Origin of the sequence: Truepera sp., assembly GCA_032027045.1 — a bacterium.
Lineage (GTDB): Bacteria > Deinococcota > Deinococci > Deinococcales > Trueperaceae > JAAYYF01.
Genome location: JAVSMU010000001.1, coordinates 477,356 through 591,653, shown reverse-complemented (window position 1 = coordinate 591,653; position 114,298 = coordinate 477,356). Strand labels below are relative to the sequence as shown.

Here is a 114,298-nt window from a genome sequence, read left to right as displayed (position 1 = left end):
CTCGGCTTGGATGACGCTGAAGCTGGCCCTGCCCTCTTCGTCGACGCGGAGCTTGCCGAGATACTCGCGCAGCGAGTCGATGAAGCTCGTGGACGGCGTTATCGGGTACCAGCCCGCAACGCTGACGCCCCCGAACACGCTCCCGAGGGCTCCCGCCTCGTTGCCCGTCATCATGATGAGCCCCTCGGTGGCGTTCATCGGCTCCACTCGGTAGGGATCGTTCTTGGGTAGGTTGTCCACCGCCCACGAGTGGGACAGGCGCACGACCTCGAGGTTGCTGTCCACCAGCTTCTGGCGCTTGCCGAAGTGGTGTCCTAGCGCCTCCTCTATCACCTCGAGTGGCACGCCGAGGAGGTGCGCGACCACCCCGACGTACGTCATGTTGGCGATGTACTCCTTGATCTTGCCCTTCACCTCGACGCCCTTGAGGAGTTCCTTGACGGGCACCGGGTAGTAGGTAAGGTCGCCGCGCTCGGGCCGCAGCCGCAGGTCGGAGTTGTGGATCACTACTCCGCCGGCGGGCAGGTTGGCGACGTCCTCGTGCAGGGTTGCCGGGTTGAACGCCACCAGCAGTTCGGACGGCCGGCGCGCGACGTAGCCGTGCTTGCTCACGCGGATGTGGTACCAGGTGGGCAGCCCCTGGATGTTCGAGGGGAAGATGTTCTTCCCGTGGACGGGGATGCCCATCTTGAAGAAGGAGCGCAGGAGCGTCATGTTGGCGGTCTGACTACCCGTGCCGTTGGCGGTGGCCACGACGAGCGAGAAGTCGTTGACGATGGTGTCCGCCGCAAGCGAGTCTTGCCGGCGGTTCAGCGGTACGGTGACACCCATTTGGTAATCGCACCTCCAGGGGTTGTCCGGAACCGCCTTGGCCTTACCGTCGCGCCTCGCGGGGTGACACTTGCAAGGCTGCTGCGTCAGCAGGGTGGATGGCTCGGGCCCGACTTCCCGCAGAATCGGGGTGACGCTCGTCACCCCCTCGAGTCTTGGGCCATAGTAACGCCATCGTGCCGGTCCGGTTGTCCCGCCGCTTGACTTTGTACTGGCCTATGCCTCCATCGCCTCCACCTCTTCGGCGTCGTCGCCCGAGGCCGTGGTGCCGGTCTTGCCTCCGAGTTTGAGGGCGTCCATGACCTTGCCGCGGATCTCACCGATCAGCTCGGGATTAGCAGCGATGAACTCCACCGCCCGCTCCTTACCCTGACCCAACCGCGTGTCCCCATACGAGAACCACGACCCGCTCTTAACCACGATCCCAAGATCACTCGCCACCGCCACCAGATCCCCCAACTTATCGAACCCCTTACCGAACACGATGTCCACCTCCGCCTCACGAAAAGGCGGCGCCACCTTGTTCTTCGTCACCTTCACCCGCACCCGATTACCCACCCGCTCGACCCCCACCTTCACATCCCCCTTACGCCTCACCTCAAGCCGCACACTCGCATAAAACTTAAGCGCCCTACCCCCCGGCGTCGTCTCCGGATTCCCATACATCACCCCGATCTTCTCCCGGATCTGATTGATGAAAATCGCCGTCGTCCGCGACTTCGACAACACCCCCGTCAACTTCCTGAGCGCCTGCGACATCAACCGCGCCTGCAACCCCACATGCGCATCCCCCATCTCACCCTCGATCTCAGCCCGCGGCGTCAACGCCGCCACACTATCCACCACCACCACATCCACCGCCCCCGACCGCACCAACAACTCCACGATCTCCAACGCCTGCTCACCCGTATCCGGCTGCGACACCAACAACTCATCAACGTCCACCCCCAACGCCGCCGCATAAGCCGGATCCAACGCATGCTCAGCATCCACGAACGCCGCCACCCCACCAGCCGCCTGCGCCTCAGCCACCACATGCAAAGCCAAAGTCGTCTTACCCCCCGACTCCGGCCCATACACCTCCACCACCCGCCCCCGCGGCAAACCCCCAACCCCCAACGCCACATCCACACTCAAAGACCCAGTCGAAATAACCCCAGACCCCAACACCCCAACCGGCTCAGCCCCCAACCGCATGATCGCCCCACGACCAAACTGCCGCTCGATCTGCAACAAAGCGGACTCGAGTGCCTTAGCGCGTTCCTTATCCATCGTCTGCCTCCACTCACGCGTGGGCCTGTCGGCGCCACTACCTTAGAAGTACCTTAAATACTAAGGCATGGGGCGCCGGCTGCGCAAGCGGCGGCGGCCTAGAGGGCCTAGGTGGAAAGCACCTTCCTTACCGCCTCGAGCACGCGCCTGGCGTCGGGGCGGTAGTGATGCTCGAGTGAGGTGTAGGGCGGGTAGGGGGCGTCCCAGCCCGCAACCCTGAGCAGCGGGGCCTCGAGGTAGTAGATGGCCTCCTCGGCCATGCGGGCCACCACTTCGGCGCCGAAACCGCCGCTCCGGGGCGCCTCGTAGACCACCACCATGCGGCCCGTGCGCTTCACCGACTCGAGCAGCGTGGCCTCGTCCAGCGGCACCAGCGTCTCGAGGTCGATGACCTCCAGCTCCACGCCCTCGCGCGCCGCTACCTCGGCCGCCTTCGAGCAGACCTCGACCATGCCGCCGTAGCAGACGAGCGTGACGGCGTCCCCCTCGCGCACCACGCGCGCCCGGCCCAGCGGGTGCGTGTAATGACCCTCCGGCACGGCCTCGCGCTGCGAACGGTAGAGCTTGATGGCCTCGAGGAAGAAGACGGGGTCCGGGTCGTCGATCGCGGCCAGCAGCAGCCCCTTGGCGCGCTCTGGAGAGGAGGGAATGACGACCTTCACTCCGGGCACGCTCGCGAGCACTCCCTCGGGCGAGTCGGCGTGCTGCTCGGGCGTGTGGACGCCTCCGCCGTAGGCCGCGCGCACGACCACGGGCAGCGAGAAGCGCCCGCGGGTGCGGTGCCGGTACCGACCCAAGTGCGACATCACCTGATCCAGGGCCGGGTAGAGGAAGCCCGCGAACTGCACCTCGGCCAGCGGCCGCATGCCACCCAGGGCGAGCCCGATGGCAAGGCCCATGATGCCCGCCTCCGCGAGGGGCGTGTCGAACACCCGGTCCGTGCCGAAACGCTCCTGCAAGCCGTCGCTGGCACGGAAGACGCCGCCCATGTGGCCGACGTCCTCGCCGAAGAGCAGCGTGCGGTCGTCCCGCGCCAGGGCCACGCCCAGCGCATCGTTGATGGCCTGCACCATCGTGACGCCGCGCGCCGCCTCGCCCGCCTGGCGGATGCCGACCGCCTCAGCCTTCACGGAGGGCCTCCCACGCGCGCCTCTGATCGGGGCCCAGGTCGGCGAAGACCTGCTCTACGATGCTCTCGGGGGGCGGCTCGGGCGTGGCGTCCGCCACGGCAAGGGCGGCCCGCGACTCCTCTTCGAGCCGCGCCACGAGGGCGGCCTCGCGCTCGTCGTCCCAGACGGCCCGCGCGGCGAGGAGGGCGCGCAGCCGGCGCAGGGGTTCCTCTTCCTCACGCCTGACGGTCTCCTCCTCGTCGCGGTACCGCAGCGGGTCGTCGCTCGTGGTGTGCGGAGCCAGGCGGTACGTGACGGCCTCGATGAGCGTCGGTCCCTCACCTCGGCGCGCGCGCTCGACCGCCTCACGCGCGGTGACGAGGCAAGCCACGAGGTCGTTGCCGTCGACGCGCACGCCCGGCATGCCGTAGCCGACGGCCCGGTCGACGATGCGCACGTTCCCCATCTGCCTCTCGGTCGGGACGCTGATCGCCCAACCGTTGTTCTGCACGACGAACACCACCGGCGCCTTGTACACGGCCGCGAAGTTGAGCGCCTCGTGGAAGTCGCCCTCGCTGGTGCCGCCGTCTCCCACGTACACCATCGTTACCCACGGTTCCTCCTGGAACCGGCCCGCCATGGCTAGGCCCACGGCGTGCAGCAGTTGCGTGGCTATCGGGATGTAGAAGGGAAGAACGCGCACGCCCTCGGGATAGTTCCAGCCCTCGGCATGGGCCCGCCAATAGAGCAGGAGCTGGCTGTGCGGCAGTCCGTGGGTGAGGGCGGCGGCCGTCTCGCGGTAGCTCGGCACCAACCAGTCGCTGGGGAGGAGGGCCATGGCCGTCCCCACCTGCGCGGCCTCCTGCCCCCTGTAAGGCGCGTACACGCCGAGGCGGCCCTGGCGCTGAAGGACCACCGCGCGTTCGTCGAAGTGCCGGGCTCGAGCCACGGCCTCGTAACCTGCCAGCAGCTCCTCGTCGCTGATGGGCAGCTCCCCCACGACTTCCCCCTTCGGGGAGACGAAGCGGACCGTATCCATGCGTCCCTCCTCACGCGGCTCCCGGGGCCAGTTGCCGGCCCCCGGCCAGGCCGGCCGGAGGGTGCCGCGGATCATTACGGTCACGCTACCGCGCGGTCAGCGGGGCATGACCAGGCTCAAGCACCAACCAGCTTGTGTACTTAGCGGCCGCACGATGGTGACAAGACCTCGGGCGAAGGTGCGGCCATTGGGTTAGCTTCTAGGTACGACATGAGTGTTCACCACCGAGTCGACGCAGCGGCGCGCTGGCACCGGCCAACGACGGCGGCGGCGAGAGCGGCCGGCACGGCCCCGCCACCGGCGTGCGGCTGCCGGGCGCGTCCAGCGAGACGCGCGCACCCTCGGCGCCCATGGCGCCGGAAAGGAGGGGTCGGATGCCCGGTCTACCCTTGAGCGACGCCGAGGAGCAGCGACTCCTGGCGGCGTTCGAAGCGCGAATAAACGCCGGCGAGAAGATCGAGCCCGGCGACTGGATGCCGGCCGAGTACCGGCGCCAGCTCATCCGCATGATCAGCCAGCACGCCCACAGCGAGTGGGTGGGGATGCTGCCGGAGGGCGAGTGGATCACGTCGGCCCCCAGCCTGCGCCGCAAGCTCATCCTCATCGCGAAGGTGCAGGACGAGGCCGGGCATGGCCAGTACCTCTACCACGCGGCCGAGACCCTCGGGATCTCGCGCGAGGAGATGGTCGACGCCCTTCTCGAGGGGCGGGCCAAGTACTCGAGCGTCTTCAACTACCCGACTCTCACTTGGGCCGACGTGGGCATGATCGGCTGGCTGGTCGACGGCGCGGCGATCAAGAACCAGGTCATGCTGGCGGGCGCCTCGTACGGCCCCTACTCGCGCGCCATGGTGCGCATCTGCGCCGAGGAGACGTTCCACCACAAGCAGGGCCAGGAGATGATCCGCCGCTATGCCGCCGGCACGCCGGGGCAGCGCAAGATGGCGCAGGACGCGCTAAACCGCTGGTGGTGGCCGTCGCTCATGATGCTCGGGCCGCACGACTCCGACTCGCCGAACACCCCGCAGCTCAAGCGTTGGGGCGTGAAGGTGAAGACCAACGACGAGGTGCGCCAGGAGTTCCTCGACGAGCACGCGCCCGACCTGATGGCCGCCGGACTGGAGATCCCCGACCCCGACCTGCGCTTCGACGAGGAGACCGGCCACTGGGTCCACGGGCCCATCGACTGGGACGAGTTCTGGCGCGTGGTGAAGGGCGACGGTCCCTGCAACGCCGAACGCTTGGCCGCCCGGCGGAAGGCACACGAGGACGGACGCTGGGTGCGCGAGGCCATGGCGGCGCACGCCCAGCGTGCGGCGCACGCACAGCGTGCGGCACACACGCAGCGTGCGGCACAAGCAGCGAGTGCGGCGCACTCGGACGGCACGGCGGCGGAGCCTGAACCGAGCGCGCGGCGAGCGAGGGCGGACGGATGAGCGAGCTGCGGCCCCGAGCCACCTCCGATAACGCGGCACCGGGCGACAGCCAGTGGCCGCGCTGGGAAGTGCTGAAGCAGGACAACGAGCGCAAGGCGCATCAGGCCGTCGGCTCCGTGCACGCCGCCGACGCCGAGCACGCGCTGCTGATGGCGCGCACCGTCTTCGCGCGCCGGCCCTCGGCGGTGAGCATGTGGGTGGCGCCGGCGGCGTGCGTTCACGCCTGGACGGCGCAGGAGCTGGAGGGCCACGCCGAGGCGGCTTCCGCCGAGCCGACCCCGGATGAGACCGCCGCAGCGCAGCGCTACTACGTTGTGCGCAAGTCGAGCAACCGCCGCTCGATGACGTTCGGCGACCTGGTGGGCGAGGTCGCGGCGCCCACGTTGCAGGGCGCCCTAGCGCGCGCGCTGCGAGAGTTCGCCGACGCTCCCATCCTCGCCCTGTGGCTCATCGAAGCGGACGCGGTGGTCCGCTCCGACCCCGCGGTCGCCGACCCCTGGTTCGGGCCGGCGCTCGACAAGACCTACAAGCAACAGTCCATCTACTCGAGCAGCGCCGTCGCCCGCAAGGACGCGGAGGAGGGAGTGCCCGAATGAGCGAGGACCCTGGCCCTCCCCTCCCCTTGACGGCCGCCGTCCGCGAGGCCCTGATCGAGCGCCTTACAGCGCTCGGCGACGACGAACTGGTGCTCGGGCACCGCGACTCCGAGTGGACGGGCCACGGCCCGATCCTCGAGGAGGACATCGCCATAGCCAACGTGGCCCAAGACGAGATCGGCCACGCGGTGCTCTGGTACGAACTGGTGCAGGGGCTTGGCGGCCCCGAGCCGGACGAGCTCGCCTTCACCCGCGAGGCCGTCGCCTTCCGCAGCACCAGCCTGGTCGAGCAGCCCAAGGGCGACTGGGCGTTCACCATGCTCCGCCAGTTCCTCTTCGACAGCTACGAGGCCGAGCTCCTCCCCCGCCTGATGCGCTCGAGCTACGCACCGGTGGCGGAGGTGGCCGCCAAGGTGAACCGCGAGGAACTGTTCCACCTGCGCCACAGCGCGCTCTGGCTCGAGCGCCTGGCGCACGGCACCGACGAGTCGCGGCGGCGGCTCGTGGCCGCGCTCGACACGCTCTGGCCGCTGCTCCCGCAGTTGCTGGCGCCCCTTCCCGGCGACGCTTCACTGACGGTTGCCGGCATCTACCCGGACACCTCCGAGCTCGAGGGGGCCGTCATGCAGCGCATCAAGGGGGCGCTGGAACGCGTCGACGTAGCGCCACCCAAGGCCGCGGCGGCGCGCAGTGAGCCATCCGACCGGCGCGCCCGGTCCTCCGGCGGTCCGCTGGTCGCACTTCTCGCCGAGATGCAGTCGGTGGCGCGCAACGACCCGCTGGCCGAGGGCTGGTGAGCGCCATGCGACCCCAGGTCACCGCCGACCCCGTGCTGGACCGCGTCTGGCAAGCGTTGACGACCGTGCATGACCCGGAGATACCCGTCCTCAACATCGTCGAGATGGGGCTGGTGCGCGAAGTAGCTCACGCGCGGCCGGCCGCCGACGCCGCCGCCACGGGGCAACGCAGTGGCGTCGTGAGCGTGGTCATAACCCCCACCTTCTCCGGCTGCCCGGCCCTCGCCGTCATAGAGGCCGACGTGGCCGCGGCGGTGCGCGGTGCGGGCGTCGAGCACGTCGAGGTGAGCAGACGCCTCTCGCCACCCTGGTCGACCGACGAGATGACCGACGAGGCGCGCCGGAAGCTCGAGGAGTTCGGCATCGCGCCGCCGCAGCCGCATGGCGGGCTGCTGCAGATAGCGCTCGACGCGCCGGTGCGCTGCCCGCGCTGCGGCCACCCGGACACGCGCCTGCGGAACCCGTTCGGCTCTACCCTCTGCCGGGAGATCCGGACCTGCGAGGCGTGCGAGGAGACGTTCGAGCGCTTCAAGCCCCTCTGAAGTGACGCGCGGCCCTCCGTCAGTTGGGCGTCACGATCACGATGCCGTCCATCAAGTACGGGAACATGCCGTAGCTCTCGAGCGGGTACAAGATGCCCTCGTCGGCCTTGTAGGAGGCGTGGACCGGGCAATAGTAGTAGTACACGCCGGCCTGCGTGAAGGTGAAGGTGCCCGTTCCCGTTGCGGCCGGCAGGCTTATGGGGGGGATGGCGGCGGCCGCATGGTCGGGCACGCTACTCACCATGTGCAGCATGTCGTCGTCATGATTCGTCCAGGTGACGGTGTCGCCGGCCTTCACGACCAGCGCCCAGGGGGTGAACTTCATGCTGTCCCCGGGGATGTCAACGGTCGCGCTGCTGCTGGCCGGCAGACCGTCGTTGCCGTCCAGCACCACGACTGCGCCGCGCATCGGCGCGGGGTAGACGCCCGTTCCCTTATCGGCCTTCGCGTCGTCCATCATCTTGCCGTAGGTAGCTTGCTGGTCGCTGTAATAGCGGTAAACGCCGGGCTGGTCGAACTGGAAGGTGCCGGACTTGCCGGCGTCGAGTTCGAGGTGGAAGTCGACCGGCAGACCGGGAAACGACACGACCGAGTGCTTGACGCTGTCATCGTTGATCCAGGTGACGGTATCGCCGGCATGCACCACGATCACCGGTTGCGCGAAGTAGTCGCCCGGCATGTGGACTTCCTTGGTGTCCATGGCCGCGGGCACTACGAAGCTCGAGCCGGCGGCGAAGGCGCTGCCGGCCATCAGTGCCAGGAACGAAACGAGCGCCGCGGCGCCAGCGACGACGCGCACCATGATCTTGTCGCGGGAAAGGCCCGAAGTGGGCATAGTCAGCCTCCCTTTCGTGTCGCGGTGGCGCTTCGGTCATCGCGATGGTTCGACCCTAAACCTCGACCGCAACACGTCGCCGGCCCGATGTCACATGAAGAGCGCCCCAGCGGGCGCCGTCAGCCGGCCTCGAGCCTTCATGATCTCGGCCGGCTGCGGTCCTCGGCGGACGACCCGAGGGCAGGCCCCGCGTTCGAATGAAAAGACAAGTGGCGTTGCGCTGCATGAGACGATATGCCGCTCCGGAGAGGCACGCTCCCATCAAGCCATAACGCGTGCTAGCCTGACTTCCATCTACTGTCTTGGAGGCTTGCCATGGCGACGCCCAGCCGCAAGTCACTCGGGTTCGAGAAGATTCTCGAGAGGCGCTCCCCACTCGACCTCAGCGGCATGAGGTCCTCCTTGCGCCTCGCCGTCCTGGCGCTCGTAGCGCTGTCCGCTCCGCTCCAGGCGTGGGCCCAGGACGCTCCCATCCCCGAACGCTTCGCCACCACCTGGGACGACACTGACTACCCCGGCGGCGACCTCACGACCCTCTTCAACGTCACGCTGGCCCAGTGCCACGCCACCTGCATGCGCGAGGGGGGCTGCGCCGGTTTCACCTTCGACCAGAAGAACGGCGCCTGCTTCCTCAAGGACGTCCTCGGCGAGCAGGTGCCCTTCGAGGATGCTCTCTCCGGAGTTGTCAAGCAGCAGAGCGCCGCCGCCCTCGAGCGGGCGAAGGCGGCCGCGGCGACCATGGACTTCCTCGGGCGCAGCGACTTCGACGACGCCCTCGAGCAGGCGGAAACCGTGGCCGAGCGCTACCAGGCCGGCAAGTGGTCGGAGGCCGCCTGGCTGGACACGGCAGGCGAGCAGGAGCCACCCGAGGCCACCTGGGCGACGGGCGCCGCCGTCACGGTGGCCGATAGCGGCGCCGCCTGGCTGGCGCACGCGCGCGCCCTCGCGGTGCAGGCCGAGAGCGACTCGAACCGCCGCTTCCAACTCAACCGCAGCGCCGTCCTCGCCGCGCTCAACGCGGCACTACGCCTCCCCGACGCCGGCCGCGCGGATGCGCTCCTGGTCATGGCGCAGGCGCTGGAGGCCACCTACCGGGGCGAGGCCGCGCTGGGCGCCGCGCGCCTGGCCGACCGGCTCGCTCCCGGCATCGCCCCCGACGAGCTCGCGCGCTTGCGCGAGGCGTTCGGCTTCCGCGTCCTGACCCACGACGTGGACGCCAGCACCGCGGCGCCACGCATCTGCGTCACCTTCTCCGAGGGCCTCTCCCCCATGCGCGACTACGGGCCGTACGTCCAACGGCCCGTACCAGGTCTCGCGCTGGAGGTCGAGGGGCAACAGCTCTGCGTCATCGGGGTCGTCTTCGGGGAGAGCTACGCCCTGACGCTTCGCGCCGGCCTACCGAGCGCGACGGGGGACTCGCTGGTGAGGGACGTGCCCCTCGACGTCTACGTTCGCGACCGCGCGCCGTCGGTGCGGTTCGCGGGCCGGACCTACGTGCTGCCCGCACGGGGCCCGCGTGCGCTGCCCGTGGAGACGGTGAACGCCGACCACCTGGACCTGCGGCTCCTGCGGGTGTCGGATCGCAACCTGGTAACCGCCACCAAGCAGGGCGATTTCCTGCAGGCACTCGGAGCGTGGGAGGGCGAGCGCTTCGAGCAGCTCCTGGCGGAGGTGGTCTGGGAGGGCGAGGCGATCCTCGAGGGCAGCCTTAACCAAGAGACCACGTCGCGGCTCCCGCTCGACGAGGTCGGGACGCTCGAGCCCGGGGTCTACGTGCTGCGCGCGAGTGTGCCCGGCGCCGACCCGTACGACGTCGCGCCCGCCACGCAGTGGTTCATGGTCTCGGACCTGGGTGTCACGACGCTTTCGGGCACCGACGGCCTGCACGTGGTGGTGCAGCGGCTCGGTGACGGCCGGCCGGTCGAGGGCCTGCGCGTGGCGCTCGTCGCGCGCTCGAACCGGGTGCTCGCCGAGGCCGACACGGACGCGGAGGGCCACGTGCGCTTCGCTCCCGCGCTAGCGCGCGGTTCGGGCAACTCGGCCCCGGCCATGGTCCTGGTCGAGGGAACCGACGACTTGGCCGTGCTGTCGCTCGAGGAGCCCGAGTTCGACCTCTCGGACCGGGGAGTCGAGGGGCGCGCCGCCGCCGGCCCCATCGACGTGTTCCTGGCTACGGACCGCGGCGCTTACCGCCCCGGCGAGACGATCCACCTGACGGCGCTCGTGCGCGACAGCGGAGCGAGCGCGATCGAGGGGTTGCCGCTCACCGTGCTGTTGCTGCGGCCCGATGGCGTCGAATACTCGCGCGTCGTTTCTGACGGCGGCCAAGCCGGTGGTCACGTGGTCGCACTGGCGTTGGGGGCCGACGTGCCGCGCGGCGTGTGGCGAGTAGAGACCTACGCCGACCCGGGCGAACCCGCCCTGGCCAGCGAGAAGGTGCTGGTCGAGGACTTCCTGCCCGATCGCATCGACTTCGACGTGAAGCTTGACACCGAAGGCCCGGTCGATCCGGCCGCGCCACCCGACCTCGAGGTCGATGCCCGCTACCTCTTCGGCGCTCCCGCGGCCGGCCTGGCCCTATCGGGTAGCGTGAGCGTCGCCACCACCACCGATCTGGCCGGCTGGCCGGGCTTCCGCTTCGGCCGCCACGACCAGCGCCTCGACGTGCAGCGGCGCGAGTTCGAGCCCGGCCGCTTGACGGACGCCGACGGGCACCTGGTGGCCCCATTGCCCCTCGGCCACCTCGAGCTCGACGCGCGCCCCTACGCACTCACCGTGCGAGCGACGCTCCTCGACGGGTCGGCGCGCCCCGTGGAGCGTGACGTGACCCGCGCGCTGCGCCCGACGGGGCCCGTGGTCGGCATCCGACCCGGCTTCGACGACGCGCTGCCCGAGAACACGGCCGCCACCTTCGACCTGGCGTTGGTCGACCCCAACGGCGACCCGATGGCCGGCGACCTGCGCTGGCAGCTGGACCGCGTCGTGACCCGCTACCAGTGGTACGCCGTTAACGGCCGCTGGTACTGGGAGCCCGTGACCGAGCGTCAACGCGTCGGCGAGGGGGTCGCGGCGGTCGCGGGCCGGCCCGCCGGCATCAGCGTGCCCGTGACGTGGGGCCGCCACGAGCTCCGGGTGACCTACGAAGGCACCACGTTCGCCAGCGCCTCCGTAGCGTTCGCCGCGGGTTGGTACGGCGTCGACGCCTCGCGTGACACGCCCGACCTGCTCGAAGTTTCGCTGGACGCGCCGACCTACGTGCCCGGCGACGTGGCTACCTTGCGCATCGTTCCCGAGGGCGCCGGCACGGCGCTCGTCGCGGTGCTGTCGGACGCCGTCGTCGACCTACGGATGGTGGCGGTTGACGGCGAGACGACCGTCGAACTTCCGGTGACCGAGGCCTGGGGCACCGGCGCCTACGTTACGGCCAGCCTGATCCGGCCCAGCGACGTCGACGGGCACGCGCCGGCGCGCAGCCTCGGGGTGGCCCACGCCGCGGTCGCGCCCGGCGACAGGGCCCTGCATGCCGTGCTGCTGGCGCCGGCCGAGGCCGACCCGCGCGGACCGCTGAACGTGGTGCTCGAGGTGCAGGGCGTGCCCGACGGGCCCGCCTACGCCACCGTCGCCGCGGTCGACCTGGGCGTTCTCACGCTCACCGGCTACTCGGCGCCCGACCCACTCGGCTACTACTTCGGCCAGCGGCGCCTGGGAGTCGGGGTTCGTGACCTCTACGGAAGGCTCATCGACGCCGGCCAGGGCGCCCTGGGCCAGGTCCGTTCCGGGGGCGGTCTCGAGATGGAGAACTACAGTGCCGGTCCCGCCCCCGCCGAGGAGCTACTCGCGCTCTTCTCGGGGCCCATCACGCTCGTTGGTGGCCGCGCGGAGGTGACGTTCGACCTACCGGCGTTCAACGGCACCGTCCGCCTCATGGCGGTGGCCTGGACGGGTCGCGCCGTGGGCCAGGCGCAGGCCGACGTGCTGGCGCGCGACCCGGTGGTCGTGCAGGCAAGCCTGCCCCGCTTCCTGGCCCCGGGCGACGGCAGCCGGCTGCGGCTCGAGTTGACTCATGTCACCGGGCCGGCCGGTGTCATGCAGCTCGAGGTCGCGGGGGAAGGCCTGGGTGAGGCGCCGGAGACGGTCGAATTGACCGCCGGCGGGCGGGCGGTGCTCGACCTGCCGCTGCAGGCCACGAGCGTGGGTGAGCACACGTACCGGATCACCCTGACCACGCCCGACGGGCACGTGCTCACGCGCGAGGCGCGCCTGAGCGTCCAATACACCGACCCCGAAACGGCGCGCGTCACCCAGTTCGTGCTGGCGCCGGGTGAGCGCTACCGCTTCGACGACGCCGCGCTGGCCGGCTTCCGGCCGGGCACCACGCGCACAACGCTGATCGCGGGCGCGGGAGCGGCCCTCGACCTGCCGGGAACTGTCATGCGGCTCGTCACTTACCCGTTCGGCTGCACTGAGCAGATCGCCTCGAGCCTCATGCCGCTACTGCTTGCACCTGAGACGGTGGTTCAGCTCGGGTTGTCGACCCGGGCCGAGGTGCGCGAGGAGCTTCAGGCCGGGATCGACCGCCTCCTCACGCGTCAGGGACGCACGGGCAGGTTCGGGGTGTGGAGCGCGGGCGGCTATGACCTGTGGCTGGACGCCTACGCCACCGACGTGCTGTTGCTCGCCGAGGCGCACGGCGCCGGCGTTCCGGAGACCGCGCTTCGCATGGCGCTCGACAACTTGCGCAACCAAGTGGCGCGCGCCGGCAGCATGCAAGACGGCGCCGCCGGGTACGCGTACGCCTTCTACGTGCTGGCTCGCGCCGGCGAGGCCGCCATCGGCGACCTGCGCTACTACGCCGGCACCCTGGCCGAGCGCTTCGACACGCCGCTGGCGGCCGCCCACCTGGGGGCCGCGCTCGCGGCTTACGGGGAGCGGGAACGCGCTGAGGCGATGTTCGCCCAAGCTCGCGCCCTGGCGCTGGCGGGCGCCGAACAGGGCGGTTGGCGCGCCGACTACGGCTCCTTGCTCCGCGACCGGGCCGGGCTGCTGGCGCTCGCTGTGGAGGCGGGCAGCGGCGTGGTCGACCGCGTGCAACTCGCGAACCTCGTAGCGCAGGGCGGCCCGGCGAACCGGTTGTCCACCCAGGAGGCGGCCTGGACGCTCCGGGCGGCCATCGCCGTGGGGGCCGAGGCTCACGGGCTCGTCCTCGACGGCAGGCCCGTGGCCGGCAACGTCGTGCGGCTGTTCGACGGGACGCCGGCGGTCATACGCAACGCCGGCGACTCCCGCGTGACGGTGACCATCACGACCGTGGGCGTGCCCGTGGAGGCGCCGAAGGCCGGCGGGGTGGGCTACACCATCACCCGCAGCCACTACACGGCCGACGGTGAGCCGACCGACCTGAGCAACGTGAGGGTAGGCGACCGCCTGGTCGTGGTCCTCGAAGTGCGCCCCGATAGAGGCGTGGCGGGCGGCCGGCTCATGATCGACGACGCCCTGGCAGCGGGCTTCGAGATCGAAAGCCCCAACCTCCTGCGTGAGGGCGACATCCGCGCGCTCGACTGGCTGAGGGTGAACGTCGGCGCCGAGATGACCGAGGCGCGTTCCGACCGCTTCCTTGCGGCGGTCGATTGGACCACCGGCGAGCCGCTGCGGCTCGCTTACGTCATGCGCGCGGTCTCGCCCGGCACCTACCACTACCCCGCGGCACAGGTGGAGGACATGTACCGGCCGGCCAACTTCGCCGTCAGCGCCACGGGCAGCGTGACCATCGGGCCATGAGCGGGCGGCCTCCGGCGGGGCACGCCGCTCGGGCGGGGTACGCGGGTCGAGCGCGGAGCGCGGCTAGGGCGGGGAACGCGGGTCGAGCGCGGAGCGCGGCTAGGGCGGGGAACGCGGGTCGAGCGCGCCGCGCCGCGTGGACCGTGGCCGTGTTGCTGGCGCTCGGCACCGGCCTTTGGGCCGTGGTCGACCGCTGGGTCGGGGCCACCGACCTGCCGCCGCTGACGGTCGAGACTTCGGTGGAGGTGCTGGCGCAAGACGGCCGGCTGCTGCGGGCGTTCACGGTGGCGGACGGCCGCTGGCGGCTGGCGGTGACGCCCGCGAGCGTGGACCCCGGCTACCTCGCCATGCTCGTCGCTTACGAGGACCGGCGCTTCTACGCGCACCACGGCGTTGACTTCGGCGCGCTCGCGCGCGCCGCCTGGCAGTTCCTCCGCCATGGGCAGGTCGTCTCGGGCGCTTCGACCCTGACGATGCAAGTAGCGCGCCTGCTCGAGGACGGGTCCACCGGCACCATGGCCGGCAAGTTGAGGCAGTTGCGGGTCGCCTTGGCCCTCGAGCGGGTGTTGAGCAAGGACGAGGTCCTCGCGCTTTACCTCCAGCTCGCGCCCATGGGAGGCAACTTAGAAGGCGTGCGCGCGGGCAGCCTGGCCTGGTTCGGCAAGGAACCCGGGCGCCTGACCGAGGCGGAGGCGGCGCTCCTGATCGCCCTTCCGCAGGCACCGGGCCTGCGCACCCCCGACGAGCACCCCGAGGTCGCGCGGGCGGCGCGGGACCGAGTGCTGGCCCGCGCCGCGGCGGTGGGCGCGATCGACCCGGACGCCGCCAGAGCAGCCATGCGCGAGGCGTTGCCCACCGCGCGCAGGCCGTTCCCGACGTTGGCTCCTCACCTCGCTGACCGCCTACGCGCGGCCGAGCCAGAACGCCAGCTCCACCACACTTCGCTCGACGCCGACCTGCAGGCCGCGCTGGAGGCGCTCGCCGCGGGCGCGCTTGCAGGCTTACCGGCACAGGCCACACTGGCTCTCCTGGTCGCCGACGTCGACAGTGGGGCGATCCTCGCGAGCGTCGGCTCGGCCGACTACGCTGCGGGCGCGCGACAGGGCTTCGTCGACATGACCCAGGCACTGCGCTCGCCCGGCTCCACGCTCAAGCCGTTGGTGTACGGGCTCGCGTTCTCAGCCGGCATGGCCCACCCGGAAACCTTCCTGAACGACCGGCCGGAGGACTACTCGGGCTACGCGCCGCAGAACTTCGACGGCGTGTTCCGGGGGCCCGTCACCGCTCGCGAGGCCCTGCAAGCCTCCCTGAACCTGCCGGTGATCGCGCTGACCGAAGCGCTTGGGCCGGCCACGGTACTCGCGGCCATCCGACAGGCCGGGGTAAGTGCGGTGGTCCCCGGCGACGCGCCCGGCTTGGCCATAAGCCTGGGCGGCATCGGCGTGAGCCTCGAAGGGTTGGTGCAGCTGTACGCCGCCATCGCGCGCGGTGGCGAGGCGGTGGCGCTGTCGTCCACGGGAGCCATGGCCCCAGGCCCGAACGCTCGCATCATGGCGCCGGCGGCAGCGTGGCTGGTCGCGGACGTGCTGGCGGGCACGCACCGCGCCGCGACGCTGCCTGACTGGCAGCTCGCCGTCAAGACGGGCACGTCGAGCGGCCACCGCGACGCCCTCGCACTGGGCTTCGACGGTGCGCACGTGGCCGGGGTATGGGCGGGGCGCGCGGACGGTACGCCGGTGCCCGGCATGTACGGCGCGGAGGTGGCCCTGCCGGTCCTGTTCGAGGTATTCGCCCGCCTGGGGCCCCGTCCCGTCCCCTTGGCTCCGGCCCCGCCGGGAACGCTCGTCGCCGCGTCCAACGGAGACTTACCCCTTCCCTTGCGGCAGTTCGGGGCGCGCCTGGTCGGGACGGAGGACGCGCCACGGCTGACCTTCCCCCCCGACGGCGCCGCCATCGTGCCCCTGGCGGGCGAGATCCTTGCCCGGGTCGAGCGGGGACGGGCGCCCTTCACCTGGTTCGCCGACGGCGAGCCGGTGGCCATCGGGACCTTCGACCGCGAAACGCGACTGGCCGTGGAGGGACCGGGGTTCGTGACGCTGTCGGTGCTCGACGCCGAGGGTCGCGCGGCGCGGGTGCGGGTCGAGGTGCGGTAGGCCCGGCCCGCGCTCGACTCCTCCTGTACAACGCTGTACACTAAGGCCATGACCACCATCGGCGTCACGGAGTTGCGCGCTCAACTCAAGGGTGTGCTGGAACGTGTAAAGCAGGGCGAGGAGTTCACGATCACCCAGAACGACCGCGTGGTAGCGGCCCTGGTGCACCCGTCCAGACTCGAGCTGCGGATAACGACCCCTAGTACTGCCGCAGCGGAGGAACTCGTGGCTGCGCTGGCGCATGCCAGGCAGGATCTGCCGGAGCGGGGCCAGGGCATCGAGCCCGCCAGGGCCGAGGCAATGGTCGAAGAGTTGCGGGCCGAACGCGACAGCTGGGATTAAGTGCGCACCGCGTTCGACAGCGACGTTCTCACCTATGCCGCGACGCCTGGGCATCGGTTGGGGAAGCCGGTGTGGGCAGCACTTGATGACACGGATGGAGGGCGCTTCGGTGCGACACTCCTGCTCGTCGAACTGCTCATCAAGCCGACCCAGCTGGCTAACGAGGCGGAACTGCATGCGTTGACGGCCTGCTTGGCCCGGTTGACGCTGGTGCCCTTGACCGGCGAGATCGCTGCTTTGGCAGTAAGCCTCGCCGCGCATTACCGACTGAAGGCACCCGACGCCATTCACTTGGCCAGCGCCGTCCAGGTGGGGGCGGAGCGGTTCGTAACGAACAACCGCAAGGACTTTACCAGCGAGATCTCCGAACTGGAAGTCGTCCATCCTGACGAGATGTAGGCGATCGGCCCTTCGCTGTAGGCCAAGGCTCGATATCCTATCGTGGAGCCAACATGCCGGGTCTGGGCAGACGCGTTCCAACGTGGAGACAAATCCGTCGTATTGAGTTTGCGCACCGACGACGATCGGCGGTTTAGATGACGGCTATGGGCCCTCGCCGCTTGGTCACGTCGCTTGCCTTCGTTTGGCGCGCCTCGCCCCGCGAGGCCGGGGCGTTATTGAGCTGCTTGATGCTGCAGGGCATCGTGCCCGCGGCGCTCATCTGGATCACGAAGACAGTGATCGACCTGCTGGCACTGGCGGTCTCTGCAGGCAGCTTCGAGCCCTCCCGTCTACTGAGCTTGACGCTCATGTGGATTGCGGGGTTGCTACTGGAGTCGTCACTGGCGCCCTGGACCGCGGCAATCCAAGGCAACCTCAACGAGAAGCTCACCGCGCAAGTCAACCTCTCACTCATGGCGAAAGCCGATTCATTACCCGACTTGAGCGCCTTCGAGTCGAGCGACTTCTACGACGACCTTCAGCTGCTCAGGGATCAAGCGGCCTACCAGCCGGTGAACCTGCTGGTATACACCACCAACGGCCTGCGCGAGATCGTGGTGGTGGGTTCGGTACTGCTGCTTCTAGGCTCCATCGCTCTGTGGTTGCCTCTGTTGATCATGGCCGCGTCGTTACCGCACGCCCTCGTGCTCTTCAGACTGCAACGCCTCTCCTGGGAAACGATGGTGTGGAAGAGTCCCAACGCTCGGCTCATGCAGTACCTCAGTTCGCTCCTCCTCACGGACCAGCACGCCAAAGAGGCGAGGTTGTACCGTTACGGCCCGTGGCTCATGAACCGTTACCAGGCAGCCTTCGAGGATACGCACGAGGCTACGCGCCGCGTCCGCGTAAGACAAAGCGCGTGGTCCAACGCCCTGACCGGCGTGAGCGCCCTCGGGAACGGCTTCGCTTTCTACTGGGTAGCAAGCCGCGCCGCGCTCGGCCATGTCGGCCCCGGCAGCGTGGTGTTGCTGGTGCAGTCACTCCTGTACGTGCAGCAGAACCTCCTGCTCCTCACCCAGGACGTCACCATGCTCCAAGACACGTTGCGGTATTTCAGTAAACTCACGGACTTTCTGGCGTACGAGCCGCCGATGGCCACAGCCGACTCGACCAACCCCGTACCAAGGCTAGGAACCCGCGGCACCGAACTGAAGGACGTGAGCTTCGCTTACCCGGATGGCCGCGAGGCCCTCCACAACGTCTCCCTCACGCTCGCACCCGGCCAGGTGACAGCGCTGGTGGGCGAGAACGGCGCCGGGAAGTCGACCATCGCCAAGCTGCTTGCGCGCTTCTACGACCCCAGCGACGGAGTGGTGCTCGTCGAAGGTCAAGACCTGCGCACCCTTGACCTGAGCGAGTGGCGCGACGGAATCGGAGCGATCTTCCAAGACTTCGGGCGTTACCAGTTGACGCTCGAAGAGAACATCACCCTGGCCGCTGAGCCGTTGACCCCTGAAAACGCTGCGGAGACGCTACGTCTCAGCGGGCTCGAAGACGTGGCCGAGCGGTTAGAAGAGGGAATCCGCAGCCGCCTCGGCAAACAGTTCGGCGGAACCGAGCTCTCCGGCGGCGAATGGCAGAAGGTGGCGCTAGCCAGGGCTCTAGCCAGACGCCACCGTTCGCACTTACTCATCCTGGACGAGCCCAGCTCCTCCTTAGATCCCCGAAGCGAGCACGCTCTTTACGCGCAGTTCGCCGAACTCGCTCACGGCGTAACCACGCTACTGATCACTCACCGGCTAGGCTCAGTAAGGATGGCCGACACCATCCACGTGCTGAAAGAAGGCCGGCTGATCGAATCCGGCACGCACGACGAACTGATGCTCCAAGACGGCCATTACGCCACCCTCTGGCACATGCAGGCGGAAAGCTATCAAGATCCTCAGCCCAACGGGTACCCGTCAGCCTCGTAAACCGCCTCGGCGGCCCCCCTACGCAGTTCGATCAGGTCGACGCCGTGCTCGGCGAGGTACGCCTGCAGCCGCGGCATGGCCTCCTTGCCGCGCGGGATGCGCCTGAGGGCCTCTACGCCCAGGTCGCGCGCGCGGTCCACCGCGGCGAAGGCGTAGATGCGCGCCAGTAGCGTCGCGGTCTCGGCGCTGCGGGTGCCCTGCAGCCGCTCGGCGCGCAGCAGGGCGCTCTCCGCGAAGTATGCCAGGCCCACCATGTCGGCCACGCGCGCCATGAGCTCCTGTTCCTGCTCGAGCCCTTGCATGTACGCCATGGCGCCCATGCCGGCCACCATCAAAGTCGCGAGCTTCAGGTTGGCCAGCGCCAGGTTGGCGTCCGCCAACACCTCGGGACCGTGCGCTTCCGTAGCGGGCTTGCCCATCATGGCGTCCTGCGCCGGCCCCAGCAGGTCGAGCTGGCCCCGCATGGCGCGCTTGAGGAGCTGGTCGACGGTCAGCATGCGGTTGATCTCGTTGGTGCCCTCGAAGATGCGGTTGATGCGGCTGTTGCGGTACGGCAGTTCGATGGGGTAGTCGGCGGAGAAGCCGTAACCGCCGTAGATCTGCAGCGCCTCATCGACCACGAAGTCGAGGATCTCGGACCCGAAGACCTTGATGAACGAGTACTCCACGGCGTACTCGTTGAGCGCGCCGAGCTGCTCCGCGCTCGACTCCTTGCCCTCCAGGGCGGCGTCCATGCTGCCTACCAGGCGGTAGGCGGCGCTCTCGAGCGCGTAGCCCTCGGCCGTCATGGCGCCGACCTTCTGCTTGATGAGCCCGAAGGTGGCGATGGGCACGCCGAACTGCTGGCGCTCCCTGGCGTAGCGTTGGGCCACGTCGATCAGGTTCTTCACGCCGCCGGATGCGCCCATGGCCAGCTTGAAGCGGCCGATGTTGAGGATGCCGAAGGCGATGTGGTGGCCCTTGCCGATCTCGCCCAGCAGGTTCTGCTTGGGTATGCGGGCCCCCTCCAGGATCACCATGCGGGTGGAGGAGCCCTTGATGCCCATCTTCTTCTCTTCCGCCCCCAGGCTCAGGCCGGGCGTGCCCTTCTCCACTAAGAAGCCGGTGAACTTCTCGCCGTCGACCTTGGCGAAGACGATGAACAGGTCGGCGAAGCCGGCATTCGAGATCCACATCTTGGTGCCGTCGAGCACCCACTCGTCGCCGTCGAGCACGGCGCGCGTCTTGGCCGCCAGCGAGTCGGAACCGGAACCGGGCTCGGTGAGGCAGTATGCGGCGATCCACTCGCCGCTGGCCAGCTTGGGCAGGTACTGCCGCTTCTGCTCCTCGGTGCCGAAGTAGACGATGGGCAGCGTGCCGATGCCGGAGTGGGCGCTGAAGGTCACGTTGAAAGAGCCAGAGCCCGAGATGGCCTCGGTGATCACGGCCGAGGCGGCCTTGCTTGCACCCAGGCCGCCGTACTCCTCGGGGATCTCCACGCCCAGGAGGCCGAGCTCTCCCGCCTTGGCCATCTTCTGGCGCGAGAGGGCGTAGTCGAGCGCTTCGAGTTGCTCGAAGTCGGGCAATATCTCGCGCTCGACGAAGGTCCTGGCCGTCTTCGAGAACTGCTTCAACTCGTCGTCGAACGCCTCGGGGATGAGCACCGAGTCCGCGTTCTGCCGCTCTATCAGGAACGCGCCGCCCGTCGGGGCCGCGACCTTCGCGTGACTGTCCACGTCTGCCACCTTCTCCTCCAGGGACTACCGGCTAACGATTGGGTTGCGGCCGGCGAGAACCAGAACTTCCTTGTACTGAGTACAAGATTACACCGGGCCCTCTAGAGTCGGGGCGGGCCAAGGTCCCGGCCCGGTGCACCAGGCGGTCAGGGCAGCAGCGGCACCACGCTCGTCAGGGCACTGATGACGGCCAACGCCAGGAGCCCCGCGCAGAACCAGCCGGCGGCCTGGGAGAAGCGTTGCCCGACTCCGGAGCGCAGCCGCACGGCGCCGTAGACGAAGCCGCCGACGATCCCGCCCACGTGGCCCCAAAGCGACACGCCGGGTATGGCGATGCTGAACACGAGCAGCAGGGCCACCCACTGCAGCAGGCTCCGCAGCAGCAGCCGGTCGGAGGCCGAACGGCTCAGCGCCGCCTCCGCCAACAGGGCCCCCGCCACGCCCAGGATGCCGCCCGAGGCGCCGAGCAGCACCAACGGTTGCCCGGCCTGGAAGATGGTGGTCGCCAGCGCGCCCGCGGCGGTACCGAGCGTGAACGCGGCCAGCACGTCTCCCCAGCCGCGGCGCCGCTCGTAGAGACGTCCGATGTCGAGGAGCACCCAGACGTTCAGGCCGATGTGCAAGATGCTGCCGTGGATGAACGCGTAGGTCAGGTAGCGCCACCAGACGTTCGCGTCCGGGACGCCCGGCACGCCCTGAACGAACGCCGCCACCACGCTGCTCGCGTGGATTCCCTGGCCTCCGACCGACAACAGTCCTATGTACTTGTCGGCCAGCACTTGCACCAAGTACGTCAGCGCGAGGACGGCGCCCAGCAAGTACGTCGCAAGCGGACGCCTCGCCAAAGTTGCCGCGGGTGTCGGGGGCGGGGCGCCAAGCGAACGCAGGCGCGCCTCGTAGGCTCTTCGCGTCCGGCCTCTGGAGGCGGTGTAGGCCGCCGCGTACGCCTTGATGGCCACCGACTTGAGCCCGGCCCGCTCCGCGGCGCTGCCCAAGATGTCGTAGAGAGTGGCGGGGCTCACGCCCGCCAGGGGCTGCTCGAGCAACTTTCGGGCCCCTTCGAAGTCACCCGCGTTCGCCGCCAGCCGCGCCTCGGAGAGGACTACCGCGCGGTATTCCAGCGGACCCTGCTTCCCGGCCTCGAAGCGCGTCCTCATGATCCCCGTCTCGTGCCGCGCCTGCTCCAGGTGTCCGAGCCCCAATAGTGCCTCCACGCGCGCGGCGGCAAGCAGGTGCGCGTTGTCGGCCCCCCACGAGGCGGGCGGCTGCTCGAGGTCCAAGACCTTCTGGTACTCGCCCTGCAAGAGGTACGCCTGACCCAGGAGGACCGGGTCGTGACGCGTGGTGAGGGCCAGGGCCGCCTCGGCGTCGCCCTGTTGCAGCGCTGCCTGCGCCAGCAGCCTGCCCACGGCCTCCCTGCCGCCTGGGGTCCAGTAGAGGATGGCGACCAGGGACCGGGCTGCACGCCAGCCACCCGCGCGGACGAGCGCCAACAGGCCCAAGGGGCCGAAGACGTACAGCGGCGTGAGCACCACCACGACCCCCGTCAGCGCGGCCGGCGCCCGCCAGCTCCCTGCCGTGGCCGCGGCCAGCGCGCCGGCCACGAGCGCTGCGAGCAGCGTCTTGGCGGGGAACTCGTTGGGTAAAGGAGCGAGACGGGAGGCCCACCGCACGGACGACACGCCCGACACGGCCACGATGATGAGGAAGAGGGTCGCGGTGGTCATCGCCAGGATGGTACCGCCCCGGGCAGCCCGAAGGTTCGTTAGCCCAGCCTGTTCACTTACCTCAGCCGCGTTTCATGGAGGCCGTTATGATCGGGAACGGTTCCCTCCACTCGTGCGGCGGGGCCTGGAGGCATCCCTTGCTCGACGTAACGCTGGCCGCCGTAACCATCGTCATCGCCTACTTCCTTGGCACCATCCCCTCGGGCTACCTGGTCGCCAAGCTGAGCGGCGTGAACATCCAACAGGTGGGCTCGGGCAACATCGGGGCAACCAACGTCCTGCGGGCGCTCGGGGTAGGGCCCGCCATCGTCGTCGTCATCCTCGATCCGCTCAAGGGCGCCGTCGCCACCCTGCTCCCCGGGCTCCTGGGGCTGAGCGCCTGGGGCGTGGTCCTGGCCGGCCTGGCCGCCGTGCTCGGCAACAACTTCAACGTCCTGCTGAGGCTGAAGGGCGGCAAGGGGATCGCCACCAGCATCGGAGTGTTCCTGGTCATCGACCCCCTCGTGACCCTCATGTGCGTGTTGCTCGGCGTCTTCACGATCCTGGTCAGCCGCTACGTGTCGCTCGGTTCGCTCGTGGGAATGGTCGCGCTGCCCCTCTTCGTCATCGTCAAGGGCGTGTTCGTGTGGCCTCACCTACTGCTGGCTGTCGCGCTCACCGCCCTGGCCATCTACCGCCACCGCGACAACATCCGCAGGCTGCTCGCCGGCGAGGAGCGCCGCCTCGGGGAGCGGGAGTCCGCGCGCCACTGAGCGTTCCCTGCGTTTGGACAGGTTGACCAGCACGATGCCGAGGACGGCTATCGCGCCACCGACCAGAGTAACGAGTGCCGGGACTTCGCCTATCAGCAACCACGCAGACAGCAGGCCGAAGACGGGCACCAGGTAGAGGAAGGCGGTCACGACCGTGATCGGCGTCCTCGACAGCGCGAACGCGAAGATCGTGTACGCGACGGCGGACGGGAAGAGCCCGATGTACAAGGTGGCGCCGAGCGCCTCGGCGGGGGCGCCCAGGACCTCGCCCCCGAGCCCCGGCAGGAACACGAGCAGCGGCACGGTGCCGGCCCACGTGGCGAACGCCGCCACCTCTATAGGCTTGTAGCGCGTGAACAGCGGCTTCTGGAGAACGGCGTAGAACGACGTGGACACCGCCGAGAGGACTATGAGCCAGGCCCAGACGTTGAAGGAGATGCCCCCGCGGGAATCGCCCATCACGATGACGATGACGCCCAGGAAAGACACCACGGACCCGGCCCACCCCAGGGGGGCGAGGCGCTCGCCCGCCATGGCCACGGCCAGCAGCGCCGTGATGGCGGGCGCGGTGGCGATGATGAGGCTCGCCGCGCCCGCGCTCACGTGCAGCTCCCCGAAGTTGAGCGCGAGGTGATAGACGGTGTAGCCGAGGACGCCGACCAGGAACAGGTAGGGCACGTCTGCCCGCACGGGCCTGAGGCGCCCCTTGAACACCAGCAGCAGGGGAACGAACGCGGCCGACGCGACGAGGTGGCGCAGCAGCGTCAGGTGCTGGGCCGAAAGGCCCGTCAGGCCCAGCTTGATCATGGGGTAGGCGCTGCCCCAGAGCATCATCTGGAACAGCAGCAGTAGCAGCATGCCTGGACGCACCCTTACGCCTCCGACCTCGGACGCCTCGGCAGATCAGCTGGGCCGGTCAATTGAGCCGCTCCGCTGGGCAGCTCAGTTCGGCAGTTCGACCCGGCGACCGCACGCGCAGAGCTCTTCGTCGCGCACCATCCGCGTCTGGCCCCCGCGGTACCAGAGGGTAGCGCAATCCGGGCAGCGCACCTCGTCGGCACTGATGCTGTTCAGGGCCTCAGGGCCGACCCAACGCTTCTCGCCGCACCAGTGGCACACGACCTCGGCGCCCCCGTCCTCGTCGATCATGGTCCTGCGCTCGGCGGGCGTGAAGTACGCCAGCGCCGCCAGCGCTTTCTCGTCGCTGCAGCGGCACGCGAAGCTCACGGGCAGCGGCGGGTCGGTGAGTAGCTCGAAGTCCATGCCCCACATCAACTCGTTTCTCACCACGTCGACCAACGGGGCACGGCGCATGGCGGTCGTGAGTTGGCCAAGGGCCTTGACGTTGGCCTCCAGGAGCGGCAACGCGGCTTCGTCGGCGCCCGGCAGCGCCTGCAGGATCACCCCACCGGAGCTTGCCACCTTGCCCCGCTCGTCGTAGTAAACGCCCAGCAGGACGGCCGAGGCGATCTGTTCCGAGCGGGCCAGGTATGTCGCGATGTCCTCGGCGACCTCGCCGCTCACGAGGTCGCTGGAACTGCCGTACGGCTCGCCGTAGGGCGCGTGCGACCGGATGACGCTGATGTCGCCCTTGTGACCGATGCCTCCACCGACGTCGAGTTTGCCGTCGGGCCGTAACGGCAAGTCGGCAAGCGGGTCGTGAACGTAACCGCGCACGGTGCCGTCGAGGCCGGCGTCGGCGATGACGCCGCCCAATGGGCCGTCGCCGCGGAGCTTCAGCGTCACGCGGTCGCGGTGGTCCTTCAGTAGCACGTGCGCCAGCAGCAGGGCCCCCGTGAGGGTGCGCCCTAGCGCAGCACCCGCGGTGGGGCTTGCCTGGTGCTTCTCGGTGGCGTGGCGCACCAGTAGGGTCGTGTCGGCCGCCACGACGCGGATGCCACCGCCGGCTGACAAGCCGCGGATGAGGTGAGACATGCTGAGGTTCCTCTCGTTCGGTGCGCAGGCCGGTCGAACCAGCTCTCGCGCACGGTGCCTTACGGCCCGCCCGCGAGTATACGTGCGACCTACCGAGAAGGAAGGTGCTGCAAGATGCCGGGCGCCGCGGCCCGCGGCCTAAGAAGCCTCACAAGCCTCAGAAGCTGACCCTCTGGCCGCTCGAGATCTTCTCGTTCAGGCGCCGCAACGTGGCGCGTGGGACGAGCTTGGCCACGTCCGCGCCGTAGTGCGCTATCTCCTTCACTCGGGTGCTCGACACGTACGACCAGCGAGTCGCGGTCATGATGAAGGTCGTCTCGGCGTTTGGGTTGAGTTGCCGGTTGAGGTGCGCCATCTGCAGTTCGTACTCGAAGTCGGAGATCGCCCTCAGGCCCTTGACGATCACCGTCGCCCCAACCTTGCGCGTGTAGTCGGCCAGGAGGCCGCCGAACGAGTCGACGTCGACGCCCTTCATGCCCGCGACCACCTCTTGGATGATGGCCACGCGTTCCTCGGTCGTGAACAGGGCGGTCGCGGCCTTGCCCGGGTTCTGCAGGACCGCGACCGTGAGGCGGCCGTAGATGCGCGCGGCGCGGCGGATGAGGTCGACGTGACCGTTGTGCAGCGGGTCGAAGCTGCCGGGGTAGACGGCATGAGTCATGATGCGCCCAGTCTAGCCGTGCGGAACCCCCTGCGAGTGCCTCAGCGGGCGGTGTCCTTACTCAAGCCCGCCAACAGGCCGTCCACCACCTCGCCGGGCCCCAGGCGGCCAGACAGGACGGCGTCGACGGCATGGGCCTCGTGCGCGGCCAAGGAGCGGCGCAGGCGCTCGCCCAGCACGGCGGTCACCTCGGCCCGCACGCGGCGCCGGCGTGCCTCCTCGATGCCGCCGGTGCCAATCAGGTACTCGCGGTGTTCGTCCAGGCGCGTCAGGAGTTCCTCCACGCCCTCGCCCTTCGAGGCCACGGTGCCGACGATCGGCGCCACCCAGCCTTCCGGGTGTCCGCTGAGTTCCATGGCGGCCCGGATCTCGCGGCGCAGGCGGTCGGCGCCCGGCTGGTCGTACTTGTTGATGCAGAAAACGTCGGCGATCTCCATGATGCCCGCCTTGAACGCCTGCACCCCGTCGCCCTGGCCGGGCGTCAGCACGACGACGGTAGTGTCCGCCGCCTGCACCACGTCGACCTCCGACTGACCGACCCCGACCGTCTCGACGAAGATGGTGTCGAAGCCCGCCGCGTCGAGGAGGGCCACCACCTGCAACGTGGCCGCGGCGAGCCCACCGAGGTGACCGCGCGCGGCCATGGAACGGATGAACACCGCGGGATCCGAGTGCCAACGCGTCATTCGGATGCGGTCACCGAGAATCGCCCCGCCGCTGAAGGGGGAGGTGGGGTCGATGGCCACGACGCCGACGCGCCGCCCCTCCGCCCGGGCCACCGCGATGAGGCCGTCGGTCAGGGTGCTCTTCCCCGACCCAGGCGAGCCGGTTATCCCCACGACGGCCCCACGCCCCGTGCGCTCTCGCAAGCTCTTGAGGAGTTCCTGGCCGGCCGGGTCACCCGCCTCGATGAGCGTCATGCCGCGCGCGAGCGCCCGCTCGCTCCCGGCCAACAAGCGTTGCCTCAAGGTTTCCACGCCGCGAGGCTAACCCACGGCGAGCGTGTGCGGCGCGCCTCCCGGGCCTCGGCCCGGACCCGACGGGCGCAGGCTAACTCGGCGACTGCTTCATGGAACCGCCGGCCCTAGCGCCGGCCGAGGCGCCCAGTCTACGGGCCAGCCCTATGACCGCCGCCTCGAGCGCGAGGTCCTGGTCACCACCGGACTTGGCCGCCACGTCGGCCGCGAGCAGGTCGCTCAGCGCCGCGGCGACTGCCTCCTCATCCAGCTTGCCCGCCAACCTCAAGGCCTTCTCGGCGGCGTAGGGCGCGGCGCCCAGCGCGGCGGCCGCCTGTCCCCCACCGATGCGCTTGCCCCCTTCGCGTTGCCGCAACCCCACCGCCTTGGCCACCAGCATGAACTGCCACGTGAGCGCCCCGAACACGCGCGGCACGGCCTCTCCGGAGTCCAGAAGGTGCCTGGTGAACGCCACGGCGCCTGCGACGTCCCCGGCTTGGATGCGCTCGATGATGTCGAACGCGTTGTGGGTGGCCTCGCGGTTGACGACTTCTCTCACCCGAGCCGCCACCAGGTCCTCGTCCAGGGCCGCCAGCTTCTGGACTTCCGAGGCGATGGCCGCGACGTCTTCCCCGAAGACCTCCGCCAGGTAGGCGGGCACCTCGGGTTCGAACCTCGCTCCGGCGGCCCGCAACTCCGCGGCGGCCCAGGCGACCAGCCGGTCGCCGCGGGGCAGCGGCAGGTGTTCGTGGTCGCCCAGCGCCCGCAACGCCTTCTGGCGCGCCGGCGTGGCGCCCGGGTCGAGCACCAGGACGACCGCGCCCGACCCTACGCGCTCGAGTGCCCGCATCACCTCGTTGCGCGGCTTGACGCCCGCCTGGCCCTGGAACGCGGCCCCCATGTCGAGGACCAGCGTTGCCTGGCCGAACAGGCCGCCCTGGGAGGCAAGCTCGAGCACGGCGTCGGCCGTCATGCCCTCACCCAGCTCCAGCGCCCCCCCAGGGTCCACGCCCAACTTCACGAGGGCGGCCCGGGCGGCGCGGCGGACGAGGAACTCGTCGCCCGAGAACGCCAGGATCACTTCGTGGTTCGGCTCACGCGACGGCCCCGAAGGACACTTCCTGGAGCGCCGTCAGGAAGTCGTCGGCGCTGGCGAAGCGGGTGCTCGGGTCACGTGACAGCGCCCGCTCGACGATCGTCCGGTAGGCCGCCGCCGAGTCGGGAAGGGGCGCCAGTGGCACGCGGTCGTCGCCCGCAAGCCACCTGACGACCTGCGAGCCGTAGGGCGGCGCGCCGGTGAGCATGTGATAGATGACCGCGCCCGTGGCGTACAGGTCGGAGCGCTGGTCGGTGCGCACGCCCTTGAACTGTTCCGGCGCCATGTAACTCGGGGTGCCGAGCAGCATGTCTTGGGCGGTGATGGCCGTGAGCCCCAGGTCCTTGGCGAAACCGAAGTCCGTGAGAAGGGCGCTTTCGCCCTTCACGAGTATGTTGGCCGGCTTCACGTCGTGGTGGATGACGCCCTGGCCGTGAGCGTAAGCGAGCGCGCTGAGCACGTCCTGGGCGATCTTCATGGCGCGGCGGACGCGCAATGGTCCGCGCTCCAGCGCGGCCTCGAGCGACACGCCGGGGCAGTACGCATAGATGAGCGACGCGCCTTCGGAGACGCCGAGCAGCGGCACGATGTTGTCGTGCCTGAGCCTGCCGACCACCGCCGCCTCTCGTTCCAGACGCTGGCTCGCGACGGGATGAAATGACCGTAGACGCTTGACCACCACTAGGCGGTCCCCCCAACGAGCCAGCTCAACCCTCACGGGACCCTGCTCCGATAACACCCGCACCGTCATGAGCATTGTGAACAATCTATCACGCCTTGCCGCGAGTACACGCGGGGAACGGCCCCCGTCGGCCCTCGGCGCGCCCGGCGGTCCGCCTCCGGCCGGTCCGCTTCCGGCCGCTCGGCGTCGAGTGCGCCCCCATTCGTCAAGGCGGTGCTGCCGGCACTACGCTCGGCGTCCAGCTGGGCTCCCCGGAGAGGTCGACCCTGATGGCGCCGTGCTCGCGCGTCGTCATGACCTCCACCCCATGAGCGGCCAAGCGCTCGAGGACCTCGGCGGTTGGGTGGCCGTAACCGTTGCGCCCGACGGAGATGACGGCCAGGCCGGGGCTCGCGGCCTTCAGGAGGCCCTCGCTGGTGCTGTGCCGAGAACCGTGGTGGCCGACCATGAGCACGTCCAGCGGAGGAACGGCGAGGTCGGGTTCTACGCCCACCCCCAGGTCCCCGAGGAACAGGGCCCTGGGCACACCCGCCAGCCGCAGCACGAAGGCCACCGAGGCGTCGTTCGGGCTCAAGCCCGACGTGTCGGCGGGTGGGTTCAACAGCTCGAGCACGGCACCGCCCAGGCTCAGGCGCTCACCCCGGCGGGCCTCGTGAACCCTCACCCCACGCTGCGCAGCCACGGACCTGAGGCGCTCGTCGAGTAGGTTGCCGGGCTGCGGCGGTCCTGTGACGAGCAGCCCAACGCGGAAGTTCTCGAGGACGGGAACGAGCCCCTCGACGTGGTCGGCGTCGGCGTGGGTGGCGATCACGGCACTCAGCTGCCTGACGCCGAGGGCGCGCAGGGCGGGAACGACGATCCGCTTGCCCACGTCGAAGTCGGAGAAGGGCGAACCTCCGCCGTCGACGAGCACGGCGGTGCCGGGCCCGAGGCGCACCAGGGCGGCGTCGCCCTGGCCGACGTCCAGGAACCAGATGTCGGGCGGTGGCGTCGGCGCAGGGACGGCGCTCGTGACGCCTCCAAGCACGAGCGCAACGGCGAGCACCTGGGCGAGCCTCAACCGCCCCCGGGCCCAGGCGGCAAGGGCCGCGGTCAACCCCGCCCACGCAACGTGTCCGACGCCGGCCACCTCCCCCCAGGGCAGGCTGGGCAAGCGCGCACCGACTCGCGCCAACCAGATGAGGCAGCCTGCCAGCGGCCCGACGACCTGGTTGAGGAGCCACGCCAGCGGCTCGGCGACGAGCCCCGCCAGCCCGGCAGCGAACCCGAAGGGCACCAGCAGCCCGGCCAGCGGCACCGCCGCCACGTTCACGAGTGGGGAGGCCAGTGGGACCGCCAGGAACGTGCCGGCGACGAGGGAGAGCGTGGGCAACTGAGCAGCCGCGCTGGCGAGCGCACCCAAGACCGCGGCCGTCCTGACAGCGAGAACAACCCGTCTTAAACCCGTGACTCCGGCAGGCAGGGGCGAGACCAGGCTACCGAGCCGGGCGGTCCACGGCGGCACGAAGAGCAGCATGCCCACCACCGCCAAGTAGGAAAGCTGGAAACCCAGGTCGAGGACCATCTGCGGGGCCATGAGCGTGCCGATGAGTGCCGCCAGGCCGAGGGCGGCCCAGACACCGGCACGGCCCGAGCCCAAGGCGGAGGTCAATAGCACCGCGAGGGCCATGGTGGTAGCGCGCACGACGCTCGGGCTGGGCCCCACGAGCATGACGAACGCCAGCGCCCCACCGGCGACCAGCGGAACGCGCCCGCGGGGCAGTCGCCTGAGGGCGCCCCCGAGGGCGAGAAGGAGTACCCCGACGTGGAGCCCCGAGAGCGCCAACAGGTGCGACATGCCGGCCGCCCCGAACGATTCTCGCAGCGCGGCGAGGTCGTCACGCCGCCCCAGGGTCATGGCGAGCATGAGGGCGCCCGCTTCGGCCGGGAGGCCGGCGGTCACGCCCCTGGCCAGCAAGTCGCTCACACGGGTAGCGGGCCGGACAAGCACCACGCTTCGCGCGAAGAGTTGGCCCGCCGCCCCGCGCCGCGCCAGGTGACCGGCGTAGTCGAAGCCGCCCGGGTTGCGCTTTCCCGGCGCCGGTTCGGCGGTGCCCGTCACCACCACGTCACCCACCGGCGCCGCGGCGCCCGCCGGCATGACGAGTGCCAGCTTGGCCCGCGCGGGTTGCGTGGCGTACAGGTAGTCGCCGTCCGACCTGCCGCGCCACTCCCGCTCGGCCCCGCTCCACTCGGCGCTTACCGCGGCCCGCGCCTGCTCCGATGGGCCCGAACGCCACGCCTGCATGCGCGCCGCGCCGAGAGCGAAGGAGAGCAGCAGCACCGGAGCGAAGGCGATCATGGCCGCCGCGCCGCCGCTCGCGACGTGCGGCCAGCGCCAGCCGAGCCGCCACCAGAGGAGCGCGCCGCCTACGGCGAGAAGCACGGAGCCGATGAGCGTGGGCCCTGCGCCCGCCACCGCGGCCCCCAGCGCGCCGAGAACGGTGCCGGCAGCGAGCGGCAGCGACCACGGCACGAAGGTGCCCGGCCGCGAGCGGCCACCACCCGGCGATCTCACAGGGTGACCGCGTGGCGGAGCATCTCCAGCTTCTTCGGGCCGATACCCGGCACGCGCAACAGATCGTTCACGCGCGAGTAGGGCCTGTGCTCGACTATGCGGCGGGCGGTGGCGGGGCCAACGCCGGGTAGCGACTCCAACTCTCCAAGGGTTGCGGCGTTGAGCGAAACCCGGGGCGCGTTGCCCGCGCCGCCTACCCCGGGCACCACCACGACCTGCCCATCGGTCAACGGCGCCGCGAGCGGCACCAGCGCGCGGGCCGCCGCCGGCGAGAACCCGCCGGCGAGGTCGACCAAGTCGGCGACCCGCGCCCCGAAGTCGACCTCGTACGCCCCGGGCCGGGCGACCTCGCCCTCGACCGACATCCTGATTGCAGGCTGGACCAGCAGGGGCGCCACGGGCCGCGCGCACGCCTCCGCGGCAACGAGCGCCACCAGGCCGAGGCAGCCCAGGAGCAACACCTGCGTGAGGCGGTCACGGTGGATGGCGCGCATGCCGCAGGCTACGGTTACGCCCGGGACGGAGGGCTCCGTCCCGGGCGAAAGACCTACGGGTTCTAGGCAGCAGCCGGGCAGCAAATCACGCTATGGGTGCCGGCAACCGACCTAGCTGGCGTGCAGTCGTCTACCTTACTAGCTCGCCGCGTCGAACTTGGCGGCCACCGCGTGCCAGTCGACGACGTTCCAGAAGGCCTTCACGTAGTCTGGGCGGCGGTTCTGGTAGTGCAGGTAGTAGGCGTGCTCCCAGACGTCGAGCCCAAGCACGGGCTTGTCGCCCTGCATGAGCGGGGAGTCCTGGTTGGCCGTCGAGTAGACCTTGAGGCCGCCACTGCCGGTCACGACGAGCCAGGCCCAGCCGGAACCGAAGCGGCTGGCTGCCGCGGCGGCGAACTTCTCCTGGAAGGCTGCGAAGGAGCCGAAGGCCTTGTCGATGGCCGCCGCGAGCGCACCGGAGGGTACGCCGCCGCCCTTCGGGCCCATGATCTCCCAGAAGAGGTTGTGGTTGAGGTAGCCGCCGCCGTTGTTCTGGACGGCGGTGCGGATGTCCTCCGGCAGACCGGCGACGTTGGAAACGAGTTCCTCCGCGCTCTTGTTCGCCAGCTCGGGGTGCTTCTCGATCGCCGCGTTGAGGTTGTTGGTGTACGCCGCGTGGTGCTTGTCGTGGTGGATCTCCATGGTGCGCGCGTCGATGTGCGGCTCCAGAGCGTTGGTGGCGTAGGGTAGATCGGGCAGTTTGAAGGCCATTTGGTGAAGCTCCTTTCGAGTCGAGCGGTCGGCGCGGGTGGATCCTCGCCCGGCGCCGTCACCCCGGTCCGGACGACGAGGGTGCCGTGGCTCACTGTTGCCATTCGAGTCTAGCAGCGAAAGCTTCGGGCTCTCGTCTAGCGGTTACAGCTTTACGACCACGCGCCCCACGGCAAGGCCGGCAAGCGTGTCGAGGATGCGCGGCTCGAGCTCCTCGAGGCCCACGACGCGCACCAGCTCGCCATGCGCCAGCAGCGACCTCAGGCGCGCGTCACCGGCGAGACGGTCCCAGATGGCGGTGCGCACCGCTGCCGGGGCGTGCTGGGAGTCGACGCCCATCAGCGCCACCCCCCGCAGGATGAACGGGAGGACGGTGAGCGACAGCTCGGCGCCGCCTACGAGGCCGCACGCCGCGACCGCGCCGCCGATGGCGGTGCTCTTGATGAGCCCCGCCAACGTGTCGCCCCCCACGGTGTCTATGCCACCGGCGTACCGCGCCTTCAGTAGGGGCCGCTCGCTCCTGGCGCTCAGTTCCTCGCGAGCGGCAATGGACGCGGCCCCCAGCAGCTCGAGAAGGCCCGCGGCCCCCGGCTTGCCCGTGCTGGCCACGACCTCGTAGCCCGCGTCGGCGAGAAGCGCCACCGCCATGGTGCCCACGCCGCCCGAGGCCCCCGTGACCACTGCCGGCCCGAGCTCGGGCGTGGCCCCCGCCTGCTTCATCCGGTCCACGGCCAACGCCGCGGTGAACCCGGCGGTGCCGAGGGCCATCGCGTCACGAGCGGCCAGGCCCGCGGGCCGCTTGACGAGCCAGTCCCCTGGCGTCCTCACGTACTCGGCAAGCCCCCCGGGCGTGTCCATCCCCAGGTCGTAGCCCGTGCACAGAACCTCGTCTCCGGGAGCGAAGCGCGGATCTCGCGAAGCGACCACCGTGCCTGCGGCGTCTATCCCCGGTGTGTGTGGGTAGTTGCGGCTCACGCCGCGGTTCCCCGTGGCAGACAGGGCGTCCTTGTAGTTGAGGCTCGAGTGGCTGACGCGGACGGTGACGTCGTGGTCAGGGAGCGAATCCCACGGCACGTCGACTACCTCACGGCGCACTGAGTCGCCTTCGGCGAACACGCGCAGCGCGCGGTAAGTGGCGGGCGGAACGAACTCGGACATGCCCCATGCTAGCCCGCTCATACGCCGCCCAGATGTCCTGCGGCGTTAGTTACACTGCGCGGTATGAACTCTCAACGCCTGACGTTGCTGACCATAATCATCGCGGTGCTGGTGGTCCTCGCGGCCGTCATCGTGCCGCGGCTCACCTCGAGCAAGCAGCCCGCGGCCGTGGCGACCATCGACTACTCGGCCCAGCCGCGCCTTGGCGATCCGGACGCACCCGTGAAGATCGCCGTGTTCCTCGACTTCCTCTGCCCCCACTGCGCCGACTTCAGCGAGAACGAGGCGCCGACGATCGTGAGGGAGTTCGTCGACACGGGCAAGGCGTCGCTTTACTACCTCAACTTCCCGGTCATCGACCCGGCGGTGCGCTCGCGCTACCTGGCCGTGCTCGGCGAGTGCGTCTACCAGCAGAGCAACGACGCCTTCTTCAAGCTCGAGCCCATCTGGATGCGGGCTCAGAGCCAGGTCGCGCGTGACACGAGCAGGGCCCTCGACCTTGCCGTCGAGTACGCCCCCGAGCTCGACGCCGCGCAGCTGCGCACGTGCGTCTCGACGAGTGCCACGGCCGACGCCGTGCGCACCGACGAGGCCATCGCACGCGAGGCCAACGTGACCGGAACGCCCTCCGTGCTGATCGACGGAGTCCTTCTCGCCAACCCCTCCCTCGCCAATATCCGCAGCGCCGTTGAGGCCGCCTCGCGATGAGGACCGGCCGCCCGGGCCTCCTCTATCCCGCCTGGGTGGTGGCCATCGTGGCCACCCTGGGCTCGCTCTACTTCTCGGAGATCAGGCACTTCCCGCCGTGCACGCTCTGCTGGTACCAGCGCATCCTCATGTACCCGCTGGTCTTGCTGTTAGGCGTGGCCACGTTCAAGCAGGACCGCGGCGTCCTCAAGTACGCGCTGCCTCTTAGCGTTCTCGGCGTGCTCGTGAGCGGCTATCACATCCTGGTGGAACGCATCCCCGGCTTCGGCGCGGGCGTGTGCTCGAGCGGGGTGCCTTGCAACGTCAAGTACATCGAATGGCTGGGGTTCATCACGATACCCACGATGTCCTTCGTCGCCTTCGTCCTCGTTACCGTGTTGCTGGTCCTCAAGGCGAACCGGCCCCGCACGGTGGCCACTTCACCCGCTCGATAACACCCTCAGGCGCATATATAGACTAGTCGGTCTCACCGTCACGGGTCACGAATCCGGCGGCCCACAGCCACCAGAGCCACCAGCCCTTCACCGGCCGGTATAACGCGACGACCAAGAGCGCGCCGGCAACCACCAGCAACCACTCGAGCCCGGCGAAGAGCCCGAAGTTGAGGATCAACACCAGCGCGAGGACGACCAGGGCCAGCGTGGCGGCGGCGTACGTCAACACCCAGGCGCCCAGCCACGCCCCGGGCTCCCGCTCGAACCTCACGCCGCAGGAGTCGCAAGTGGCCTTGAGGCCCCACGGACTCGAGAATGCCCCAGGGGCGCCGCAGTTCGGGCACCGGCCCGCCATGGCCCCAAGCATGGCCCCGAGGTCGCGCCACCGCCCTCCGCCCTTGCGCGCCGAGGTCACGGCTCGGGCGACGACCGGATCGCCCCCTCCATCGTCGGGAGTTCGAAGCGCTCCGCCCGCAAGACCTTGTACTCCTCCCAACCCTTCCAGTCGCGCGTCAGCCGGCCCTCCTCGCAACGCATCAGGAAGGGCACGATGTACGAGCGCGCGTGCGCCAGCTCGGCGCGGAAGATGTGCGTCGACAGGCCGCCCCGGTCCAGCAGGCCGGAGGCGTCGTAGGCCGCAACGGCCTCGCTGAGGTCGTAGGGCACGCGCCGGAAATCGGCCAGCCAGGTGCCACCGCGCAGGCTGAGGATGAGGTACTGCGCGCGGGGGTCGCCGTTGAACGGCGCCCCCACGGAACCCGTGTTGAGGACCGTGTAGCGCGCCCAGCGCTGCAGGTGCGGCCTATGCGTGTGAGAGCCTACGAGAACGTCGGCCGGGTAATCCTCGACGATCTCCGAGATGACCTCGGGCGTGAGGGACGGTCCGTACCCCTCTCGGTAATGGCGCGGGCTGCCGTGAGAGACCAGCATGGAAGGAGCGCCGGGCTCCTCGATCCGCAAGGTCATGGGCAACTCGCGGATGCCGCCCAGGAAACCGGCGTCCGCGAGCAGGTTCGAGGTCACGACGTTGCCCGCCCAGAAGGGATCGTCGAGGCTATCGGAGAGGTCCTTGTGCCGTTCGTGCACCATGACCATCAGGTCGTCGTGGTTACCTAGCGTGGCCTCGTGTGGCAGTTGGGCCAGCAGGCGCGAGACTTCCACGCTCTGCGCTCCCCGGTTGACGGAGTCTCCGTTGACGATGATCCGGTCCACGTCCTGGCGCTCAATGTCGTCCAGCACCGCCTCGAGGGCGGGAAGGTTGCCATGAACGTCTGCTAGAACCGCTATACGCACGGCGTCGATCGTACCAAGTGGCTCAACCGGCCAGCGCCTCCTCTACGGCCGCGCGCATGACGGCCACGGGGGCGGGCAGCCCGGTCCAGGCCTCGAACGAGCGCGCCCCCTGGCCCACGAGCATGGCCACGCCGTTCTGGCGCCTGAGGCCGACCTCGGCGGCGGCCGCGAGCAGCGGCGTGACGGCAGGGCGGTACACCAGGTCCGAGACCACGGCGCCCCCGCGCAGGCGCTCCAACTGGGACCGCTCGAGAAGCGGGAGCGCTGTAGCGGCCGGCCCGCCCGCCATGCCGACCGTGGTGGTGTTGACGACGAGGTCGAAGGCCCCGGGTTCGATCTTGTCTGCGGTTGCCGCGAGCGCCCGCCCCCGTCTGAGCCCGGCGGTCTCGAGCCGGCTCACCAGCTCCCCGGCGCGGACGGCGTCCCTGTTGACGATCACGACCTCGGCCCCCAGGCCGACGAGGCCCCAGACCACGGCGCGCGCGGCGCCCCCGGCGCCCAGGACGAGCGCGGTGAAACCGCCGGGCCCCAGCTCGGGCGCCAGTTCGAGCAGGCCGTCCAGGAACCCCCCAACGTCGGTGTTGCTACCCAGCAGCACCCCGGCCTGGTTAACGACCGTGTTGACCGCTCCCAGCGCGGCGGCCTCGGGCGCGAGCTCGTCTACCAGCCGGGCCGCCGCCTGCTTGTGCGGCAGCGACACGTTGGCCCCCAGGGCGTCGGCGCCGCGCAGCCGCCCGAAGACCTGGGTCAGGGCGGCCGGCGCCACGTCGAGCGCTGCGTAACGCGCCGCGAAACCGGTGGCGGCGAACGCGGCGTTGTGCATCACCGGGCTCAGGGAGTGGCCCACGGGGTGAGCGATGATCCAGGCCGACCGCTGCTCCAGCGCCCGTGTCACGCCGCGGCGGCCAGGGCGCGGGCCTCCTCGGTAACGACCTGGGTGGCGAGTTCCAGGTCGGCGTCGTTCACTTGGTGGTGCGTCACCAACCGCACCGTGGTCGGTCCCATGGCGCCAACGCCAACGCCGCGAGCCGCGCAGCGCTTTACCAAGGCGGCCGAGTCGGCCACGGTGGCATAGACCATGTTCGTCTGCACCGAGCCCATGTCGATGCCGATGCCGGGTGTGGTGGCCAGCGCTTCCGCCAGGCGCCGCGCCCGGGCATGATCTGCCGGCAGTAGCTGCGGCATCCGCGTCAGGGCGATCATGCCGGCCGCGGCCAGTACGCCGGCCTGGCGCATGCCCCCGCCGAGCAACTTGCGGTAACGATGTGCCTCCTGCAGGAACGCGTTACTGCCGAGCAGGAGGCTACCCACGGGAGCCCCTAGGCCTTTAGATAGACAGATCGATACGCTGTCGAAACCGCGTGTTACGTCCGCGATGGTGACGCCCAGCGCCGCGGCCGCGTTGAAGGCCCTGGCGCCGTCGAGATGGGTGGGCAGGCCCTCCTCCGCGGCCACCGCCTGGATCGCGGCCACCGTTGCCAGCGGCACCACTGCGCCGCCCGCCAGATTGTGGGTGTTCTCGAGCACGACGAGGCCCGTGGGCGCCTGGTGCCCGCTGCGCCTGATGGCGGCCCGCACGCCCCCAGGAGTCGGGGCGCCTCGTGGCGCCTCCACCAGGCGGGGCAGGGCGCCCGAGATGACGGCCATGGCTCCCGGCTCGTACTCGTAGACGTGCGCCCCCATCGGGACGATCACCTCGGAGCCACGCCTGACGTGAACGGCCAGCGCGATCTGGTTACTCATGGTGCCCGAGGGCACGAACAGTGCGCCCTCGAACCCGATCATCTCGGCGGCCAAGTCTTGCAAGCGGTTGACGGTGGGGTCCTCGGCGTAAACGTCATCGCCCACCTCGGCGCGAGCCATGGCTTCACGCATCTCGGCGGTAGGGACGGTCACGGTATCGGAACGCAGGTCGACGGCGAACATGCGGCATTGTATGACCGAGCGCGGCGGAGGGAGCGCAACGGGCCGAGCGCACGGCAGGTCGCCCCCTCGCGCTCGCGGTCGGTTCAGGCCGTCTCGGCCACCCCTAGGTTCACCTCGGCCAGCCAGGCGCCGAACGCCGCGAGCCCGCGGCGGTACATGGCCTCCCGGCGCTCGCGCTTACCCTGACCCCTGGCCTTGGGCAACTGCGGCACCAGGCCCCAGTTGGCGTTCATGGGCTGGAAGCCGTCGGGGTTGGCGCTCGAGAGGTAGCGGACGAGGCCGCCCAGCATGCTCTCCTCCGGGGGCACGACGCCCTCCATGCCGAGCACGCTGCGCGCGGCGTTGGTGCCCGCCAGCCAACCCGTTGCCGACGATTCCAGGTAGCCCTCGGTGCCGGCAAGCACGCCCGCGACGAACACGTTCGGCCGCTCCCTGAGGGCCAGGCCGGGCGCCAGCAAGCGTGGCGCGTTGAGGTAGGTGTTGCGGTGCATGACGCCGTAGCGCACGACCTCGGCCTCCCGCAGGCCCGGCATGAGCTGAACCAGGGCCTTCTGATCGCCCCACTTGAGCCCCGTCTGGAACCCGACCAGCGACCACATGCGGCCGTCCTGGTCCTCCTGGCGCAGTTGCGCCACGGCGTGGAAGCGCTCGCCCGTTTCCGGGTGCTCGAGTCCTACGGGCTTCATGGGGCCGAAGCGCAACGTATCGCGGCCCCGGCGGGCCAGTTCCTCGATGGGCATGCAGCCCTCGAAGAACTCGAGCTTCTCCCAATCGTGTGGCGTGTGCGACCGGGCCCCCTCCAGAGCGGCGTAGAAGGCGTCGTACTCCTCCACCGTGAAGGGGAGGTTGATGTAGTCGGCGGCCTGACCGTAACGGCCCTTGCGGAAGGCGACGTTCATGTCGATCGAGTCGTACGCCACGACGGGCGCGGCCGCGTCGTAGAAGCCGAGGAAGCCCTGGCCAAGGCGCCGTTCCAGGTCGGCGGCCAGCGCGTCCGAGGTCAGCGGCCCGGTCGCGAGCACGACGACGCCGTCCTCCATCCGCTCCAGTTCCCGCTCGTGGACGGTGATGAGCGGCTCCGAACGCAGTGATTTGGTCACGGCCGCGGAGAAGGCGTCACGGTCCACGGCCAGGGCCGCGCCCGCCGGCACGCGGTTGGCGTGCGCGCTCGTCATCACCACGCCGTTGGCCGCGACCATCTCGGCCTGAAGGAGCCCCTTGGCGTTGCTCTCGCCCTCACCGCCGAACGAGTTGGAGCACACCAGCTCGGCGAATTCGCCCGTGCGGTGCGCAGGCGTCGACTTGGCGGGACGCATCTCGATCAGGTCCACGGGCACGCCTAGGCGCGCGGCGGCCAGGGCGGCCTCGCTGCCGGCCATCCCGGCGCCGACGACCGTTATGCGCTCCGTGGTCAGCTTCATCCGCGCCAGCGTAGCACCGCCCACGGCCCTGGCCGGGTCCGCCGCGAAGCAGGGCGTCCAATCCTCGGCGCGCAGTGCCCCATGCCCGGACCTCGACCCGATCACCGCTACACTGAGGGCATGATTGAACGAGCACACAACTTACTGCCTTGGTCGGTGCGCCACGTCGTCGCCCTCTTGGTGGCCGCACTCCTCGGGGTGGCCGCCGCGGCCGACGCCGCCCCCTGGCGCGCGCTCTACGCGGGCGCGTTGGCTACCGACAACGTGGTCGTGGACCTGACCCTGATCGATGCCACCAGCGCGCACGCGAGGGTGCTGCTCGCCAAGGAAGGCGTAATGCTTACCGGGTCGGGAACGGTGAAAGACGCCGACAGCATCGAGATCGACCTGCACCCGGACGTTCCCACCTCCACGCCCAGCTTCGCCCTCCTCTACCTGATCAACGGCGCCGGCGACGAGGAGGCCGTACCCGCAACGGGCCACCTGAGCGCCCGCCTGAACCCCAGTTGGCAGGACGACGGCGCCAACCTGACTATGACGCTCACGCTGAACGGCCACTCGCAGGCCACCACGTTGCCACGGGTAGCGCAGTACGCGTACCTGCGTTTGACCGAGGGCAGGCTCGACGCCGGCGCCGCGTGGCCGCGCTTCGGTTCGCGAGCCCTCCAAGTCGTCGGCAACGCCTTCGAGGCGGAGGCCAACGGCAACGTCGGAACGTTCATCTCCGAGGGCCGCGAGGGCGTCGACGAGGACAACCTCGGCTGGGGTTGGACGAACGACGCTTACGTCGACCTGGCGGGTGCAGCGGGCGACTACGTGAGTTTCCTCCTGAGCACCACCAACTACACGGGCGGCGCCCACCCGAACTCCTACTACGGCTCGCGGCTCTACGAGTTGCAGCCTGGCGGGGCGCGCCTTCTCGACCTCGGCGACCTGTTCTCGAAGAACGTCGACTGGGTGGAACCCGTGACGGACCTGATAACCGCCGACCTGGCCAAGCAAGGGGCCGCCTGGATAGAAGACGGGAGCGTGAGCGTGACGCCCGAAGACCTGTCGACCTTCGCCCTGGGGCCCACGGGCATCACGTTCGTGTTCGATCCTTACGCCATGGGGCCCTACGTACAGGGGGCGTTCCTCGTCACCTTGCCGTACTCCGAGGTCGCCGACCTGGCGCCGTCCGACGGGCCCATCGCCGCCTTCATGAACGGCCTGCAGCCCGAAGCCTTCAGGTGAGGCTGGGCTCGGGGGCAACGACGTCAGGCGGAGGCCCGGGGACCGTTACGTAAGGCGGCGCCCCTAAGCAGTCAGCCGCTTCGGGGCCTCACCGGAAACCGCGGCGACGCGGCCTGACGCCGCGAAGGAGCCACGCCACGAGCGCCAGGACGATGAGCGACGCACCCAGGAGCAGCAGTGCCACGTGGTTGCGTAGGGGAATCGCGATCAGGTCGGTGGGCAGCCTGGCGAGGGAGTAGGCCGCCAGTCCCGCCAGCGTGGAGGGCACCCCTTCGGCCGCCGCCCCGACCGGCAGCGCCGCGTTCGGGTCCGACCAGAGGCGCACGCGCTCCAGCAGCCAAGCACCGGGAGCGGCGGCGAGGAGCGTGACCAAGCCGGGGTTGACGAGCCGCTGCAGGCCGCGCGAGAAGGCCACGAGCGCCACGACGAGCAGGAGGGCGACGATCCCGGCCAGGTACGTGAAGCCCAGGTAACGCCCGTGCGCCGCGGCGCCGAAGGCGTCGAGGACCGGCGCCACGGCGCGCACCCGCTGCGACTGATCGGCGCGCGTGAGCTGCTGAGCCGCCAGCACACCACCGCCCTCGTAGGCGCGCTCTGCCAGCGTCCGCAGCACGAGGGCGTCGGCCTGTTGGGGGGTGAGGCCGGCCAGGCTGGAGGCGGGCAACAGGCCGCCCAGCCCGCCCGCGCTCTCGTCGGCCGCGCCCTCGAGCACGCCCTTGGCTTCGTCCAGCCGCGCCTGCATCTCGCCTACGTGCCCGCTGAGGATGGCGGAGAACAGTTCATGGAGCTGCGCGCGCGCCCGGGTGTCCACGCCGCGCACCAGTCGCGTGCGCAGGTTGTCGTTGGTGACGACCGCGGTTGCCTGCTGCAGACCGCCGTCCAGCACCTTCGCCACCAGGGCGGCGAGGACGGCGTTGCCGATCTCACGGTTGCTCGCCCCTTGAAGCTGGCGCGGTGGGAAGGTCACGAAGACCCCGACGATGGGTTGTACGGGCTCTCCGGGGTTGGCCGCCATCTGCGCGGGCCAGTCGGCGAGGCGGCTGCCATCGTCGAGCCCGGCCGGTATGAGTTCCCTGCCTACCTCGGCCGTCACCAGTTCCGTGACGGGCCCACCCAGCGCGATCTCGAGCTGCTTGCGGAGCTCGGCGTTGGACACCGCAGCCAGCAGGGCGGCTTTCCCGCCCGTGACGAGCTTGTCCGCCAGCACGCCCGCGGCGCGGTTGACCGCGGCGTCGGCCGTGAAGGTAGGTATCTCGGTGGCGTCGGCATAGACGTCGAGGCCCGGCAGCAGCATCAGTGACTCGCCCGAACGGTACTGGGTGAGCGTCTTGACGCCCACGGCGGTGCCGCCCTCAGCGGGTAACAGCGTCAGTTCCAGGACGCCCTGGATGATGTCCTTACCCTGCCTCACCCCACTGAGTTGAGCGAGGCTGAAGAGCACTGCGCCCACTGCCACCGTCACGGCCAACAGCAGGGCGCTGACCCACGTGAGATCGCGTTGCCAGGCCGGTTGTCGTTCTGTTCGGTACATTGGCTCCGTCCTAGTTCGGTCGCACCGCTTCGCCACCTTACCGCGCCGATGCATGGGGCGCGACCCGTAGCATGGGGACATGAACCGAGCATCCCTGGTGTTGACGGCGCCCCTGGTGGGTCCGTTCCACACGCGCTTCCCTCGCTACAACGCCGTCGACTTGCGCGACGCGCTTAGGGCCTCGGGCGCCCAGGCCCTGGCCCTGGCCACCCTGCCCCCGGGCGCGCTTCAGGGCACCGAATGGCTTGCGACCGACGAGATCGCCCTGCCACTCTCGGTGGTTCCCTGGGCCAACCGAGCAGGCGTGCCGCTGCACGAGGTCGCCAGCCTTGCCGGCGGCCCGGGCGAGCCGGGCGAGGCGGAGGACGAGAGTGAGTTCGTCGAGTATCTCGGCCGCTTCGAGGCGGGTCAGGAACGACTGCGGCGCGTGCACCGGGCGCAGGCGCCGGTCGAGGAGCTGCTCGGTAGGCCCCTAGACCTCCGGCGGGTGCACGAGGAACTGCTCCCCGCGATCGACGCTTACCAGCGGCAACGGGCCGAGGAGTTCGGCGAGGGTCCCGGAACCGGTTGGCTGGAGGCCCGCTCGGAGATCGTCGCCGAACGCGTGCTGGCCCTGCCTTATGAGCGCGTGGCGCTGCTGGCCGGGGCCGATGAGCTCCCGCAGATCACACGCGCGCTGGAAGGCCGCGTCGACCTCGAACCCTTGCGCGCAGCCAAGGAGGTGAGCCCGGAGGCGCGCGAGCGCGCGCTGCTCGACACCGCCATGCGTGGCGACGCAGACGATCCGGCCGCACTCTTGGGTGCGCTAAGGGAGCTGAACAGCTCAGAGGCGCTGTATCACGAGGCCAACATCCTCCTCGAGAACGACCACCCGGCCGAGGCCCTGGAGGTCTTGGAAAAGGCGCTTCGCAGCGACTTCCAGGAGCCCTACTACCTGCCCGGCTTCCTGCTGGCGCGCCTGGGCCAGGTCTACGACCTCGCCGGACAGCGCGACGCCGCGTTGCGCTCCTACCGGGGCGTGCTGGCCCTGAGCTACGCGCCGCTCGAGGCGGCGGAGGCGGCGACCTCAGGCCTCGTCGAGCCGTTCGGCGCCGCGGCGGCGACAGGCGCGGGGCAGCCGACATCGGAGGGCAACTAGCCGCCCAAGGACGGCCGACCGCTGAAAGGCGCGACTGGCGGAGCCCGCGCGGGGCCGCCTTCACGCCGGCGGGAAGGCTCGGGTAGAATCGCGGGCAACTGGCTGACGCGGGCACCCCGACTGCTCGCCACATGCTCCGGAGAGACCCCGGGGGGTTGGCGGGTATGAGGAAGGCCTGGCGCGAAGGCAGGTAATCCGGTCTACCCGGGGGGCACGCATGTCCGTAACCGCGGACAAGGTCAAACCAAGGGGGGCTGCCACCGCGGCAGTGCTTGCGGCCATCCTCGTGCTGGCCGCGTTCGGGCCGAAGTTCATGGCCGCCGCGCTGGCCCTAGCGGCCGTAGCGGTGGCGCTCATCATGCTGCTGCGCCGGGCACGGACGCTGCCCTGGCGGCTCGCGACCGCGGCAGCGGTTCTCTGGGCACTCGAAGAGGTCGCGTGGGCCGTGGAGCGCGTGACGGGCATCAGCGGCACCTCGGCGGTGACGGAGATCACCTACTACGCCGGCCTGTTCGTCTGGCTCGTGGCCATCCTGCTCATGCCGGGCAAGCGCATGCCCCGCTCCCTGCTGATCGCCGTGGTTCCCGCGATCGCACTGCTCGTCCTGCTCCTGTTCCTCGATTCGCCGGCGACGGTCACGCTGACGTTCCCCGCCCTGGAGACACTGCTGGTCGTGGCCTCACTCCCTCTCCTCGGCGGCACCATGACGGGCGGAGCATCGGAGGGGCGCGTGCTGGTGGTGCTCGCCTTCTACCTGCGGGCGCTGGGTTCGGGCTCATACGCGTGGCTCCAGAGCACGGGAGCGGGCATGGACGCCATGCTGCTGTGGCTCCTGTCTTACCTGAGCCTCGGGCTCGGCGTTCAGCTGGAAATGGACGACCAGCATGCGGAGTTCGTGCCCGTGGCGGTGGCCATCGCCACGCTGCAGGCAGTCAGCGCGGCTTTGCTGATAGCGTTCGCCAGGGTCGGCATGGTGGCCAGCCCGTACGTGCTGGTGGTCATAATCTTGCTGGCTTACGTGCAGTTCGCCGTCGTAGTCCTCGCCCTCCTTACCAGCCGAGCAAGCCGCGAGGCCGCCACCGCGGAGTTGCGGCTCTGGTCCCAACTGCTCGACACGGTCTCCGACGCCAGTCACGAGGAGGCCCTCGCCTCCATCCTCACGAACTCCCTCGAGCGGTTGCCGGGCACGCGGGGAATCGAGGTCCACGACAAAGCCGCGCTGGGCAGCCTCGAGGGTTACGCCTACCCGCTGGTGACCGGGGGCGCAGAGGTCGGGCGCCTCTATTTCGGGCAGAAGCCGGCCCAATCCACCGTGCTCGACATGTGTACGCCCATGCTGGCGGCGCGCATCCGCCTGTTGAGCGACCGGGACCGGTGGGCCGCGGCCGCACTCAGCGATCCCCTCACCGGACTCCTCAACCGCCGGGGTCTCGAGGTCCGCTCCGATCTTCTGGTGGCCGAGGCACAGGCCAACGACTCGCCCATCAGCGTGGCGATGCTCGACATAGATCACTTCAAACGCGTGAACGACGTCTACGGCCACGCAGTAGGCGACGAGGCGCTGAAGGCACTGGCAGCGATCTTGCGGCAGCACCTGAGGCCACGCGACCAGGCGGTGAGGTGGGGCGGCGAGGAGTTCGTGGTCGTCCTCCCCGACGCGGAGCCCGAGCAAGCCGTGGAGGTCTTGAAGCGCGTAAGGCACCAGCTCTACGGCGCCAACTTGAGCCCCATCGCGTGGCCCCTGGCCGTGTCGGTGGGGATCGCGGGAACGGCCGGCCGTGACGTTCATGCCGATTCGTTGCGGGCGCTCGTCACCAGCGCCGATGCCGCGCTAGGGATGGCTAAGCGCGACGGCCGCAACCGCATAGTCCAGGCCCCTGCCGGCGCAGCCGCCGGCTCCGGGGCACGCGGTTAGAATGCCCACATGCGCGAACTCCTCTACAACGCCGCCAAGCACTTCAAGCGCGGCAAGGCGTTGAGCGAACGCGGCGACACGCGGGGAGCGATGGTCGCCTACGAGGACGCGCTACGCGACCTGCACGCAGTCAAGCCGCAGCGGATGCGCGACGTGCTGCTTGCGCAGGTGTACCTGTCGCGCTACCTGCTTGGCCGCGACACCGACCCTCTCAAGGCCGACAGCGACCTGCGCCTCGGGTACAGCTACGCTCGCACCACCTTCGAGCCCACCGTCAGGCAACTGGCGGAGGCGCTGTGGACGGAGCGGCTGACGAGGCCGCCCGTTGCCGTGCCCAAGGACGCTCGCTCCGCCCGGTCACGCCGGTCGGGCAAGGCTCAGGGCGGGCAGCGCCAGGACGCCGGCGGCCGCTCGGAGCGCCAGGGCCGCCGAGGCGGGCGACCTCAACGCGGGAGCGGACGCTCGCAGTAGTTGCGGCAACCAGTAGCCTCGGCCGCTTTGCGTAGCGCCCTAGCGGGTAACATCGCGCCATGAGCCTCAAAGCCATCCTGGAAGCCGCTTACGCCGCCGAGGCGCCCTACCTGAGTCTGCTTCAAGACCTGGTGGAGCGTGAGACTCCTTCGCACGACAAGGCCGCGTGCGACGCGTTCGCCGCGCACCTGTCGGCACGCATGGCGGAGCGCGGCCTCAGCGTCACGCGCCACGCCCGCGACGAAGCGGGCGACATCCTCGAGGCGCGGCGCGAGGGCAACGGCGGCGACCGCACGCTCATCTTGTGCCACTACGACACGGTCTGGCCTTTCGGCACCCTGGCGTTCATGCCCTTCCACCGCGACGGCGACAAGGTCTTCGGACCCGGAGCGGTGGACATGAAGGCGGGGATCACGGCCGCCCTCACGGCGTTCGGGCTCCTCGACGAACTGGACCTACGGCTCGCAGGCGACGTCACGCTGCTCGTCACCAGTGACGAGGAGACCGGCTCGCATGCGTCACGCGCCCTCATCGAGGAGTTAGCGGGCCGGCACGACCGGGTGCTGGTGCTGGAGCCCGGGCGCGACGACGGCGCGCTCAAGATCGGCCGCAAGGGCGTCGGCACCTTCGAGCTGCGGCTCCGGGGCCGCTCAGCTCACGCCGGCAACAACCCGTCCGACGGCGCCAGCGCCCTGCGCGAGCTGGCGCACATGCTCCTGTTCGTCGAGGACCTGGGCGATGAGGTAGCGGGCACCACCGTGAACGTCACGGTGGCCAAGGCGGGCTTCGCCACCAACGTGATAGCCGAAGAAGCGGAGGCGTTCGTGGACGTGCGGGTCCTCAAGATGAGCGAGGCGGATCGCGTCACCAACGCCATCAACGGCTACACGCCCCGAGACTCGCGCGTCAGCCTCACCGTGAGCGGCGGAATGAACCGGCCGCCACTCGAGCTCACGCGGGCCAACGAGGCGCTTTACTCCGCCGCCCTGGACGTCCTCGACGGTCTCGGCCTGCGGCTCGACGCCGGCGTCGTCGGCGGCGGTTCCGACGGCAACTTCACCTCGGCACTCGGCGTCGCCACCTTGGACGGCCTCGGTTCGGTGGGCGGCGGCCCACACGCGCGGCACGAGCACATCCGCCTCAAGGAATCGCTCGAGCGCCTGGCGTTGCTGACAGGGCTGCTGGCAGAGCTCTGAAGCGCATGCCCGTGCTGCTGGCTGCCGCCTGCGGGCTCCTCCTCTCGCTCGCCCTGCCGCCGCTCGGCTGGTGGCCGTTCGCGTTCACGCTGGCGCCGGTCTTCGCGCTCATCGCGCGGGCCCAGACGTCGCGCCGCGCGTTCTGGCTCGGCGCCGCCTTCGCCGCGCCGTTCTTCGCCCTCTACATCCTGTGGCTGCCAAGGTCGTTCGCCGAGCTGTTCGGCGCGGGCTTCTGGGTCGTCTACCCGTTCCTGCTGGCCGCCCTTGCGCTCTTCTGGGGCCTGACGACCTGGGCTGCGTGGCGCCTGGCTGCCCTAGGGCGCGGCGCAGCGCGGCGGGCCACGGCCAAGTGGACGCTCGTCTACCTTCCCGTCCTCTGGGTGCTCGTAGAGTGGGCGCGCACGCAAGGCTACTTCGCGTTCCCCTGGGGCACTCTCGGTTACACCTGGCTGGATACGCCCGTCGCGCAGCTCGCCGCGTTCGGCGGCGTTTACGGGCTGAGCCTCCTGGTCGTCGTCCCGGCCGCTGTCCTCGCCTGGCCATGGGCGCGGGTCGATAGCCCGCGCGCGGGGACGGTGGTCGCTTCCCTGGTCGTCGCCTCGGCGCTCGTGGGGGCGGCGTTCTGGCTAGGGTCGGGCGCCTCGCGAGGCGCCCCGGCGCTGATCGGCGAGGTGGACCCGCCCGGGGCCCTCAGGGCACTGCTCGTGCAGGGCGACGTGGACCCGTTCGCGCGCACTTCGAGCGCGTCACACGACTTGGGCGTCCACCTGCTGCTCACGGAGGACGGCGTGGCCGCCGCGGCCGAGGCCGGCCGGCGGCCCTTCGACCTGGTGATCTGGCCCGAGGGCGCCGTCCTCGGCATCGACCTCACCAAGGCCGACGCGGCGCCGCTTCGCGAGGCCATCACGGCCGCCGCTCCCGGCGCGACCTTCGTCATCGGCGGTCGCGTGTACGACGGCGTCAAGAGCTTCAACTCTCTTCTCGCCCTCAGGCGCGGTGCCGTCGTGGGGCGCTACGACAAGCACTACCTGGTGCCGTTCGGCGAACGCTGGCCCCTTTACGAGACGCTCAACGGCGTGTACGCGGCGGTGTTCCGTTCCTTCGGCCTACCGTTGCTCGCGAGCACTACGGCGGGCGAACGCGTGTTGCCCATCACGACCGGGGTGGGACCGGCCGGGGCGTTCATCTGTTACGAGTCGGTCTTCCCTCAAGTGGCAAGGCAGTTGGTGGCGCGCGGGGCCGAGGTCCTCGTCCTGGGCACCAACGATGCTTGGTTCGGGCTCGGCGCGGGCGCCACGCAACACTTCGACATGGGCCGGCTGCGCGCCGTGGAGACGCGTCGCTGGCTCTTACGCGCGGGGAACGACGGCATCACCGCGTTCATTGACCCGTGGGGCCGCGTGGTGTCGGAAGTTCCGCGCGGGGTGCCGACCACGCTGGCAGGCTCGTTCGAGACCCTAAGCGACCTCACCTTCTGGGTCCGCTACGGCAGCCTGCTGCCCTGGCTGTTGGTTGCCTCGTTGCTCATGGCGTTGGCGGCGAGCGCGGCGGCAGACGGCTTGGGCCGGCGGAGGCGCTAGCCACCGCACCCGGTAGGATGGGCGCCTGATGCAGATCGTCATCGTTGGCGGAGGCGAGATCGGCGCGTTGATCGCCGGGGCCCTGCACCGTACGCACAGCGTCGTCATCGTCGATCAGGTTCCGGAACGCGAGGCCGCCTTCGCGGCCATGGACGTCCAGTTCCTGCGCGGTAACGGTACCGACCCCGACGATCTGCGCGCGGCCCAGGTGGAGCGCGCCGCGGCGTTCATAGCGTGCACGTCCAACGACGACGTCAACGTCCTCTCCTGCCTGGCGGCGAAGGGCTTGGGCGCCAAGCGGACGCTCGCGTTCGTCACGCGGCAACGCTACGTGGACGCCTTCAAGCGTGACGGCGCCTTCGAGTCCGTCGGCCTGCTCATCGACCGCGTGCTGTGGCCTCAGCGGATCCTCGCCCACCAGATAGCCGACATCGTGAGGGCCCCGCGGGCCGTCGACAGCGCACGGTTCGCGGGCGGCCGCATCACCTTGCTCGAGTTCCTGATGGCACCCTTCGATCCCTTCCTCCACGAGAGCCTCGGGCAGATCTCGCTGCCTCCGGGGGTCCTCGCCGTGGGGGCCATCAAGGGCGACTCGTTCGTGATCCCCACGGGCGCCACGACGTTCGAGCCCGGAGACCGCGTGGTGTTCATGGGCATCACCGAGCGCATGCGGGAGCTGCACCGGCGCTTCGCGCCCCACGTTCGCTCCCCCAGGGTCTTCATCGTCGGTGGTGGGAACGTGGGCTTCATGGTGGCGCAACAGTTGGCGCATGGGCGCTCCGACCTGACCATCATCGAAGAGGACCCGGAGCGCTGCGAGAAGCTGGCGCAATGGCTGCCGCACGCCCTCGTACTCAAGGGCGACGGCACCGACCTCGAACTTCTCGAGCAGGAGCGGGCCGAGGACGCCGACGTGGTGGTGGCCGTCACGGACGACGACGCCAAGAACCTCCTCGTATCCCTCCTGAGTAAGCAGCTGGGCATCCCGAAGGTCATCACGCGCGTCGGGCGCGCGCGCAACCGGCGGCTGTTCACGCGCGTGGGCATCGACGCCCCGCTCACGCCGCGCGCCGCCGCCGTGCAGGAGGTCCTCAACTGGCTCGAGGTCGACGAGGTGGAGCACTTGGCCACCATCGAGGACCGCGCCGAGGTGATGGAGGCTACCTTCCCCCTCGGTTGCGTGGGTGGCCGCGTGATGGACCTGGGAACGCCGGCCTCCATGCTGATCGGCGCGGTGCGACGCAACGAGCGCATCATCGTGCCTCACGGGGAGACCATCATCGAGCCCGGTGACCACCTCTACGTGGTGACCACGCCCGACGAGGTGGACGCGGTAGAGGCCTGGCTCGAGGAGCGCAGGGCACGGAGCCAACCCGGGTGAGCGCAGCCGCGCAGCCGTACCCGGCCGTCGGTGTCGGCAACCGGCGCGGCCGTTTCGTTCCATACGTTCTGGGCACGGGTTTCATGGCGCTTGGGGGCGCGGCCGTTGCCTTTACCATCTACGCCGTCCTGGCCGGAGAGCCGCGGTCCGGCTTCATCGTCACCGCCCTGCTGGCCCTCCCGGTGGGCCTACTCTTGCGGCGCCTGGGCAGCGCCGAGGCGGACCCGAGCAGGCGCGAGGCCCTGACGGCCGTGCTGCTGTCGTGGTTGGCACTGCCGGCCATGGGCGCCATCCCTTACGGCGTGGGCGGCCAACTCCAACCCCTCGATGCCTTCTTCGAGTCCATGAGCGGTTTCACGACCACGGGCGCCACCACCATCCTCGATTTCAGCGTGATCCCCGAGTCGCTGCTGCTTTGGCGCGCGGTCTCGCAGTGGGTCGGGGGAGTCGGCATCCTCGTCATGTTCTTGGCGGTCTTCCCCAGGCTCGCCATCGCGGGGCGGCAGATGTTCCACGCCGAGATGCCCGGGCCCGAGGAGGAGCGCCTGACGCCGCGCCTGCGGCAGACCGCAGTGCCGGTCGTGGCCCTCTACGCCACGCTCACGTTTACCTGCGCCGTCGCCTACGCCATGGCGGGCATGCCGCTGTTCGAGTCGGTGTCGCACGCCTTCGGCACGCTGGCCGCGGGCGGCTTCAGCCCCAACGCGCAGAGCTTCGTCGAGTACGAACAGCCGGCCGTGGCGTGGATCGCGATCTTCTACATGACCCTGTCAGGGGCCGGCTTCTTCCTCATCTATCGGGCCGTGTCGGGCCGGCCCCAAACGCTCCTGCGCGACCCGGAGTTCCGCGTCTACCTCGGCATCCTCCTGGTCTCCGGCGCCATCTTGAGCCTGCTACTGATGGACGATTACGGCCCCGCGGGGGCCATCCGGCACGGGCTCTTCCAGGCCGTGAGCATGGTCACGACGACCGGCTTCGCGTCCACCGAATACCGGGAGTGGGGCATGTCGGCACAGGCCGTGCTGCTGGCGTTGATGTTCGTCGGCGGCTGCGCCGGCTCGGCCAGCGGCGGCATCAAGGTCGTCCGCTGGATGATCGTCTTCAAGAACACTGCCCGCGAGGTGCGCCGGGCGCTGCACCCTCGTGCCGTGTTACCCGTGCGCCTCGGTACCCGGGTCGTCCCGGAGGAGGCAGTGCGCTCCGTGGCGGCCTTCCTGAGTCTCTACATCGGACTTTTCGCCTTCGTCACTCTGTCCCTGGTGCTGCTGGGCGCCGACTTCACCAGCGCCTTCAGCGCCTCGATCGCTTCACTGGGGAACACCGGGCCCGGGCTGGCGCCGCTCGCGCCGATAGGGCAGCTCGACTACCTCCCGCCCCTGGGCAAGGTCATCCTGATGTTCGCCATGTACGCCGGCCGGCTCGAGGTCGTGACCGTGTTCGTCGTCTTCGTTCCGGGCTGGTGGCGGTTGCCGCGGTCGCGACGACGCGCATGAGGGTTGAACGGTTCGCGGCACCCTACCCTGCGCGCTTCGACGTTCCGCGCACGACACGCGGGTCCGCCCGAACCCGCCTCTGCTCGTCAGGCGCCCCGCCCTCGACTACGTCCTAAGCTATGCTCTTACTCGAAAAGGCGTATCGAAACCCGTCACGGCCACACTCCCGGCCGTCCACCCCTGGAGGACCCATGTCCGACACCATCGAATCCGTACTTCAAGAGGCGCGGGAGTTCCCACCCCCGAAGTCGTTCCAACGCCACGCCCTGCTCAACAGCACGCAGGAGTACGAGCGCCTCTACCGGCAGTCGCTCGACGAGCCGGTGAAGTTCTGGGGTGAGGCCGCCAAGCGTCATCACTGGTTCGAGCCGTGGACCAGCGTGCTGGAGTGGGAGGAGCCGCACGTCAAGTGGTTCTCGGGCGGCAAGACGAACCTCGCCTACGACTGCCTGGACCGCCAGGTGGCAGAGGGCCGCGCGAACAAGGTCGCGTTCTTCTGGGAAGGCGAGCCGGGCGACAAGCGCACCATCACTTACGGCCAGATGCTGGACGAGGTGAGCCGTTTCGCCAACGTCCTCAAGGGGAAGGGCGTCACGCTCGGCGACCGCGTGGCCATCTACATGCCCATGATCCCCGAGGCCATCGTCGCCATGCTGGCGTGCGCCCGCATCGGCGCCACGCACTCGGTAGTGTTCGGTGGCTTCTCGTCTCACGCCCTTTCGGACCGCATAAACGACGCCCAGGCCAAGCTGGTGATCACCGCCGACGGCGGCTACCGCCGGGGCGCCGTCCTGCCGCTCAAGCCGGCCGTCGACGAGGCGCTCGCGACCGCGCCCAGCGTCGAGAACGTGATAGTGGTGCGGCGCGCCGAGAACGTCGTGGACATGGAGGCGGGCCGCGACGAGTGGTACCACGAGCTCATGTCCGGCACTTCGAACGTCTGCCCCGCCGTGCCCGTCGATGCCGAGCACCCGGCCTACGTGCTCTACACCTCGGGCAGCACCGGCACGCCCAAGGGCGTGCTGCACAGCACGGGTGGCTACCTGGTGCACACGTCGCTCACCGCCAAGTACGTCTTCGACCTGCAGGAGAACGACATCTTCTGGTGCACCGCCGACATCGGCTGGGTGACCGGGCACTCGTACGTGGTCTACGGCCTCATGTCGAACGGCGCCACGCAGGTGATGTACGAGGGCAACCCCACCTACCCGGCACCCGACCGCTTGTGGGAGATGGTCGAGCACTACGGCGTGACCATCTTCTACACCGCTCCAACCGCCATCCGCGCGTTCATCAAGCTTGGCCGCGCCTACCCCGAGAAGCACGACCTCTCGAGCCTGCGCCTCATCGGCACGGTGGGCGAGCCCATCAACCCCGAGGCGTGGATGTGGTACCGCAGCGTCATCGGCGGCGACCGTTGCCCCATCGTCGACACCTGGTGGCAGACGGAGACCGGCGCCATCATGATCTCGACCATCCCCGGGGTTCACACCACGAAGCCGGGCGCGGCGGGCGTTCCGCTGTTCGGCATCGATGCCGCGGTCGTCGACGCCGACGGCAACGACACGCCACCCGGGCAGGGCGGCTACCTCGTCATGAAGCGCCCATGGCCGGGCATGCTGCGCACGGTCTACGGCGACGACGACCGTTACCGCAACCAGTACTGGGGCGAGGTCCCGCACATGTACTTCTCCGGCGACGGTGCCCGTAAGGACGCCGACGGTTACTTCTGGATCATGGGGCGCGTGGACGACGTGGTGAACGTCTCGGGCCACCGGCTAGGGACCATGGAGGTCGAGTCCGCGCTCGTCTCGCACCCCGCCGTTGCCGAGGCGGCCGTGGTGGGGCGCCTGGACGACCTCAAGGGTCAGGCGATAGTGGCGTTCGTGACGCTCGAGCAGGGCTTCGAGCCCAGCGAGGAGCTGCGTCAGGAGCTCCGGAAGCACGTCGCGTCGGAGATCGGGTCGATAGCGCGGCCCGACGAGGTGCGCTTCGCCCCCTCGCTACCCAAGACGCGCTCGGGCAAGATCATGCGCCGACTGCTCAGGAGCGTCGCCTCGGGGGAGGAGGTCATCGGCGACACGAGCACGCTCGAGGACCGCGGCGTGGTCGAGCAGTTGCAGCAGGGCGGTTAGCGGCAGTGGCGGCCGCGCGAGTGGCGGCAACGGCGGCGGTGGCGCGAGTGGCGGCGGTCGGGGCAGTAGCGGCAACGGCGGCAACCGCGGGACTGGCGGCGGCGGCTACGGCCCACCGGGCGCGGCATGGCCCCTAGGCGCACCCTCAACATCGGCCTGCTGCTGACCTATAACGAGCAGGACGTCGTTGCGGAGATGCTCGAGCACAACGCGGGCGGCGTGGACGCCATCTTCGCGCTGGACGGTTCCACCGACGCGACGACCGAGGTGCTCCTGGCGCACCCGAAGGTTCGCCTCGTGCTGCGAGACGCGGACGTGGCCCCGGGTGGCCACGTCAGGGACCACCATCGCCAGGCCCTGCTCGATGCGGCGCGGGCCGAGTACGGCGGCGGGCACTAACACACCATCATGCATGGCGACGAGTTCTTCCACGACGACCCGCGCGCGGTGGCCCGGGCAGCCGGGGCGATGGGCGCGGGCCGCGTGAACTGGGCCGCCATGCAGTTCTTCTTGCACCCGGACGACCGGCCCGCCCTGGGCGGCAGCGTTCAGGAGAACGTGCGGTGGTACTCGCCGTTCTGGGTCGAGGTGAGGCAGTTCCGTGATTCGCCGCGCGCCCGCTACAAGGCGGGCGAGCACGGCCGCGTGTTCCCCCACGGCGTCGGTTGGCTGCCCTACCTCAAGATGCCGATCCTGAAGCATTACCCTTACCGCTCCGAGGCGCAGACGCTGGCACGCCTGGGCGCCATGGAGGCCCGCGGGTTCTCCGGCACCAAGGCAACGGGGGGCGTCTACCGGGAACGCTACGCTCCGGAGTACCGCGAGGCGCACTACTTCGGTGGCGACTTCGGCGTGTTCGAGCTGGCGCGGCAGGGCAACCTGCTGACGATGATGGCGCGTTGGAAGCGCCTGGTGGATAAGTCGAAGGCGCGCTGACGCCCGGCTGCCCTACGACTCAGCGCGTCCGCTTGAGCCGCACCTCGCCCTCGTGCCCGGGCCGCGGGCTGACGGGCCAGCGCAGCTCGGCTATCAGCATGGCGAAGAGCATCAGCGCCCCACCCAGCCAGCCGAGGGGGCCCAACCTCTCGCCCAGGAGCACGGCGGCGAAGGCGGCGGCGAACGCGGGTTCGAGGACGAAGATGAGCGCGGCCAGGTGTGCGGGCACCACGCGTTGCGCGTAGATCTGCACGACCGCCACGAGCGCCGTGGCGACGACGGCGAGGTAGAGGATGGCGAGGTAGGTGAGCGGCGGCACCGTGGCAAGCTTGCCGACCTGCGGCGCGGCCCATAGCCAGGCCAGCGCCGTCATGGGCAGGTGCTGCATCAGGGCCAGCGAAGTGCCCCTCACCTTGCCGGCAACCTCGCCCAGGTAGACGATGTAGAAGGCGTAGGCCAACGCCGTGCTCAGCACTAGGATGTCGCCGCCATTGATGGCCGCAAGGCCGCTGCGCAGGGTGATGAGCGCCAGTCCCGCCAGCGCCACGAGGCCCGCCAGGAACACGCGCGCCGGCAAGTAGTGCTTCAACCAGACCTTCGCCACGATGGGCGTGAGGATGACCGACAGGCCCGTGATGAAGGCGGCGTTGGAGGCGCTGGTGATGGCCAGGCCGGCCGTCTGAGTGGCGAAGCCGGCGAACGAGAGCAACCCGAGCACCAGCGCGGGCACGACGGCGCGCCTGTCCCATCTGGCCCACGAGAGCATCAGAGTCGCCAGGGTGAACCTCACGGCGAGCAGTAGCGACACGGGAATCGTGTCCAGCGCCTCCTTGACGACCACGAACGTGCTGCCCCAGATGAGGGTGACGATCACGAGGGACAGGACGCCGACGACCGGTGACACGAGCCTCATTCTCACACGGCGTCGGGGGCTGAGCCGCAGGGCTCCCGCGGGGCATAGTTGTTACCATCTGCCCATGCAACGGGAGTTCCGGGTCGGCCACGGTCAAGACGCCCACCGGCTGGCGGGGGCCGGCCCACTTCTCGTCGGCGGGGTGAGGGTGGAGAGTCCACGCGGCGCCCTGGCGCACTCGGACGGCGACGTTCTGCTCCACGCGCTCGCCGACGCGCTGCTGTCGGCGTACGCGCTCGGCGACATCGGGCGGCTCTTCCCCCCGACAGACCCGAGCCACGCGGGGCTTGACAGCCGCGAGATAGTCGCCCGGGTGCTCGACGACCTGCACCGCCACGCCGGGGCCGTGAGGATCGAGAACGTGGCCGCCGTGGTAACGCTCGACGCCCCCAAGCTGGGCGCGCGGCGCGAGGAGATCGCGGCCAGCGTGGCCGGCCTGCTCGGAATTACCCCCGACGCGGTCGGCCTCACCTTCAAGACGAGCGAAGGCATGGCGCCCGATCACGTGCAGGTGAGCGTCACGCTGTTGCTGTCGCGCTAAGCTGACTGCCGGGACGAGGAAGCGAGGTGGCGATGACAGCAGCGGGCACCGTCAAGAAACATCGCATCTACACGACCAGCTTCGCCAGCGTCTACCCTCATTACGTGGCGAAGGCGGAGAAGAAGGGCCGCACCAAGTCGGAGGTCGACGAGATCATCCGCTGGTTGACGGGCTACGACCAGGACGCCCTGGAGGCCATCCTGGCCGACACGGCGGACTTCGAGACGTTCTTCGCGCAGGCCCCTCGCCCGAACCCCGCGCGGTCGCTGATCACGGGCGTGGTCTGCGGCGTCCGGGTGGAGGACGTCGAAGAACCCACCATGCGGGAGATCCGTTACCTGGACAAGCTGATAGACGAGCTGGCGAGGGGGAAGAAGCTCGAGAAGATCCTGCGCTAGAGGAAGACGCTGGCCAGCGAGGTAGCCGCGCCGCGTCACACCTCCTGCAGCGTCACCATCACGCGATCGCCCTCACGCGTGGCCTGGAAGAGTTGGATCTTCTTCACGGCCGGCAGGGTGGCGCGACCGGTGCTCAGGTCGAAGGTGGCGCCGTGGTGGATGCACTTGACCTTCCCTTCCAGCAGTTCGCCGTCGTGCAGCGGGTAGTGCTGGTGGGTGCAGCGATCGGGGAGCGCGTAGAACGCGCCCCCCTGGTTGATCACTACGATCTCGATGCCCCCCACGGTGCGCTCGGTGATCGAGTCTTCGGGGAACTCCGTTACCGAGCCGACGTCGAAAGTCTGCGAACCGGCGGCGTCGGCCGCGCTCACAGCTTCTCCCTGACGCCGGGAACGCCGAGCTTGGCTTGCACCACCCGTTCGACGTACTGCGCCACCTTGGGCAGCGTCACGCGGCTCATGACCTCGTAGAGGAATCCAGTGACCAGCACGTGCTCGGCCACCTCCGGCCGCAGCCCGCGGCTCATGAGGTAGAAGCGCTGGTCCTCGGGGACGGGTCCGGTGGTGGAGCCGTGGGAGCACTTGACGTCGTTGGCCGCGATCTCGAGCTGCGGGATGGAGACGACCTCGGCGTCCTCGTCCAGCAGCAGGTTGCGGTTCGTCTGGTAGGCGTCGGTCTTCTGCGCGTGAGGGTCGACGACGATCAGGCCCGAGTAGACGGCCTGGCTGGCGTCGCGCACCGCGCCCTTGAAGAGCACGTCCGAGAAGCCACGCTCGGTCGAGTGGTGCTGCAGGGTGAACTGGTTGAAGTGCTGGCCCTCGTCGGCGAAGTAGAGCCCGAGCATCTCGCTCTCGGACCCGGGACCCTCGAGGCGGCTTTCGACCTCGGCGCGCGCGGCGTCGGCCCCCAAGCTGACGGTGACCGACTCGAGGCGCGCGTCCCTGCCCAGGTGGGCGCGGAGCTTGTTCATGTGCGCCACGTCGCGGCTCCAGTTCTGGAGGCTGACGTAGCGGAGCTTGGCGCCGTCCTTGAGGACGATCTCCGTGGCGGCGTCGAAGAACAGGCGCTCGCCGAAGGGCTCGCTCGTGTACTCGTCGATGAAGGTGAGGCGCGAGTTGACGTCCAGCACGATAAGGGTGCGGCCCAGGCCGATGCCGCCCGAGTCGGCCGTGGTGAAGGCGCCGAGCGGCAACTCGACCTCCACGTTCCTGGGCACGTACACGAAGGTGCCGTTCTCCCACAGGGCCGAGTTGAGGGCCGTGTACTTCGTCTGGGTGGCGTTGACGACGCTGTAGAGGTGCTCCTTCAGCAGCGCCTCATGCTCGCGGACGGCGGTTCGCAGGTCGGTGAAGACGACGCCCGCCTCCGTGATGCTGGCCTCGTTGTGCACCACCTTGTTGCCCTTGTGGACCATCACGCCCTCGGCGTCGGAGTCTGCTATGCGCATCTGGATGCGCTCGGAGACGGACTCGTCGCGCGGGCTCTTGGCCAGCGCCAGACCGCTCAGGGCGAAGCGCTTCAGTTGCGTGTAGCGCCACTCCTCGGTGCGCTCGGTGGGGAACGGCTGAGCGTCGTAGGAGCGCATCGCGGCGCGCCGCTCCTCCGCCAACCAGGCCGGCTCGTCGTAGGCGGTGATTATGCGCTCGACTGCGGCAGCGTCGATGGCGGGGTTGTCTACCAGTGTGGGCATCCTCAGCCTACGCTCCCTTCCATCTCGAGCTCGATGAGGCGGTTCAGTTCGACCGCGTACTCTAGCGGGAGTTCCTTGGCGACGGGGTCGAGGAAACCGCGCACGATGAGCGCCATGGCCTCGTCCTCGGCCAGCCCGCGCGTCATGAGGTAGAAGATCTGCTCGTCGTCGAGCTTGCTGACGGTGGCCTCGTGGCCGACGTGGGCGGTCTTCTCGCCGATCTCGATGTAGGGGAAGGTGTCGGTGCGCGCGTTCTCGTCCAGCAGCAGGGCGTCGCATTCCACGTTCGAGCGGGCGTTGGTGGCGCCCTGGTGGATCTGGACCAGGCCGCGGTAGCTGGAGCGGCCGGTGCCCTTGGAGATCGACTTGCTGACCACGCTGCTGGTCGTGTTCGGCGCCACGTGGATGACCTTGGCGCCGGCGTCCTGATGCTGGCCGTCGGTGGCGAAGGCGATGGAGAGGACCTCCCCGTGCGCCCCCTCGCCCACGAGGTAGGTGCTGGGGTACTTCATGGTGGTCTTGGAGCCGAGGTTGCCGTCGAGCCAGCCCATGCTCGCGTTCTCGTGGACCATGGCGCGCTGGGTGACGAGGTTGTAGACGTTGTGCGACCAGTTCTGGATGGTCGAGTAGCGCACGTGGCTGTCTTCCTGGCAGATGATCTCGATGACGCCCGAGTGGAAGGAGTTGCTCGTGTAGGCCGGCGCGGTGCAACCCTCGATGTAATGGAACTTCGACCCGGGGGCGCCGATGATGAGGGTGCGTTCGAACTGGCCGATGTTCTGGGCGTTAAGGAGGAAGTAGGCCTGCAGCGGCACGTCGACGTGGACGCCCTCGGGGACGTACACGAAGGAGCCGCCCGACCAGACGGCCGAGTTGACGGCGGCGAAGTAGTTGTCCTCGGGCGGGATGACGGTGGCGAAGTACTCCTTGAAGATCTCGGGGTGCTCCTTGAGGCCGGTATCGGTATCGAGGAAGATGACGCCGAGCTTCTCCCACTCCTCCTTGAGCTTGTGATAGACCATCTCCGACTCGTACTGAGCGCCCACACCCGCGAGGGCGCGCTGCTCTGCCTCCGGAACGCCGAGGCGCCGGTAGGTCTCGCGCACCTCTTCCGGGATATCGTCCCATGAGCCGGCCGTCCCCTGCTTCTCGTTGGGCCGCACGTAGAAGAAGATCTCGTCGAAGTTCAGGTCGGTAAGGTCGGGGCCCCACTTCGGGCGGCCCTTCTTCTCGGCTATCTCCAGCGCCCGCAAGCGGAACTTGAGCATCCACTCCGGCTCGTTCTTGAAGTAGCTGATCTGCTCCACGACCCGCTTGCTGAGGCCGCGATCGGACTTGAAGAAGTAGTCCTCGGTGAGCTTGAAATCGTACTGCTTGGTGTGCTCCATCCCCTCGAGCTTGGCGGCGTCGGGGTGGACATCCTGCACTGGCTGGTTGGTCAGGTCGGTCACTTGGCGTTCCTCCGCCCTTCTGGTTGCTTGAACGCCCGCTCGTTACGCGCGGGCAGCGCGTGTGTCGTCAGGCGCCCACGGTTTCGCGGATCCACTCGTAGCCCTTCTTGTCGAGCTCCATGGCAAGCTCCTTGGGGCCGCTCCTGACGATGCGCCCGTGGACCATCACGTGGACCTGGTCGGGCACGATGTAGTTGAGCAGGCGCTGGTAGTGGGTGATCACCAGCGCGCCGAACTCGGGGCCGCGCGCGGCGTTCACGCCCTGCGAGACGACCTTGAGGGCGTCGATGTCGAGGCCGGAGTCCGTCTCGTCGAGGATGGCGTAGCGCGGCTCGAGCACGAGGAGCTGCAGTATCTCGGAGCGCTTCTTCTCGCCGCCCGAGAAGCCCTCGTGCAGGTTGCGCTCGATGATCGACTCGTCCCAGTTGAGTTCCTTGACGGCGCGCTGGAGCTTCTTGTAGAACTCCATGACGCCGATCTCGTCGCCCTCCTCGCGGCGCGCGTTCAGCGCGAGGCGCAAGAAGTTCGCTATCGAGACGCCGGGTACCTCGACCGGGTACTGGAAGGCGAGGTAAAGGCCCTCGCGGGCGCGCTCGTCGGGCTCCATCTCGAGGATCGACTTGCCCTCGAGGAGGATGTCACCCGCCGTGATCTCGTACTGCGGGTCGCCGGCGATGATCTTGGCGAGCGTCGACTTCCCGGAGCCGTTGGGACCCATGAGCGCGTGAACCTCGCCACGCGGGACTTCCAGGTCTACGCCCCTCAGGATCTCCTCGCCACCGACTATCCGGGCGTGTAGGCCTTGGATCTCGAGCTTCTTGTCACTCATCTTCACACCTCTCGTGCGAGTTCGGCGTCGGTCAGGGGTTCCTGCCGGCGCCACAGCCACGCTAGGGCGTAGCGCTCAACTTGGACTCGTTCCGATTCTAACTCTTCGCACCGCAGCGGGGGTGCTCATACTTGACCGCCGCGCTATGTGTTCTAGCGTAGCAGGTGACGAGGGCGTGCCGGGTTCTGACGGACCCTACGCTCGGGCGTCGTTCTGGCCTTAAGTCGCGCCACACCCAGCGGGTCGCGTCAGTCCCGGGAGCGCCTGAACCAGCCGAAGATGCCGCGTTTAGCCGGCCTCTTGTCCTGGGCAGGTTTCCGGTCCTCCTCGAACGGCTTGTCGGACGCGCCGGCCCGCGAGCCGTCTCTTCGCCGCCCGCTGGTCGGGGGGTCGGTCTCGCCCGTCTTGCGGCTCGAGCGCCCCGTCGTCGGCTCGGGCGCCTGCTCGACGGCCTGCTCGCCGGTGCTGAACGCGCTCGCGTCGCTGCCCGTCGCCTTGGCGAGCGCGGTCGCGAAGTCGCGGGCGCTCTCGTAACGCCTGGCGGGGTCTCGCATCATGGCGTGCGACACGACGCGCACCACCTCTATGGCGAGGCCCGGCCGGAGGGCCCGCAGGTCCTTGGGTGCCGACGTGCGGTGCGCGACCATCAGGGCGTCGTAGGAGGCGCCGACGAACGGCCTCTCACCCGCGATGACCTCGTAGGCGAGCACGCCTAGGGAGTAGATGTCTGACCGCACCCCAGCGGAGTTGCCCTCGAACACCTCGGGCGCCATGTAGAAGGCGGTCCCGACGCGCTCTTCACCGTCGTCGCCCATGAACACGCCGGTCCCGAAGTCGCCGAGCTTCGCGTCGCCCGAGGCCGTGAGGAACACGTTGGCGGGCTTCACGTCACGGTGAAGGATCTGGCGTTCGTGAGTGTGGGCCAGGCCGGCGGCAACGTCGAGCACGAAGCGGTAGCAACGCTCGAGCGGCATGCGACCCTTCTCGAGCAGGTGCTGGTCGAGCGTTCCACCCGAGCAGTACTCCAGCGCCAGGAACGCGCCCGCTCCCGTGGGGAACCCCTCGAAGGCGGTGACCACGTTGGGCGAGGCGAGCTTGGTGGTGATGGCCACCTCGTTCTCGAACATCTTCTTGAGCACCGGCCGTTGGGCCAGCTCGGCCCTCGGCAGCTTGAGCGCCACCTCGCCGAACACGGAGTGCCGCGCCAGGTAGACCAACGCCGTCTGGCCAGAACCCAGGCGGCTGAGGACCTCGTAGCCCTCCGGCACGAACTTGGGCACGGCGTTAGCGTCGCTCAGAGCGTGACTTCCTCACCGGGGGCCAATACGAGGCAGCTGGTGCTGGTCGACTCCTCCACCGCGAGCTTGAACGCCTGCGCGTCCTGCTTCAGCAGGGGAAAAGTATCGTAGTGGATGGGGATGACCAGGCGCGGCTTGACGAGCTTGACGGCCTCGAGCGCCGCGGTGGGCCCCATGGTGTAGTTGTCGCCGATGGGCAGGAAGGCCAGGTCGAGTTGGCGCGCGGCCAGGAGGCTCATGTCGGAGAAGAGGCTCGTGTCACCCGCGTGGTAGACGCGCTTGTCGGCCACCTCCAGCACCACGCCTGTAGGCATGCCCCCGTACGTCCCGTCGGGGAACGAGCTGGAGTGCCACGCCTGGGTCAGGCTTACGCGGCCGAATGCGAACTCATGGCTGCCGCCGATGTTCATGCCGTGGCTCTCGAGCCCGAGGTTCGCCGCGTAATCGGCGATCTCCGCGGTACCCACCACCAGGGCGCCCGTGCGCTGCGCCAGCTCGGGCGTGTCGCCCCAATGATCGCCGTGTGCGTGCGTGACGAAGACCACGTCCGGGTTCAGCTCGGCCAACTCGACACCCGCGCTCGGGTTGTTGCTGACGAACGGGTCGAAGACGAACTCGTGGCCACCGGCCACCAACTGCACCCCGGCGTGACCGAGAAAGCGTACCTTCAATGTGTCCGCCTCCTTCCGATCCGACATAGGGCGGGCGGCTGCTCAGACGATGCTCCGGTCAGCGCGCCCCCACGTGGAACTGAACCAGGGCCAGGTAGTAGACCACGACGCCGATGGTGGGCAGGGCGGCGATGCCGGCGGCCTCCTTGTAGCGCTTCAACGCGAACAGCCCGAGCCCCAGGACGACCGACGCCAGGCTCACTACCGGGAACGCCCAGAACAGGGTGTTCCAGAGCCCGGTGAGGTGCAGCTGCACGATGGTGCCGCCGTTGCCCGTCGCCTTGAGAACTGCCGCCATGGCCCAGAAGATGGCGAACAAGAACGTGCCCAAGTACCCGAAGATCATGCCGTATACGCTGAACAGCCGCTCGTTGTCCACGTCCTCTGCCCTCTTGATGCTGACGCTTGCCACAAGTGCCTCCTTCGGTAGCCCTTAGCTTAGCAGTCACCGTGGGCGCTGCGCTCGGCTCGTGACCGGCCTACAGGCTTCCTGTCCGCCTCTGGTACACTGTCACGTTTAGCGCCGGCCTAGGGCGCCGCGCCGCTGGCACGTAAGGGAGGCACCTTGCAGGACCTGGTCATCCGCGGGGCACGCGCGCACAACCTGAAGAACATCGACCTCGAACTACCCCGCAACAAGTTCATCGTGTTCACCGGCGTGTCCGGTTCGGGTAAGTCGACGCTCGCTTTCGACACCATCTATGCCGAGGGGCAACGGCGTTACGTGGAGAGCCTCTCCGCTTACGCCAGGCAGTTCCTGGGGATCATGGACAAGCCCGACGTGGACTCCATCGACGGCCTCAGCCCGGCCATCAGCATCGACCAGAAGTCGACGAGCCACAACCCACGGTCCACGGTAGGCACCGTCACCGAGATCCACGACTACCTGCGCCTCTTGTTCGCCCGCGTCGGGACGCCTCACTGCCCCATCTGCGGCCGGGTCATCGAGCGCCAGTCGGCGTCGGAGATCGTGGACCGCCTGCTCGAGCGCTTCGCGGGCAAGCGGGCGATGCTCCTGGCGCCGGCCGTGCGCGGGCGCAAAGGCGAGTACCGCAAGCTGTTCCTCGACCTCAAGAAGGAGGGCTTCGCGCGGGTACGCGTGGACGGCGTGGTCCAGAGCATCGAGCAAGCGCTCGAGGCCGACTTGGAGCGTCACGAGAAGCACGACATCGACGTGGTCGTCGACCGCGTCGTGCTCGACGAAGCCGACCGCTCGCGCATTGCCGAGTCGACCGAACTTGCGCTCACGAAGGGCGACGGCCTGTTGCGGGCCTTCCTCCCGGACGACGGCGTGGACGAACTCTTCAGCGAGAAGTTCGCGTGCCCCGAGCACGGGACCTTCCTGGAGGAACTCGAGCCCCGCACGTTCTCGTTCAACGCGCCCTACGGCGCTTGCCCGCACTGCAGCGGGCTCGGCTACTTGCAACAATTCGACCCCGAGCTCGTGGTGCCGGACGACTCCTTGTCGGTCGCCCAGGGCGCCATCCAGCCCTGGACGGGAGGCCGCGGCGACGGTGGCAAGGTCTACTACTGGGACCGCCTGAAGGCCCTCGCCGAGTACGCCGGCTTCGACATCTCCGCGCCCTGGCGCGAGCTCCCCGAGAAGGCCCGGCGGCTCGTGCTCTACGGCAGTGACGAACCCATCGAGGTCGTTTACGAGCGCGGCGGCCGGGAGACCATGCGTTTCAAGGCGGAGTTCGAGGGCGTGATCCCGAACCTGCGCCGGCGCCTCAAGGAGGCGGCCACCGACACCATGCGCGAGCGCCTCGAGGAGTACATGTCCTTGGTGCCGTGTCAGGCGTGCGGGGGCACGCGTTACAAGCCCGAGGTCCTGGCCGTGACGGTTGGCGGCAAGAACATCGCCGAGGTCAGCAGCATGACCGTGAGAGACGGACGCCAACTCTTCACCGACTTCGAGTTGGACGGGGCTCATCAGAAGGTGGCCCGGCCCATCCTGCGCGAGGTGAACGCGCGGCTCGGTTTCCTCGAGGACGTGGGCCTCGACTACCTCAGCCTCGACCGCAGCGCCAACACCCTCTCGGGCGGCGAGGCGCAACGCATCCGGCTGGCCACGCAGGTCGGCAGCGGCCTGACGGGCGTGCTCTACGTCCTGGACGAGCCCTCCATCGGCCTCCACCCCAGGGACAACGCGCGGCTGCTCCGCACGCTCCTCAACCTCCGCGACCTGGGCAACACGCTCATCGTCGTCGAGCACGACGAGGAGACCATGCGCGCCGCCGACTACATCGTGGACCTAGGACCCGGCGCCGGTATCCATGGCGGGCGCGTCGTGGCGGCCGCTCCGCCGGAGATCCTCGCCAAGGACCCCGACTCGTTGACGGCCAAGTACTTGCGGGGTGAACTCAAGATCGAGGTGCCGAAGAAGCGCCGCCCCGGCAACGGCAAGCTGCTCACCATCGTGGGCGCGCGCGAGCACAACCTGCGCAACATCGACGTCGACATCCCGCTCGGCACCCTCACATGCGTTACGGGCGCGTCCGGCTCCGGCAAGTCGACCCTGGTGCACGGCATCTTGCACGCGGCCCTCGCCAAGCAGCTGTACCGCGCCAAGGCCCAGCCGGGGGCCCACACCCGCATCCGCGGCGCCGAGCACATAGACAAGGTCATCGAGATAGACCAGTCGCCCATCGGCCGCACGCCGCGCTCAAACCCGGCCACCTACACGGGCATCTTCACCGACATCCGCGACCTCTACACCCGCGCCCCCGAGGCGCGTAAGCGCGGCTACAAGCCGGGGCGCTTCTCCTTCAACGTCAAGGGCGGCCGCTGCGAGGCGTGCAAGGGCGACGGCACCGTCAAGGTCGAGATGTACTTCCTGCCCGACGTCTACGTGCCCTGCGAGGTCTGCAAGGGCGCGCGCTACAACCGGGAGACGCTCGAGGTGAAGATCCGCGGCAAGTCGATCGCCGACGTGCTCGCCATGACGACCGACGAGGGCCTCGAGTTCTTCGAGAACATCCCGACCATCGCGCGCAAGCTGAAGTTGATGCAAGACGTGGGCCTCGGTTACCTCAAGATCGGCCAGCCCTCCCCCACCCTGTCGGGCGGCGAGGCCCAACGCGTGAAGCTCGCCAGCGAACTCGGGCGGCGGGGGACGGGGCAAACGCTTTACATCCTCGACGAACCCACCACCGGCCTGCACTTCGACGACACCCGCAAGCTCCTCGACGTGCTCCACCGGCTCGTGGATCAGGGCAACACCCTGGTCGTCATCGAGCACAACCTGGATGTCGTCAAGACCGCCGACTGGATAATCGACCTCGGACCGGACGGCGGCGAACGCGGCGGCGACGTGGTCGCAACGGGCACGCCCGAGGACGTGGCGGCGATCACGACGAGCTCGACCGGCCACTACCTGCGGCACGTGCCGGAAGTGCTCGCCAGGTTGCGCGAGGTCGCCGACGTTGCCTGAGCACCGGCCCCCGACGCTCCCCGGCCGGCTGGGGCACGCTACTATGCCCTACGAGACCATGTCCTACCAGACCATGCCTTGCGAGCCGCTAACGCGACCGGCCCCCGTCCGGCTGCCCGCCGCCGACGCCGAACGGAGCACCGGATGATCCGCACGAGCCCCATGCCCCAACGCCTCTTCGCCGGGTTGTTCTTCTTCCTGGTGGCTTTGGTGTGCGCAGTGGCACCCATGCCGGTCCTGTTCCGCAGCCTGGGGATCGTGCTGGCCTCGTACCTCGCGTTCGCTTCGGCCGGCATGCCCGTGGCCTACCTCTGCGCCCTGGTGGCACCCCCCATCGGGCTCATCGGCGGCGACTCCGACTGGCTCGTGATTCTGCCCATCGTCTTGAGCGGCAACCTGCTCGCCATGCTCGGGTTGGAGTTCGCCTGGCGCCTCCCGGCGATCCTGGTGTCGCCCGCTCTCCTGGTGACGCCCGCCTTCGTGGCCTGGCAGCTCTCGCGCAAGCCACTCTTCGAGGTCACCCTGCCCTGGCAAGCGGGCGAGGCGACCTGGGTGGCCCTTCACTTCCTGGTAGCGCTGCTCGGAGTGCTCCTCGCCGTCTACCTTGACAGGCGCCGCCGCCTTCACGCTGCCGCCGGCCGGCCCGCCGAGGCGCCGACCGCCGCCTCCGCCCGCGCCGCTCGGCTCCGCTGAGGTCCCGAGCCTTGAGCATCCGCCCCACCGACCAACCGACGCCGTTGGAGCGCCTGTTCTCTCCCGTGTGGTTCATGCCCTTCGCCACCTGGGCCGTGAGGCTCTACGCCAGGCTGTTCCGCGGCCTGCGCGTGACCGGCCTGGAGCACGTGCCCAAGACCGGGGGCCTGGTCGTGGCATGCAACCACGAGAGCAGTTGGGACCCGCCCATCGTCGGCGTGTCGTTCAACCGCGAGCTAGAGTTCATGGCCAAGAAGGAGCTCTTCGAGAAGCCCTTCCCGCGCGCCGTCTTGCGCGGCCTGCGGGTCTTCCCGATCAACCGCGAGGCGCCCGACATCGGTGCCCTCAAGGAGGCCCTGCGGCGGCTGCAGGCGGGCCGGGTCATCGGGATCTTCGTGCAGGGAACGCGGAACGCCGGCGACGCCTCCGCGCTCGACGGCGCGGCCTACCTAGCGCAGCGCGCCGGCGTGCCCGTGCTACCCGCCGCCATCTGGAGTGAGGGGCGCAACTTCCGGGTGGCCTTCGGTAAGCCGCTGGAGGCGCCGGGCAAGACACGCGCGGACGCCACCCTGTTGACCGCCTCGATCATGCGGGAGATCCTTGCGCTGATCCCGGGCTGAGGCTCAGATCTGGCAGCCGCGGCGAGCCGAACCCCGCCCCCGCGCCCCGCGACCCGTGCGGAATCCTACAAACCCCGTTACAGAGCCAGTTTTCTCTTGTCACTCGCGGTTTCGTCTGCTACAGTGCGACCAAGTCAGAAAGTTGCACGGAGGAGGTCAGCATGGCGAAAGCCAAGGCAGCGCCGAAGTCCAAGTCAGTGTCCAAGGCCGATCTGGTCAAGGGGGTGGCTGAGGGAGCCGACAGGTCCAAGACCGACGTCAAGGCGGTGCTCGATCACCTGCTGGAGCGGATCAGCGGGCACTTGGACAAGGGCAGGAAGGTCCAGCTCACCGGCTTCGGCACCTTCGAGGTCCGCCACCGCAAGGCGCGCACGGGCGTAAAGCCCGGCACGACCGAGAAGATCAAGATCCCGGCCAGCAAGTACCCCGCGTTCAAGCCAGGCAAGGGCCTCAAGGACCGCGTCAAGAAGTAAGGGGCCTCCGGGGACCCTGTTTGCCTCGAGAAGGGCCGCGGCTGAATCCCACGCCGGGAGTCCAGCCGCGGCCTTTCTTGGCCCAGCCGATGGTTCGCTCGAGGAGCCCGCGCCGCTGCCGGGCGGGTAGACTTGGACCCTGATGTCCCTTCTCGATCAGATCGGCCCGGTGATGGTCGGCCCCTCGAGTTCCCACACGGCGGGCGCCTGCCGCATCGCCCTGCTGGCGCGCCACGTGCTCGGCTCCCCGCCGCGGCGGGCGCGTTTCGTGCTGCACGGGTCGTTCGCCAAGACCGCGCAGGGCCACGGCACCGACCTCGCGCTGGTGGCCGGCCTCCTCGACTACTACCCCGACGACGAGCGCATCCGTGACTCGTTCGCGCGCGCCGCCGCGCAGGGGCTGGAGTACGAGTTCACGACGGCCGACCTGGGCGACATCCATCCGAACAGCGTGCTCATGGAATTGAGTGCCGGCGACGGCGGCGAGAGCGTGTCGGTGCTGGGCTCGAGCCTGGGGGCCGGCTTCGTGAAGATCTCCCAGGTGAACGGGTTCGACGTGCAGGTGAGCGGCGCATACCACACGATCCTGGCGCTCCATACCGACCGACCCGGCGTGATAGCACGGGTGGCCAGCGTGGTGGCGGACGACGACGGCAACATCGCCACGGCTTTCTCGGCACGGCAACGCCGCGGTGGCCACGCCATGATGTCGGTCGAGATAGACCGGCCGCTTGCCCCGTACGCCGTGTCCTACCTCTCGCAACTGCCCTACATCCACTGGCTGCGCACGCTTCCGGCCGTCATGACCCCCGACTTCGCCAGCGCGGCGGAAGGCGCCTCATGACCCTCGCGGACATCATGGTCCAGGCCGGCAGCGCCTCCGAGTTCGTGCTGCAAGACGAGGTGGGCGACGACGCCGAGGCCCGCGAACACCTGCTGAGCACGATGCTGGACCGCATCGCCGAGATGCGCGACTCCATCCGCCGTGGGCTCGCCACCAAGGCGCCCAGCCGGACGGGGATGGTCGGGTGGAACGCCAAGACCCTGAACGACGCCCCCGACGCCCTCGGCGCACCGCTACTCAAGCGCGTGCAGGAGTACGCCATGGCCGTCAACGAGGAGAACGCGCGCATGGGCCGCATAGTGGCGGCACCCACCGCCGGCAGCGCAGGCACGGTGCCGGGCGCGCTCATCGGCGTGGCCGATCACCTGGGCAGGGACGATGCCGAGCTCGTCATGCCGCTCGTGCTCGCCGCCGGCATCGGGCAAGTGATCAGCAAGAGCATGTTCATCGCGGGCTCAACGGGAGGCTGCCAGGCGGAGATCGGCTCCAGCGCGGCCATGGCCGCCGCCGCGGTGACGGAGCTGCTCGGGGGCAGCGCCCACGCCTGCGTGCACGCGGCCGCCCAGGCGCTCATGAACACCATCGGGCTGGTGTGCGATCCCGTGGGCGGCTACGTCGAGGTGCCCTGCGTCTCGCGCAACGCCTTCTACGCCGTGCATGCGGTGGCCGCGGCGCAGCTGGCGCTGGCCGGCGTCGAGTCGGTCATACCCCCCGACGAGGTCGTCTACGCCATGGCCGCGGTCGGGCGCATGCTGCCCCCGGAGCTGCGCGAGACGGGAGAGGGCGGCCTGGCCGACACGCCCACTGGCCGCCGCATCGCGCTCAAGATGGCGCGTTGAAGCTGGCGCGCTGAAGCGCTAGGTGCGCCAGCTCACCGAAATGCCCCACGACGCTTGTACAATATTGCACTAGGGACTTTCGTCCTGCGGTGCTCCTGGCGCCTCGCCGGACATCCAACGCTCAACGAGGGTTCCGCGAAAGGGGGCAGCTTCATGTCCTCCCGTCCGAGAGTAGTGATCATCGGGGCCGGCTTCGGGGGCCTGACTGCGGCCAAGAAGCTCGCCAAGGCGCCGGTCGACGTCCTCATGATCGACCGCAACAACTTCCACACCTTCCAACCGCTCCTCTACCAGGTCGCGACGGCCGCCCTGGACAACAGCGACATCGCCTACCAGATCAGGGGCATCTTCCAGCACCAGGCCAACTTCCGCTTCCGCCAGGCCGAGGTGGTGGGCTTCGATCACGAAGAACGGCAGGTCCTGCTCAAGGGCGGCGACAGGGTCGGCTACGACTACCTGGTGATAGCCGCCGGCGCCGTGTACCACGACTTCGATACGCCGGGAGTGAGGGAGAACGCGTTCGTCTTGAAGAGCCTCGAACGCGCGGGCGTGCTGCGCTCGCACATCCTGAGGTCCTTCGAGGCGGCGGCCGCCGACCCTAGCCTGGTGGAGAAGGGCGCCCTCACGGTGGTGATAGTCGGCGCCGGGCCCACGGGCGTCGAGATGGCCGGGGCGCTCGTCGAGCTCTTCAACCGTGTGCTGGGCCGCGACTATCCCGAGCTCGACATGCGACTCGCGCGCGTCGTCGTCGTCGAGGCCGGGTCGGCGGTGCTGGCGCCGTTCAAGAAGCGCTCGCAGCGCTACGCCGAGAAGGTGCTGCGCCGCCGCGGGGTGGACGTGCGCCTGGGGGCGACGGTCTCGGAGGTCCGCGCCGACGCCGTGGTGCTCCGCTCGGGCGAGACCATACCCACCCGGACGACCGTGTGGGCGGCCGGCGTGCGCGCCCACCCGGTGGGCGAGGCGCTAGCGGCCGACCTGGGAGAGGGCCTGGAGCGAGGCTGGCGGCTGAAGGTCGAACCCGACCTCAGCCTGCCGGGCCATCCCGAGATCTTCGCGATCGGCGACGTGGCGGGCCCCATGGACAAGAGCGGCAAGCTGCTCCCCCAGCTGGCACAGGTTGCCATTCAGGGCGGCAAGCACGTGGCGAGGACCATCGAGCGGCGCCTGCAGGGGCGCAGCGGGCAACCCTTCCACTACCGCGACCTGGGCAGCATGGCCATCATCGGCCGTAACGCCGGGGTGGCAGAGCTCTCGCCCGCCCTGCTTTCATTCGAGTTGCGCGGCTTCGTCGGCTGGCTCGGGTGGTTGTTCCTCCACCTCATCTACCTGCCCGGCTTCCGCAACCGCTTCTCCGCCCTGTTCAACTGGGCCTACGAGTACCTGACCTTCGACCGGCACGCGCGTCTCATCCTCACGCCGCGCGCAGACACGTGGGGCCTCGCCGCGGACGCCAAGGCCGGGTCGTTGTCGGCCCCGAATCCGGGCCCCATCACCCCTCCCGACTCAGGCCGAGACGGCGCTGCTCCGCACGGTGAGACGTTCGATGAGGTCCCTACGTAGGGTGACGCCAAGTCCGGGACCGTCGTTCGGAATGCGCTGAATGCCGTCAACGGCGTCGAGCCGCTGGTCGATTATGTCCTCGTCGCCCCAGTAGCGGCCGGCGCTCGCCGTGTCGCCGGGCAGCGTGTAGTTCTCAAGCGTGCTCATGTGCAGGTTGTGCGCGCGCCCCACGCCGAGTTCGAGCATGCCGCCGCACCACACCGGCGCCCCGAAGGCGAGCGCCACGTCGTGTACGCGCCGGCCCTCCAGGTGCCCGCGAACGCGGCCGAGCTTGACGTTGATCACGCGCCCCGCGTCGATCTCGAGGCCCTTGCGGGCGTCGGCGGCCGAGTGGACGGACTCGTCGAGGCAGATGGGCGTGAGGAGCAGCGCCTGCAGCTTGGCGTGGTCGACGATGTCGTCGTGGGCGAGGGGCTGTTCGATGTAGTCGAGGCCCAGCTCGTCCAGCTGGCGGAACACGCGCGCGTCGGTCAGGCGGTAGGCGCTGTTGGCGTCCACCGTGAGCGCCATGTCAGGCAGCGCCTCGCGCACGGCACGCAGCGGCGCTACGTCCCAGCCCGGCTTGATCTTGAACTTCAGCCGCCGGTAGCCCTCGTCCGCGTGCCGCCGCGCTTCGTCCACCGTCGCCTCTACCGACGCCTGGATGCCGAGCGAGGCTCCGACCGCGACGCTCTCCCTCACCCCGCCCAGGAGGTGCCATAGGGGCACGCCGGCCGCCTTCGCCTGGAGGTCCCAGAACGCAGTCTCCAGCGCGGCCACGGCCATGTTGTGCCCACGGATGGCGCCCAGCGCCCCGAGCAGTTGGGCGGGGGTGTGGAACTCCTTGCCGACCACGCGCGGCAGCACGTACTGCTCCAGGGCCGTCCACGCCACGGCCGCCGTCTCGTAGCTGTACCCGGGTTCGCGGTTGGCGGTCACTTCCCCGTAACCCTCGAGGCCTCCGGCATGCACCACGAGAAGCACCTTGTGCAAGTCCCGTTCCAGACCGAAGCTGGTCTCGAAGCGGAACCGCAGGTTCACCGCCAGTTCGCGTAGTTCCACACGTTCGATCTTCATCGAGAGCCTCCGGCCGCCCAGCATAAGCCGCGCGCGCTGCGGGGCCGGCACCTACCCCGCGCAGTTCGGTCGCTTCAGAACTCGTCCGGGAAACGTAACCCGCCGTGGCGCTCGCCTTGCTCCTCGGGAGGATTCGGTTGGCGCAGGGGCGGGCCCTTCACCGACGCGTCGCCCGGCACGTCCACCAGCGTCCGGCGCGCGGGCCGCTCCGGCGCTACGCGCGTTGCCGCGGCAGCGGCCTCGGCCGCCTCGCCCGCAACGCGGCTGCGCTCGGCACGCGCTACCCGGTACTCCTCGACCTGCCGTTTCAGGCTCTCGGCCCGCTCCATGGCGCGGCGCGCCCTGGCCTTACGCCGTTCCCGCCTCCGCGACGACTCGAACGCCCTCCGCTCTCGCCGCCGGCGCTCCTGCGACGCCAACCGCCGGGCCGGCACGGTGCGGCCCTCCAGGGCCTTCACGCGGTAGCGCTGGTCCCACGGTTCCCACTCGAGCGGCGCCACCAGGCGGAAGAGCCGGCCCTTCACACGGCCACTGAAGAGGTAGAGCTCCACCACGCCCTCGTCACCCGGCAGGTCGAAGAGGTCCGCCGACACGTCGACGGCAGCGTTCGGGGGCACCACGGCGCCCGCCTCGGCCACGACCGGGAGCCTGCTGCCGCGCGTGCGCACGGCCAGCTCGATGAGCTGCACGGGGTAGGGGTTCAGGTTGCTGAGCGCCAGCTTCAGCAGGTGCTGCGCCCGCGGCGGGGCCTCGAGGCCCGCCCCGAGCCCCCCATCGCCGGGCGCCACGTAATCCGTGCCCGGCTCGCCGACGAGCAGCACCTCGCCATGCGAGATCATCATCTCGGGCAGCCGCATGCGTTTCCTGCCGCGCGCCCGTGCCAGCAGCGCCACCACCACGGCGAGCAGCCCCAGGACCACGAGCCACGTGAGCAGCTGCCAGCCGCGGGGGTCGAGCGGCCCGCCCTCCAAGCCCGCCAGCAGGCCCAGGAGCCAGTCTCTGGCCGCGCGGTACGTCTGCGCGACGGCGTTACCGGCAAGTTCCAAGAAGCGCACCATCCTCCTACATTCTGCCCGCACCAGCCGGGCCTCGGAGTCTAACGGCGAACATCGTGAGAACGCTGGAAGGCGGGCACCTTGGGGGTAGCATCTGCCCGTGAGCCAAGACCCCCCAACCGTCATCGTCACCGAGGACGGTTCGCGCACCCTCTCGAGCGCCCGCGGCGCGGCCTACAAGTCGCTACACGGCGCCTTGAGCGAGGCGCACGCCGTCTACCTGGAGGGCAGCGGCATGGCCGCCAGGCTGGCAGACGGACGCGCCGGCCGGGTGCTGGAGGTCGGCTTCGGGGCCGGGCTCAACTTCCTGGTGACGGCCGCCGCGGCGCAGGCGGCGTCAGCGCCCCTCGAGTACGTCGCCCTGGAACTGGCACCGCCCTCGGCCGACACCCTACGGGAGTTGCGTTATGCGGAGCTGCTCGCGCCCTCGACGGTGACGGACGCGCTCGTCGCCTGGCGCGCGGGCCTCGGCGAGATCGTGGCGAGCGGCCGGCACGTCTTCGAGCACGGGCGCGTTCGGCTCGAGCTGTTCGTCGGCGACGCCCTCTCGCCGGCGTGGGAAGTGGGCTCGAACTGGCGGGCCGACGCCATCTACCACGACGCCTTCAGCCCCTCCGAGCAGCCCGAACTCTGGTCACCCGAGTTCCTGGCGCGGTTGGCGGGGCGGCTGGCCGCCGGGGGCGCCCTCGTGAGCTTCACCGTGGCCGGCGACGTGCGCCGCGCCCTGGAGTCGCAGGGCTTGAGCGTGAGCAAGGTCGGCGGGCCGGAGGGTGGCAAGCGCGAGGTCCTGGTGGCGCTGAAGCCGGCCGCGGCCACATGAGCGTGCAGCTGCCGAGCGGCGCCGTGGACGTGCTGGTGGTGGGCGGCGGCATCGCCGGCGCGACCCTCGCCTACTGCCTGGCGCGCGAGGGTGTTGGGGTGCTGCTGGTGGACGAGGGCGGCACACGCGCCGGGGGCGCCTCGAGCGTCCCGGCCGCCCTGCTCAACCCGAACCGGGGCCGCAGCGGGCGCGCCTCCGCCGCCGACCTGGCGGGCCTCGCGGGCTTCTGGTCCCTCACGTCCGAGCTGGAGGGAGGCGGCCACGAGACGGGGGCGAGGCGGACCGGCGTCCTCCGGGTTGCCGACAACGCCCGTCAGGCGCGTGGCTGGCAGCGCCTCGAGGGCACCACTTGGCTGGAGCCGTCCGAGGTGCCGGCCGCCTACCATGCCCCGCACGGGGCGATGCTCGTGGGGCGCGGCGGCTGGGTGCGCCCCGGCAAGCTCCTGGGAGCCCTCGAGACGGCGACCGCGGCGCGCGGCGGCGTCACTCTAAGGGGCGTGCGCGCCGGGGGGCTGACGGCGAACGCGCACGGCGTGACCGTCGACACCAGCTCCGGCCCCCTGCGAGCGCGCGAGGTGGTGCTCTGCCTCGGGGCGCAGCGCCCACCGGGCTTCCGGCTGCCGGAGTTCGAGACCGTCTGGGGCGAGGCGCGGGTCCTCGGCGCCGCGGTGGACGCGCCCTATCCGGTGGCGGGCTCCGTCGTCGCGGCGTTCGGCACGGACGAGGTGTACGTGAGCGGCGGCCACACGGCAGTACCCGCCGAGCCAGGCGCCCGCCTCGACGACGACCTGCGCCGCGCGTTGTCGTGGCACGTGCCGGCGGTCGCCGCCGCCCCCACCCTGACGCGCTGGGTCGGCGCGAGGGCCAAGCGCCCGTCGGGCGAGCCCGTGGCCCGGCGGTTGACGCGAGGCGTCCTCATGTTCGGGGCACTGGGGGGTCGGGGGTTCTTGCGAGCGGCAACGGTGGCGGAGGCAATGGCAAGCCGCCTCCGTAAGGAACTGCTGGGTTGAGGGAACTGCGGGATCGAGGAGCCGCCAAGTTGAGCGACTGCCGAGTCGACGGGCCGCTGAGTCGACGGGCCGCCGAGTTGACGGTCGAACGCGGCAGCCCGCCGGCTTGGGCGTCCTATTCTGCCTAGGTGGCGGCCACCTCGAACACGCCATCGGCCAGCCGGAACAGGTGCTCCTTGGTGAAGGGCCTGGGGCCCTCCATCAGCCCACGCCCGTCCTCCGCGAGGGTCAGCTTCCTGTAGATGTGCGACTGGAACGGGCGCAGTGAGATCTCCTTGAACGCCGCTGCCCGCTGGCTGCAGGAGGCAAAGAGGATGGGCTCGTCGGCCGGGGTGGACAGGCTTGCCGACATGACGGTGGTGGGTAGGTCGTAAGGGCGCTCCATGCGGTAGATGTAGTCGGTGAAGTCTCCCTGCTTCACGAACTTGACGCCATCATGCTGGGCGGCGTACTCGCGCATCCACTCGAGCAGCTCGGCCCAGGCCCGGTAGAAGGCCATGTCGGTCTCGGTCATAGGCGCATTCTACCCACGTGCGAGGGGGCGTACCGCGGCTGGGGTTGGCCGTCACGCAATGCGCTTGCACGGACGAGTTCCTCGCGGACTCGCCGCGTCCGTGGCCGAGCCTCAGCCCCCGAGCAGCTCGCCCAGCCCGAGGAGCTCGGCGAGTTGCCGCCGCACCGCCGCGAGGTCGGCCGCCTGGCCCACGCCGGCGGGGACCGGGGCGGTCGGCGTGCCCACGTGGATGGCCTCGAGCCCGTAATCGATCGCGCCGCCGATGTCGGCGTCCAGGTCGTCGCCGATCATCACCGCCTCCTCGGGCACGACCTCCAACGCCGTCAGCGCGAGCGAGAAGATGCGCGGGGCAGGCTTGCGCGCGGCAACGTCGCGGTCGCCCGACACCAGCACGGCGCGGAAGTGCCGCTCGAATCCCAGGGCACGCAGGGCGGCCCGCTGCATGTCGTCGGGGCCGTTCGTCACCAGCACCAGCTTGACGCCCCTGGCATCCAGGTCGGCCAGCAGCTCGGCGGCTCCGGGCAGTGCGCGATAGTCGGCCGCGTACCAGGCCATGGCGGTGGCGGCGAGCTGCGCGAGGTCGGCGGGCGGGCGCTGCTCCAGCCCGTCCAGCACGCGCCGCAAGACCAGTTCGAACGTCAGGGGGCCATCCCTACGCAGCTCGCTCGAGACGAGCTTGGCGAACGCGTTGGTGTCGCACTGGTGGAGGCCGAGCTCGTTACGAACCAGGGCCGTGAACGCCCCGAAATCGGCAGCGTAGTGCCCTAGGGTGTCGTCTAGGTCGAAGCAGACGGCTTTCGTCATCAGCGTAGGGTACCTCTTGGGAGGGCGGCGGCGGCAAGCGTCCGGCGCGGGCTTGCCAACGTCTCCCCCTCCGCCGGGCCGCCGGCGGACCCGGGTTATGCTCGACAATCGTGTTGGCTATGGAACTCCTGGCGCCGCTGAACGACGAACAGCGGCGCGCCGTGACGCACTTCGAGGGCCCCGCCCTCGTGCTGGCGGGCGCCGGCTCGGGCAAGACCCGCACGGTCGTGCACCGCATCGCCTACCTGCTGGAACAGCACGACGTCCTGCCGCAGCAGGTTCTCGCCGTGACGTTCACCAACAAGGCCGCGGGCGAACTGCGCGAGCGGGTCGAGGAGCTGATCGGACTGCCCGGGCGCGACCTGTGGGTAAGCACCTTCCATAGCGCCTGCCTGCGCGTGTTGCGCGCCTACGGGGAGCGCATCGGGCTCCAGCCGGGCTTCGCCATCTACGACGACGGCGACCAACTCGACCTCTTCAAGGACATCCTCCGCAACGTTCAAGGGCTGAGCGAAGCCAGCCCCAGGGCGCTGCGCGCCATCGTGGACCGCGCGAAGTCTCACCTCTGGACGCCCGAGCTCTTCGCGAGCGAGGGCCAGCGCGTCTGGGGGCCCGTGGTCTCCGGCCTGCGCATCGAGCTCGTGGAGGACGTGTACCGGCAGTACCAGGCACGCCTCACGGCCGCCAACGCCGTCGACTTCAACGACATCTTAGGCCGCACGGTCGACCTCTTCGAGGCCCACCCCGACGTGCTCGAGCGCGTGCAGCAGCGCGCGGTCTTCATTCACGTCGACGAGTACCAGGACACCAACCCGGCGCAGTACCGCCTCACGAACCTGCTGTCGAGCACGTACGACAACCTGATGGTCGTCGGCGATCCCGACCAGAGCATCTACGCCTTCCGCGGCGCGGACGTTCGCAACATCCTGGACTTCCGCCAGGACCACCCGGAGGCGGCCGTCTACCGCCTGGAACTCAACTACCGCTCGGTGGGCAGCGTCCTGAATGTCGCGAACGCCGTCATCGGCCACAACCAGGGCCGGATCGAGAAGACCCTCAAGCCGGTCAAGGGCGAGGGCGAGGTCGTGCGCGTCTACCACGCGGCCGACCACCGGGCAGAGGCCGACTTCGTGGCCCGGACGGTGGAACGTATCCGCGCCGAGCGCGAACTGCCCTACGACGCCTTCGCCGTGCTCTACCGGACGAACTCGCAATCGCGCGTCATGGAGGAGGCCCTCCGGCGCGCCGACATCCCGGGGCGGATAGTGGGGGGCGTGGGCTTCTACGACCGGCGCGAGGTGAAGGACGTGCTGGCTTACGCCCGGGCCGCACTCAACCCGGCCGACGACGTGGCGTGGCGCCGGGTGTTGGGCCGCCCGAGGCGTGGCATCGGCGCCACCAGCGAGCAGCGCCTGGTCGCCTGGGCAACGCGCAACCAACGGCCGTTCGCCGGCGCCTGCCGCGCGGCCGACGAGGTCCTGGCCGGCACTCCCGGCGCCAAACGCGTGGCCGAGTTCGTGCACCTGATGGACGACCTGGCCGCCGCGGCCGAGGAGTTGCCCGCCGCCAACTTCCTCAAGTTCGTTTACGACGCCACCGGCTACCTAGACGCCCTGAAGGCCGAGGACACGCACGAGGCGCAGGGGCGCATCGAGAACTTGGAAGAACTCCTCTCCGCCATCACCGAGTGGCAGGAGGAGGAGGGCGGCAGCATCGCCGAGTTCCTGGACGAGGCGGCACTCCTTGGCAGCGTCGACGACAGGGCGGTCGAGGCCGTGAACGGCGAGAAGATCGACGACGCCGTTACCCTGATGACCCTCCACAACGCCAAGGGCCTCGAGTTCCCGGTCGTGTTCCTGGTCGGCATGGAGGAGGGCCTCATGCCGCACCGCAGCTCGACCGGCTCGCTGCCCGAGATCGAGGAGGAGCGGCGCCTCCTCTACGTCGGCATTACGCGAGCGCAGGAGGAGCTCTACCTCGTGCACTGCGAGGCGCGCCTGATCTTCGGCCGCACCGAGCCCGCCAGGCCCAGCCGGTTCCTGGCAGACGTGCCGTCCCAGTTGCTGCAAGAGACGGACGTGTTCGGCCAGAAGCTCGAGGCGAATAGCTCTGCCAACAAGTTCTCGCGCAACGTCTGGTCGCCGCCCACCGCCCCCACCGGCGCTCGGACGGGTGGCGCGGCGCCCGCAGTCGGGCCTGGCGGCCTCACCCTGCGCGGCGGCGAGCGCGTGAAGCACCCGAAGTTCGGCTTGGGCACCGTGGTCGGCGTAAGCGGCGAGGGCGCGCGCGCCGAGGTGACCGTGGTGTTCGAAAGCGCCGGGGCCAAGCGGCTGCTGATCAAGTTCGCGGGTCTGTCGGCGGCCTGAACCCCGCTGCCGTCGTCCGCGGTCGTGGGGGTCGGGGCTTCCGTGGAGGGACTGCCGGCTGGTGGTATGCTCCACGAAGCCTAGAAGACCCCAGGAGGAGCAACACTGTGAACGCCAAAGCCATCGTGGTGACGTCCGGAAAGGGCGGCGTAGGCAAGACCACCACAACCGCTAACGTCGGAGCGGCGCTGGCGCGCTTAGGCGAGAAGGTCTGCGTCATCGACACCGACGTGGGCCTGCGTAACCTCGACGTGGTGATGGGCCTCGAGGGCCGGGTCGTATACGACCTGATCGACGTGTTCGAGGGCCGCTGCAAGCTGAGGCAGGCCCTGATCCGCGACAAGCGTGTCGACACGCTCCACCTGCTCGCAACCTCTCAGACGCGCGACAAGTCGGCGCTCTCCGAGTCCCGCATGAAGGACACCATCAAGTCGCTCCTCGAGGACGAGGGCTTCGACCGCGTTCTCATCGACAGTCCCGCCGGCATAGAGTCGGGGTTCCAAACGGCTGCCAGCGCGGCCACCGGTGCCCTGGTCGTCGTCAACCCCGAGGTCTCCAGCGTGCGTGACGCCGACCGCATCATCGGCCTGCTGGAGGCGCGGGAGATCGGCGAGGTGAGGCTGATAGTCAACCGCCTGCGCCCGGAGATGGTGCGGCGCGGTGACATGCTCGAGGTCACCGACGTCCTCGAGATCCTGGGCGTGAAGCTCATCGGCATCGTCCCGGAGGACGAGCGCATCCTGGTGTCCACCAACGTCGGCAACCCCGCCTCACTCGACGAGGGGCCGAAGATAGCCGCCGGCGCCGCGTTCCGCGACATAGCGAGGCGCCTTCGCGGCGAAGAGGTGGCCTATCCGAGCTTCGACCAACCCTCCGGCTTCCTGGCCGGCCTCCGCCGCCTGTTCGGAGCGGGTTGATGTTCGGAGGCCTGTTCGGTAGACGCAAGAGCAAGGACAACCTCAAGGAGCGCCTCAAGCTCGTCCTGTCCTACGACCGCGCCAAGATCACCCCGGCCAACATGGACGCCTTCAAGCGTGAGCTGGTCACCGTCATCAAGAAGTACTTCCCAGCGGACGAGGGCGACCTGGACGTGAAGGTAGAGCAGCAAGGCGACCGCGTGGTCCTGATGGCGAACCTCCCGGTTCGCCGGGGTTAAGGGGCGAGCCTGGGTGGTTCTGGTCGGCGAGTAAGGGGACGAGCACCATGAGCGACCGCTTCGAAGTCCTGCTGGTCGAGGCCGACGAGCTTCAAACACAACTGGTCGACATGCTCCTCAGCGACGCGAGCATCCAGGTGACCGGCGTCTCCAGCGCGCGCGCCGCGTTCGAGTACCTTCGCGCCCGCACCCCCGACCTCGTGATCGCCTCCTTCGAACTTCCCGACCTGGGCGGCTTCGCTATCTGTTCGCGCCTCAAGCGCGTCGCGCGCCTCGCGCACGTTCCCGTGATCGTCACCACCGACGCCGACGCGGGCCACGGCATCTCTCAACGCAAACGCCAGCAGGCGGAAGCGGCGCAAGTCGACCTGCTTCTTCCACGCCCATTAGGGGACAAGAACCTCAAGGAGCGCGCGCTCAGACTCATGCTCCGCAAGGCGAGCGAGCCGACGGCGGCGGAGGCGCGTGAGCTTCGCAACACGGCCTCGTTGGACGAGGCGCTCGAGAGCCTCTCCACTTGGCAGCCTCCACGAGCGCGGGGCGCCGTGGTGCAAAGGGGCGAGGCCTCGAGCCCGGCCACGGCACGGCCCGCGAACATGGTTCCACCGGAGGATCTTTCGGCCCCCGCGGCCGGCACGCCGGTGGGGCCCGACAGCGTGCCGCCCGCGACCGATTACGAGGCTTTGAGGCGCGAGAACGAGGCCCTAAGGCGCGAGAACGACGAGTTGCGAGCGAACGTCGACCGGCTCAAGCGCAAGCTGAACAGGGGCCGTCACGTTGGGCGCGACGAGCGTTAGGCGCGTTCTGTGCGGCTTGAGGAACCGGCGGGAAGCGGACGGGCGAGGACCGGACAGGAAAAGCGTCAACTCGGAGCTTCCGGCTCCAAGTCGACGAGGTGGGCTGCCGCCCAAGCACGGATGGCTTCGATGACGGCCTCGAGGTCCCGTCCCGATTCCGAGAGTTCGTAGCTGCAGCGCGGCAGGCCTGCCCCGTTGGCCTCGCCCTGCAGCACTTCCCGGGAGACCACGCCCAGGTTCTCGAGCCGCGCTAGCCGCTGCGCCAACGTGGTCGGGTTGCAGCCTCCCACTTCCCGACCGAGTTCGTTGAAACCCTTGGGGCCGTCGAGCAGCGCGTGCACGATGTGCAGGACCCACTTCTCCTGCAGTATCTCGATGGCAGAACCCGCTGGGCAGTGGCGCACCGACCCCGCGTTCTGCGGGCGAGCGCCGTTGCCGCGCGTGCCGCGAAGGTCGTTATCGACCGCCTGGGAACCCAGCCCGTTGGTGCCTCGAGTATCAGTCACTGACCGGAGTCTAGCATCGCCGCGCCATGCAGACTTTGTTGCGGCCTACACGGTATCCGGTCGATCGTCGGAGGTTCTCGTGCGAAGCCCTGATGGTAGGATGAACTCCCGGGCGCCGGAGGCTGAAGCGGTCCTCACCGCCTGCGCCGACGGGGTAGAGCGGCCCATAGGCTGTACGTTCGCCCGAAGGGAGCTAAATGAACATCTACAAGCTAGCCGGTCGCAACCTCGAGGTCACCGACGCCATGCGGCAGTACGCAGAGGACAAGCTGAAGAAGCTGGACCGCTACTCGGATCAGATAGTCGACGCCAGCGTCGTCATGAGCTACGACACGAACAAGAACGCCGCCAGCCCGGCGAAGGTCGAGGTCCAGGTCAACCTACCGGGCGGAATGATCCGCGCCGAAGAGCGCGCCCTCGATACGTACGCCGCCATCGACCTGGTCGTCGACAAACTGGAGCGGCAGCTCAAGCGCTTCAAGGGCCGCCTCATCGCCCAGCGCACCGAGACCATCGCACCTCCCCCGGAGGAGCCCGCGGAAGACCGCCCGCCCCGCATTGCGCGCGTCAAGCGGCACGTCCTGAGGCCGATGGCTCCGGAAGATGCCGCGGTCCAGATGGAGGCCCTCGGGCACGAGTTCTTCCTCTTCCGCAACGTGGAAACGGACCTCGTCAGCGTGATCTACTTGCGCGACGACGGCGACTACGGCCTCATCGAACCCGCCAACTGAAACCCGCCCGTCAACCGAAGTAGGTCTCGTTGGCCCGCCGCTCACGGTGGGCCAACTTATTGGCCACTAGCGCCCCGAACGCGAAACCCCCTAGGTGCGCCCACCACGCCACGCCGTCTCCACTCCCGGCCTCTGCCGTGAGCGCCTCGGCGGCCTGGACCAGCACCCAGTACCCGAGGAACGCCCACGCCGGCAGCCAGGGCGCGAACCACTTGGGTTGCCTGGAGAAGAACCTCATCACCAGCCAGGGCCCGAGCAGCACCGGGATGAACGCCTGCACCCGCTGGCTAGGAAAGATGCGCATGTACGCGCCCAACACGGCGCTGATCGCGCCGGACGCGCCGATCAGCGGTGTGCGCGGGTCGCCGCCCAGCACAGCCTGCGCCAAGGCGGCCACTACCGCCCCCGCCAGGTAGAACCCCAGGAAGCGCCAATGCCCCATCCGGTCCTCTATGTTGTCGCCGAAGACGATCAGGAACACCATGTTGCCGAGTAGGTGCAGAGCATTGGCATGCAAGAAGGCGTGTGTCACCAGCGTGCCCGCCGCCGCCAAGGGCTCGACGGCGAACCGGGCGGGCACGAAGCCGTGCTCGAAAACGAAGATCAGGCCGGCCCGCCCCGTGCCGAGCGTGAACTGGTGCCAGTAGACGAGCACGTTCACTAGCACGACGCCCCAAGTGACTACCGGCCACGAGAGCCGCGGGTTCCGGTCGCGAAGCGGGATCAGGCCGGGACCTCCTCTGCCCTGCCCGGCCCACCGCTGCTCACTTGCGTCGCTCGACCGTCTCCAGCTCGGTGCGCAGCTTCACGACGCTGTCGGGCAACACCACGCCCCGCACGCTGGCACCGTTGTAGATGATGGTCCTGGCCCCCACGACCGTTCCGGGCGCCGTGACCGCGTTGCAGCCGATGCTCACCCCGTCACCCAGGATGGCGCCGAACTTCCGGAGTCCCGTGCCGCGCCCCTCCACCCTGATCTCGTCGCCGAAGGTCTTGAAGTTCGCCAGCTTCACCCCCGCGCCAAGGTTGACGTCGTGGCCCAGGACGCTGTCGCCCACGTAGTTGAAGTGGGGCGCCTTCGCCCCACCCAGGAGCAACGAGCGCTTGACCTCGGTCGCGTGGCCGACGTGGGCGCCCGAGCCGATAACGACCGGGCCCCGGACGAACGCGGCGTGGCCCACCGTGGCGCCCGGCATGAGCAGGACGGGGCCGATCAGGTAAGAATAAGGTCCCACGGATGCCCCCTCCATCACCACGAGCGGCCCCTCGACGACGGCCGTCGGATGGACCGACCCGAGCCTCGAGTCTTCGAGCTTGGCGCAGAACTCGTCCAGCAGCGCCAGCGTTTCCCACGGCAGCTCCACTTCCAGGAGCGCAGCCAACTCGGTCGGCACGCGCGTCATGTTGAACAGCTTCGACGGCGAGAACATACGGCAAGTGTAACGTCCTGTCCGGATACAATCGTGCACGAGCGTGTTGCAGCTCGTCTTCAACCCCACCGCCGGCAAGGGCCGCGCCCGCAAGGCGCTGGATCTGGTGACCGCCTTCTTGGAGGCCCGCGGAGTTGCCTATGAGCTTCACCTCACGGAGGGTCCCGGCCACGCGACCGAGCTGGCCGCCGGCACCCCACGCGGCTCCACCGTCGTGGCCCTCGGGGGCGACGGCACGGTTCACGAGGTCGTCAAGGGCCTGCTGCGCGACGGCACCGCCGTTGACCGCACTTGCGGTCGCGTGTTGGGGGTGCTGCCACTGGGTTCGGGCGATGACTTCGCGTTCAGCATGGGCATGGACCGCCACGACCTCCCGGATGCCCTAGCGCGGCTGGTGGCGGGTGAGAGGAGCGACGTGGACCTCGCGTTCGTGAACGGCGAGCCGTTCCTCAACGCGCTGGGCACGGGCTTCGATGCCGAGGTCGCACAACGGGTCAGGACCTCGCCGAGGCTCCTGCGCGGCCTGGCAGGCTACCTCTACTCGGTGGTGACGACGCTGGCCATCCTCGACTGCCCCCCGGCCCGCGTGCACGTGGACGGTGAACTCGTTCACGACGGGCCCGCCCTGCTGATCGGCGCCCAGAACGGACCACGCACTGGAGGAAGCTTCCTCTTCGCACCGGAAGCGGTGACCAACGACGGCCTCCTCGACGTGGTGATCGCCGACCGCCTTACCCGCGTGGGCACGATGCGGCTCTTGCCCCTGGTCATGCGCGGCCTCCACGTGGGGCATCCTGCGGTGGCGCTTCACCGTGGCCGTAGCCTGCGCATCGACTGGGAGAGCGCGAGGCCGGGCCACGCCGACGGCGAGGCCTTACCGCTGAGCGCCAGGTACGAGGTAGAGCTCCTACCTGGCGCGTTGACCGTGATCGCCTGACGTTGAACCCGTCCTTGGCCCTCCGGCCAGTGAGGAGTTGGCCCTCCGGCCAGTGAGGTAAGCCCCGGCGGAGCGACCTAGACCCACCGGGTGGAGGCCCCTGACAAGGACTCCACCCCGAAGCGTCGACTTCCACTCAACATAAAGCGCGAGGCCCCGCGGTTGCGGGGCCTCGCTTTCAAGCTGTTTCCGGCGGTTGCCGGCTGGCAGGTACCTTGGCTTAGAAGGTGACCTTGTACGTGATCTGGAAGGCCTGCGCCGACGAGAGCGTGCCAGCGTTGTCGTTGGTGTAGACACCGTAGGCGAACTGCAGGTCGTAGTAGTCCCAGATGAACTCGTAACCGCTGACCGACTGGGTGCCGGTACCGTCGGCATCGCCACGGCTGATCTGGGTGGCGGTGTCGCCGACCCCAAAGCTGTCCTGGACGTTGCTGACGTTGGTGCCGGTCCAGCTGCCGTACTTGGCGGTGAGGACGCTGTGGTCGAAGATGAACTCGTTCAGGACGAGCCCAACGCTCCACTGCAGTTCGCTCGCCGTGAAGACGGCCAAGTCGGCGTGGCTGGTCGTGCGGTAGTTGACGGTGCCGAGGAGGCTCGGCTTGGTGTAGACGTCGAGCGGCGTGGTGGAGAGACCGGCGCCCACCTTGAGCGTCGTGGTGTCGTCCGTGCCGGCGTCGGCGTCGTTGACCATCTTGTAACCGACGTACGGGGTGAGCGAGACGATCGAAACGTTGAGCGTGTAGTCGGCGTCAACGAAGAGGGTCGTCTTGCTGAAGTCCGCTTCGGTCTGCGAGTAGCCGGCATCGATGTTGAGGCCGGAGATGAGGGCGTTGGGCGCGGCGCCGTCGTGGCTGAGCGTGACGCCGAAGCCGGTGTTGTAGTTGTTGTCGCGCTCGATGTCGAGACCGGCGAGGACAACTTGGGTCTCGCTGGCATCCTCGTACGTGGCGAGGTCGTCGACGGTCGTGCCGTTGACGGCGGCCTGGTGGTACCAGCCACCGAGGCTGAAGCCCGCGAACAGGTCGGCCGAGGCGTCTACGCCGAACGACATGGCGCTGTCACCAGCGCGCGTGCTGTACGAGTCGAAGTAGGCGTCGAGGTTCACGACCCACAGACCGAGGCCGGCGTTGACGCCGAAGCCGCTCTGGTCTTCCGCGAATGGGAAGTCGCCGGCGGCTGCGCCGAGGTTGTAGCCGTTCGAGGTCCAGGCGTCGCTGATGTTGCGGTAGTTGGCGCCCAGGCTCGAAAGGATCGGCAGGCCGGCGGTGTCGACGTCGAGGGTGGCGTAGAGGACGGATTCGGCGGTATGAGCGCCCGTACCCGAGCCGTTGGCCCACTCGAAGCCGAGGTCGAAGATGCTGAGGGCGAGGTTGCCGTCGACGCCCCAGACGGTCACCTGGTCGTTGTTGGCCAGGTAGTCGTCCTTGTCGTAGGCGTTCTCGGCGTACTGGGCGAAGCTGCCGCCGAGCGTCAGGCCCTCGAGGGGGTTGACGGTGAGGCGCAGGCCGCGCAGGTAGTCGTCGTTCTGGTCCGGGGTGGTGTAGACGGCAGTGATGCCCGGGTTGAGGAACGCCATGAAGTCGGGCGCGCCGACGGTGGCAACGAAGCCAGGCTCGTCAGTGGCGACGACGTACGGCGTGAAGCTCGTCTCGACGTTCGTGCCGAACGTGAAGGTGAGCGGGTAGGCGCCGATGGGCTCGAACGTGGTCATGAACTCGTTGACCGTGAACCAGTTCAGAGCGGTCGGGTAGGAGGTCATGCTCTGGTTGCCGATGGAGATGTCGAGGACGCCGCTGAAGTTGTTGAGCTTGTTGGGGCTGCCTTCTCCGTCGAAGCCGAAGGTGGTCGCGAAGCTGAGGCTGAGGGTGGCCGTGACATCGCCGGTTTGCTGGGTGATGTCTTGGCGGTCCTGAGCTACTTCGCCGGGCGACGTCGGCTTCTTGTTGCCGTCGAGGTCCTTGGCACCGGTCGAGAAGACCGAGGCGCCCATGTTATGGCGCATGGCGTTCAGGCCATAAGCGCGGTCGACGTCGAACTCCTCGCCGATGGTACGGCCGACGTAGTACTTGGCCGTGATGCTGCCCGAGATCCCGAGGGGGTTCTCTTCGAGCGCCGTCACGCGGTCCTGAAGGTCCGCGATGGCGTTGTTCTGAGCGGCGTCGGAGGCCTCGAGCGCGGAGACGCGGTCGCGAAGGGCGACCTGGCTGCTGCGCAGGAGGATGACGAATTCACGGATGTTGGCGATATCGGAGCGGTTGCGCTCGATGGCCGAGTTCACGCCCGCGAGATCCACGGGAGCGGCAGCGGCCGGGGCGGACGGGGCGGGCGCGCTCTTGAGCGCCGTGACGTCGGCCTGGAGGAGCTGGATGACGCGGTTGACGGCAGCGATGTCGTCGGCGTTCTGGCGGCCAAGCGTGTTGGCCTGGTTGGCCAGGCTGTAGGCGGCGTCGGCGCGCGCGGCGGCGGCGTCGGCCTGGGCCTGGGCGGTGTCGAGAGCGACACGCTGAGAGGCGATCTGGTTCTGGAGATCGCGCAGTACCTGCGGATCCATGCCACTAGGCATAGAGGCCAGGGCGGCTTCCAGATCGTCGAGGCGGGAGGTGTTGGCGGTCACGTCGTCGGAGAGGCCTGCGATGGCGCTCTCGGCGGCGGACAGCCTCACGCCCTGGGCGGCTACGTCGGAGGCGAGCTCCTGCACAGCGTTGCGCAGCGAGTCGACGTCGGCCTGCGTAAGGGCGAGGGCCGAGTTGACGTTATCGTTGATGACGTCGAGCATGCGGCTGACCACGAGGGCGGCCTGGTAACGAGTGAAAGCTTCGTTACCACGGAAGGTGCCGTCGGGGAAACCGATGACGATGCCCAGGTCGGCGATGCGGTCAACGGCGTCGCCGGCCCAGTGGTTCGCCGGGATGTCCGGGAACGAGGACTGCGCGAACGCGCCGCTGGCCAGCACTGCCGCCAGGAGCGTGATGATTAGTTTCTTCATGGAATCGTACCCCTTGAACTTATGAAGTGTGGCTTGCACAGTGGGCTTCACAAAACTTCCGACGCCCCAACCGTGAGTGTCCTAGTTTCCTCGCCGGCGTTGCGTCAAGTTTTCGCGTTGCTCACTGGGTTCCTGAGCTTCCTCGGCCGGTTCAAAAGGTAACACCTCCTCCCAGTGCGGCCGCGGACGACACAGGTCCACGGGGATTAGACCACGTTCCGGGCCTCATTGTCAAGGCGGATGAACCCGGCATGAGAGCCGGTTTCCCGCATCGGAATCGCCAAATGTCGCAAACGTGAACGCTCTCACTCATGGGATTCTAATGAGACCGGGGCGTTCGGAGGGGTCCTGACCGCAGCCGGAGTGGGCCGCGGCTCGGCAGGCGGCCCGACCAACTGGGTGCGCCGCTTCCGTACGGGGCAAGCGTGCGGCCCGACCGCCGACCACACGGAGTAAACGCCCCGGCGCCGCATGCCTGATATCCTCACCGCGATGGCTCGAGTCACAGTGCCTGCCGCCGAGGAACTCCTCGACGTCGAGTTGAAGGTCTTGGATCACGGTTTCGTCCGTCTGGTCGATTACCTGGGCGGCGACGCCCGCATCGTCCAGGCCGCCCGCGTCTCCTACGGCGATGGCACCAAGTCGGTGCGCGAGGACGGCGCCCTCATCGACTACCTCCTGCGCAACCGTCACACCAGCCCGTTCGAGCAGGTGATCTTCACCTTCCACGTGAAGATGCCCATCTTCGTGGCGCGGCAGTGGATCCGCCACCGCACCGCGCGCCTCAACGAGATCAGCGGCCGCTACTCGGTGATGCGCGACGAGTTCTACGTGCCGGAACCACACGAGGTCCGCTTCCAGGCCACGCGCAACAAGCAGGGCGGCGACTCACGTGACGTGCCGGACGAGTTGCGTGCGCACGTCATCGCCACGCTCGAGGCCGGACAGGCGCGCACCTACGGCGAGTACGAAGGGCTCCTGGCCAAGGACATCGCGCGCGAACTGGCGCGCGTCAACCTGCCGCTCAGCCTCTACACCGAGATGTACTGGCAGATCGACCTGGGCAACCTCTTCCACTTCCTGCGGTTGCGGATGGATTGGCACGCCCAGTACGAGATCCGCGTGTACGGCGACGCGATGGCGAAGATCGCGAGGGCCGTGGCGCCGTTGGCCTATGGCGCCTTCGAGGAGCACGAGCTTTACGGGCAGGCGTTCTCCCGCACCGAGCTCGGGCTCCTGCGAGAGGCCCTGGACCCCGACCGGCTGGAGGCCGCCCTGGACGAAAGCGGACTCAGGGCCACGCGCAAGAGCGAGTTCTTACGCAAGCTCGGCCCGCTTCCGGCGGCCCGGCAGGCGCAGGTACCCCCAGAAGCCGAGGACTGATCTTCGAGGATGCGCTACCGGGTGGTCGCAGTCGGCAAGCTCAGGGAGCGCTTCTACCAAGATGCCTGCGAACACTACGCGAGGCGGCTCGGGCAGCTCACTGGCTGTGAAGTCATCGAGGTGCGCGAGGCCAGGCTCAAGTCCGTCGCCCAGGCGAAGACGGCGGAGGGAGAATCCCTGATCGCCAAGGTGCAGGGGCTGGGCGTGGCCCTGGACGAGCGCGGCACGGCGTTCGACACGCGGGCGCTGGCGCGGCACCTAACGGAACTCGAGAACCGGGGCACCAGCAGCGTGACCATCCTGGTAGGCGGCGCGGAGGGCCATGGCGACGCGCTGCGCGCCGCCGTCTCCGAGGCCTGGAGCCTCTCCCCCCTGACGTTGCCCCACGAACTGGCTCGCCTGGTGCTGCTGGAGCAGCTCTACCGGGTGGAGACCCTGCGCGCCGGCCACCCGTATCACAGGGGCTGAAACGAACGGGGCCCATTTCAGGAGGGCCGAAATGACGACGGCCCAACGGGCCAACTGGCCCACGGGCCAACGGTCCAACGGGCCAACGAGCCTACGAGCCTTGGGGTTCGGTGTGCTGGGGCGTCACGCGGCCGGCGGCCAGCAGGGCCACGTGCAGGCTGAGCAGGTCGACGATCAGGTTCTCGAGCACGTCGAGTGCGATGGGGGTCTCGGCCTCCAGCGACAGGAAGAGGTTGCGAGGTCCTATGGCCACGCTGGGCGCCTTCCCCGATGCGTGTCGGGGGATAGCCCGCTGGGGCCTGCGAGCGCTCGCCGCCAGCGCCTCGTCGGCGGCCTTGAGGAGGCGCAGGAGCACGGCGCGGACGGGGGACGTGAGCATGAGCCCGGCCGCCTCGCCCTCCCTCGCATACACGCTGACGGCGGCGTCGAAGTCCTCATCGAAGGCGGCGTCGAGGCGCTGCGCGCCGCTCCGGCCGGCCTCGAGTCCCTCCAGAACGGCGTGTCTCTTCGAGCTGGCCCGAAGCGATACGGCCGCATGCGGCGCCCGCGCCCGCACGACGACTCCGGTGCGGAAGTTGGCGACCCGGCCCAAGGGGCCGCTCCGGTGGTTGACCTGATCGAACGCCAGTAGCTGCGGCTGCCCGGGCTGCGAGAGCCCGTAGATGGGGCCCAACTCGCCCGGCCCTAGGTCGAAATGCTCACGGAGCGCCTCGGCCAGTTCGGGGGCGGGGGTCAGTTCGAACTCTTCCGCCAGCGCGAGCCAGGCCTGGCCCCGCGGGTCGGCGCGCTTGCTCCAGAAAGCCATGCGTAAGTCTAAATGGCGCGGGGCTCCAAGGGGCCGGGCGCGCTAGATGGCGCGGTGCTCTTAGACGTTGAAGCCGAACATGCGCATCTGCTTCTTGCCGTCGTCGGTCATCTTCGCGAGGCTCCACGGCGGCGACCACACGAAGTCGACGGCCACCGAGTTGACGCCATCTACCTTCATGGCGGCAAGCTCCGTGTCGGCCTGGATGAGGTCCTGGACCGGGCAACCCATGCTGGTGAGGGTCATGGCGATGCCCACGTTGCCATCGTCGTCGATGTCGACCTCGTAAACGAGGCCGAGGTCGACGATGTTCACAGGGATCTCGGGGTCGTGCACGACCTTCAGCGCTTCCAGCACCTGCTCGCGCAGCGACTCGGCCCTACCGGCCGCGGCGGGTGCTCCGGTAGCGGGCGCGCCGTTCTCTTCGGGTTCCATGTCGCCGAAGTTATCAGACCGGAAGGCCGGGTGCGGTAGCGCGGCACTCGCTACGGCCCCGAAGGGGCTCACCAGTTCGCGAACCGGTCACGGTAGACGACCCAGGCGAAGCCCAGCGCGACGAGCGTGCTCACCAGGCTCGTGCCGCCGTAAGACACCAGCGGCAGGGTGATGCCCGTGACGGGCGCCACCCCGATCGTGACGCCGATGTTGACCAGGACCTGGAACGCCACCAAGACGAGTACACCCGTGATGAGCAGTTGATCGCGCTCGAACGGGCACTCGGCCGCCATCGCAAGCATGCGCCAGAAGAGCAAGCCGTATAGCAGCAGCAGGACCACGGAGGCCAGGAAGCCGCCCTCCTCGGCCAGCACGGGGAAGATGAAGTCCGTATGCCTGTAGGGGATGAACCCGAGCTGCGACTGGGTTCCCGCCTTGTAGCCCTTACCCAGCAGGCCGCCGGACCCCACGGCGATGGTCGATTGGATGACCTGGTACCCCGTCCCCTGAGGATCGCGGTAAGGGTCGACGAACGACACGAGCCGCTCGAGCTGGTGAGGCTTGAGGTTGGGCAGGACCAGGGTCGGCACTGCCGCGCCGACCAGCAGCACGATGAGCACCAGGTGCCGCCACGGCACGCCCCGTACCAACACCACCCCTGCGGTGATGGCCACCAGGACGAGCGCGCTGCCCAGGTCGGGTTCGATAAGCACCAGCCCTATGGGGGGCAGCGCCAACGCCGCCACCCTGAGGTAGTCGACCAGGCGCCTGATCGGACGTTCGTGCAGCGCCTGGGCCAGCACCAAGATGAGCGCGAGCTTCGCGAGCTCCGACGGCTGGAACCCCGGTAGTGGTCCGAGGTAGAGCCATGACTTGGCCCCGTTCACCTCGGTGCCTAGGAAGTAGGTGAGGACCAGCAGCGCCAGGCTGGCCCCGTAGATGTAACTGCTCAGGCGCAGCAGGCGGCTCTTCCCCGCCCAGACCAGCGCCACGAGCGCCACCGCGCCCGCGACCAGGAACGCCACCTGGCGCATGAACTCGTCGCTCGGTGCCGCGCTGTTGAGGGTGAAGAGGCCGACGCCGAGGATCAGCAGCGTGACGAACGGCAGGCTGAGGTCTAGTCTCGTCACGCGCGTCAGCCTACCAACCCGCGGCCGCGCCGACCCGCATAGAGCCACCACTCCGCCGCGAGCGCGATCAGGGCGACGACCAGCAGCAGAGTGACCCATACTGACGGTGCCGCGTACGCGGACGGGGCTCTGCCGTTGCTCGCGGCGCCGGCGGCGGCCCGGTCGGCCCCCGTGGCGGCCTCGCCTTCGCGCGCCGCAGGCCCGGGCGCACCGGTCGGGAGGCGGGACTCCTCGGCCGACAGGAGCGAGACTAGAGCGACGGGCTCGGACCGGCCCGCCGCGCCGACCTGCGCGCCGCTGAGCGAGTCGAGCCTCTCACCCGTACTGACCGAGTACACGCCGGGCTCGAGCACGGCCGCCGCCTGGCCCGGGATGGTGTCTCCTAACCGCAGGCGTGGCGTCGAGTCGAGCGCCGCCACCCAGTTGGCCACGAGCGCCGGGAACGCCGGGCGCAGCACGACGTCCGATTGGCTGGGGTGGAACCCGAACTGCAGGATGGACCCGGAGGCCGTCCGCCTCATGCGCAAAAGGGGCGTGAGGTCGTCGGCGCGCGCCAGGACGCGCCAGCCGTCCGCCTCCGAGTCTGCCCAACCGGGCGCGGACTTGTCGATGCCAACCAGCGCCTCGTTCAAGTCGACGAAGCGCATGACTGGCGCGGCGCGGTCCACGTCGCGCACCAGGTGATACTCGGGTTCGCGCGCGGGCGGCGGGAAGAGGATGTAGTCACCCGGTGGCAGCGCGTCGACCCCGCCCGATCCGGCGGGTTGCGGCGCGGTGACCACGCGCAGGTCGGCGGGGCGCCTGGTGGCGTCGGCGGCACCGAAGACGGTGACGCCGGGAGCGGCCTGCAGGGCGCGCAGCAGTGGGGCGTAGAAGTCGTCGGTGACGACGGTTAGGACTCGCCGGCCCGCGTAGGCGACGTCGTCGAGCGCCAGGGCGTCCGGCGTCGGCGCAAGGATGCGGGCCTCGAGGATCCCAACGGGGGCGCTCTGGTCGTCCAGCAGCGGGAAGGTGACGCTGCCGCTCGAGCCCGAGGGCACCAGCAGTGTGCTACGCGCCAGTTCGGAGCCCTGGCTGAAGAGGCCCACGGTGACCTCCGCGGGCAGCCGACCACTGGCAACGACCGCCACGAAGGCCTGGCCGATCCCGACGTCGAACGCGCTGATGCCGACGTTGTCGACCGGTTCACCCACCACCACCACTGCGGGCCGGCCGAGTTCTACCCGATGGTCCGTTATCACTTCGATGTCGGCCCCGGGCAGTAGGCTCCTCCCGAGGTCTACGGCCCCGAGGAGGTCCCCAGTCGCGTCGCCGGCCCGCAGCCCCTCGAGCGCGCCCAACAGCTCGGCTCTGGGCGCGTCCAGCGGTGCGAGCAGGCGCGGCGAGTCTCCCGCGCGCACGAGGGCCACGCGCGACGCGCCACTCAACAGGTCACGAGCGGCGGCCCTGGCGAGGTCGAACCTGGTGCCGTCGCCGGAGCGGGCGGTCATGCTGGCCGACGCGTCTATCACGATGACGAGCGCCTTGTCGGCGCTGGTGGCCGGTTGGGGGCGCGCGAGGGCCAGCGCCGCCAGCGCGACGAACGCGAGTTGCAAGGCCAGCAGCCAACTAGGCGAGAAGCGTTTGCGGCGGGCCACGTTCGCCTGTGCCCGGCGCCACAGGAACAGCGCCGTAACAGGGCGTTCACGCCGCCGGGCGCGGAGGAAGTGGAGCACCACGACCACCGGCAGCAGGGCCAAGAGCCAGAGCGCTTGGGGCGCCAGCAGGGTCATCTGCGGCAGTCTAGCCCCGCGCCGCTCGGGCCAATGCAGTCCGTGGGCAGGTGCCTAGGGCACCCGCCGGGCCGTCAGGTCTGGAAGACCCCGAGACGCATCCGACCGGGCTCGGCGTCCATGGCGCAGGCTTCCAGGGCCCCGATCAGGCGCCTGCGCAGCTCCGAGGGGAGGATCACCTCGTCCACCCACAACCGCGAGGCCCCGTAGCGGATGTCCAGCGCCTCCTCGTAATCCGCCTTGATCTTGGCGTGCAGGGCCGCAAGGGTCTCGTCGTCGGGCTTCTGCCCGCTGCGTTCCAACCTGGCGGCCTGGATGTCGAGGATGGTCTTCGCCGCCTGATTACCGCCCATGACGCTGAAGCGGGCGCTGGGGAGCGCGAAGATGAAGCGCGGCGCGTAGGCCTTGCCGCTCATGGCGTAGTGACCAGCCCCGTAAGAACCGCCCAGGATGACGCTGATCCGTGGCACGACGCTGTTGCTCACGGCGCTCACCAGCTTGGCGCCCCGCCGGATGATGCCCTCCTGTTCGCTCTCGCGGCCGACCATGAAGCCGTTGACGTCGTGCAGGAACAGGATGGGCACCCCGGCCTGGTTGCAGTCGAGGATGAAGCGGGCGGCCTTGTCGGCCGCGTCGCCGTAGATCACGCCGCCCACCTCGAGTCGCCCGCCACGCTTCACGACGAGCTTCTGGTTCGCGACGACCCCGACGGGGTAGCCGCCAAGCCGGCCCCATCCCGTAACGAGGGTCGGCCCGTAATCGCGCTTGTACTCGTCGAGTTCGGAGCCGTCGAGGAGCCGCGCCAGCACCTGCCGCGTGTCGTACGTCTGGGTGCCACCCTCGGTCGGCAGGATGCCCTCTAGGTCCTCGCCCTCGAAACTCGGCTCCAGCGCGTCCAAGCGGCCACGGGCCCAGGGGGCCGACGGACGCTCCGAATAGGTCGCGGCGAGGCGCCTCAGGCGCAAGATCGCGTGCTGATCGTCGGGCTCCTTGAAGTCGACGGTGCCGGAGATCTCGGCGTGCATGGCCGCGCCACCGAGCTCCTCGCTACTGACGTCCTGGCCGATGGCGGCTCGCACCAGGGCGGGGCCCGCCAGGTAGAGCCCCGACCCCTCGGTCATCACCAGGGTGTCGCACATCACGGGCAGGTAGGCGCCGCCCGCGACGCAGTTGCCCATGATGGCGGCCAACTGCGGGATGCCCTCGGCGCTCATGCGCGCGTTCAGGTAGAAGACGCGGCCGAAGTCGTCCTGGTCGGGGAAGATCTCGTCCTGCATGGGCAGGTAGACGCCGGCGGAATCGACCAGGTAGATGGTCGGGATGTGGTTCTCGTAAGCGATCGTCTGCGCCCGGATGACCTTCTTGGCCGTGATCGGGAAGAAGGCGCCCGCCTTCACGGTGGCGTCGTTGGCGATGAGCATCCACGGCTTGCCGGCCACCCTGCCCAGGCCCGTGACGACGCCGCCTGCAGGGGCGCCGCCCTCGGCCTCGTACATGCCCGCGCCCGCGAAGGTCATGAGTTCATCGAAGTCGGTGCCCTCGTCGACGAGAGCGGCGACGCGCTCGCGCGCGGTCAGCCGGCCCTTGGCGTGCTGCCTGGCTGCTGCCTTGGCACCACCCCCCAGCCAGATCTCGCGCCGCTGCTCGAGGAGCCGCTCGCGCTCGAGCTCCCAGCCGCGCTTGTTCGGGTGGAACGGCGCCTCGCGCCGGCTCTCCAGCGGTACGGCCCCCGCCAGTTTCGCCAGGTCCTCCGGGCGCTTGCGCCTTGCCGCGCTCACCCTGCTTGCGTCGCGAGCACCACCAACAGGCCGCCGCCGGCGTTCTCGAGCGCGTGGTCCGTGTGCGCGTCCAAGGCCATGAGCTTGCCCTTGCCCAGGCGGTGGGTGGCACCTTCGGCACGCACGAGGACCTCCCCCTCGAGCACCTGGTAAACGACGCCGGCGCCCAGGTTTCTAACGTCTTCGGCCTGCCCGGCTTCGAAACAGACGAGTTCGACCGTCAGGCCGTCTTGGCTTAGTAGCGGGCGGCGCTGCACGCCCTCGAGCGAGAAGCGGCGTGCGTCCTGAATCGTTACCGTTTTCACGTTCTCCTCCCAAGGCTCGGTCTTACCGGCACGTTCGGGTCAGGTTACATCGCGACGGCCGCGGCATGTGGAAAAGGGCGCTAGGACTGTGGATAACCGTGATGGCTTGACAAGGAGCGGCCCCTCTTGGTATGAGGATCGGCCAAGCACTGTAGTCAGAGTAATGCCGTCCTAGACGCAAGGCCTTAGAAAGGGCCGCTGTAATCGGGCCGCCTTGAAAGGCCGAACCGAAGGAGCCTAACTTGTCCACAGGCCTGTGGAAAACGTCGGGGCTTTGTGGATAACCTCGTAAGCCCGATGGCAACGGCGGTGCGGGCAAGGGCCGTCGACACCGGTCCGACCATTCGGGCGCCCGCCGAGGCTAGGGCGCGAGCAGCAATCACGAAGACGCGGCGGCTCGGGCGGCCCGCACGAAGGCGGACACGGCCGCGGGGTCCTTCACACCAGGCGCGACCTCCACGCCGCTCGCCACGTCGACCGCATACGGCCTGAGCGCCCTCACGGCGCGGGCAACGTTGCCGGGGTTCAGACCGCCGGCGAGGACGAGCCTGGGGTAAGCCAGCCACTCCTTGGCGGCCTCCTCCCACGCGAACGAGGTGCCCGATCCGGGCCTCTGCGCATCGAGGAGTAAGGCGTCGGCCGGGTAGCCGGCCAGGGCGGCCGGCGTGACCCCGGGCGCGAACGCCAGGGCGCGTACCACGCCAACCTCCCCGGCCAGCTCGCGGGCGTACTCGGCCGACTCCTTCCCGTGCAGTTGCACCGCGGTCAACCGAAGTCGCCTGACCAGCGCGCGAACCTCGTCCAGCTCGGCATCGACGAACACGCCGACGCGGGCGATCAACGGGCCGGCGGCGGCGCAGATGTCCTCGGCCGCGCTCAGCTCTACGCGCCTTCTCGAAGCGGGCGCGAAGACCAGGCCGATGGCGTCAGCTCCCGCGGCCTCGGCCGCGAGCGCGTCTTCGGGTCGGGTGATGCCGCAGATCTTGACTCTCAGGTAACGCTTGGCCTCGGTGCGCTCAGCCCGAGTCGCGACCGGGGTCATAGGAGCCCGCCGACGTCTCGTAAGTGCTCGAGCCGGTAGTCGCCCTCGACCCCGAGCAACGTCACCGCGTCCAGGCGCAGGCGCGCGTCGGGCCGGCGCAGCTCGAAGGCCACGAAATGCCGCGCAGCGAGAAGCAGCCGAGAGAGTTTGCGCGCGTCGATCGCCTCGGCCGGGTGGCCGTAGCGGTCGTTCTTGCGCTGCTTGACCTCGACCACCACGACGGTGTCGCCTTCTAACATCACGAGGTCCAGCTCGGCTCGCCTCAACCGGTAGTTACTGGCGAGGTGCGCGTAGCCTCGCGACTCGAGGTGCGACCGCGCTGCCGACTCGGCCCAGTGGTACTCGGTGCCCCGGGCCGCGGACCGGGAGGCGGGTGCCGATGGCCGCCGCTCGGGCATCAGCGAGGCGTGACTTCCACTCGCTGAGCATCGGCCCAGAGGCCGTCGAGGTCGTAGAAGTCACGCGCCTCGGGGCTCATCAGGTGGACCACCACGGGCCCGTAATCCAGCAGGACCCACCGCTCGGACGGGCCTTCTACACCGCGGGGAAGCCTGCCCTCGGCCTTGAGGCGGCCATGGACCGACTCCTCGAGGGCCTTGAGCTGCAGGCTGGACTCGCCGGTGGCGACCACGAAGCAGTCGAGCGTCTCGGACACGCCTCGCAGGTCGAGCACCGCGACGTCCACGGCGCGCTTGTCGTCGAGCGCGTCTACGATGCTCTGAACGCCCTCCGGAAGGTCGGCTACTCCCGCCTCGGCGGCCTTCACGTCGTGCTGCCGGCTGTCGCCTTCGGCCTGGTTACTGGTCAAGATCGGTTCCTCCCGCGGTTCCCCGCTCGTAAGAGTTCCTTCGCCCGCGTTCGCCCGGGCGCGGCGCAGCGCGCGTCATAGAAGTCATAGACGTAGCGGGCGGCCCTAGGCGTCATTCGCCCACGCTCGCCTGAGCGACGGCCTGGTCGCCTCGCATGACGGTGCGAGCCATGGCGTCGGCACCCAGGACGAGCTCGAGCTGCACGGGCCGCCTCTTGACGGGCTCGAAGCGGTCGATCTGCTGCTTGCCCACGTTGAGCATGCTCGCGAAGTAGTCGGCGTCCTGCCACGAATCGAGCGTGGCGAGCAGTCGGGTGGGGCTGGTGTCGACGTCGCCTGCGCGGACGATGACGCTGCTCGCGTCCACCCCCAGCGCTTCGACGTTCTGCCGGTACCACTCGAGCGCCCCGGGCTCGCCGCTGTGGTCGGTGATGAGCAAAGTCAGATCGGGTGCCGACGAGAACTCCCTCGGCGTGCCTCCGAAGGTGGTGGCCATGAAGGCGTTCACGGTGGCGGGGTCGTAGCCGACTGCCCCCGGGATGCTGCTGTCGAAGTTCGGTAGCGTGGCGGTGGTTTCGAGGTTCAGGCCGCCGACACGCAACGCCAGCTCGCGGGCGATCGTCGGGCTCAGGTTGGTCTCGACATCGTCGAAGAAGGTGTCCACGAGCTCGGGAATCTTGACGACCGCTCGCAAGTTGAGCTCCTTGACCCGCTGCAGCATGGCGTAGGCCAGGCGCTTGACGTTGTCGAGCCGGTCGATGTCACCCCTCAAGCTGTGCCTGTAACGGATGAACTTGCTGGCGTCTTCCCCGTCCATGTGGCGCGGCCCTGCCGGGAAGTGGATGTGCAGCCGACCCGCGTTGTCGTCGTAGTTCATTGGGTAGGGCACGTCTACCTCCACTCCGCCGAGGGAGTCGACGAGGTTCTGGAAGATGTCGAGCTTGATGATCACGTAGTAATCGATGGGCACTCCCAAGATGGCCTCGACGTGCTTCAGAAGCCCCTCTGCACCCTCCCTGGCGTACACGCTGTTGATCTTGCGCCGCTCGTCTACTATCAGGTCGCGTGGGATCGCGATCACGGAGATGTCGTCGTCGCGGACGTCGACGTAGAGGATCGTGTCGGTGTTCGTGCCCTCGGTCCCGCGGTAGCCGCTGAAGTTCCAGCCGATGATCTCGCCATCCTGGGCGTACACGGGCGTCGACGTCCCCTCGCCGTAAACGATGTCGCGGCCCGCCACCACGAAGCTCGCATGGAACTCCTTGCCGCTGAGCCCGATAAGGCGCAGCTGGTCGTCGCTGAGCGCCTTGCGCTCTACGTCGCGCGTCAGCCAGTAGCCCACCAAGCCCACGAGCGCCAAGGCGACGCCCAAGACCATGACCAGGCGCGCCGTTCTGCGCGTCATGCGCTCTCTGCGGCCTGCAGGCTGCGGTAGATGCCCAGCGTGACGGGGTGGATCGGCTTGCCCGTCGCCTTCAAGTACTCGACCTTCGCCTCGACGGCTCGCCTGTAGGCCGCCTTCAGGTCGTGCATGGCGAGGTCGCGTAGCTCGCCGTTCACCCCACGGCCCGGCTCGCACACGTCCGCCACGTAAACGCACATGCCGACGACTTGCCCCGGCGGCACCCCGAACACGTGACCCTCCACGGCCCGAAGCACCGTGGCGTCGGTTACGCCCCAAGCCTCTGCCAGGCGCCGTCCGGCCCGCCCATGTAGCGTCAGCGGGTGCGCCGCTTCCAGTTCGCAGGTTGGCGGCGCGAGCCGCAGGAGTTCGGCGTCGGGTAGGTCACGAGCGGCGTCGTGCAAGATCGCGGCCAGGGCGACCTTCGCCACCTCGGACTCGGGAAGTCCGTTGCCTTTGGCGATGTCCACGGACGTCTCCATCACGCGGCGGATGTGCTCGAAGCGGTCTTGGCTCACCACTTCTCGCACGCGCCGACAGTAGGCGGCGACGGCCGCGTCGGCGACGGCCGCGTCGGCGACCGCTTCGTCGGCGACCGCTTCGTCGGCGCGCACGCCGTCGTGCGGGTCGGCGCCGTGGACGCGGTCTATCTGGTGGTCGGGAGGGTGTGAGGTTTCATCGCTCATGGTGAAGGTGGCGCGGTAGCGGAAGCAACCGAAGAGCAACCCGGCATCTCGGCTACCCCCGGCCGCAGGCGCGCGGCGTGAGGAAAAGTTAGCACGCGCCCGGCCGGTCTAGGGTTCGTCTTCGACTGGTGCCGGGTCGTCATCGGCCTCGGCCTGGTGGTGCGCGGCCACGGCCGCGTCGTCCCCGGCGGCCGCCCAGTGGTCGAGGTACCGTTTACCGGCGCGCTCGGCGTCCTCCTGAGACGTGGTGTCCGTCTCCGGAGCCGTGTCGTCGAAGTAGTCGAACACGGCCGCCCCGATCTGCACTTCCTCGCCGGAACGCACTCCCGCACGCTTCAGTAGCTGGTTGACGCCGTGCACCTTGAAGTGGTGCTGCAGGTACGCCACGGCCTCGGGGTTGGCGGCGTCGAAGCGCGCGACCACCTCTTCCAGCTCGCTACCCGTGACCACCCAGCCGCTGCCAGTCATGTCGCGCTTCACGGCTACGGGCGACGCGGTCACCTTGCGCGGGCCGGAAGCGGCGACGGGCTTCGGCCGCGGCGGGAGGAGCTCGAACAGGGCGGTCCTCAGGTCGCTCAGGCCGCTGCCCTCGAGCGCCGAGATGGCCATGATCGGCAGGCCCACCGCGGCCAGCTCGCTTTCTCGTTCGGCCAGCTCCCCCTCGTCCAGGAGGTCGGTCTTGTTGAGGACGATGACGGCGGGAAGCTCCAGCAGGTCGGGGTCGTACTCGCTCAGCTCGAAGCGCAGCGCCCCCAGCGTCGTCTTGGGTTCGTCGGAGACGTCCAGCACGTAGATCAGCAGCCGGGTGCGGGAGATGTGCCGGAGGAACTCGAGGCCGAGGCCCTTACCCTTGTGGGCGTCCTCGATGATCCCGGGGATGTCGGCCATCGTGAACCGCTGCATGTCGTGCTCCACCACGCCCAGGTTGGGGCTCAGCGTGGTGAACGGGTATGACGCTATCGCGGGCCTGGAGTTGGACAAGGCGGCGAGGAGGCTCGACTTGCCGGCATTGGGATAGCCGACCAGGCCGACATCTGCGATGGTGCGCAACTCCAGGCGCACCTTGCGCGACTCGCCGGGAGTGCCCTTCTCCGCGAAGCGGGGGGCGCGGCGGGTGGAGCTGGCGAAGCTGGCGTTGCCCCTCCCACCCACGCCGCCGGCCGCCACGACCGCCGTTTGTCCGACTTCGACGAGGTCGGCCAGCAGTTCGCCCGTCTCCAGGTCGGTGGCCATGGTGCCGACGGGCACGTCGACGAACAGGTCGGTGCCGCTGAGGCCCGCCTTGTTGCGACCCTCACCCTGCTGGCCGACGGGAGCCCGGAAAACGGTGCGTCCGACCAGCTTGTCGAGCGACGCCACGTCCTCTACCGCGCGCAGGTACACGGAGCCGCCCCGGCCCCCGTGGCCACCGTCGGGCCCGCCCTTGGGGATGTACTTGAGCCGCATGAAGGAAAGGCCGCCGTCGCCACCCTTGCCGCCATGCAACGTGATGTCCAGAACGTCTCGAAACGCCATAGTCTTCTCGCCCTAACGAGAACGCGGCTCCTCCAGGAGCCGCGCCCTACCTTGCTCAGTGGATCCTTATTCCGCCCAGCGCGCCATCAGCGCGCGGGCTCCAAGGTCAGTCTGCCGCGACCTGGGGAGCGGTCTCGATGTTGACGAAGCGGCCCTTGTTCCCCTTGTTCTCGAAGCGAACGACCCCGGTGCGCAGTGCGAAGAGCGTGAAGTCGGAGCCGAGGCCGACGTTGCGGCCCGGCTTGAAGCGCGTGCCGCGCTGGCGAACGAGGATGTTGCCCGCGAGAACGGTCTGCCCATCGAAGCGCTTGACGCCCAGCCGTTGGGAGTTGGAGTCGCGCCCGTTGCGGGTGCTGCCGACGCCTTTCTTATGTGCCATTTGGACCCTCTCCTCGTCGCCTCAGCCGCGGATGCTCGTGATCCGCACGCTGGTGAACTGTTGGCGGTGGCCGATGTGGCGACGGTAGTTGGCCTTGGCCTTGAACTTGTAGATATGGAGCTTCTCGCCGCGCCCGTGGCCGATGACCTCGGCGACGACCGAGGCACCGTCGACGTGGGGGGCACCCACCTTGACGGCCTCCCCGCCTACCAGCAGCACTGGCAGTTCCACGGTGGCACCGGGCTCGGCGGTCAGCTTCTCGACCTTGAGCACGTCACCTTCGGACACGCGGTACTGCTTGCCGCCCGCTTCAACGATTGCGAACATCTTCGACCTCCGGGGTCCGGTATTGGGCGCCAAGCGCCGCCACCGGCCCTTGCTTCCAACATGCTTCGCGCCCCACGCGTCTCGTGGACGGCCGGGCGCCAGAAGGACGATTATAGACGAAATGGCCCACGCCTGACAACTACGGCGCCTAGCCGGCCTCAGTAGGGGAACAACCACGGGATGAGCAGCAGCCCCACCACGGCCATCAGCAGTTGCAGTGGCAGGCCGAGCTTCACGAAATCAGTGAAGCGGTAGTGGCCGGGACCCACCACCAGCGTGTTCACCGGCGTCGACATGGGCGTGCTGAACGAGGAGGCCGAGGCCAGTGCCACCATCATCATCATGCCTTCTGGCGCCACGCCCAGGCTGGCGGCGGCGCTCAGCGCCACGGGCGCCATGAGCACGGCCGTAGCGGTGTTCGACATGAGCAGTCCGAGGCCGGCGGTCACGACGTAAAGACCCACCAGGATCAGGAGGGGACCCGAACCGCCGAACACGCCGACCATCGCGTCGGCCACGACGCTCACGCCGCCCGTCAACTCCAGCGCGGTGGCCAAGGGCAGCATGCCGGCTATCAGCACCACCGACTGCCACTGGATGGAGCGGTACGCCTCTTCCATGGACAGGCAGCCGCTCAGCACGAGCACCAGGGCCGCCAGAAGCACGGCCATCACCGGCGCCAACCAGCCGGCGGACATGCTGATCAGCATGAGCAGCAAAACGGCCACGGCTATGGGCGCTCGGCGGCGCCTGGGAGCAGCCCTCTCCCCTCCGGTCTCGCTGAGGACCACGGCATCGTGACGCTCGCCCTGCAGCCTGTCGATCGCCGACATGGAGCCCTGGACGAGCAGGGTGTCGCCGAACTTGAGGCGCGTCTCCCCCAGCCGCTTGTCGCCACTCCCCTCGGTCACCTGCGCCTGCCCGCGCCGGAGCGCCACTACCTGCACCCCGTAGCGCTCGCGGAACCGCAGGGTCGCGAGGCTGTTGCCGATCCAGGACGACCGCGGCGTCAGCAACACCTCCGCGAATCCCAGGTTGGCAGGGACCAGGTCGTCGGCGGCCGCGTCCACCGCCTCGAGTTCCACCTCGGCCTTGCGCGCCGCGGCCGCCAGCGCTTCCGGGCTGCCCTGGAGCAAGATGCGGTCGCCCTCCACGAGCAGGGTGTCGGGGCCGATCCGCTTCGAGCGGCCCAAGTAGCGACGGGAGCGCCGACCGCTCTTGACGACCTCGGGCTCCGTGTCCACCGCCAGGACTCGCACGCCCAAGCGTTCGGGCCAGCGTAGGCCGCGTAGGGAGGCGCCCACGAGGGGCGAGTCCGGCGCGAGCGTCAACCTTCCCAGGCGCGTGGGCAGACCGTAACGCTCGGCGACCTCGATCAGGGCCTCGTCCTCGGCGCCCCCGGCGGGTCCGGGCGTGTTGGGAGCCGTGGCGGGAAGCGCCCGCCGGCCGAGCGTGACCATGAACAGGGTGGTAACCGCGAGCATGACGACGCCCAGGAGCGTGAAGGAGAAGAAGCCGAACGGCTCCCGGCCGGCGCCCTCGAGGGCCTGCGACACGACCAGGTTGGGCGGGGTGCTGATGAGCGTGAGCATCCCGCCCACGAGCGCCGCGTACGCGACCGGCAGCAGGAGCTTGCTCGGGCTGAGCTTCGCGCGCCACGCCATGGCCACCGCGATGGGCAGCATGACGGCAACCGTGCCCGTGGAGCTCATGAAGGCAGACAGGACGCCGGTCGCCAGCATGACGGCCAGGATCATGCGCGGCTCGCTCTGGCCGGCCACCCTCCCCAGGGTGCGGCCCACGGCCGCCGCGATGCCCGTGTTGACGATCGCGTACGACACCACGAACAACCCCGCGATCATGATCACGAGCGGGTCGCCGAACCCGGCGAGCGCCTGCTGCGGCGTCAGGACGCCCGACAGCACGAGCGCCAGCACGACGAGCAACGCCACCACGTCGAGCCGCACGCGGTCCGAAACGAAGAGGACGACCGCGGCGGCGAGGATCGAGAAGACGACGAGGCTGGATCCGGCCATGCCCCAAGTTACGGCCTCGGCTCCCCGGACGGCCCGGTCGTTCGTCCCACGAGTTCACGGAGGGTCGCTCGGGGCGTGACGAGCGCCATACCGTTAGTGAGATATTACACATAGCGGCTTATTTTCCCTGCCCCATCGCCCGGTGTAGTGATTTTCTCGTGCCTCATGCCCTATACTCTCGGCGAGTTCACGAAAGGAGCTCGCTCATGGCTAAAGCCAAGGCCGCACCCAAGAAGGCAGACAAGACCGTCAGCAAGGCAGACCTCGTCAGCGAAGTCGCCGAAGCCACCAACCAGTCCAAGAAGGCCGTCAAGGAGACGATGGACTCGCTTCTCGCCTCCATGACCACCAGCATCGCCAAGGGGCACAAGGTGACGCTCACCGGCTTCGGCACCTTCGAAGTCCGCAAGCGCAAGGCCCGCACCGGCGTCAAGCCCGGCACGACCGAGAAGATCAAGATCCCGGCGAGCCAGTACCCGGCGTTCAAGGCGGGCAAGAGCCTCAAGGACACCGTCAGCGGCAAGAAGCCCGCTGCCAAGAAGGCCGCCAAGAAGTAAGGGTCCAATAGGTCAGCGGTTACGGGGGCGCGGCCGAAGACACCGCGCCCCCGCTCCGTTGGTCCCGCGCCGCATTCCGTAGCGCCGAAAACGCGCTTCACCACCCTGGCAGCTGCTCAGCGGCACGTTCACGTGCCAAGCGCCTTCACCGTCCAGGCGCAGTGGAACAACCGCCACGCGTTGGGGGAAACAGATGATGCCTCACACTCCCGAGCCCGCCGTCCGTCCCACCATGAGTGCGCGCTGCACGCGCTTGCTAGTGGCCCTCGCGCTGCTGATCGCCGGCGCGTCGGCCGCTGCGCAGGCCGGCGCCTCGGGGCGTCCTGCGTGGCTGGACGACCTCGACCGTTACGTGGCGGTCATGCGCGCTGGGCTCGGCGACTCGGGCGCTGCCCGGCTGTCGCTCGACGACCTGAGTCTCGAACTCGCGTTGGAGGAACCCGACGTCATCGTCGAGTGGGTGCGAACTCACATCGCTTACCAGCCGTACGCGGGGGTGCTGCGCGGGGCCGAAGGCACCGTTGTCAGCGGCGCCGGCAACGCCTGGGATCAGGCCCTGCTGCTCGCAACGCTGCTGCAAGACGCCGCGTTCGACGCACGCATAGCCTTCGGCAGGCTGCCGGAGGAACCGGCCTCGCGACTGTTGGCACAGACGACGGGCGCGCCCAGCGCCCCGCCGGACGTCGCCGTTCCACTGGGAGAGCTTGGCGCGCTGGTCGGCTTCAGTAGCGATCAGGCCGAGACCTGGGTCGCCGAGGCCGAGGAGCAGCTTGCCGCGCTTGCCGAGCAGAGCGACGCCATGGCGCAGAAGCTACTCACGGCGCTGGACGACGCCGGGGTCGAGCTCGGCGCCGGCGCCGAGGCGCGCGCCGCCCTGCTCGCGGATGCCGAGGACTACGCTTGGGTGCAGGTCCGCCGCCCCGACGGTGGGTGGGATGACGTTCATCCGGCCTTCGCCGAGCCGACGCCCGACTTGGGGCTCGAGCCCGAGGGGGTGCTCGAGGGCAGCGTGCCGCCCGAGCACCAGCACCGGCTTCGCATCGAACTCGTCCTCGAGCAGCGACTGGGGGACAAGTTGGTCGAGCATGCGCTCATGACGCCCTGGGAACGGCCCACCGCGAACCTCTTCGGCGTTCCGCTCACGCTCGACATCACCGCCGACGGGATGGACGACGCGGCATACGCCGCCGGCGACGCGCAGGCCGTGCTGGACGCCACGCACTTCTTCGCCCCCGGCTTCAACGGTTCGCTGCCCGAGGGTGGCCAGGTCTTCGACCTGAGCGGGCGGGTAGTACCTCCCGACGCGGCCGGCAACGTGGCCGCCGCGCTGTTCCAGACCGTCTCCGACGCGATGAACAAGGCAACGAGCGCACTGGGAGCACTTGGCGGCAAGGAGGCCGCGGACAGTGCCGGCGCCATGGCCCTCGCCTCCGTTTACGTGCGCTACACGCTCATCGGTCCGGGGGGCGTTGAACACTCCGTGCGCCGCAACCTGCTCGACCGCGTGGGCGCCGACAACCGCGCCAAGGGCAGCAGCGCGTTCGCGAACGAGATGAGCGACCTCGACATGCTCGAGGCCCTGCAGGGAAGCATCACGGTCATGGCCATGACGGGCTCGTTCAGCGAGGCGTACAGCCTGCAGCGCTCCCTCGCGGCTACCGAGGCCGTGAGAGACGAACTCGCCACCATGGACGAGGAACTCCGCTCGGGCCGCTTCCAGGGTTACCGGCCGAGCTCGGAGCTGGCCGACGCCGCGCGTCCCATGGCGCACCTGCGGCTGTTCGATCTCTTCGACGCCGCGCCCACGCCGGACGGGGCGGTGACGTTCCGACCCGCTCCGGCGCTGGTCGCCTTCGAGCAGCACTGGCCCGAGGGGCGTGACGTGGTGGACGTGATCGCCAACCCGACGCGAACCCTCACCACTGCCCCGGACGGGGTGCGTGCGCTCGCCCGCGAGTCACTGCGCCGCGGCGTGTGGGAGACCCGCACCGAGGGCCTGCCGCTGGCGGGCGATGGGGTCACCCGGCATGGCGCCTTCGACGGCGTGGCCGCCGCGCTAGAGGCGGGCGGCACGCTTACGGTGGTGCGTGGCGCCTCGGACCTGCCCGGCTCCTGGCCGGCCGCCAGCCGCGCCGCGGCGGGCCGCGACCTCGAAGCAGGGAACGTGGTGCTGCTGGCGGAGGGGCCCGCGGCCGACGGGGCCGAACCCGCATGGTTCCGCGTCGACCCCGTCAGCGGCGCGGCGCTGGGGCTGGCCGGGGCCGGCCGCGGTCAGGAACTGACCGAGTACCTCGTGACCGAGACCGTGAGCTTCTTCAACGACTACGCCGGCATCGCGCTCATGGTTCGTGACCTCCACGCATGCGAGGCGAAGCCCAAGCTGAGTGAGAAGGTGTGCTGCATGATGGAGGTTTACGTCAACAACATCATCGTCGGTATGCCGCTCGGGGCGGCCGTAGGGGGCGTCTTCGGAGTCGCCGGCAGCACCATGCTCACGGGCATGAGCGCGGCCAACGTGGTGCCCAACTTCGGGGCGAAGATGGGCGTGTGCGAGGTCATCGACCCTTCCAACCTCGACGACTTGTGACGACTTGGGAGACGAGGTGCCGTAACACTGCTTGGCAGGCTTGGTGCCGCCACACGACTTGGCGGGCGAGCCGCCGTCACAAGGCTCGCTCGTCGCATGACGCCGGTCAACGTCCGTTCGGCTCGGTTGGGCGTAGCATCGACTCGTGTTGCGTAACGGTCCCCAGAACGGCCCCCTCAAGATCATCGTCGTGTACGCCACCATGTTCGGTGCCACCGAGCTGGTCGCGGAGCGAGTGGCGGAAGCGCTCTCCAAGGAGTTCGGCGTCGAGGTCCCCTGTCGCGACGCTGCCTGGCTCGACTTCGAGGAGCTCACGAGCGCCGACCTGATAGTCGTCGGCTCTTCTACCTGGAACATCGGGCAGTTGCCGAGCGACTGGGACATGCGGCTCGACGAGCTGGGCGCGCTGGACCTGCGGGGCAAGTTCGTGGCCCTCTTCGGCACGGGCGACCGCCGCGGCTACCCTGACACGTACCTCGACGCGCTCGACACCATCGCGCGGGCCCTGGAGCCCACGGGCGCGACCTTGGTCGGCGAGTGGCCTACGGCCGGCTACGTCTTCACCGGCTCGTTGGCGCAGCGCGGCGACTACTTCCTGGGCCTGGCCATAGACGAGGACAACGACGACGACCTGACCGACGCGCGCGTAGACGCCTGGTGCGCTCAACTGGCGGGCGAGTTGAACTCCGCGTTGGCACTGGAGAAGGCCGGCTGAACCGGGAACCCTAGCTCGCAACGGTTCACCGCCCACGACGCGTCACGAACCGCGACGCATCACCGCCCACGACGCGTCACCGCCCACGATGCGTCACCGCCCACGGCGCGTGCCGACCGTAACGCGTTGCCGACCGTAACGGGTCACCGACCGCGCCGGGCCTCGGGTTGCCCGCCCTTCGGGCCGGGTTACAATCGTCCATACGATGACGGAAAACGGCTTACGAGCGGGCAGCGTGCCTGCGCTGCTTCGCGACAGGTCAACAGGTACCGGCGTCGCCCTCCGGGTCAAGCGCCTCGGGCTCTGGGAGAAGATCTCCTGGGCCGAGTACGCGGCTCGCGTCAACGCCCTCGCGCGCGAGATGATCCACCTGGGGCTGGAGGCCGGCGAGCGGGTGGCCGTGCTGTGCGAGAACCGGCCGGAGTGGCTCATCGCAGATATCGCCATCCAGACGGCGCGGGGCGCAACGGTGGGTGTCTACACCACCAGCAGCCCCGAGCAGCTCGCCTACCACGTGAACCACTCCGACTCGGTGGGCCTCTTCCTCGAGGACGCCGAGCAGTTGGAGAAGTGGCTCGCCGTCCGCGACCAATGTCCGACGGTCAGGTGGGTCGTGGTGGTCGAGCCCGAGGACGTCGAGGGCACGCTCGAGTGGGAAGCGGTACTGCAGTCGGGAGCGGAGCGCTACGCGGCCGATCCGGCCCCCGTCGAGGAGCGCCTCGCCGCAATCGAGCCGAGCGACACGGCGTTGTTCATCTACACGTCCGGCACCACGGGCAACCCCAAGGGCGCCATGCTCTCGCACGCCAACTTGCTGTGGGCCATCGACTCGCTGAACGCGGCCACGCCCCTCCGGGCGGACGACGAGCTGCTCTCGTTCCTGCCCCTGTCGCACATCGTCGAGCGCCTCATCAGCGTCACGGCGCCCCTCAGGTTCGGTTACACGGTCTCCTTCACCGAGAACCTCGACACGGTCCTGACGAACCTCCAGGAGATCCGTCCCACGGTCTTCTTCGCCGTGCCACGCATCTGGGAGAAGCTCTACTCCATGGTGGAGCTGCACATGAAGGACGCCAACGTCGTCAAGCGCGTCGCCTACTCGGCCGCCATGGGCGCCGCCCGGGGCCACAACCGGCTGGCCACGGGCCTGGCGCACCTGGCCGTCCTGCGCCTCCTGCGCTACCGCCTCGGGCTCGACCGCGTGAGGGTGGCGATCTCGGGGGCGGCGCCCATCGCACCCGAGGTGCTGGGGTACTTCAGGCTGATAGGCGTCGACGTGCGCGAGGGCTACGGACTCACTGAGTCCACCGGCATCATCTCCATCCACCGCGGCGGTGGACGCCTCGGCACGGTCGGGTACCCGTTCAAGGGCGTGGAGGTGAAGATCGCCGACGACGGCGAGATCCTGAGCCACAGCCCGGGCAACTTCCTCGGCTACCACAAGGACCCCGCGGCCACGGCCGAGGTCCTCGAGAACGGCTGGCTGCACACGGGCGACGTCGGCGAGATCGACGACGACGGCCAACTGCGCATCACCGATCGTAAGAAGGACATCCTCATCACCGCGGGGGGGAAGAACATCGCGCCACAGAAGATCGAGAACAAGCTCAAGTCGAGCCCCTACATCAACGACGCCGTCGTAATAGGTGACCGCCGCAAGTACCTCACCGCGCTCCTCGTCCTCGACGAAGACAACGTGACCCACTGGGCCACCGAACGGCAGCTGGCTTACTCGACCTATACGGACCTGGCGGCCAACCCCGAGGTTCGCGAGTTGATCGAGGCCGAGGTGGAGGGCGTGAACGACACGCTGGCGCGAGTCGAGACCATCAAGAAGTTCGCCATCTTGCCCAAGCGGCTCTACCACGAGGACGGCGAGGTAACGGCCACCCTCAAGGTCAAGCGTTCCAGCATCGCGAAGAAGTATGGGCACCTCATCGAGGAGATGTATGCCTGACCGCCCGCCGAGAGGCGAACGGAGTCACCATGCTCTTCCGTGAACGCTACGAGAACGACCTGTGGTTGATCCGAGGATCGCAGGCGTGGGTGGTGGCGGGCCTCGCAGGAGCGTTGCTACTGGCACTGCCCTTCCTGGTTAAGGGCTACCTCATCTACAACTTCACCCTGTTCTTCGTCTACGCGTTGGTGGCTCTCTCGCTCACCGTGTTGGTGGGCCTGACCGGCCAGGTCTCGCTGGGGCACGCGGGCTTCCTGGCGGCCGGGGCTTACGTCCACGCGGTACTCACGCAGCACGACTGGCCGTTCCTGCTCGCGCTGTTGGCCGCCATGGCCGTGTCAGCGGTGCTTGGGGTCATCATCGGCGTGCCGTCGCTGCGGCTGGAGGGCCCGTACCTGGCCATCGCCACGCTCGGTTTCGGCTTGGCCATCCAGCAGATCCTCAACAACTGGGCGTTCGTGGGCGCCTCCACCGGCACCATCGTCGACCGGCCGGTGCTGCTAGGCATCGACTTCTACGGCGACCGCGCGTACTACTACCTGGTGCTGCTGTTGGCCGGCGTAGTCACCTGGATGCTGTTCAACATCGAGCGGTCGCACATCGGCCGCGCCTTCCGCGCCACGCGCGACGCCGACCTGGCCGCCCAGATGAGCGGCATCGGGCTGGCCCGCTACAAGACCCTCGCGTTCGTGATCTCGGCGACGGTGGCCGGCCTCGCCGGGGCGCTCTACGGCCCGCTGGTCGGCTACATCACGCCCGAGAGCTTCAACCTCATGCTCTCCATCAAGTTCCTGCTGATGACCCTGGTGGGCGGGCTGGGCTTCCTGCCCGGGGCCCTGCTGGGGGCGGGGTTCATCACCGGCCTCGACGTCTACCTCTCCACCTTCCGCGCCTGGTCGCAGTTAGTCTTCGGCGCCGTGGTGATCGCCATCATGATGCTCGAGCCCGCCGGCCTCTACGGGCGCTGGCTCAAGATCAGGCGCTTCTGGAAGTCGTGGCCCCTGTGAGTGCTCAGGGCAGGAGGTTGCGCTGATGGGCGGTCTGGACACCCTCGTCCAGAGCTTCGTGAGCGGCGCCAGCTTCGGGAGCGTCTACGCCCTCGTGGCGCTAGGGCTCGTGCTCCTCTACCGCACCACCCGCATCCTCAACTTCGCGCACGGCGACCTGGGAGTGACGGGCACCTTCATCGCCTACACGCTCCTCACGCAACTGCGCATCCCGTTCGGCCTCTCGTTCCTGCTCGCCCTGGTTGCCGCCGCGATCATCGGCATGCTCGTCTACTTGCTGCTGGTGCGGCCCGCCAAGAACCAGAGCGAGCTGGGGCTCCTCATCCTCACCCTGGGGCTGGCGCTGGCACTGGGCGGGCTCGACGCACTCTTCTTCGGCAACGACAACAAGATCGTGCCCACACTCGTGACCGACAGGATCTTGCGCTTCGGCGGCGTGTCGCTCAGCCTCGTCTCCATAGTCACGGCGCTCTTGGGCGTCGTGCTCATGGTCGCGCTCTGGGCCCTCCTCACCTACACGAAGCTCGGCGTCGCCATGCGCGCCGTGGCCCAGCGCGAGGACGTGGCCGAGGCGATGGGCCTGCCCGTCCGCACCGTGCTCATGGCCACCTGGGCCGCGGCCGCCGTGCTTGCCACCGCCGCGGCGCTGCTGTTCGCGCCCACCACCCTCCTCAACCCGACCATGATGCTCGACCCTCTCAGCAAGGGCTTCGTCGCCGCAGTTATCGGGGGCATGAACTCGCTACCGGGGGCCGTGCTGGGCGGCTACATGCTGGGCATCCTCGAGTTGCTGGTGGGCGTCTACGTGTCCCTCGAGTTCAAGGCCTCTTTCGCGTTCCTCGTCGTGATCCTGGTGCTGGTGCTGAAGCCTCACGGATTGCTTGGGAGGCCCGACGTGAAACGCGTCTGAGACGCGAGAAGTGAGTGTTCTACTCGAGTCTTCCGGCTTTGCCACGCGCCTGGGCCGCATGGTAGCCTCGAACCTCAAGAGCCCAACTCGTACCCCAGCCACTGGCGGGGAAAGGAGCAGCATGAAGCGGATCATCGCGTTCGTCGTTCTCGGTGCACTACTGGCTTTCAGCTTCGCAGCGGAGCCGGGCATCACGGATACCGAGATCAAGATCGGCAACTGGGGCCCGCAGTCCGGCCCCGCGGCCGCCTGGGGCACGGTCACCACGGCCATCGACGCCTACTTCCAGTACATCAACGACCAGGGTGGCATCCACGGCCGCAAGCTGGTCCTCGTCTCCCGTGACGACGGCTACGACCCGGCCCGCACCGTCGCCGCCGTACGTGAACTCATCGACCGCGAGAACGTCTTCGCGTTCGTGGGCGGGGTAGGCACGGCCAACGGCCTGGCGGCCATGCCGCTACTCAAGCGGGCAGGCGTGCCGTGGGTGGGGCCCGCCACGGGCTCCGAGGTCTTCGCCGAGCAATCGGACGGCCTGATCTACACGACCTTCACCGACTACGTCGTGGAGGCCTCCCTCATGACCCGCTACGCCGTCCAGACGCTGGGCAGCAAGAACATCGCCATCTTCTACCAGAATGACGGCTACGGCCAGGCCGGCCTGCGCGGTCTCGAGGCGGAGATCGAGCGCCTCAAGGCCGACGGCTACGACGTGACCGTGGGCGACAAGGTGCCGTACGAACGCGGCACCACCAACCAGGGCGTGCAGGCGTTGCGCCTTCGCGGTTCGGGCGCCGACACCGTGCTCCTCTTCTCCGACCCCACCGCCGCCGCAACGCTCGTAGGCGAGCTTCAGCGCCTCGACTTCAAGCCGCAGATGCTCGCCACCGTAACGCTCCTCGACCCGAGCCTGCTCTCCAACCCGGGGATGCAGGGCGCGCTCTTCTCCGTGTTCCTCCGCCTGCCGTCCGTCATCGTGGGCGAGGGTAACGGCGACCCGATCGCCGATCAGATCTATAAGGACGTGGTTGTGGCCTACGCTCCACAGGTCGCGGCCGACCCGTTCCGGGCCCTCGCCGGCGTGGCGTTCGCCGAGCCCCTCGTGCTTGCCCTCGAGGCCGCGGGCCGCGACGTGACCCGCGCCTCCTTCGAGGAGGCCCTCTCCAACATCACCGGCTACACGACGGGGCTCTACCACGACCTGTCGTTCGCCGACGGCTACCAAGGCAACAACTCCGTCATGCTCCTGCAGGTGACCCCGCAGGGCCTCCGGCCCGTCTCCGACTGGCTCACGCTCTAAGTAGCAACCTTGGCCGTGGGGCGCCCTTCTGGGCGCCCCACGCCGGATATCTAACGTGACCTATATGCTGCAACTCGACTCGGTGACGCTCTCGTTCCGTGGCCTGACCGCGCTGTCCGGCGTGTCGGCGGGCGTCAGCGAGGGCGAGGTCGTCGCCGTCATCGGCCCGAACGGCGCCGGCAAGACGAGCCTGTTCAACATCATCTGCGGCTTCTACCGCCCCGACACGGGAACCGTCACGTGGCAAGGCCGCGAGATCACGGGAATGGCGCCACACATGGTGGCGCGCTCGGGGATCGGGCGGTCGTTCCAGAACATCGAACTGTTCAAGTCGCTCACGTGCCTGGACAACCTCCTCCTAGGCCGGCACCTGCACGTGAAGTCCAACCTGTTCTCCGCCATGTTGGCCACCCGCTCGTGGGTCCGAGACGAGGTCGCGCAGCGCCGCCGGGCCGAGGAGCTGATGGACCTCCTCGACCTACAAGCCTACCGCGACCAACCGGTCGGGGCGCTGCCCTACGGGGTGCAGAAGCTCATCGAGGTGGCCCGGGCACTGGCGTCCGAGCCCAGGCTGCTGCTGCTAGACGAGCCGGCCGCCGGCATGACCGTCGAGGAGAAGGACGACATGATGGTCACGCTGCTAAGGCTGCGCCGCGACCTGAACCTCACCATGCTGGTCGTCGAGCACGACCTTCGGGTGGTCAGCCGGCTGGCGGACCGCGTCGTCGTTCTCGACCACGGGAACAAGATCGCCGATGGCACGCCACACGAAGTGCAGGACGACCCGGCGGTAGTGCGCGCTTACCTTGGAAGCACGAAGCTGGCCGGCCCTACGACCGGGGCGGATGCCGGGGCCCAGGCCGAAAAGGTCCTCAAGTGAACCCGGCCTTGCTCGAGCTGAGGACCGTCGAGAGCGGTTACGTCAAGCAGCTTCGGGTCTTGAAGGGCGTGTCGCTGACGGTACGGGCCGGCACGTGCGTGACCGTGCTTGGTTCCAACGGTGCCGGCAAGAGCACGATGCTGAAGACCATCATGGGCCTGGTGGAAGACGAGCCGCGCAAGGGAACCGTCATGGTGATGGGCAAGAACATGACGCGAGCGGCCACGGAGCGCATCTCGCAGGCCGGCATCGCGTACGTGGTCGAGGACCGCGGGATGTTCCCGGACCTGACGGTGTCGGAGAGCCTCAGGTTGGGCGCCTTCCACCGCTCCGACCGCACCGCCGTGAACGAAGACCTGGAGCGCATGTTCGGCTACTTCCCACGCTTGGCGGAGCGGCTGAAGCAAGACTCCGGCACGCTGTCGGGCGGCGAACAGCAGATGCTCGCCATCGCCCGCGCCCTCATGAGCCGACCCAAGCTCCTCATGCTCGACGAGCCGAGCCTCGGCCTGGCTCCCATGCTGGTCGAGGAGATCTTCGGGGTCATCCGCGAGATCAACCAGGAGGGCATGGGAATCCTGCTCGTCGAGCAGAACGCCAACCAGGCGCTGGCCATCGCCGACTACGGTTACGTCCTCGAAGGCGGCCGCTTCGTGCTGGAGGGCGACGCAGGCGAGTTGCGCGCCAACGAGAACGTGCAGGAGTTCTACCTCGGGGTCAGGGCGAGCGGTGACGAGCCTCGGCTACACGTTCGCAGGCGAAGGCGGCGTTGGAACTAGACTTCGGTGACGCCCCGGCCGCCCTGTTAGGCTGGGGCCCGCAAACCGGAGGACACCAAGTGAAGCGACCGATCTCCCCCCTCATCGCTCTCGTGCTGGGCGCAACCCTGTTCATGGGCGCCGCTCGAGCACAAGGAGACGTACCCAGCAAGCTCATCTTCGGCATCATCCCGAGCCGCGAGGCCGGCGTCATAGTCGACAACTTGGGCCCGATCGCCGACATGCTTTCCGAGCGCCTGCTCATCCCCGTCGACACCTTCATAGCCACCGATTACGTCGGCCTCGTCGAGGCCATCGGCACCGGCCGCGTCGACATCGGCCTCATGGGTCCCGCGGCCATAGTGCAGGCGGTGGACAACTACGGCGCCCAGGTCATCCTCGCCTCCGTGCGCAGGGGCTCCACTACTTACCGGGCGCAGTTCAACGTCCGCTGCGACAGCGGCATCACGACCTTCGAGCAACTCCGCGGCAAGACCATCGCCTTCGTCGACCCCGGCTCCGCCTCCGGCTACCAGTTCCCCTACGTCACCCTCAAGAACACCTACGGCATCGACCC

The 114,298-nt window shown here is 69.1% G+C and carries 106 protein-coding genes (1 of these 106 only partly in view); 52 read left to right on the top strand and 54 right to left on the bottom strand.

The features are described from left to right. The 4 genes from ROY82_02600 to pdhA all read right to left on the bottom strand — a co-directional run. Positions 1–831, bottom strand: partial view of a 2-oxoacid:acceptor oxidoreductase subunit alpha gene (locus tag ROY82_02600; protein MDT3681359.1) — the beginning only. It extends 996 nt beyond the left edge of the window; 831 of the gene's 1,827 nt are visible here — the first part of the coding sequence; its start codon is at positions 829–831; its stop codon lies beyond the left edge, outside the window. 216 nt (positions 832–1,047) lie between these two features. Beyond that, entirely contained in the window at positions 1,048–2,103 is a 1,056-nt protein-coding gene (gene recA / locus ROY82_02595) for a recombinase RecA (protein ID MDT3681358.1), read from the bottom strand. Positions 2,104–2,210: 107 nt separating this feature from the next. After that, positions 2,211–3,176 carry an alpha-ketoacid dehydrogenase subunit beta gene (locus ROY82_02590; protein MDT3681357.1) on the bottom strand — a complete coding sequence of 322 codons (966 nt, stop codon included), beginning with the start codon at positions 3,174–3,176 and terminating at the stop codon, positions 2,211–2,213. Between the two features lie 46 nt (positions 3,177–3,222). Next, positions 3,223–4,251: a pyruvate dehydrogenase (acetyl-transferring) E1 component subunit alpha gene (pdhA, locus tag ROY82_02585; protein ID MDT3681356.1), complete on the bottom strand. Its 1,029-nt coding sequence runs from the start codon at positions 4,249–4,251 to the stop codon at positions 3,223–3,225. Positions 4,252–4,625: 374 nt separating this feature from the next. Here pdhA and paaA point away from each other — a divergent pair, with 374 nt between their 5' ends. From paaA to paaD, 4 genes are read left to right on the top strand one after another with little or no spacing between them, the layout of a single operon-like run. Beyond that, entirely contained in the window at positions 4,626–5,687 is a 1,062-nt protein-coding gene (paaA, locus tag ROY82_02580) for a 1,2-phenylacetyl-CoA epoxidase subunit PaaA (GenBank protein ID MDT3681355.1), read from the top strand. Further along, positions 5,684–6,283 (top strand): phenylacetic acid degradation protein, encoded by a 600-nt coding sequence (locus ROY82_02575; GenBank protein ID MDT3681354.1) that lies wholly within the window; start codon positions 5,684–5,686, stop codon positions 6,281–6,283. Before paaA ends, ROY82_02575 begins: the two co-directional genes overlap by 4 nt. Further along, a complete protein-coding gene (paaC, locus tag ROY82_02570; protein ID MDT3681353.1) occupies positions 6,280–7,080 on the top strand; it encodes a 1,2-phenylacetyl-CoA epoxidase subunit PaaC in 801 nt (266 codons plus the stop codon). Before ROY82_02575 ends, paaC begins: the two co-directional genes overlap by 4 nt. 5 nt (positions 7,081–7,085) lie before the next feature. After that, positions 7,086–7,622: a 1,2-phenylacetyl-CoA epoxidase subunit PaaD gene (paaD, locus tag ROY82_02565; protein MDT3681352.1), complete on the top strand. Its 537-nt coding sequence runs from the start codon at positions 7,086–7,088 to the stop codon at positions 7,620–7,622. 19 nt (positions 7,623–7,641) lie between these two features. Here paaD and ROY82_02560 read toward each other — a convergent pair whose 3' ends face one another. Next, positions 7,642–8,457, bottom strand: coding sequence for a plastocyanin/azurin family copper-binding protein (locus tag ROY82_02560; GenBank protein MDT3681351.1), 816 nt, complete (start codon positions 8,455–8,457; stop codon positions 7,642–7,644). A 315-nt stretch (positions 8,458–8,772) separates the two neighbouring features. On the opposite strand from ROY82_02560, the gene ROY82_02555 reads away from it, so the two are divergent. From ROY82_02555 to ROY82_02535, 5 genes are all read left to right on the top strand, one after another. After that, positions 8,773–14,235, top strand: coding sequence for an alpha-2-macroglobulin family protein (locus tag ROY82_02555; GenBank protein ID MDT3681350.1), 5,463 nt, complete (start codon positions 8,773–8,775; stop codon positions 14,233–14,235). Positions 14,236–14,378: 143 nt separating this feature from the next. Then, positions 14,379–16,388 (top strand): penicillin-binding protein 1C, encoded by a 2,010-nt coding sequence (pbpC, locus tag ROY82_02550; GenBank protein ID MDT3681349.1) that lies wholly within the window; start codon positions 14,379–14,381, stop codon positions 16,386–16,388. 48 nt (positions 16,389–16,436) lie between these two features. Further along, positions 16,437–16,730 (top strand): type II toxin-antitoxin system prevent-host-death family antitoxin, encoded by a 294-nt coding sequence (locus ROY82_02545; protein MDT3681348.1) that lies wholly within the window; start codon positions 16,437–16,439, stop codon positions 16,728–16,730. Continuing rightward, entirely contained in the window at positions 16,731–17,129 is a 399-nt protein-coding gene (locus ROY82_02540; GenBank protein MDT3681347.1) for a PIN domain-containing protein, read from the top strand. Between the two features lie 230 nt (positions 17,130–17,359). Then, on the top strand, positions 17,360–19,084 hold the full coding sequence (locus tag ROY82_02535) for an ABC transporter ATP-binding protein (protein MDT3681346.1): 1,725 nt from the start codon (positions 17,360–17,362) through the stop codon (positions 19,082–19,084). On the opposite strand, the gene ROY82_02530 is transcribed toward ROY82_02535, so the two are convergent. Both ROY82_02530 and ROY82_02525 read right to left on the bottom strand, forming a co-directional pair. Further along, on the bottom strand, positions 19,054–20,808 hold the full coding sequence (locus ROY82_02530) for an acyl-CoA dehydrogenase family protein (GenBank protein ID MDT3681345.1): 1,755 nt from the start codon (positions 20,806–20,808) through the stop codon (positions 19,054–19,056). The genes ROY82_02535 and ROY82_02530 overlap by 31 nt on opposite strands. A gap of 137 nt (positions 20,809–20,945) precedes the next feature. Next, positions 20,946–22,526: a rhomboid family intramembrane serine protease gene (locus tag ROY82_02525; protein MDT3681344.1), complete on the bottom strand. Its 1,581-nt coding sequence runs from the start codon at positions 22,524–22,526 to the stop codon at positions 20,946–20,948. A 137-nt stretch (positions 22,527–22,663) separates the two neighbouring features. On the opposite strand from ROY82_02525, the gene plsY reads away from it, so the two are divergent. Further along, positions 22,664–23,278: a glycerol-3-phosphate 1-O-acyltransferase PlsY gene (plsY, locus tag ROY82_02520; protein ID MDT3681343.1), complete on the top strand. Its 615-nt coding sequence runs from the start codon at positions 22,664–22,666 to the stop codon at positions 23,276–23,278. Here the strand turns inward: plsY and ROY82_02515 are convergent. The 10 genes from ROY82_02515 to ROY82_02470 all read right to left on the bottom strand — a co-directional run bounded on the left by ROY82_02515 (position 23,162) and on the right by ROY82_02470 (position 33,567). Continuing rightward, complete coding sequence (locus ROY82_02515) at positions 23,162–24,148, bottom strand: DMT family transporter (GenBank protein ID MDT3681342.1); 987 nt, start codon at positions 24,146–24,148, stop codon at positions 23,162–23,164. The genes plsY and ROY82_02515 overlap by 117 nt on opposite strands. Before the next feature lie 72 nt (positions 24,149–24,220). Next, entirely contained in the window at positions 24,221–25,213 is a 993-nt protein-coding gene (locus ROY82_02510; GenBank protein ID MDT3681341.1) for an Hsp33 family molecular chaperone HslO, read from the bottom strand. A 157-nt stretch (positions 25,214–25,370) separates the two neighbouring features. Next, positions 25,371–25,874, bottom strand: coding sequence for a pantetheine-phosphate adenylyltransferase (gene coaD, locus ROY82_02505; protein ID MDT3681340.1), 504 nt, complete (start codon positions 25,872–25,874; stop codon positions 25,371–25,373). A 41-nt stretch (positions 25,875–25,915) separates the two neighbouring features. Further along, the gene (gene meaB, locus ROY82_02500; protein MDT3681339.1) at positions 25,916–26,851 is read right to left on the bottom strand and encodes a methylmalonyl Co-A mutase-associated GTPase MeaB; all 936 of its coding nucleotides are present in this window, start codon (positions 26,849–26,851) and stop codon (positions 25,916–25,918) included. Positions 26,852–26,924: 73 nt separating this feature from the next. Further along, positions 26,925–27,911 carry a DNA polymerase III subunit delta gene (holA, locus tag ROY82_02495; protein ID MDT3681338.1) on the bottom strand — a complete coding sequence of 329 codons (987 nt, stop codon included), beginning with the start codon at positions 27,909–27,911 and terminating at the stop codon, positions 26,925–26,927. A gap of 13 nt (positions 27,912–27,924) precedes the next feature. Then, complete coding sequence (locus ROY82_02490) at positions 27,925–28,677, bottom strand: serine/threonine-protein kinase (GenBank protein MDT3681337.1); 753 nt, start codon at positions 28,675–28,677, stop codon at positions 27,925–27,927. Between the two features lie 136 nt (positions 28,678–28,813). Next, positions 28,814–31,165: a ComEC/Rec2 family competence protein gene (locus tag ROY82_02485; protein MDT3681336.1), complete on the bottom strand. Its 2,352-nt coding sequence runs from the start codon at positions 31,163–31,165 to the stop codon at positions 28,814–28,816. Next, the gene (locus ROY82_02480; protein ID MDT3681335.1) at positions 31,162–31,659 is read right to left on the bottom strand and encodes a ComEA family DNA-binding protein; all 498 of its coding nucleotides are present in this window, start codon (positions 31,657–31,659) and stop codon (positions 31,162–31,164) included. The genes ROY82_02485 and ROY82_02480 overlap by 4 nt, the downstream gene beginning before the upstream one ends. A gap of 138 nt (positions 31,660–31,797) precedes the next feature. Next, positions 31,798–32,409, bottom strand: a complete 612-nt coding sequence (locus tag ROY82_02475; protein MDT3681334.1) for a superoxide dismutase — start codon at positions 32,407–32,409, stop codon at positions 31,798–31,800. Positions 32,410–32,553: 144 nt separating this feature from the next. Next, positions 32,554–33,567, bottom strand: coding sequence for a YhdH/YhfP family quinone oxidoreductase (locus tag ROY82_02470; GenBank protein ID MDT3681333.1), 1,014 nt, complete (start codon positions 33,565–33,567; stop codon positions 32,554–32,556). Positions 33,568–33,630: 63 nt separating this feature from the next. Between ROY82_02470 and ROY82_02465 the strand changes: the two genes are divergently transcribed. Both ROY82_02465 and ROY82_02460 read left to right on the top strand, forming a co-directional pair. Beyond that, positions 33,631–34,275 (top strand): thioredoxin domain-containing protein, encoded by a 645-nt coding sequence (locus ROY82_02465; GenBank protein ID MDT3681332.1) that lies wholly within the window; start codon positions 33,631–33,633, stop codon positions 34,273–34,275. Beyond that, the gene (locus tag ROY82_02460; protein MDT3681331.1) at positions 34,272–34,709 is read left to right on the top strand and encodes a disulfide oxidoreductase; all 438 of its coding nucleotides are present in this window, start codon (positions 34,272–34,274) and stop codon (positions 34,707–34,709) included. Before ROY82_02465 ends, ROY82_02460 begins: the two co-directional genes overlap by 4 nt. A 22-nt stretch (positions 34,710–34,731) precedes the next feature. Here the strand turns inward: ROY82_02460 and ROY82_02455 are convergent, their stop codons facing one another. The 5 genes from ROY82_02455 to trmFO form a co-directional block, all read right to left on the bottom strand. After that, positions 34,732–35,064: a DUF983 domain-containing protein gene (locus tag ROY82_02455; GenBank protein ID MDT3681330.1), complete on the bottom strand. Its 333-nt coding sequence runs from the start codon at positions 35,062–35,064 to the stop codon at positions 34,732–34,734. 56 nt (positions 35,065–35,120) lie between these two features. Next, positions 35,121–36,002: a metallophosphoesterase gene (locus ROY82_02450; GenBank protein ID MDT3681329.1), complete on the bottom strand. Its 882-nt coding sequence runs from the start codon at positions 36,000–36,002 to the stop codon at positions 35,121–35,123. Positions 36,003–36,024: 22 nt separating this feature from the next. Further along, entirely contained in the window at positions 36,025–36,897 is an 873-nt protein-coding gene (aroE, locus tag ROY82_02445; GenBank protein ID MDT3681328.1) for a shikimate dehydrogenase, read from the bottom strand. Then, positions 36,894–37,928: a GntG family PLP-dependent aldolase gene (locus ROY82_02440; protein MDT3681327.1), complete on the bottom strand. Its 1,035-nt coding sequence runs from the start codon at positions 37,926–37,928 to the stop codon at positions 36,894–36,896. The genes aroE and ROY82_02440 overlap by 4 nt, the downstream gene beginning before the upstream one ends. 83 nt (positions 37,929–38,011) lie before the next feature. Then, on the bottom strand, positions 38,012–39,373 hold the full coding sequence (gene trmFO, locus ROY82_02435; protein MDT3681326.1) for a methylenetetrahydrofolate--tRNA-(uracil(54)-C(5))-methyltransferase (FADH(2)-oxidizing) TrmFO: 1,362 nt from the start codon (positions 39,371–39,373) through the stop codon (positions 38,012–38,014). 96 nt (positions 39,374–39,469) lie between these two features. Between trmFO and ROY82_02430 the strand changes: the two genes are divergently transcribed. Next, positions 39,470–40,582 carry an RsiV family protein gene (locus ROY82_02430; GenBank protein MDT3681325.1) on the top strand — a complete coding sequence of 371 codons (1,113 nt, stop codon included), beginning with the start codon at positions 39,470–39,472 and terminating at the stop codon, positions 40,580–40,582. Between the two features lie 88 nt (positions 40,583–40,670). Here the strand turns inward: ROY82_02430 and ROY82_02425 are convergent, their stop codons facing one another. Then, positions 40,671–42,113, bottom strand: a complete 1,443-nt coding sequence (locus ROY82_02425; GenBank protein ID MDT3681324.1) for a hypothetical protein — start codon at positions 42,111–42,113, stop codon at positions 40,671–40,673. Between the two features lie 79 nt (positions 42,114–42,192). Between ROY82_02425 and ROY82_02420 the strand changes: the two genes are divergently transcribed. The 10 genes from ROY82_02420 to ROY82_02375 all read left to right on the top strand — a co-directional run bounded on the left by ROY82_02420 (position 42,193) and on the right by ROY82_02375 (position 54,358). Continuing rightward, positions 42,193–43,251, top strand: a complete 1,059-nt coding sequence (locus ROY82_02420) for a hypothetical protein (GenBank protein MDT3681323.1) — start codon at positions 42,193–42,195, stop codon at positions 43,249–43,251. A gap of 217 nt (positions 43,252–43,468) precedes the next feature. Next, complete coding sequence (locus tag ROY82_02415) at positions 43,469–45,166, top strand: GGDEF domain-containing protein (GenBank protein ID MDT3681322.1); 1,698 nt, start codon at positions 43,469–43,471, stop codon at positions 45,164–45,166. 9 nt (positions 45,167–45,175) lie between these two features. Next, on the top strand, positions 45,176–45,637 hold the full coding sequence (locus tag ROY82_02410) for a hypothetical protein (protein MDT3681321.1): 462 nt from the start codon (positions 45,176–45,178) through the stop codon (positions 45,635–45,637). A gap of 59 nt (positions 45,638–45,696) precedes the next feature. Then, positions 45,697–46,833: a M20 family metallopeptidase gene (locus tag ROY82_02405; GenBank protein ID MDT3681320.1), complete on the top strand. Its 1,137-nt coding sequence runs from the start codon at positions 45,697–45,699 to the stop codon at positions 46,831–46,833. Between the two features lie 5 nt (positions 46,834–46,838). Next, entirely contained in the window at positions 46,839–48,413 is a 1,575-nt protein-coding gene (lnt, locus tag ROY82_02400; protein MDT3681319.1) for an apolipoprotein N-acyltransferase, read from the top strand. A 28-nt stretch (positions 48,414–48,441) separates the two neighbouring features. After that, positions 48,442–49,794 (top strand): Trk system potassium transporter TrkA, encoded by a 1,353-nt coding sequence (trkA, locus tag ROY82_02395; GenBank protein MDT3681318.1) that lies wholly within the window; start codon positions 48,442–48,444, stop codon positions 49,792–49,794. Further along, complete coding sequence (locus ROY82_02390) at positions 49,791–51,287, top strand: TrkH family potassium uptake protein (protein ID MDT3681317.1); 1,497 nt, start codon at positions 49,791–49,793, stop codon at positions 51,285–51,287. Before trkA ends, ROY82_02390 begins: the two co-directional genes overlap by 4 nt. Before the next feature lie 191 nt (positions 51,288–51,478). Then, the gene (acs, locus tag ROY82_02385) at positions 51,479–53,422 is read left to right on the top strand and encodes an acetate--CoA ligase (protein MDT3681316.1); all 1,944 of its coding nucleotides are present in this window, start codon (positions 51,479–51,481) and stop codon (positions 53,420–53,422) included. Positions 53,423–53,548: 126 nt separating this feature from the next. Continuing rightward, positions 53,549–53,821, top strand: coding sequence for a glycosyltransferase (locus ROY82_02380; GenBank protein MDT3681315.1), 273 nt, complete (start codon positions 53,549–53,551; stop codon positions 53,819–53,821). Positions 53,822–53,830: 9 nt separating this feature from the next. Continuing rightward, positions 53,831–54,358 (top strand): hypothetical protein, encoded by a 528-nt coding sequence (locus ROY82_02375; GenBank protein ID MDT3681314.1) that lies wholly within the window; start codon positions 53,831–53,833, stop codon positions 54,356–54,358. A gap of 19 nt (positions 54,359–54,377) precedes the next feature. On the opposite strand, the gene ROY82_02370 is transcribed toward ROY82_02375, so the two are convergent. Then, complete coding sequence (locus ROY82_02370) at positions 54,378–55,262, bottom strand: DMT family transporter (protein ID MDT3681313.1); 885 nt, start codon at positions 55,260–55,262, stop codon at positions 54,378–54,380. Between the two features lie 73 nt (positions 55,263–55,335). On the opposite strand from ROY82_02370, the gene ispF reads away from it, so the two are divergent. Together ispF and ROY82_02360 are read left to right on the top strand one after the other, a co-directional pair. Then, the gene (gene ispF, locus ROY82_02365; GenBank protein ID MDT3681312.1) at positions 55,336–55,812 is read left to right on the top strand and encodes a 2-C-methyl-D-erythritol 2,4-cyclodiphosphate synthase; all 477 of its coding nucleotides are present in this window, start codon (positions 55,336–55,338) and stop codon (positions 55,810–55,812) included. A 32-nt stretch (positions 55,813–55,844) separates the two neighbouring features. Continuing rightward, positions 55,845–56,210 carry a DUF2200 domain-containing protein gene (locus ROY82_02360; protein MDT3681311.1) on the top strand — a complete coding sequence of 122 codons (366 nt, stop codon included), beginning with the start codon at positions 55,845–55,847 and terminating at the stop codon, positions 56,208–56,210. A gap of 35 nt (positions 56,211–56,245) precedes the next feature. Here the strand turns inward: ROY82_02360 and ROY82_02355 are convergent, their stop codons facing one another. From ROY82_02355 to ROY82_02325, 7 genes are all read right to left on the bottom strand, one after another. After that, positions 56,246–56,581: a Rieske 2Fe-2S domain-containing protein gene (locus ROY82_02355; GenBank protein ID MDT3681310.1), complete on the bottom strand. Its 336-nt coding sequence runs from the start codon at positions 56,579–56,581 to the stop codon at positions 56,246–56,248. Beyond that, complete coding sequence (gene sufD / locus ROY82_02350) at positions 56,578–57,900, bottom strand: Fe-S cluster assembly protein SufD (protein MDT3681309.1); 1,323 nt, start codon at positions 57,898–57,900, stop codon at positions 56,578–56,580. The genes ROY82_02355 and sufD overlap by 4 nt, the downstream gene beginning before the upstream one ends. A 2-nt stretch (positions 57,901–57,902) precedes the next feature. Next, positions 57,903–59,351 carry a Fe-S cluster assembly protein SufB gene (sufB, locus tag ROY82_02345; GenBank protein ID MDT3681308.1) on the bottom strand — a complete coding sequence of 483 codons (1,449 nt, stop codon included), beginning with the start codon at positions 59,349–59,351 and terminating at the stop codon, positions 57,903–57,905. A gap of 67 nt (positions 59,352–59,418) precedes the next feature. Next, entirely contained in the window at positions 59,419–60,180 is a 762-nt protein-coding gene (gene sufC / locus ROY82_02340; protein MDT3681307.1) for a Fe-S cluster assembly ATPase SufC, read from the bottom strand. Positions 60,181–60,428: 248 nt separating this feature from the next. Next, on the bottom strand, positions 60,429–61,460 hold the full coding sequence (locus ROY82_02335) for a serine/threonine-protein kinase (protein MDT3681306.1): 1,032 nt from the start codon (positions 61,458–61,460) through the stop codon (positions 60,429–60,431). 14 nt (positions 61,461–61,474) lie between these two features. Further along, positions 61,475–62,149, bottom strand: coding sequence for a metal-dependent hydrolase (locus ROY82_02330; protein ID MDT3681305.1), 675 nt, complete (start codon positions 62,147–62,149; stop codon positions 61,475–61,477). A 58-nt stretch (positions 62,150–62,207) separates the two neighbouring features. Next, positions 62,208–62,561 (bottom strand): hypothetical protein, encoded by a 354-nt coding sequence (locus ROY82_02325; GenBank protein MDT3681304.1) that lies wholly within the window; start codon positions 62,559–62,561, stop codon positions 62,208–62,210. A gap of 153 nt (positions 62,562–62,714) precedes the next feature. Here ROY82_02325 and uvrA point away from each other — a divergent pair, with 153 nt between their 5' ends. The 7 genes from uvrA to ROY82_02290 all read left to right on the top strand — a co-directional run bounded on the left by uvrA (position 62,715) and on the right by ROY82_02290 (position 70,611). Further along, positions 62,715–65,582 carry an excinuclease ABC subunit UvrA gene (gene uvrA, locus ROY82_02320; GenBank protein ID MDT3681303.1) on the top strand — a complete coding sequence of 956 codons (2,868 nt, stop codon included), beginning with the start codon at positions 62,715–62,717 and terminating at the stop codon, positions 65,580–65,582. Between the two features lie 144 nt (positions 65,583–65,726). Next, positions 65,727–66,275, top strand: a complete 549-nt coding sequence (locus ROY82_02315) for a hypothetical protein (GenBank protein MDT3681302.1) — start codon at positions 65,727–65,729, stop codon at positions 66,273–66,275. A gap of 11 nt (positions 66,276–66,286) precedes the next feature. Then, entirely contained in the window at positions 66,287–66,895 is a 609-nt protein-coding gene (locus ROY82_02310) for a lysophospholipid acyltransferase family protein (GenBank protein MDT3681301.1), read from the top strand. Between the two features lie 197 nt (positions 66,896–67,092). Beyond that, positions 67,093–67,368, top strand: coding sequence for an HU family DNA-binding protein (locus ROY82_02305; protein ID MDT3681300.1), 276 nt, complete (start codon positions 67,093–67,095; stop codon positions 67,366–67,368). 142 nt (positions 67,369–67,510) lie between these two features. Continuing rightward, a complete protein-coding gene (gene sdaAB, locus ROY82_02300; protein MDT3681299.1) occupies positions 67,511–68,212 on the top strand; it encodes an L-serine ammonia-lyase, iron-sulfur-dependent subunit beta in 702 nt (233 codons plus the stop codon). Then, positions 68,209–69,051 carry an L-serine ammonia-lyase, iron-sulfur-dependent, subunit alpha gene (gene sdaAA / locus ROY82_02295; GenBank protein ID MDT3681298.1) on the top strand — a complete coding sequence of 281 codons (843 nt, stop codon included), beginning with the start codon at positions 68,209–68,211 and terminating at the stop codon, positions 69,049–69,051. The genes sdaAB and sdaAA overlap by 4 nt, the downstream gene beginning before the upstream one ends. 153 nt (positions 69,052–69,204) lie before the next feature. Then, the gene (locus ROY82_02290; protein MDT3681297.1) at positions 69,205–70,611 is read left to right on the top strand and encodes an NAD(P)/FAD-dependent oxidoreductase; all 1,407 of its coding nucleotides are present in this window, start codon (positions 69,205–69,207) and stop codon (positions 70,609–70,611) included. Here the strand turns inward: ROY82_02290 and menC are convergent. Further along, entirely contained in the window at positions 70,555–71,667 is a 1,113-nt protein-coding gene (gene menC, locus ROY82_02285) for an o-succinylbenzoate synthase (GenBank protein MDT3681296.1), read from the bottom strand. The two genes, ROY82_02290 and menC, sit on opposite strands and share 57 nt — an antisense overlap. Before the next feature lie 74 nt (positions 71,668–71,741). Further along, the gene (locus ROY82_02280) at positions 71,742–72,725 is read right to left on the bottom strand and encodes a hypothetical protein (GenBank protein ID MDT3681295.1); all 984 of its coding nucleotides are present in this window, start codon (positions 72,723–72,725) and stop codon (positions 71,742–71,744) included. A gap of 97 nt (positions 72,726–72,822) precedes the next feature. Here ROY82_02280 and mnmD point away from each other — a divergent pair, with 97 nt between their 5' ends. Together mnmD and ROY82_02270 are read left to right on the top strand one after the other, a co-directional pair. Beyond that, positions 72,823–73,542: a tRNA (5-methylaminomethyl-2-thiouridine)(34)-methyltransferase MnmD gene (gene mnmD / locus ROY82_02275; protein ID MDT3681294.1), complete on the top strand. Its 720-nt coding sequence runs from the start codon at positions 72,823–72,825 to the stop codon at positions 73,540–73,542. Then, a complete protein-coding gene (locus ROY82_02270) occupies positions 73,539–74,552 on the top strand; it encodes an FAD-dependent oxidoreductase (protein ID MDT3681293.1) in 1,014 nt (337 codons plus the stop codon). The genes mnmD and ROY82_02270 overlap by 4 nt, the downstream gene beginning before the upstream one ends. Before the next feature lie 124 nt (positions 74,553–74,676). Here ROY82_02270 and ROY82_02265 read toward each other — a convergent pair whose 3' ends face one another. Further along, complete coding sequence (locus tag ROY82_02265) at positions 74,677–75,066, bottom strand: NADH-quinone oxidoreductase subunit 15 (protein MDT3681292.1); 390 nt, start codon at positions 75,064–75,066, stop codon at positions 74,677–74,679. A 111-nt stretch (positions 75,067–75,177) separates the two neighbouring features. Next, positions 75,178–75,870 (bottom strand): HAD family hydrolase, encoded by a 693-nt coding sequence (locus ROY82_02260; protein MDT3681291.1) that lies wholly within the window; start codon positions 75,868–75,870, stop codon positions 75,178–75,180. 119 nt (positions 75,871–75,989) lie between these two features. On the opposite strand from ROY82_02260, the gene ROY82_02255 reads away from it, so the two are divergent. The 4 genes from ROY82_02255 to ROY82_02240 all read left to right on the top strand — a co-directional run bounded on the left by ROY82_02255 (position 75,990) and on the right by ROY82_02240 (position 80,189). Next, on the top strand, positions 75,990–78,236 hold the full coding sequence (locus tag ROY82_02255) for a UvrD-helicase domain-containing protein (protein MDT3681290.1): 2,247 nt from the start codon (positions 75,990–75,992) through the stop codon (positions 78,234–78,236). A 107-nt stretch (positions 78,237–78,343) separates the two neighbouring features. Beyond that, entirely contained in the window at positions 78,344–79,153 is an 810-nt protein-coding gene (gene minD, locus ROY82_02250; protein MDT3681289.1) for a septum site-determining protein MinD, read from the top strand. Continuing rightward, on the top strand, positions 79,153–79,392 hold the full coding sequence (minE, locus tag ROY82_02245) for a cell division topological specificity factor MinE (protein ID MDT3681288.1): 240 nt from the start codon (positions 79,153–79,155) through the stop codon (positions 79,390–79,392). The genes minD and minE overlap by 1 nt, the downstream gene beginning before the upstream one ends. Before the next feature lie 47 nt (positions 79,393–79,439). Then, positions 79,440–80,189, top strand: a complete 750-nt coding sequence (locus ROY82_02240; GenBank protein MDT3681287.1) for a response regulator — start codon at positions 79,440–79,442, stop codon at positions 80,187–80,189. Between the two features lie 65 nt (positions 80,190–80,254). Here ROY82_02240 and ROY82_02235 read toward each other — a convergent pair whose 3' ends face one another. Next, positions 80,255–80,695 (bottom strand): helix-turn-helix domain-containing protein, encoded by a 441-nt coding sequence (locus ROY82_02235; protein ID MDT3681286.1) that lies wholly within the window; start codon positions 80,693–80,695, stop codon positions 80,255–80,257. A gap of 197 nt (positions 80,696–80,892) precedes the next feature. Here ROY82_02235 and raiA point away from each other — a divergent pair, with 197 nt between their 5' ends. Next, a complete protein-coding gene (gene raiA / locus ROY82_02230) occupies positions 80,893–81,426 on the top strand; it encodes a ribosome-associated translation inhibitor RaiA (GenBank protein ID MDT3681285.1) in 534 nt (177 codons plus the stop codon). 10 nt (positions 81,427–81,436) lie between these two features. Here raiA and ROY82_02225 read toward each other — a convergent pair whose 3' ends face one another. Both ROY82_02225 and ROY82_02220 read right to left on the bottom strand, forming a co-directional pair. After that, positions 81,437–82,093, bottom strand: a complete 657-nt coding sequence (locus ROY82_02225) for a rhomboid family intramembrane serine protease (GenBank protein MDT3681284.1) — start codon at positions 82,091–82,093, stop codon at positions 81,437–81,439. A 97-nt stretch (positions 82,094–82,190) separates the two neighbouring features. Next, positions 82,191–82,856, bottom strand: a complete 666-nt coding sequence (locus tag ROY82_02220; GenBank protein ID MDT3681283.1) for a hypothetical protein — start codon at positions 82,854–82,856, stop codon at positions 82,191–82,193. 43 nt (positions 82,857–82,899) lie between these two features. Between ROY82_02220 and ROY82_02215 the strand changes: the two genes are divergently transcribed. After that, positions 82,900–83,793, top strand: coding sequence for a diacylglycerol kinase family lipid kinase (locus tag ROY82_02215; protein MDT3681282.1), 894 nt, complete (start codon positions 82,900–82,902; stop codon positions 83,791–83,793). A 220-nt stretch (positions 83,794–84,013) separates the two neighbouring features. Here the strand turns inward: ROY82_02215 and ROY82_02210 are convergent, their stop codons facing one another. After that, positions 84,014–86,779, bottom strand: coding sequence for an S-layer homology domain-containing protein (locus ROY82_02210; GenBank protein ID MDT3681281.1), 2,766 nt, complete (start codon positions 86,777–86,779; stop codon positions 84,014–84,016). A 492-nt stretch (positions 86,780–87,271) separates the two neighbouring features. On the opposite strand from ROY82_02210, the gene thyX reads away from it, so the two are divergent. Both thyX and ROY82_02200 read left to right on the top strand, forming a co-directional pair. Beyond that, a complete protein-coding gene (thyX, locus tag ROY82_02205) occupies positions 87,272–88,162 on the top strand; it encodes an FAD-dependent thymidylate synthase (protein ID MDT3681280.1) in 891 nt (296 codons plus the stop codon). A 9-nt stretch (positions 88,163–88,171) separates the two neighbouring features. Then, positions 88,172–88,630, top strand: a complete 459-nt coding sequence (locus ROY82_02200; protein ID MDT3681279.1) for a 23S rRNA (pseudouridine(1915)-N(3))-methyltransferase RlmH — start codon at positions 88,172–88,174, stop codon at positions 88,628–88,630. A 91-nt stretch (positions 88,631–88,721) separates the two neighbouring features. On the opposite strand, the gene ROY82_02195 is transcribed toward ROY82_02200, so the two are convergent. The 15 genes from ROY82_02195 to ROY82_02125 form a co-directional block, all read right to left on the bottom strand. Continuing rightward, complete coding sequence (locus ROY82_02195; GenBank protein ID MDT3681278.1) at positions 88,722–89,435, bottom strand: hypothetical protein; 714 nt, start codon at positions 89,433–89,435, stop codon at positions 88,722–88,724. Positions 89,436–89,495: 60 nt separating this feature from the next. Beyond that, positions 89,496–89,870, bottom strand: a complete 375-nt coding sequence (locus ROY82_02190; GenBank protein ID MDT3681277.1) for an iron-sulfur cluster assembly protein — start codon at positions 89,868–89,870, stop codon at positions 89,496–89,498. A 68-nt stretch (positions 89,871–89,938) separates the two neighbouring features. Further along, the gene (gene rodA / locus ROY82_02185) at positions 89,939–91,000 is read right to left on the bottom strand and encodes a rod shape-determining protein RodA (GenBank protein MDT3681276.1); all 1,062 of its coding nucleotides are present in this window, start codon (positions 90,998–91,000) and stop codon (positions 89,939–89,941) included. Positions 91,001–91,005: 5 nt separating this feature from the next. After that, positions 91,006–92,772 (bottom strand): VWA domain-containing protein, encoded by a 1,767-nt coding sequence (locus ROY82_02180; GenBank protein MDT3681275.1) that lies wholly within the window; start codon positions 92,770–92,772, stop codon positions 91,006–91,008. 74 nt (positions 92,773–92,846) lie between these two features. Next, positions 92,847–94,550: an acyl-CoA carboxylase subunit beta gene (locus tag ROY82_02175; protein MDT3681274.1), complete on the bottom strand. Its 1,704-nt coding sequence runs from the start codon at positions 94,548–94,550 to the stop codon at positions 92,847–92,849. Further along, positions 94,547–94,855 carry a hypothetical protein gene (locus tag ROY82_02170; protein ID MDT3681273.1) on the bottom strand — a complete coding sequence of 103 codons (309 nt, stop codon included), beginning with the start codon at positions 94,853–94,855 and terminating at the stop codon, positions 94,547–94,549. Before ROY82_02170 ends, ROY82_02175 begins: the two co-directional genes overlap by 4 nt. 379 nt (positions 94,856–95,234) lie before the next feature. Beyond that, on the bottom strand, positions 95,235–95,897 hold the full coding sequence (locus ROY82_02165; GenBank protein MDT3681272.1) for a phosphoribosylanthranilate isomerase: 663 nt from the start codon (positions 95,895–95,897) through the stop codon (positions 95,235–95,237). After that, positions 95,894–96,295, bottom strand: a complete 402-nt coding sequence (locus ROY82_02160; protein ID MDT3681271.1) for a YraN family protein — start codon at positions 96,293–96,295, stop codon at positions 95,894–95,896. The genes ROY82_02165 and ROY82_02160 overlap by 4 nt, the downstream gene beginning before the upstream one ends. Continuing rightward, the gene (gene rsfS / locus ROY82_02155; GenBank protein ID MDT3681270.1) at positions 96,295–96,705 is read right to left on the bottom strand and encodes a ribosome silencing factor; all 411 of its coding nucleotides are present in this window, start codon (positions 96,703–96,705) and stop codon (positions 96,295–96,297) included. The genes ROY82_02160 and rsfS overlap by 1 nt, the downstream gene beginning before the upstream one ends. 112 nt (positions 96,706–96,817) lie before the next feature. Then, a complete protein-coding gene (locus ROY82_02150) occupies positions 96,818–98,110 on the bottom strand; it encodes an LCP family protein (protein MDT3681269.1) in 1,293 nt (430 codons plus the stop codon). Next, on the bottom strand, positions 98,107–98,793 hold the full coding sequence (gene yqeK, locus ROY82_02145; GenBank protein ID MDT3681268.1) for a bis(5'-nucleosyl)-tetraphosphatase (symmetrical) YqeK: 687 nt from the start codon (positions 98,791–98,793) through the stop codon (positions 98,107–98,109). The genes ROY82_02150 and yqeK overlap by 4 nt, the downstream gene beginning before the upstream one ends. 108 nt (positions 98,794–98,901) lie before the next feature. Next, complete coding sequence (gene obgE / locus ROY82_02140) at positions 98,902–100,308, bottom strand: GTPase ObgE (GenBank protein ID MDT3681267.1); 1,407 nt, start codon at positions 100,306–100,308, stop codon at positions 98,902–98,904. 106 nt (positions 100,309–100,414) lie between these two features. Further along, on the bottom strand, positions 100,415–100,687 hold the full coding sequence (gene rpmA, locus ROY82_02135; GenBank protein MDT3681266.1) for a 50S ribosomal protein L27: 273 nt from the start codon (positions 100,685–100,687) through the stop codon (positions 100,415–100,417). A gap of 21 nt (positions 100,688–100,708) precedes the next feature. After that, positions 100,709–101,014 (bottom strand): 50S ribosomal protein L21, encoded by a 306-nt coding sequence (rplU, locus tag ROY82_02130; protein MDT3681265.1) that lies wholly within the window; start codon positions 101,012–101,014, stop codon positions 100,709–100,711. A gap of 158 nt (positions 101,015–101,172) precedes the next feature. Continuing rightward, complete coding sequence (locus ROY82_02125) at positions 101,173–103,050, bottom strand: SLC13 family permease (protein MDT3681264.1); 1,878 nt, start codon at positions 103,048–103,050, stop codon at positions 101,173–101,175. A 206-nt stretch (positions 103,051–103,256) separates the two neighbouring features. Here ROY82_02125 and ROY82_02120 point away from each other — a divergent pair, with 206 nt between their 5' ends. The 10 genes from ROY82_02120 to phnD all read left to right on the top strand — a co-directional run. After that, positions 103,257–103,607 (top strand): HU family DNA-binding protein, encoded by a 351-nt coding sequence (locus tag ROY82_02120; GenBank protein ID MDT3681263.1) that lies wholly within the window; start codon positions 103,257–103,259, stop codon positions 103,605–103,607. Between the two features lie 193 nt (positions 103,608–103,800). Continuing rightward, complete coding sequence (locus ROY82_02115) at positions 103,801–106,194, top strand: transglutaminase domain-containing protein (GenBank protein MDT3681262.1); 2,394 nt, start codon at positions 103,801–103,803, stop codon at positions 106,192–106,194. Between the two features lie 145 nt (positions 106,195–106,339). Next, positions 106,340–106,909, top strand: coding sequence for a flavodoxin (locus ROY82_02110; GenBank protein ID MDT3681261.1), 570 nt, complete (start codon positions 106,340–106,342; stop codon positions 106,907–106,909). 205 nt (positions 106,910–107,114) lie between these two features. Continuing rightward, positions 107,115–108,866, top strand: a complete 1,752-nt coding sequence (locus ROY82_02105; GenBank protein MDT3681260.1) for an AMP-dependent synthetase/ligase — start codon at positions 107,115–107,117, stop codon at positions 108,864–108,866. A 29-nt stretch (positions 108,867–108,895) separates the two neighbouring features. After that, positions 108,896–109,873 carry a branched-chain amino acid ABC transporter permease gene (locus ROY82_02100; protein MDT3681259.1) on the top strand — a complete coding sequence of 326 codons (978 nt, stop codon included), beginning with the start codon at positions 108,896–108,898 and terminating at the stop codon, positions 109,871–109,873. 25 nt (positions 109,874–109,898) lie between these two features. After that, complete coding sequence (locus tag ROY82_02095; GenBank protein MDT3681258.1) at positions 109,899–110,783, top strand: branched-chain amino acid ABC transporter permease; 885 nt, start codon at positions 109,899–109,901, stop codon at positions 110,781–110,783. Positions 110,784–110,904: 121 nt separating this feature from the next. Next, complete coding sequence (locus ROY82_02090) at positions 110,905–112,083, top strand: ABC transporter substrate-binding protein (GenBank protein MDT3681257.1); 1,179 nt, start codon at positions 110,905–110,907, stop codon at positions 112,081–112,083. Positions 112,084–112,147: 64 nt separating this feature from the next. Next, positions 112,148–112,963 (top strand): ABC transporter ATP-binding protein, encoded by an 816-nt coding sequence (locus ROY82_02085; GenBank protein MDT3681256.1) that lies wholly within the window; start codon positions 112,148–112,150, stop codon positions 112,961–112,963. Continuing rightward, positions 112,960–113,742 (top strand): ABC transporter ATP-binding protein, encoded by a 783-nt coding sequence (locus tag ROY82_02080; GenBank protein ID MDT3681255.1) that lies wholly within the window; start codon positions 112,960–112,962, stop codon positions 113,740–113,742. Before ROY82_02085 ends, ROY82_02080 begins: the two co-directional genes overlap by 4 nt. 59 nt (positions 113,743–113,801) lie before the next feature. Further along, the coding region (gene phnD / locus ROY82_02075) for a phosphate/phosphite/phosphonate ABC transporter substrate-binding protein (protein ID MDT3681254.1) at positions 113,802–114,298 on the top strand (497 nt) is incomplete at its 3' end.

Excerpts from the sequence above, each read along its gene's own strand:
- ROY82_02190 (MDT3681277.1), bottom strand. The coding sequence starts at position 89,870 with ATGGAACCCGAAGAGAACGGCGCGCCCGCTACCGGAGCACCCGCCGCG.
- ROY82_02405 (MDT3681320.1), top strand. The coding sequence starts at position 45,697 with ATGAGCCTCAAAGCCATCCTGGAAGCCGCTTACGCCGCCGAGGCGCCC.
- ROY82_02480 (MDT3681335.1), bottom strand. The coding sequence starts at position 31,659 with ATGCGCGCCATCCACCGTGACCGCCTCACGCAGGTGTTGCTCCTGGGC.
- ROY82_02115 (MDT3681262.1), top strand. The coding sequence starts at position 103,801 with ATGATGCCTCACACTCCCGAGCCCGCCGTCCGTCCCACCATGAGTGCG.
- ROY82_02465 (MDT3681332.1), top strand. The coding sequence starts at position 33,631 with ATGAACTCTCAACGCCTGACGTTGCTGACCATAATCATCGCGGTGCTG.
- coaD (MDT3681340.1), bottom strand. The coding sequence starts at position 25,874 with ATGACTCATGCCGTCTACCCCGGCAGCTTCGACCCGCTGCACAACGGT.
- ROY82_02555 (MDT3681350.1), top strand. The coding sequence starts at position 8,773 with ATGGCGACGCCCAGCCGCAAGTCACTCGGGTTCGAGAAGATTCTCGAG.
- recA (MDT3681358.1), bottom strand. The coding sequence starts at position 2,103 with ATGGATAAGGAACGCGCTAAGGCACTCGAGTCCGCTTTGTTGCAGATC.
- ROY82_02195 (MDT3681278.1), bottom strand. The coding sequence starts at position 89,435 with ATGGCTTTCTGGAGCAAGCGCGCCGACCCGCGGGGCCAGGCCTGGCTC.
- trkA (MDT3681318.1), top strand. The coding sequence starts at position 48,442 with ATGCAGATCGTCATCGTTGGCGGAGGCGAGATCGGCGCGTTGATCGCC.
- yqeK (MDT3681268.1), bottom strand. The coding sequence starts at position 98,793 with ATGAGCGATGAAACCTCACACCCTCCCGACCACCAGATAGACCGCGTC.
- thyX (MDT3681280.1), top strand. The coding sequence starts at position 87,272 with ATGGCTCGAGTCACAGTGCCTGCCGCCGAGGAACTCCTCGACGTCGAG.
- ROY82_02210 (MDT3681281.1), bottom strand. The coding sequence starts at position 86,779 with ATGAAGAAACTAATCATCACGCTCCTGGCGGCAGTGCTGGCCAGCGGC.
- ROY82_02560 (MDT3681351.1), bottom strand. The coding sequence starts at position 8,457 with ATGCCCACTTCGGGCCTTTCCCGCGACAAGATCATGGTGCGCGTCGTC.
- ROY82_02090 (MDT3681257.1), top strand. The coding sequence starts at position 110,905 with ATGAAGCGGATCATCGCGTTCGTCGTTCTCGGTGCACTACTGGCTTTC.
- ROY82_02410 (MDT3681321.1), top strand. The coding sequence starts at position 45,176 with ATGCGCGAACTCCTCTACAACGCCGCCAAGCACTTCAAGCGCGGCAAG.
- ROY82_02265 (MDT3681292.1), bottom strand. The coding sequence starts at position 75,066 with ATGACCGAGACCGACATGGCCTTCTACCGGGCCTGGGCCGAGCTGCTC.
- ROY82_02415 (MDT3681322.1), top strand. The coding sequence starts at position 43,469 with ATGTCCGTAACCGCGGACAAGGTCAAACCAAGGGGGGCTGCCACCGCG.
- paaC (MDT3681353.1), top strand. The coding sequence starts at position 6,280 with ATGAGCGAGGACCCTGGCCCTCCCCTCCCCTTGACGGCCGCCGTCCGC.
- sdaAB (MDT3681299.1), top strand. The coding sequence starts at position 67,511 with ATGTCCCTTCTCGATCAGATCGGCCCGGTGATGGTCGGCCCCTCGAGT.
- ROY82_02120 (MDT3681263.1), top strand. The coding sequence starts at position 103,257 with ATGGCTAAAGCCAAGGCCGCACCCAAGAAGGCAGACAAGACCGTCAGC.
- obgE (MDT3681267.1), bottom strand. The coding sequence starts at position 100,308 with ATGGCGTTTCGAGACGTTCTGGACATCACGTTGCATGGCGGCAAGGGT.
- acs (MDT3681316.1), top strand. The coding sequence starts at position 51,479 with ATGTCCGACACCATCGAATCCGTACTTCAAGAGGCGCGGGAGTTCCCA.
- ROY82_02085 (MDT3681256.1), top strand. The coding sequence starts at position 112,148 with ATGCTGCAACTCGACTCGGTGACGCTCTCGTTCCGTGGCCTGACCGCG.
- ROY82_02105 (MDT3681260.1), top strand. The coding sequence starts at position 107,115 with ATGACGGAAAACGGCTTACGAGCGGGCAGCGTGCCTGCGCTGCTTCGC.
- ROY82_02150 (MDT3681269.1), bottom strand. The coding sequence starts at position 98,110 with ATGACGCGCAGAACGGCGCGCCTGGTCATGGTCTTGGGCGTCGCCTTG.
- ROY82_02425 (MDT3681324.1), bottom strand. The coding sequence starts at position 42,113 with ATGTACCGAACAGAACGACAACCGGCCTGGCAACGCGATCTCACGTGG.
- ROY82_02545 (MDT3681348.1), top strand. The coding sequence starts at position 16,437 with ATGACCACCATCGGCGTCACGGAGTTGCGCGCTCAACTCAAGGGTGTG.
- ROY82_02590 (MDT3681357.1), bottom strand. The coding sequence starts at position 3,176 with ATGGTGCAGGCCATCAACGATGCGCTGGGCGTGGCCCTGGCGCGGGAC.
- sufD (MDT3681309.1), bottom strand. The coding sequence starts at position 57,900 with ATGCCCACACTGGTAGACAACCCCGCCATCGACGCTGCCGCAGTCGAG.
- ROY82_02240 (MDT3681287.1), top strand. The coding sequence starts at position 79,440 with ATGAGCGACCGCTTCGAAGTCCTGCTGGTCGAGGCCGACGAGCTTCAA.
- pdhA (MDT3681356.1), bottom strand. The coding sequence starts at position 4,251 with ATGGATACGGTCCGCTTCGTCTCCCCGAAGGGGGAAGTCGTGGGGGAG.
- ROY82_02430 (MDT3681325.1), top strand. The coding sequence starts at position 39,470 with ATGATTGAACGAGCACACAACTTACTGCCTTGGTCGGTGCGCCACGTC.
- ROY82_02455 (MDT3681330.1), bottom strand. The coding sequence starts at position 35,064 with ATGGCGGGCCGGTGCCCGAACTGCGGCGCCCCTGGGGCATTCTCGAGT.
- ROY82_02160 (MDT3681271.1), bottom strand. The coding sequence starts at position 96,295 with ATGCCCGAGCGGCGGCCATCGGCACCCGCCTCCCGGTCCGCGGCCCGG.
- ROY82_02180 (MDT3681275.1), bottom strand. The coding sequence starts at position 92,772 with ATGACCCTGCTGGCGCCCCAAGCGCTCTGGCTCTTGGCCCTGCTGCCG.
- menC (MDT3681296.1), bottom strand. The coding sequence starts at position 71,667 with ATGAAGATCGAACGTGTGGAACTACGCGAACTGGCGGTGAACCTGCGG.
- ispF (MDT3681312.1), top strand. The coding sequence starts at position 55,336 with ATGCAACGGGAGTTCCGGGTCGGCCACGGTCAAGACGCCCACCGGCTG.
- ROY82_02125 (MDT3681264.1), bottom strand. The coding sequence starts at position 103,050 with ATGGCCGGATCCAGCCTCGTCGTCTTCTCGATCCTCGCCGCCGCGGTC.
- ROY82_02440 (MDT3681327.1), bottom strand. The coding sequence starts at position 37,928 with ATGTTCGCCGTCGACCTGCGTTCCGATACCGTGACCGTCCCTACCGCC.
- ROY82_02165 (MDT3681272.1), bottom strand. The coding sequence starts at position 95,897 with ATGACCCCGGTCGCGACTCGGGCTGAGCGCACCGAGGCCAAGCGTTAC.
- paaA (MDT3681355.1), top strand. The coding sequence starts at position 4,626 with ATGCCCGGTCTACCCTTGAGCGACGCCGAGGAGCAGCGACTCCTGGCG.
- ROY82_02420 (MDT3681323.1), top strand. The coding sequence starts at position 42,193 with ATGAACCGAGCATCCCTGGTGTTGACGGCGCCCCTGGTGGGTCCGTTC.
- ROY82_02375 (MDT3681314.1), top strand. The coding sequence starts at position 53,831 with ATGCATGGCGACGAGTTCTTCCACGACGACCCGCGCGCGGTGGCCCGG.
- ROY82_02280 (MDT3681295.1), bottom strand. The coding sequence starts at position 72,725 with ATGGTGCGCTTCTTGGAACTTGCCGGTAACGCCGTCGCGCAGACGTAC.
- sdaAA (MDT3681298.1), top strand. The coding sequence starts at position 68,209 with ATGACCCTCGCGGACATCATGGTCCAGGCCGGCAGCGCCTCCGAGTTC.
- raiA (MDT3681285.1), top strand. The coding sequence starts at position 80,893 with ATGAACATCTACAAGCTAGCCGGTCGCAACCTCGAGGTCACCGACGCC.
- ROY82_02490 (MDT3681337.1), bottom strand. The coding sequence starts at position 28,677 with ATGACGGTGCGGGTGTTATCGGAGCAGGGTCCCGTGAGGGTTGAGCTG.
- lnt (MDT3681319.1), top strand. The coding sequence starts at position 46,839 with ATGCCCGTGCTGCTGGCTGCCGCCTGCGGGCTCCTCCTCTCGCTCGCC.
- ROY82_02260 (MDT3681291.1), bottom strand. The coding sequence starts at position 75,870 with ATGACGAAAGCCGTCTGCTTCGACCTAGACGACACCCTAGGGCACTAC.
- ROY82_02095 (MDT3681258.1), top strand. The coding sequence starts at position 109,899 with ATGGGCGGTCTGGACACCCTCGTCCAGAGCTTCGTGAGCGGCGCCAGC.
- ROY82_02200 (MDT3681279.1), top strand. The coding sequence starts at position 88,172 with ATGCGCTACCGGGTGGTCGCAGTCGGCAAGCTCAGGGAGCGCTTCTAC.
- paaD (MDT3681352.1), top strand. The coding sequence starts at position 7,086 with ATGCGACCCCAGGTCACCGCCGACCCCGTGCTGGACCGCGTCTGGCAA.
- ROY82_02100 (MDT3681259.1), top strand. The coding sequence starts at position 108,896 with ATGCTCTTCCGTGAACGCTACGAGAACGACCTGTGGTTGATCCGAGGA.
- ROY82_02575 (MDT3681354.1), top strand. The coding sequence starts at position 5,684 with ATGAGCGAGCTGCGGCCCCGAGCCACCTCCGATAACGCGGCACCGGGC.
- ROY82_02255 (MDT3681290.1), top strand. The coding sequence starts at position 75,990 with ATGGAACTCCTGGCGCCGCTGAACGACGAACAGCGGCGCGCCGTGACG.
- ROY82_02460 (MDT3681331.1), top strand. The coding sequence starts at position 34,272 with ATGAGGACCGGCCGCCCGGGCCTCCTCTATCCCGCCTGGGTGGTGGCC.
- rplU (MDT3681265.1), bottom strand. The coding sequence starts at position 101,014 with ATGTTCGCAATCGTTGAAGCGGGCGGCAAGCAGTACCGCGTGTCCGAA.
- ROY82_02220 (MDT3681283.1), bottom strand. The coding sequence starts at position 82,856 with ATGTTCTCGCCGTCGAAGCTGTTCAACATGACGCGCGTGCCGACCGAG.
- ROY82_02360 (MDT3681311.1), top strand. The coding sequence starts at position 55,845 with ATGACAGCAGCGGGCACCGTCAAGAAACATCGCATCTACACGACCAGC.
- ROY82_02475 (MDT3681334.1), bottom strand. The coding sequence starts at position 32,409 with ATGGCCTTCAAACTGCCCGATCTACCCTACGCCACCAACGCTCTGGAG.
- rpmA (MDT3681266.1), bottom strand. The coding sequence starts at position 100,687 with ATGGCACATAAGAAAGGCGTCGGCAGCACCCGCAACGGGCGCGACTCC.
- ROY82_02290 (MDT3681297.1), top strand. The coding sequence starts at position 69,205 with ATGTCCTCCCGTCCGAGAGTAGTGATCATCGGGGCCGGCTTCGGGGGC.
- ROY82_02380 (MDT3681315.1), top strand. The coding sequence starts at position 53,549 with ATGGCCCCTAGGCGCACCCTCAACATCGGCCTGCTGCTGACCTATAAC.
- ROY82_02315 (MDT3681302.1), top strand. The coding sequence starts at position 65,727 with ATGATCCGCACGAGCCCCATGCCCCAACGCCTCTTCGCCGGGTTGTTC.
- ROY82_02270 (MDT3681293.1), top strand. The coding sequence starts at position 73,539 with ATGAGCGTGCAGCTGCCGAGCGGCGCCGTGGACGTGCTGGTGGTGGGC.
- ROY82_02535 (MDT3681346.1), top strand. The coding sequence starts at position 17,360 with ATGCTGCAGGGCATCGTGCCCGCGGCGCTCATCTGGATCACGAAGACA.
- ROY82_02470 (MDT3681333.1), bottom strand. The coding sequence starts at position 33,567 with ATGTCCGAGTTCGTTCCGCCCGCCACTTACCGCGCGCTGCGCGTGTTC.
- ROY82_02525 (MDT3681344.1), bottom strand. The coding sequence starts at position 22,526 with ATGACCACCGCGACCCTCTTCCTCATCATCGTGGCCGTGTCGGGCGTG.
- minE (MDT3681288.1), top strand. The coding sequence starts at position 79,153 with ATGTTCGGAGGCCTGTTCGGTAGACGCAAGAGCAAGGACAACCTCAAG.
- sufC (MDT3681307.1), bottom strand. The coding sequence starts at position 60,180 with ATGAGTGACAAGAAGCTCGAGATCCAAGGCCTACACGCCCGGATAGTC.
- ROY82_02510 (MDT3681341.1), bottom strand. The coding sequence starts at position 25,213 with ATGTCTCACCTCATCCGCGGCTTGTCAGCCGGCGGTGGCATCCGCGTC.